The organism is Lichenihabitans psoromatis, assembly GCF_004323635.1.
In the GTDB taxonomy this organism is placed as follows: Bacteria; Pseudomonadota; Alphaproteobacteria; order Rhizobiales; family Beijerinckiaceae; genus Lichenihabitans; species Lichenihabitans psoromatis.
On record NZ_CP036515.1, the window covers coordinates 1,537,501 to 1,652,337 of the forward strand.

Genomic DNA, 114,837 nt, shown 5'->3' on the forward strand with positions numbered 1-114,837 from the left:
GGGTCACCGGCGGGAGCCGCAAATTGTTGGTCACAACCGTCAGGTTGCGCCGCTCCGTCAGGGCGGCCGCAAAGGCGCAGGTCGACGAGCCGCCGTTGAGGATCAGGGTCTCGCCGTCGCGGATCAGCCGGGCGGCTGCGTGACCGATGCGCTGCTTGGCATCCGCATGGGCGTCCATGCGGAGGCCGAGCGTCGTATCGATTCGCACCATTCGGTCCTTATGGACCGCCCCACCATGGGTGCGAATCAGCAGGCCACGCGCCTCCATGGCGTCGAGGTCGCGGCGAATCGTGTCACGCGACACGTCGAGCAGCGTCACGAGTTCGACGACCGTTGCTTGGCCGCGTTGATGAAGCAGATCGAGGAGGCGGTTCTGGCGCGCCGCTGGCAGGTCGGTTGCCCCTGTCTCGGCGTCTGCCGCAGCGGTTGAGACGCCCTGCAACCCCGATGGCGACATGTTCTGCGGGATCGGCTTGCTCATGCCGAGGCCCGGACCACGAGGGTCGCCTCAAGCCGAACCTGCTCCGGCTTGCTTGGCGAGCCGTCGCCGGATGCGATCTGGTGCAGTAGAAAATCGAGCGATAGCGTCCCCAGACTTTCGAAATCCTGCGCCACGGTGGTGAGTGGCGGACAAGCGTATCGACTGAGCGCCTGGTCGTCATGTCCCGCGACCCGCAGGGTACAATCGGGATCACGGCCGATCTTGAAGCCGCGCTGGAAGGCGGCTGCCATCACGCCGGTCGCGATCCTGTCGTTGGCGCAAAGGATCGTGCCGGTCGGGAAGCCAACCCCATCGATGACCTTGAGGGCTTCCGTATAGCCGACCTCTTCGAAGCGCCAATCGCGACGGGAGGGCACCGGGATGATCTCCGGCTGCAGCCCCAGTCGTTCCATCGTCGCGACATAAGCGGCGCGCCGCTCGGCCGCATTATGGTTCACGGGCGGCATGTCGAAGAAGGTCGGGCGATCGCCAGTGCGGCACAGATAGTCGGTGATCAGCGGAACGCTCTGGTTGTTGTTGGTCCCGACGAAGGCACTCGTGTCGTCGAGACGCGAGTCGAGAAACACGAGCGGAATGCGCGCCTGTAGGCTTTCGACTAAGGACGCCCGCGTGTTCTCCCCCAGCGGCGCCATGATCGCGCCCGCGATCTTCAGGGACAGAAGCGTCTCGATGGCCCGCGCCTCGAGCCGTGGATCGCCCCGTGAACTGAGCGCGAGCAGGAACAAGCCGCTCGCGTTGCAGCGCAATTCGATCTGTTGAACCAAACGGGCGAAAAACGGGTCGGCGAGATCCGGCACCACGATCGCGATGATCTTCGGGTTACGCTTGTTGAGATTTACGGCAAACAAGTTCGGCCGATAGTCATATTGCGCCAGAGCCCGTTCGATCTGGGCGCGGGTCGACGGACGGACACTGCTGGGATCGTTAAAATATTTCGAGAGTGTCGGCCGGGAAATGCCGCTGAGAAGCGAAAACTCCGCCATGTTCCGGATGGCTTGATCGTTCATCGCGCGCGGAAACTCGATCTCCAGGGATGCCGGCGCGCCGCTGAGATCGGTGCTCCAAACAACACTCTCGTAGCATCAAAGTTGACGCGTGCAAAGAATTCCCCGACGCTGATTCGAAAGGCTGCCCCGGTGTGTTTGTCGCCGAGGCGCAGCCGCCATCATACGGGGAAACGCTGTGGCGACGGATCTACGCGGCAAGGTGGCCCTGGTCACAGGGGCGAATTCGGGCATCGGGCGCGCGCTGGCGCACCATCTCGCCGCAGCCGGCGTGCGTCTCGCGCTGGCGGCTCGTTCGACCGAGAGGCTTGCGGCGGTGAAAGAGCGTCTCGGCGATGCTGATGTGGCGTTGCTGCCGACCGATCTCGCCCAGCCGGGCGAGGTCGACGCGATGGTCGATGCGGCCCTGGCGCGGTTCGGCCGGATCGATATGCTTCTGGCCAATGCCGGTCTTTATGCGCCCGGCGCGGTCGCCGACGGCGATCCGGATTACTTCGACCAGACGATCGCGGTCAATCTCAACAGCGTCGTCCGCGCTACGCGGCGCGTCTTGCCCGGCATGATGCAGCAAGGTTCTGGCGACATCCTGGTGACCAGTTCCATCTCGGGACATCAGGCGTTGCACTGGGAGCCGGTCTACAGCGCCACCAAACATGCGATCCAATCCTTCGTGCACGGCCTCCGCATCCAGGCCGCTCCACACGGCGTGCGGGTGGGCGCGATCGCGCCGGGCATCGTGCTGAACGAGCTCTGGGGCTATACCGACCCGGCCGCCATTGCGGCCAAGGTCGCGGCTCACGAAGGTTTGACGTCGGACGATGTAGCCGAGGCAGCGATGTTCATGCTGACCCGCCCGGCCCACGTCACCATCCGCGACCTGGTGATCCTGCCGCAGAACCAAGCGATTTGAGGCGTGTTCGCGGTGCCTGCATCGCGAAACTTGGCGCGCGTCAACTTTCGCATTGACGAGATCGAATCCCGCTTCTAGCTTCAGGTCACGGCAACAAGCCCCAAGGGCGGTGCCGGATAGGTCGGATCAGACTTGTCGCATCAGGAGGAGGAAACGTTGAAGAAAACCATGACGGCCGTGGCGGCCTTGGCGCTCGGACTTTCGGCGATGATCGGGGCTGCCGGAGCCCAGACCGGCAAAAAATACACCATCGCGTTGATTCCTGGTCTGACGACCGACGCGTTCTACATCACCATGCGAAAAGGCGCCGAGGCGGCCGCAAAGGTCGTGGGCGCCGATCTCGTGTTCCAGGGCGCGCCGGAGTTCAACCCGGTCCAGCAAGCGCCGGTTCTCGATGCCGTGATCGCCCGGAAGCCGGACGCGATCCTGATCGCGCCGACCGATAAGACGCAACTTGTGCAGCCGCTGAAGAAAGCCGCCGATGCCGGCATTCCGGTCATCACGGTCGATACGTTCATCGGCACCGGCATTTATCAGACCGGTCAGGGCGATGCGGATTTCCCGCTGTCCTATATCGCGTCCGACAACGTTCTCGGCGGCAAGATCGCGGCCCGTGCCCTCGCCAAGGCGATCGGCGACAAGGGCAAGGTCTACGTGTCCAACGTGGAGCCGGGCGTCTCGACGACCGATCAGCGCGAACAAGGCTTCAAAGACGAGATGAAGTCACATCCGGGCATTCAGGTCCTGCAGACGCAGTTCAACGACGATGACGCCAACAAGGCGGCCTCGCAGATGCAATCGGTCTTCGCCCGCAACTCCGATCTGGCGGGCGTCTTCGGCGCTAATCTGTTCTCGGCTCTCGGGGCAGCGAACGGGGTGCAGCAGGCCGGCCAAACCGGCAAGGTGAAGGTCGTGGCCTTCGATGCTCCGACCTCGATGGTCGACAACATTAAGTCGGGTCTCATCGATGTGGCGATCGCGCAGCACCCGGCCGAGATCGGATATTTTGGGGTGATGTCGGCCTATGCGCATCTGACGGGACAATCGATCCCGATCGCGATCGGAACCGGTTTCACCGAAATGGACAAGTCGAACATCGACAAGCCCGAAATCGCCCAGTTCATCTACAAGAACTGATCCTCACTCCGCCTCGGGTGCCGCTGATCGATCGTGTTTCGATCTGGCGGCACCGTCTTCCACCTCTGCTGGCACGGAGCGGCTGATGTTCGCCCAAATGTCCTCGAAAGTGCTGACCCCGCGCCAACCCGGAAGCCCATCGCGCTGGCTCCTGTGGGCGGCGGCGATGCGGGCTTGGCTGTTCCTTGCTCTGCTGCTGATCGTGTTCGAGACATGGTCGCGGATCAGCTATGGCACCAGCTTCGTCTTCTCGACCTATAATGCCCAGTCGATCGCCGTCTTCGCGGTTGCGCCACTTCTGCTGGCCCTTGGCGAAACATTCGTCATCATCGCGGGCGGCATCGATCTATCGGTCGGCTTCATCATGGGACTCTCGGCCGTTGTGGCGGCCCATGGCGCCAATGTCGCCGGCGCCTACATGCCGCCGTTCCCCGCGATGCTGGTCGGCATCTCGGCGGGGCTCCTGGTCTGCCTCATCCCGGGGTCCGTCAACGGCTGGCTGATCTCGAAATTGAAGGTGCCGCCGTTCATCGGCACGCTCGGCATGTTCGGCGTGGCGCGCGGCGTGGCCTTCCTGCTCGCCAACGGCACCACGGTGCCCGTGTCGAACAACTGGTTTGCGGCGCTTGGGAACGGACGTCTGCTTGGCTTTCCGGTCGTGGTCATCATCACGGTCCTGTTCGTCCTGGTGATGAGCTACCTGCTGCGACAAACGCAGTTCGGCCAGCATACCTATGCGATCGGGGCCAGTGAGCAGGCGGCCTTGCGGGCCGGCATCAACGTGGCCCGACACACCCGCAAGCTCTACCTGCTCTCGGCCTTGTGCGCCGGCCTCGGCGGCGTGCTCTATGCTGCCCGCTTCACGGCCGGTGCGGCTCAGGCCGGCGAGCCCTTGCTGCTCGACTCGATCGCCGCCGTGGTGATCGGTGGCGCCAGCCTGTTTGGCGGATCCGGCACCATTCTCGGCACCGTTGCCGGATCGCTGGTGATCGCCGTCATCCAATACGGCCTCGTTTTCATCGATGTCGAACCCTTCTGGCAATTCGTGGCCGTCGGCGTCGTCATCATCATCTCGGTCTTGGTCGACCAGACGCAACGCAAGCTCGGCGGAGAACGCTGATGAGCGCCGTACAATCTTCCCAACCCATCCTCGACGTCCGCTCGGTTTCCAAGCGGTTCGGCGGGGTCGAGGCCCTGAAGGGCGTGTCGCTATCGCTCTATCCCGGCGAGGTCGTCGCCCTCGCGGGCGATAACGGGGCCGGCAAATCGACCCTGACCAAGATGATCTCCGGCGTCTATCAAGCCGATGGCGGACAGATCCTCCTCGACGGCAAGGGCGTGAATTTTGCGACGCCGGAAGCCGCGCGGGGCGCCGGCATCGAGACGATCTACCAGGATCTCGCCTTGGCCGACAACCTGTCGATCGGCGCCAACATCTTCCTCGGACGGGAACCGATGCGGCGGGCCTTCGGCGTCGTTCCGGTGCTGGACCGCCAGAAGATGGCGGTGGCCGCCAAGGAGACGATGGCCATGCTCGATTTCCACCTCGACCGGCTCGACGCGCCGGTGGGCCGGTTTTCGGGCGGGCAACGTCAGGCGGTCGCGATCGGTCGCGCCATCTACTGGAACGCACGCGTCATTTTGATGGATGAGCCGACCGCGGCGCTCGGCGTGCCGGAACAGCGCAAGGTGCTGTCGCTCATCAAGACCCTGAAGCAGCAGGGACGCGGCGTGATCTTCATCTCGCACAACCTGCAGGACATTTTCGCCGTGTCGGACCGGATCATCGTGCTGCGGCGCGGCAGCCTCGCGGGCGAACGGCAGATCGAAAACACGACGCATGACGAGGTCGTGAAGATGATGATCGGCGGCTGATCCCAGCCCTCCGGTCCGGCGAGCCGAGCTTTCGGCCTCCGCCCAACCTTGGATAAGAGCCATGACCAGGATGACAACAGCCGAATATCGCGGCTATCAGCAGATCTGCGGCCCGGATGGGGCCATGATGGTGATCGCGGCCGACCAGCGCGGCGGCATGCGGAAGATCATGGCGGCATCGCCAGCCGAGGAAGCCGGCATCTCGGAGGCGACGCTCGGCGAGACCAAAGCCGACATCACGAAATTCCTGGCCAGTCAGGCCTCCTGCGTTCTGCTCGACCCGGTCTGCGCCGTCCCGCATGTTGTCAACGACGGTGTGTTGGCCCGCGACACGGCTTTGCTGATCGGGCTCGATGCTTCGGGGTTCGACACCACGCCCGAAGGCTACAGAAACTCGAAGCTCGTTCCCGGCATCGATGCTCGCCGCGTCCGCGCGCTTGGCGGCACCGGTGGCAAGATCATGGTCTATCTCAGGGCGGATCGTCCCGAGGCCGATACACGCAATATCGCGATCCTGCGCGAGTGCATCGCGGATTTCGCGCGCGAAGACTTGCTGCTGGTGGTGGAATTCCTCACCTACGACTTGCCCGGCGAGAGCAAATCCGACTACCAGGCGGCCTTTCCCGGCCTGATCGAGGCCGGCACCCGGATTTGTCTCGATCTCGGATCCAAGGTTCTGAAGCTGCCCTATCCCGGCACCGAGGCCGCCTGTGCCAACATTACGGCCATGTGCGGGGACGTGCCGTGGGCGGTGCTGTCGGCCGGTGTCGATCACGAGACGTTCGTCGGTCAGGTCGAGATCGCGATCCGGAACGGCGCCTCCGGCGTCATCGCGGGGCGCGCCTTGTGGAAGGATTGCATTTCGCTGGACCGGGCCGTCACGCAGCATCGCCTCACCACGATCGCGGTGCCACGTCTGCAGCAGATTCAATCCGTCGTGAAACGCTGCCGCGCCGGACAGGCGCAAGCCGCAGCCTGACATCTCGTTTCGCAAAGGCGCATCCGATGCAGCATAGCGCAACCGCCATCGGCATCGATATCGGCGGGACCAATCTTCGGGTGGGGCGGGTCTCGAGCGGTGGCGAAATCCTCGATTGGGTGGCCGAGCCGATCACGCGCGACCCACGTGACCTGCTCGACCGCATCGTCGAGATCTGCCGCCGCTTGGACGATGAAACCGTCGCGGGGATCGGGATTGGGGTGCCGGGCCGCGTCGACGCCCGTCACCGGGCCGTCCTGTCGGGCGGCTACATCGATCTCGCATCGGCCTCGCTCGCCGAGGATCTCGAGGCGGCGCTGGGTAAACCGGTCGTGATCGACAATGATTGCAACATGGCGCTGGTGGCCGAAATCGCGACGGGGGCCGCCCAGGGCTACGATAATGTCGTCATGTTCACGATCGGGACCGGCATCGGTGGCGCGGTCGTGATGGAAGGCAAAATCGTGCGCGGGCGGGCGACGGCCGGCCAATTGGGCCACTTGACGGTGGCGCAGGACGGGCTCGCCTGTGCGTGTGGACGGCGCGGCTGCGTTGAAACCACGAGTTCCGGCACCGCGCTTCGGCGGCTGATCCGAGAGGCGGGTCTGCCGGCCAGCACCGTCGTCGAGGATCTCTTCGTCGCCGAAGCGGCAGGGGATCCCATCGCGGGCCGGATACTCGACACCTGGGCGAGCCCGCTCCGCACCGCGATCGACAGCATGGTGGCGGCGGCTGACCCGGATGTCATCGTGCTTGGCGGCGGCCTTGGCGGGGCGGCCCATCGCGCTTTGTCGCGGGCACCGGCCGTGTCGCCCTGGTACCAATGCGGCGTGGTGGCGGCTCAGCTCGGCGACGATGCGGGTGTGATCGGCGCCGCCATCTCGGCTTTGGTCGAACATATGATGGAACCGGAGGCGACCACCTCGGCTCCCTATCGAGACGTGGCGGGCCTCGGCGGATGAAGACCGCCATCCTCGTGAATGGCATACCGGCCAGCGGCAAGAGCACCGTCGCGCGCGGCGTCGCGGATCGGCTCGGATGTCCGCTTATGACACTCGATACGATCAAGGACCCGCTCTTCGAGCATGTCGGGGTCGGCGATCGGGAGCATAACCGCATGCTTGGGCGTGCCAGTTATGCCATCATCTTCAAGGCCATCGGGGACTGGCCCGATCCCGCGATCGTGGTGATCGATGCGTGGTTCGGGTTCCAACCCGTCGAGGTTCTGGACGCCCATCTCGTGGCCGCCGGCATCGGCCGCACGGCTGAGATCTGGTGTCATGTGCCGGCCGACGTCGTGGCCGAGCGCTATCGGGCGCGTCTCGGGACACGCAGTGTGGGCCATCCGGGCGAGGCTTATCTTCCCGAATTGATCGCGCTGAGCGCGCGCGCGACCCCGATTGGAGGTCGTTCTCGTTTTGACGTCGAGACGACGCAGCCGATCCCTTTCGATACGATCATGCCGTGGCTCGACGACGTTGTGAACGACCGACTGAATAAGGCATGACATGAAGACCGTTGTGACGATCGGTGAGATCGTCGTCGAGATCATGGCGCTCGATCGAGGCTTCGGCTTCGGCGAGCCTTTGCGCCTCTCCGGCCCCTATCCGTCGGGCGCGCCCGCGATTTTCATCGACCAGGTGGCGCGGCTCGGCCAACCCTGCGCCATCGTGAGTTGCGTCGGCGACGACGATTTCGGGAGGATGAACCGCGCGCGCCTCGCCACCGACGGCGTGGATGTGAGCGCCATCGCGATCGATCCGGAAGCCGCGACCGGCAGCGCCTTCGTGCGCTACAGACCGGATGGCGCGCGCGATTTCGTCTTCAACATCAAGCATAGCGCCTGTGGCCTCATCGCGCTGACGGATGCCGGCAGACGCGTGATGGCGGGCTGTGACCACCTTCATGTGATGGGATCGTCGCTCTTCGCACCGGCGATCGTGGCCGCGACCGAGGCCGCGATCGAAACCGTGAAGGAGCGCGGCGGCACCGTGTCGTTCGATCCGAACGTTCGCAAGGAGATGCTGGACCTGCCCGGTATGCGCGAGGCCTTCGGGCGGGTGCTGGCCAAGACCGATCTCTTTTTGCCGAGCGGCCCGGAGCTCTTTCTCTTTGCGGACGCGGCCGACGAGATGGAAGCGGCTCAGGCGATCCTGACCGGGGGTGTCTCCTGCATCGTCGTCAAACAGGGCGCCGACGGGGCCCGCTGCCATGTCGCGGGCCGCGTCATCGACCAGCCGGCGTTCACGGCGCGCGAGATCGATCCGACCGGGGCAGGGGACTGCTTCGGCGCGACCTTCGTGACGGCATGGCTGCGCGGCTGGCCGCTGGAGCGAGCCTTGGCGCTCGCCGCGGCAAGCGGCGCCCGAGCGGTCGAGCGACAAGGGCCGATGGAGGGCGTCTCGACGCTGGACGACCTCGAGCGGCTTGTTGAAGGCGCACCCGCGTCGACTTAGCGCTTCGTCTCCTCACGAGGCGGGTTCGCCCGGGCCTTGTGCCCTCGTGTCGGTCACGCCACTTTCAAAGCTTGGGGATGGTCTCCTGTTCCGGTGCCAGCGAGGCCTGCTTTGCTTTTGATGATCTTCGTGGCCGCAACCTTGGCCTGGGCCGGTCTAGCGTTCTATCTTTCGGCGCGGCAGGTCGCGCATGTGCGTCGCCATCGGGACATCGTTCCCTTTGACTTTGCCGCAGCCGTCTCGCTCGACGAGCACCACAAGGCAGCCGATTACACGATCGCCCGCGAGCATCTCGCCCGGGTCGAGACGGTGCTGGATGTCGCCATCTCGCTCGCCTGGGTGTTCGGCGGCATCGGCCTGCTCTATGGGGCCCTCTCGACGCTCCTGCCGCCCTCGCTCGGGCGAGGGGTCGCGTTCCTGGTTGCCACGGCCGCGATCGGTACGCTGCTCAGCCTTCCGCTCGCGCTCTACAAGGCATTCGTGATCGAGCAGCGGTTCGGGTTCAACCGCATCAGCCTCCGCGTCTTCGTGATCGATCGGCTCAAGAGCGCGGCGATCGGGCTCGTCGTTTCCGTGCCGCTGCTCTTCGCCGCGCTCTGGGCCATGCGGAGCTTTACCGGTCTGTGGTGGTTGTGGGTGTGGCTCGCGCTGGTCGCGTTGATGATCCTCGCGCCGACGCTTTACGTGCGGCTGATCGCGCCGCGGTTCAATCAATTTACCCCGCTCGAGGATGGAGCGATGCGGGCCCGGATTGAAGATTTGCTCGCCAAATCGGGGTTCCGCTCCTCCGGCCTCTTCACCATGGACGCGTCGCGGCGCACCGCGCATGGCAATGCCTATTTCATCGGCTTCGGCCGATCCAAGCGGATCGTGCTGTTCGATACGCTGCTGGCCAAAAGTTCACCCGAAGAGGTCGAGGCCGTGATCGCCCACGAACTCGGGCATTTCCGTCACCGGCATGTGCTGTTCGGGCTAGCGCAGGGAGCGTTGACGACGCTGATCGGCCTGGCGGCCTTCGGATGGTTGTGCAAGCAGGCGTGGTTGTTGCCCGCCTTTGGGATCGAGCAGAGCGACGATGCGTTGCGCCTGTTCGTTTGCATGCTGCTCGCATCGGTGGTCGGGCCGCTGATGTCGCCGCTTGGCAACTGGATCTCGCGGCGCAACGAGTTTCAAGCCGACGATTATGCCCGTCAGGCCGTAGGGGCGGCTCCGATGATCAGCGCCTTGACCAATCTGGCGCGCGACAATGCCTCGACGCTGACGCCCGATCCGGTTTACGCTTTGGCGCATTATTCGCACCCGCCGGTTCCGATCCGGGTGCGTCACTTGCGGGCCGGGGAAGCTTGACCGGCTCCCCGCGATGCTCGGGTGTTGTCTTGGTCGCCGCCGCTCGCCAATCGCCGGTTTAGTGGCTGGCCCGCGCGGTCTGGTGGTGGTTTGAAACCGCAGCGGTGGCCTGCTGTTCGGTCGGGAAATGGCCGATCACGAGGCCGCCGCGCGAGGTCGCACGCCATGTTTGCTCGTGCTGCGCGACCGTTCCGATCCACACCTGATTGTCATGGATCATCTGGCTGCCTGCGGCCGTCGCGGTCGTGTCGGCTTGGTTTTGCTGGTTCATCGGAGGAGGCCCCTTGTTGAGCAGCATCGACCGAGATCGACCCTGCCAGACTCATGAAAAACCAGAGCACGGCCGTGGCTCGTTCTCTTTGACTGAGATTAAGCCATGATCCGCGCCCGCTGCGCGTGGTGTCGAACGACTGAGGTCGGAGACGGTATCTTCTGTCAGAGGACCGCCGATGGTCAAGGGTTGCGGGCCAAAGATTATGCGCCGACGATCAATCGGTGAGCGGCCTTGCCCGCTTATGATCCTGCAAAGGCCGCATCGCGTTGCATTGCAACAATCTGGCGCCAATTTCGTAATCTGGTTACGGCAAGCATTTGGCACACCACGCGAGACCAGCATGACCTCAGAGCAGCCTCTCGAACTTTTTTCGTTCTGGCGCACCTCGGCGGTCTATCGCGTGCGGGTCGCGCTCAGCCTCAAGGGGCTCCAGGAAAAAGAGACCATCATCGATCTCGATGCGGGTCAGCAACGCAGTGATGCCTTCTTGGCCATCAACCCGCTTGCGGCCATTCCGGCTCTGGTGGTCGCCGGTCAAACGACGCTGACGCAATCGACGGCGATCCTCGAATATCTCGACGAGACAACGCCCGAGCCGCCGCTGTTGCCCGCCGATGCACTTGGTCGGGCGCGCGTCCGGTCCATCGCGGCCATGCTGGTGGCCGACACGCATCCGTTCGTGACGCCTCGGGTCAAACGCTACCTGACCACGACTGGCGGTTTCGACGATGCGGCGTGGCGTGCCTGGCAGATTCAATGGTTCACCACCGGACTTCAAGCCGTCGACAAGCGGCTCAGCGCCGAGCCGGAGACCGGTCGCTTCTGCCATGGCGACAGTGTGACCCTCGCGGATATCTGCCTCGCCAGCATCCCGGCCGTCATGCAGGTGTTCAAGATTTCTGTTGCCGATATTCCAACGGTCGACCGGATCGTCGCGTCCTGCAACGCGTTGCCGGCCTTCGCCGAGGCCGACCCGTACAAGCAGGTCGGCGCGCCCGCCCGCTAACCCCTGCCACCCATCCCAACGGGCGATGCCCTTCTCCTCTCTCTGGATCCCTCGATGACCGATCAGACCACATCCACGCTGTTCCAGCCCTTTGCGCTGGGCGATCTCACTCTGAAAAACCGCGTCGTCATGGCGCCTTTGACCCGCAGCCGCTCCAGCGATGCCGGTGTCGTGCCGCCTTATGCCGCCGATTATTACGCGCAACGCGCCACGGCGGGCCTCATCGTGTCGGAGGCGACCAACATCTCGTCCCAGGCGCGAGGTTACGCGCTGACGCCGGGCATTTGGACGCCCGCCCAGGTTGAGGCATGGCAGACCGTGACCCGCGCGGTTCATCAGGCAGGCGGCAAAATGGTGTTGCAGCTTTGGCATACGGGCCGGATCTCGCATCCGAGCCTGCATGACGGAGCCTTGCCGGTTGCGCCCTCCGCCATCAAGCCGGCCGGACAGGCCTTTACCAACAGCGGCATGCAGGATCATGTCGTGCCGCGCGCTCTTGAGACCGACGAGATCCCGGCGATCGTCGAGGATTACCGGCATGCCGCGCAATGCGCCAAGGATGCAGGCTTTGACGGCGTCGAGATCCACTCGGCCAACAACTATCTGCTCGAGCAGTTCATCCGCGACAGCACCAATAAACGCACCGACCGCTACGGCGGCAGCGTCGAGAACCGCCTGCGGTTTCCGCTCGAGGTCGTCACGGCCGTGACAACGGTCTGGGGCGGCGGCGATCGGGTCGGGATCCGCATCTCGCCCGGCACCACGATGCCGGGGGAAGCGCCGCTCGATAGCGACCCGATGGGGACCTACGGGACCTATATCGATGCGCTGTCGGCGCATGGTCTGGTCTACATCCACGATATCGAGGGCGTGACCCAGATGAGCCGCGACCCCAACGGCATTGATTATCCGGCCCTGCGGAAGCGCTTCAAGGGCGCCTATATTGCCAACAACAACTACGATCGTGCGCTGGCCGACAAGACCCTCGAGGAGGGCAATGCCGATTTGATCAGCTTCGGCCGGCCGTTTATCGCCAATCCGGATCTCGTGGATCGTCTGCGGAACGGCGACCCGCTCGCCGAAGCCCCCAAGGCTTATTGGTATGGCGGGGACCAGACGGGCTATTCCGATTGGCCGGGCATGAACGGTCAGATCAAAGGCTAGCCTGAATCGACCCGGGTTCCGGGTTCAGCGAACCCCGAGGCCCGCCAAGAGACCACCATCGATGACATGATCCGAGCCGGTGATGAAACCGGCTCGCGATGATGCCAAAAAGGCGATGAGATCGGCCACCTCGTCGGCCTCGCCGATCCGGCCGATCGGATGGGCGGCCCCAAACCGGGCGAAGACCGCCTCGACGTCGGCCTCGGGTCCGTCGAGTGTGCGGGCCGCGAGTTCGAGGATGGGCGTGCGGACCGAGCCAGGGCTGACCGACAGGACACGGATGCGATCCCCGGCGAAATCGAGAGCCATGGCGCGAGTCAGCGCGTGGATCGCACCCTTCGAGGCCACATAGGCGGCCACGCCCTGCTGGCAGGCATGGCCCTGAACGCTCGACACGTTGACGATCGCACCGCCGCCGCGCTTCCGCATCTCCGGTACGCCGAAATGCGCCGTCAGGTGGATCGACCCGACATTGACGGCCAGACAGCGGGCGAAAATCTCCGGGCTCGTCGTCACCGCATCACCATAGGGATGCACGGCCGCCGAATTGACCACGATGTCGAGGCCGCCGAAGCGCGTCACGATATCGGCCATCGCTGCTTCGACCTCTTGCGGAACGGAGACGTCGGTCCGGCGAACCGCGATCCCCGCGTCGACCAGAGCCGCATTGCCGAGCTCGTCGATGCCGAGGGCCAGAACGTCGGCCCCGAGCGCGGCGAACCGCAAGGCTGTCGCGCGCGCGATCCCGGTCGTGCCGGTCACCAAGGCTATTTTGCCGTTGAGTTCGATCATTGCGTTCGCCTCGCTCCAGGCCGGTCCCTTGGTGCTCGCGCGCAGAAGTGCCTCAAGCTTTGGCACGGTTCAAGCGGCGATGCGTGTGTCGGCTGCAACGCATGCGTGTTTGTCGTCAAACCTTCACCGGGAAAATCTAAGGCACTTTGGTTGAGTTTGGCCGGAAGTGCGAGACCGCGTTCCCCTAGGCCATGCCCTGTGGACGGTTGCGTCGGCCGTATTTTTAAGGAGAGGCCATGCTCGCTGCCCTCACGTCCGGTTCCACCGCAGCTTTCGTCCTGATGATCGGCTGCCTCATCCTGGTGTTGGCTTTCGAGTTTTCCAACGGCTTCCACGATACGGCCAATGCCGTCGCCACGGTCATCTACACCAAGTCGCTGAAGCCGACCGTTGCGGTCGTCTGGTCCGGGCTGATGAATTTCGCCGGCGTGCTGCTCGGCGGCATTGCGGTCGCCTATGCGCTCGTCGAACTCATTCCGCCGGATGTGCTGTCCCCACCCGGAGGTGGGCTGGCGATCGGCATGCTGGCGGCGCTGTTCGTCACGGCGCTCGTCTGGAACGTCGCCACCTGGGCGTTTGGCATTCCGAACTCGAGCTCGCATGCGTTGATCGGCGCTCTCGTCGGTGTCGCGATCGAGAATGCGCTGGTGCGCGGCCGCGACCTGCACAGCGGCGTCGACTGGAATCAAGTGTGGAGCGTGCTTCTCTCCCTATTGGTCTCGCCCGTTCTCGGCTTCGTCTTCTCGCTGCTGCTCTTCTACGTCATCAAGGCGCTGATCCACGACAAAGCGCTCTACACGGTGCCGGAGGAGGGCAAGCCGCCGGTTTGGTGGATGCGCGGCTTGCTCATTCTGACCTGCACTGGCGTGAGTTTCTCGCACGGGACGAACGACGGGCAGAAGAGCATCGGCCTGATCATGCTGACCGTGATCGGTCTCGCGCCTGCCGTCTATGCGATCAACCAGGACATCAAACCCGAGGCCATCCAGCATCTGTCGCAAGCCATGCCGCAGGCCGCCGATCTGATCGGCCGGTTCGGCGACGACCAGAAGCAACTCGGTGTCGAGGCCGCCAAAAAGCTCGGGGAGACCTTGGGCAAGGCCAAGCAGATCACCGACATCCCGGATGCCGAGCGCATCGCGACCCGGAACGATCTTAACCGCACCATCTCCGAACTGCATACGGTCAGTGAGACCAAGGAGGCGCCGGACGACGCCAAGAAATCCGCCAAGAGCATCGGCAAGGACCTGTCCACGGCGGTGCAATATGTGCCGTGGTGGGTGCGGATTCTGAGCGCCGTGTGCCTCGGCCTTGGGACGATGGTCGGCTATAAACGCATCGTGGAGACGCTCGGCGAACGCATCGGCAAGGAGCATCTCGTTCCGGCGCAGGGCGCATCCGCCGAATTGGTCGCCGCCGTGTTGATCGGGGGCGCGGGCATCACCGGTTTCCCGGTGAGCACCACCCATGTGGTGACGGCCGGTATCGCCGGCACGATGGTGGGTTCCGGGTCCGGTATTCAGCCTGCAACGCTGTGGCAGATTGGCACGGCTTGGCTCCTCACCCTGCCGGCCACAATGCTGATGTCCGGTCTCATTCTTTACGTTCTCTCCTAAGCGGTCCCGCCTCGCCGAGCGGCGTTGGGCAATGTCCCATGCCGCTCCTCAGGACGGGCAGCGAAGGTCGGGTCAGGACGATGCCGAACCAAGCTATAGCTCAGCCCCTGTGACACCCTGCCGTCGCAACGCTTCCGCTCCAAACTCGTTCTGGAGCCGGGAGTTCAGCTATGGGTCTCGTCCTTTACGCGCTCAAATTCCGCATCTCGTTCTACGTTCTCTCGGTCCTGATCGTTCTGGCCGGGGTCGGGGCCTGTATCGTCATGCCCAAAGACGTTTTGCCGAATGTCGACATTCCGGTCGTCATCGTGGTGTGGACCTACAACGGTCTCGACACGACCGATATGACCCAGCGGATCACGACCTATAGCGAATTCTCGCTCTCCAATAACGTCAACAACATCCGCCGGATGGAAAGCACGACCATTCCGGGTACCGCAATCGAGCGGGTTTATTTCGACCAGAACGTCAGCGTCGACCTCGCGATCGCCCAAGTCGTTTCGGCCATGAATTCGATTCGCGCCGCCATGCCGCCCGGCGTTCAGCCACCCGTCGTCATGCGCTTCTCGGCGTCGTCGGTGCCGGTCATCCAACTCTCTCTCTCGTCGGCGGTCGAAAGCGCCGCCAAGGTCTACGATTACGGGCAATATCGTATCCGGCAGACCCTCACGCAGGTGCCGGGCGCGACATTGCCCAACCCCTACGGTGGCGCGCCACGTCAGGTGATGGTGGATCTCGACCTGCATGCGTTACAGGGCTACGGACTGACCCCGAACGATGTGGCGAGTGCCATGACGGCGCAAAATCTGACTGTGCCGTCCGGCCTCTCCAAGATCGGCGAGACGCAATATCCCATTCGGCTCAACGCCTCGCCCGATACGGTGGACGCGCTGAACGACGTGCCGATCAAGGTCGTTAACGGCTCGCCCGTTCTGGTGCGCGACGTCGCCCATGTGCGCGATGGATCGCCACCACAACTCAATATCGTGCGGACGGACGGCAGCCACTCGGTGCTGACGACGATTCTGAAAAACGGCAATGCCTCGACCCTGACGGTCGTCAATTTGGTCAAGCAGTTCCTGCCGCAGATGCGGGCCGCGGCCCCGAAGGGCCTTTCGATCAAGCCACTGTTTGATCAATCGGTGTTCGTGTCGGGGGCAATCTCGGACGTGATCCGCGAAGCGTTGACCGCAGCGGCCCTCACAGGCTTGATGATCCTGCTGTTCTTGGGCTCATGGCGCTCGACCCTGATCGTGCTCGTCTCGATCCCGCTCTCGATCCTGACGTCGCTCGCGATCCTCGCGGCCTTGGGTGAAACCATCAACATCATGACGCTCGGCGGTGTCGCCCTGGCGGTAGGTATCCTGGTCGACGATGCGACCGTCGCGATCGAAAACACCTACCGGCTGATGGAGGAAGGCGAGAGCTTCCGCGACTCCGTCGTCGACGGCGCCACGGGGATCGCCAAACCGGCGCTCATTTCGACGCTTGCGATCTGTTCCGCCTTCGTGTCGGTGTTGTTTCTGACCGATACGCCAAAATATCTGTTCACGCCGCAGGCGCTCGCGGTCGTCTTCGCCATGCTGGCCTCCTACCTGCTGTCGCGCACGCTGGTGCCGATCATGATCGATGTGCTGATCCGCTCGGAATATGCGGCCAAGCATAAGGGGAAGCTCGAGGACGAAACCGCGAGCAAGACCGAAGGCGATGTGCCGGCGACCAACACCGAGGATCACAATGAGGATGAGCGCCCCGGCATCCTGGCGCGGACCGGATCTGCCGTGGTGCATGGGCTGAGCCGGCCGTGGGCTTGGATCAAGCGGATGCTGGCGCGACCGGCCGGGGCCGTCGGGACATTCTTGTTCCGCTGCCAGGCCGCCTTCGAGCGTGGGTTCACCCGGTTTCATCGGGGCTATCTCGGCCTGCTCAACGGCGTCATGGACAACCGGGTCGTGACCTTCGCCGTCGTCGGGGTCATCTTTGTGGTCAGTGCCGTCCTGTTCCAATTCGTCGGTCAGGATTATTTCCCGCAAGTCGATGGCAGTGGCATGACCCTGCATATCCGGACGCGACCCGGCCTTCGAATTGAAGCCGCCGAACAGACCTTCGCGGCGATCGAACAAACAGTGCGCCAGCAGATCCCACCGCATGATCTCGGGCTGATCCTGGACAATATCGGGCTGCCGGCCAGCAACTATAATTTCGCGTTCGGCGATGGATCCTTCGTGTCTTACAACGACGGACAGATGCTGATCTCGCTGAATGAGGGGCATGCGCCGTCATCGGTTTACATGAAGAAGCTGCGGGCCGTGTTGCCGCAACTCTATCCAGATACCCTGTTTTACTTCCAACCGTCGGATATGATCACGCAAATCCTCGATTTCGGCTTCATCACGCCGATCGATGTTCAGGTGAACGGGCGCAATCAGCAGAAGGATCTCGAGGTCGCCAAGACGATCGAGCGTCGGATGCGAGCGATCCCCGGAGCGGCCGACGTGCATATCCAGCAGATCACCGACGCGCCCGAATTTTTCGTCGATGTCGACCGCAAGCTCGCTTCGGAGCTCAATCTGACCGAGCAACAGATCGCCAATGCGATGAATATTTCGCTATCGGGAAGCTATCAGGTCAATCCGAACTTCTGGACCGATCCGAAGACCGGAATCCCCTATCAGCTTTGGGTGCAGACGCCGGAATATCGGAACGCCTCGCTGTCCGACCTGCAGAATACACCGCTGCTCGTGAGCGGTACGACTGGCATGGGCCAGCAACCGCTGGTCAGCCAACTCTCGAGCGTGGCGACTCTGCGCCGACAGCCCGAGCAGACCATGGTCAGCCATGTGAATACCCAGCCCACCTATGACATCTATGCCAGCGCGCAAGATCGTGACCTTGGCGCCATCAAAGGCGATATCGCCAAGATCGTCGAGGAGGAGCAGGCGAAGCTTCCAGCACCAGACAAGATCACCGTTCGTGGTCAGATCGAGGCCATGGATAACTCGTTCCAAAGCATCGAGATCGGTTTGGGCATCGCGCTGATCGCGGTCTATCTGCTGATGGCGATCAATTTCCAAAGCTGGGGCGACCCGTTCGTGATCCTTTGTGCGCTGCCGGTGGCGTTCTGCGGCATCATCCTCAGCCTGTTTCTGACGCAGACCACATTTTCGATTCCCTCGCTTTTCGGCGCGATCATGAGTGTCGGTGTCGCGAGTGCCAATTCGATCCTGCTCGTGACATTTGCGCAAGAGGAGCGGCAACGGACCGGTTGCTCCGCGCGCGAGGCCGCCCTGAAGGCGGGCGAGACGCGGCTTCGGCCGGTGCTGATGACCGCGGGTGCGATGTTCGTGGGCCTGATCCCCATGGCGATTGGAATCGGCGAAGGCAGCGAGCAGAATGCGGCACTGGCCCGCGCGGTGCTCGGGGGTGTCGCGGTCGGCACCTGTTCGACCCTCCTTTTCGTCCCATTTCTCTATTCAATTCTGCGGCGTGGTAAATTCGAGCCTGTGAGGGATTACCGATGAGCGAGCGTCAGCCCGACCCCTCTGCCGCCATGAGCGACGACGACACCCGTGAGACCGAGCGTGGCGCGGACGAGAGCTTTCACGCCGATGCTCGCAACCACGAACCCCATCCCGCCGCCGAGGATCGTGAGCCGGATCGCGACGACAGCCGCCATGATCGCGTCGAGACGTCGGGAGACACCATGCCGCGTGAGGTCGACCCCAAGCCTCACCGCGAGGCGAAGCAGGAGGCGGGCGAGGCGAAGCGTGACGGGCACGAGCCCTCAGACGAGCCGCCACCGCCGATGCCGTCGAAATGGCCGTTCATCATCGCGGGGTTGATCCTCTTGGTGCTTATCGCGTGGTCTGGCTACGGTCATTGGCAGCAGCATCAGGACGCCTTGGCGACACAGCAGCAAACCGAAGATCGTGTCCCCGACGTCAAGACCGTCGAGGCCAAGCTGATGGATGAGCCGGTGCCGCTTATCCTTCCCGGCCAGACCGAGGCCTTCGACAGCGCCAGCCTGTTCGCGCGTGCGACCGGCTATGTGGCCGAGCGGAAGGTCGACATCGGATCGCGGGTCAAGAAGGGCGATCTGCTGATCCATATTGCTGCGCCCGACCTCGATCAACAGCTCGCCCAGGCGCAAGCGCAACTCGGGCAGACCCAGGCCTCCCTCGGGCAGGCACAAGCACAAGTGGCCCAAGCCGATGCCAATTTGAACCTTGCCAAGGTGACCTTTGCCCGGACCAACACGCTGACCCAACAGGGCTACGAAACGGTTCAAAATCACGATAACCAGCAAGCCAATCTCACAAGCCAGCAGGCGGCGCTCGAAACGGCCAAATCCGGCATTCGCGTCGCCGAGGCCAACATCAAGGCGCAGGGCGCGACCGTCGATCGCCTCAAGGCTCTGGCGTCCTTCGAGAATGTCGTGGCGCCTTTCACCGGGGTGATCACGGCCCGCAATGTCGATGTGGGCGACCTGTTGAACGCCGATACGGCAAGCGGCACGCCGATGTTCACGATCGCTCGCGACGACGTGTTGCGAGTCTCGGTCTACGTTCCGCAGAATGGCGCGATCGGCATCCATGAAGGATTGCCGGCGACCATCACGGTCCCGCAACTGCCCGGCCGTATGTTCAAAGGCTCGGTTGCCCGGAGTTCCGTGGCCCTGACGGCCTCGTCCCGCAGCCTGATGGCCGAAATCGACGTGCCGAACCCGGATGGAGCGTTGCGTCCCGGGCTTTATGTGACGATCAACATCGCGGTTCCGCGTGCCCAGAGCGAAGTGGAGGTGCCTGCGGAGGCGCTCATCTTCAACCAACACGGCATGCAAGTTGCCGTTTTAGATCAGGATTCCAAGATCCGGATGCAGCCAGTCACGATCGATCGCGATCTCGGCACGGCGGTCGATTTGAGGGATGGTCTCAAAGGCCATGAGCAGATCGTCGTCAGCCCACCGTCCATGCTGCAGACCGGCTCGAAGGTGAAGGCGACGCCGCAGAAGCAGGAGCAGGATCAAGGGGGGCAGCCGGCCCAATCCCAGCCCGCAAAGACGAAGGGCGGGCAGACCGGCCAGGATACTCAAGCGCAAATGGATGGCGCAGATCATCCGGAGAAGTCGCCCCACAACGCGCAGCCGCAAAACAAGCAGGCCAAGGTCGAGACGCGTCAGAAAACAGACTGACGCTACGGAGCGTTGATCGACGGGTCCATGCCGAGCGGCGCGAGGCTCGGCCCGGGATTGGCGCGATAGGTATAGGTTGGCAGGATAGACGCTGATGCGGCATCGTGAGCCGGCGTCGCGAGTGCGGTAATGGCATCGTGCAGCGGCGAGAGCACACAAACCGGATCGGTGTTGCGCGCGTCTCCGGTCAGAGCGAAGGCCTGGCACCGGCATCCGCCGACATCGACGGTCTTGCGCACACAGGACCGACACGGCTCCTGCATCCAATCCGTGCCGCGATACGCGTTGAACGCCTCCGAGGATGTCCAGATCGCCGCGAGCGAGGCCTCGTGAACGGTCGGAAATGTGAGTCCCGGCAATGTTTCGGCCGCATGGCACGGCAGCACCTTGCCGGAGGGAGTGACGTTCAAAGATCGCATCGCCCACCCGCCCATGCAGGCCTTCGGGTATCGCGCATAATAGTCCGGCACGACATGGTCGATCACGATCGTACCCGCATGAACCGTCTTCAGCCGCTCGATCTCGGCGACCGCGACCTCAGCCTCAGCCCGCGACGGCATCAGCGCGTCGCGATTGACCGAAGCCCAACCATAATATTGCGTATGCGCGATCTCGACCCGCCGCGCACCGAGCCTGATCGCTAACGCGACCAAGTCCGGCGCACGCGCCACATTGGCGCGATGGATAACGGCATTGACGGTCAGAGGCAGGCCCGCCGCCGTCACCCAAGCGGCCACCTGCTGCTTTTTCGCGAAAGCACCGGCATAGCCAGCGATGCGATCGGCCGACGCCGGATCGACATCCTGGACCGAAAGCTGGACGTGATCGAGACCCGCATCCGAGAGGCGCGCTATGCGGTCCTCGGTCAAACCGATCCCGGACGTGATGAGGTTCGTGTAAAGCCCCAGCTTGGCGCAATGGGCCACCAGATCGACGATGTCGCGCCTCGCCAGCGGCTCTCCACCCGACAGATGAATATGCAGCACACCGAGCGCGGACGCCTCGGAGAAGACGCGCGTCCAGGTTTCCGTGTCGAGCTCGCCAGACCTGGCGTCGAGCGCCAACGGGTTCGAGCAATAGGGGCAGGCGAGCGGACAGCGATGCGTCAGCTCGGCCAGCAGACCGAACGGGGCGAGAGGCGGCGCAACCGTCATAGGTCGAGCATCCGCTTGTCGTGCAGGCTCGTCGCGCGCCGGAGCATGACGGAGGCGGGCGGGTGAGAATGACGCGCCTTCATAAGTCGAGCATCCGCTTGTCGTGAAGGCCCGTCGCGGGCCGGAGCATGACGGAGGCGGGCGGGTGAGAACGACGCGCCGTCATAAGTCGAGCATCCGCTTGTCGTGAAGGCCCGCCAGCATGGCGCGGACATCGGTGTCGATCCGCGTGCGGTCCGCCGCGAAGGTCGTCGCGAGGTCGTCGACGATGGCCGTGATCGTGGCGATGCCGGTGCAGCGTTTCAGCACCTCGACCGCGACCGCATCGAGCTTGAGGATGCGTTCCGGCGCCAGCAATGTCCATTCACCCCGCGTCTCGTCGTGGCGCAGGCGCACGCCCCGCGGCAGGTGCGGTTTGGCGTCGTCAGGCAGAGCGGTCGAATCGGTCATGCGGCGTGCGTCCGGTTGCCGGTCGGTTGCCATGCGCCCGGCGGCGGCGCGCCCTCGACATAGGCGGTCCACAAGCCATCGAGTTGCAGCCACAGCACGTCGCATTTGAAGCGAAGGGCATCCATCACGGCGTGCTGCTGGGCCGGCGTCCGCGCGTCGCGCGTCACGAAATCCAAGGCGAAATCGCTGTCCCGTTTGGCCTGATCGGGACGGGCCGTAAAGTAGGCCAGCGTGTCGCGGCTGACAAAATCATAATGAGCCAGCATGCCCGATACCCGTTCCGAGATGATGGCGGGCGAAAATAGCTCGGTGAGCGAGGACGCCACGGCTTCGAGCAGCGTCTTGCTGCGGCAGAATTCGACGTAAGCCTCCACGGCAAACCGCGTGGCCGGCAGGATAAAGCGGGCCGATACCACATCGTCCCGATCGAGCCCGAGACTGTCGGTCAAGCGCAGCCACCGCTCGATGCCGCCGTCCCCATCCCGGAGGCCATCGTGATCCTCGATCCGCTTCCGCCACTCGCGCCGCTGCGCGGGCTCGATCATCCGGGTCAGCACCGTCGCGTCCTTGATCGGGATCATCGACTGATAATAATAGCGATTGAGCGCCCAAGCCTGCACCTCGCCGCGTGTGCATTGACCGTCGTGCAGCCGACGATGAAACCGATGCAGGATGTGGTAGCGCTCGGCGCCGATGCGGCGCAGTTCAGCCGCAAACGCGTCTGGCGCGAGGAAGCTGGGATCGAGAGCGACGGGGTCGTGCATCAAAGCATGATCTCCATCCCGTCGTGAGCGACATCCCACCCGGCCGCAGTGACGACGGCGCGTTCGGGCGAATCCTCGATCAAAACCGGATTGGTGTTATTGATATGGATATAGACCTTGCGGCCGAGTTTCACACGGTCGAAGGCATGCAGCGATCCAGCCTCGCCACTCATCGCAAGATGTCCCATCCGAGCGGCGGTCTTCTTCGATAAACCGAGGGCCGGCATTTCATCGTTCGTGAAGGTGGTGCCGTCAAACAGAAGCAGGTCGGCGCCATCCAGCCGCTGTGCCAGTCCGTCCGTCACATGGGCGCATCCCGGCACGTAGAAGACACGTTTGGCTCCATCCCCGATCTCAAGGCCGATCACGGTCTCGGTTTCCTCGCCGAGTGCGACATGCTCGGTTTCAAGATAGAGCGGAACCTTGCCGGGCACCGCGAAGGGCCGAACCGTCAGGCCAAAGCCGGTCTCGAAGGGGACGTCCAGTCGGAGTGGTTGCCGCGTGACGATCGCGGGGTTCAGCACACCGAACAGCGTCGCGGTCGACACCTGGGCGAGGGTCGTTTCCGTTCCGTAGAGCGAGAAGGCATGCCCCTCGCGGAGGCACAGCAGCCCGGCGAGATGGTCGACATCGCCACTGGTCAAGACCACGCCTCGGATCGGCGAGTGACGGCCGGGATGTTGTGGGCGCAGGGCAGGGGTTTGCAGAATCTGCTGTCGGAGGTCCGGTGCGGCGTCGAGGATGAACCAATCGACACCATTCGCCGTCAACGCGAGGCTCGTCTGGGTGCGGGCGCGAACCCTGTCGCTTCCGTCCCAGGCGAGACGGCATATGGGGCAAGCGCAATTCCATTGAGGAAATCCGCCGCCCGCCGCCGACCCGAGAACGCGAACGCGCATCGCTTTTTACCGACCCGCGTTCACGTCGATCGACGGGCTCAGAAAGCAGCCGACTCGTAGCTCGTGACTTCCATGCCGATGCAGACTTCGGTAACGACGGGGGTGTTCCAGGCCATGATGGTCTCCCTTGATGCTTGTTATAAAGCAAACCGTCCGGGCCGCATTCGCGCGGTTGGATTGCTTCAGTTTGCCAACGTTGAGGCTAGCACCGCGGTTCATGGACGCCAAGACGATTCGAAAGGGGAGCCGTCGCAGCACAAAACTGTCATGGGCCGGTCGGAGTGAGCAAGTGCTCGAGCCGCTCGATGATCGCGGGCGCGTCTCCTGCGAGATGCAGGATTTTCTGCCGCGACGTTGAGCCGGACCTGATCGTGATGTCGCGCTTGCGGAAGTTCAGCGCAGCCGCCAGCGCCGCGATCAGGCTCGCATTGGCGGCTCCCTCGACTGGAGCCGCTGCAAGGCGCACCTGAACGGATGCTCGTCCATCGGCATCGACAACAAGGCCGTCGATCCCGGTTCGTCCGGCGCGCGGCGTCACCCGAACCGACAAGCGGACGCCGTCGCTATCGCCCGAAAATGCGGGTGCAAAGATTTGACGATCGGCCTTCAAAACCATTTAGTCTCTCATGGAACCCGTCTGGCGGTTGCCGGTCGGCCAGCAGCATCCTGCCATCTCCCCTTTGCCGAACGAAGGCCAGACCCTTTCATGTCACGAGCTATTCTTGTCCAGGCCGATCTCCTGGCATCGCGCCTGTCGCGAGCCTTTGCCGAGGCGGGCGCCTCGGCGCCCGCGGGAGCCGCCGCGACCCGCGCGCTCATGCATGCGTCGCGTCTTGGGGTCGATAGTCACGGCGCGCGTCTGGTGATGGTCTACGACCAGAAGCTCCGCAACGGCCGGGCCAACCGAAACCCCGTCGTGACGGCTCGCCGGACGGCCGCCGCCGCCGCGATCGTCGATGGCGACAATGGCCTTGGGGCGCTCGCAGCCTATCGGGCCATGGAGCTTGCGATCGAGATCGCGCGGGAGAGTGGCATCGGAGCCGTCGGCGTCGTGCGGTCGCATCATTACGGCGCCGCCGGTGCTTATGCGACAGTCGCGGCCGAGGCTGGGCTGATCGGTTTCGCGACCACCAATGCCGACAGCATCGTGGCGCCATTCGAAGGCGCGCAAGCCTTCCACGGCACAAACCCTCTCGCGTTTGCGGCGCCGGTCGAGGGGCAAAAGCCCTGGCTGCTCGACATGGCGACCTCGTCGATCCCGTTTAATCGCGTGCTGCTCTACCGGTCGCTCGCCACGATCCTGCCCGAGGGTGTCGCGGCCGACCGGCAGGGCCAGATGACGCGCGACGCAGAGGTTGCCGAAATGCTGATGCCGCTCGGCGGCGCGGGCTATGGCTTCAAAGGCGCGGCGCTCGCCGGTGTCGCGACTCTCTTGTCCGCCATCCTGATGGGGACAACACTCGACCATGCCATGATCCCGATGGTGGGCACGCCGGATCTGCAAACCCCGCGCAACATGGGTCACTTCGTGATCGCGATCGATCCGGCCTTCTTTGCCGGCAAAGCAATGTTCGACAAGGGCATGCGATCTTATCTCGACGCGCTTCGGGCGGTGCGGCACACGGACGGCGGTCATCCTGTGATGGCACCGGGCGATCGTGAATGGGCTGTCGAGGCCGAGCGGCTTCGCGACGGCATCCCGATCGATCCCGATACCGCAGCCTTTCTCAAGATCGGGGCGGACGGAACGCCGACCGATTGATCCGACACAGCTTTGCCGATGGTTTCGCTCATGGATGTCCAAACACGTTTGCCGGCGAGCGACCGTCTCGCCGCCGCTCTAGCGGCGCTCCGCGACCGCTTCGGACAGCGGATGTCCTTATCCTTGGCGCTGCGCCAACAGCACGCCAACACGACCTGTTATCTGCCGAACGAGCCGCCGGACGCCGTGGTGTTCGCGACCTCGACGGCGGATGTGCAAGATGCGGTTCGCATATGCGCCGCGCATGCTGTGCCGATCATCCCCTATGGGGTGGGCACGTCGCTCGAAGGGCACCTCAATGCGCCGCAGGGCGGCGTCTCGATCGACCTGTCCAGCATGAATCGCGTGCTGGCCGTCAACGCTGAGGATCTCGATTGCGTGGTCGAGCCGGGCGTCACCCGCAAGCAGCTCAACGAGTTTATTCGCCAGCAGGGGTTGTTCTTTCCGATCGATCCGGGCGCCGATGCCTCCATCGGCGGCATGGCGGCGACGCGCGCGTCGGGCACCAATGCGGTGCGCTACGGCACGATGCGGGACAATGTGGCGGCCCTCAAGGTCGTCACCGCCAATGGCGACCTCATCACGACGGGCTCGCGCGCCAAGAAATCCTCGGCGGGTTACGATCTGACGCGGCTCTTCGTCGGGTCCGAGGGCACGCTCGGCATCATCACCGAGGTCACGCTACGGCTGCACGGCCTGCCCGAGGCCATCATGGCGGCGGTGTGCCCCTTTCCGACCATCGCGGCGGCTTGCGATACGGTGATCGCCGTCGTGCAATCGGGGCTTCCGATCGCCCGGATCGAATTGCTGGACGAGGTGCAGGTCCGCGCCTCGAACGCCTATGCGAAGCTCGATCTGGCCGAGGTCCCGACACTCTTCCTCGAGTTCCACGGCACCGATCGCGCCGTGCAGGAACAGATCGAGCGCTTCGTCGAGATCGCGACCGAGTTCGGGGGCGCCGCGCCGCAATGGGCCAGTAAACCAGAAGACCGCAGCCGGCTCTGGCAGGCCCGACATGACGCCTATTGGTCGGCGCTGCCGCTGCGGCCGGGGGCCAAGATCATCGCGACCGACGTTTGCGTGCCGATCTCCCGCCTGGCCGAATGTGTGACCGAGACCAAGCGCGACATCGAGGAGATGGGTCTGATCGCGCCGATCGTCGGTCACGTCGGCGACGGCAACTTCCACACCAGCGTGATGATCATGACCGAGGACGCGGCCGAAATGGCGGTTCTGAAGCGCTACATGACCCGGTTGATCGACCGCGCTCAGGCGATGGGGGGCACCTGCACGGGCGAGCATGGTGTCGGGCAGGGTAAGCGGCGCTATCTCGAAGCCGAGCATGGCGCCGGAGCCATCGCGGTTATGCGCTCGATCAAACAGGCCCTCGATCCGCAGGACATCATGAACCCTGGAAAGGTGCTGCCGCCTCGCTGAAGACTGGCCAAGGCGGCGCGATCGTCATAGTCATAGTGTCATAACGCCTCACGGCAAACAATCATCAGGAGGACCCCATGTCGCACGCCCTGCAGTTCTATATCGACGGCGCCTGGGTCGATCCCGTCGTGCCGAACGTTCTCGACGTCATCGACCCCTCAAGCGAAGATGCGTTCGCGCAGATCTCGCTAGGCTCGAAAGCCGACGTCGACAAGGCGGTCGCGGCCGCCAAACAGGCCTTCCGGACCTTCTCGCGCACCACCCCGGCCGAGCGTTACGACCTGCTGCAGCGGATCATCGCGGTCTACAAGACCCGCAGCAAGGATCTGGCCAATGCGGTGTCGCGCGAGATGGGCGCGCCCCTCGATTTTGCTCTGAACAGCCAGGTCGGCATCGGCCTCGCGCATCTTGAGAAGATCGCGGCTGTCCTCAAAGATTTTTCGTTCGAGCAGCGCAAGGGAACCTCGCTGGTCGTCAAGGAGCCGGTCGGCGTCGTTGGACTGATCACGCCCTGGAATTGGCCGCTGAACCAGATCACCTGCAAAGTCGGTCCGGCGCTCGCGTCCGGTTGCACCATGGTGCTGAAGCCGAGCGAAATCGCGCCGCTCGACGCGATCATTGTCGCGGAAATCCTCGATGAGGCCGGGGTGCCGAAGGGCGTGTTCAACCTCGTCAACGGCGATGGCCCGACAGTCGGTCAGGCTTTGGCGAGCCATCCGGATGTCGACATGATGTCGTTTACGGGGTCGACCCGCGCCGGCATCCTCGTGGCTAAATCTGCCGCCGATACGGTCAAGCGGGTGCATCAGGAGCTTGGCGGCAAGTCGGCCAACATTCTGTTTCCGGACGTTGATTTCGCTGATGCTGTCGCCAAAGGCGTCGCTGGTTGCTTCGGCAATAGCGGCCAGTCCTGCAATGCGCCGACTCGCATGTTCGTGCCGCGCGACCGCAAGGACGAGGTTGCGGCTTACGCCAAAGCCGCCGCCGAAACCTTCGTGGTCGGTGCAGCCGACGCGCCCGGCACCAAGCTCGGCCCGGTCGTGAGCCAGATCCAGTATGATAAGATCCAGGGCCTGATCGAAGCCGGCATCGCCGAAGGCGCAACGCTGCTGGCCGGTGGCCCGGGCCGCCCTGGTGGTCTCAATCGCGGCTATTTCGTTCGCCCGACCATCTTCGGCGACGTCACGCCGGACATGCGGATCGCTCGCGAGGAGATCTTTGGCCCGGTTCTCGCGATCCTGCCCTATGACACGGTCGATCAGGCGATCGATCTTGCAAACGATACGGTCTATGGCCTCGCGTCCTATATTCAAGCCAAGGATCTCGGCAAAGCGCGGGATGCGGCGAGCCGGATGCGGACCGGGAACGTGCATATCAACTACCCGGCTTGGGACGCGGGCATTCCGTTCGGCGGTTACAAGCAATCGGGCAATGGCCGCGAATATGCGGAATATGGGCTCGAGGACTTTCTCGAGATCAAAGGGATCCTCGGCTACGAAGCCGCCTGAGGACGTCTCACGGCGCGTCGGTCCGCTCAATGGTAGCCGCCGCTTCTTTATCGAGAAGGGCGCGCTTGCGTTGCACGCCCCATCGATAGCCCGATAGCGCGCCATCGGTGCGGACGACGCGGTGGCAGGGGATCGCCACCGCGATTGCGTTGGCACCGCAGGCTCGCGCCACCGCCCGGACCGCCTGAGGAAGCCCGATGCGCCGGGCGATCTCCGCGTAGCTCGCGGTGCTGCCGACCGGAATGTCCCGCAACGCCTGCCAGACCCGCTGCTGAAAGGCTGTGCCACGCACATCCAGCGGCAGGTCCAGCGCCGTCGCCGGGCCGTCGACCAAGCCCACCACGGATGCGACGATCGCCTCGAAACCTCTGTGGCCGCCCATGAGGTCGGCTTTCGGAAACCGATCCTGCAAATCGCGCGCGAGCTGGTCGGGATCGTCCCCGAGCAAGATCGCGCAGATGCCTTTCAGGCTTTGCGCCACCAGGATGGAGCCGAGCGAGCATTCCCCGATCGCGAAATGGATCGTCGTATCGGGTCCTCCCGCGCGGAAGACGGTCGGGGTCATGCCCAGCATCTGGTCCGACGCGGCGTAAAAGCGTCCGTTCGAGTTGAACCCCGCATCGTAGATCACCTCGGTGACGCTGGCGGAACCCTCAGACAGCCGGTCCCGCACCCGCTTGGCGCGATGGGCGCGGCCATAGGCGCTCGGCGTTACGCCCGTCGTGGCCTTGAAGATCCGATGAAAGTGGAAGGTGCTCATGGCGACGGCATCGGCCAAGGTCTTGAGCGAGGGAAGGTTTTCGGTTGTCTCGATGATGCGGCAGGCCTCGGCCACCCGCGCAAGCTGCTGCGTCGCCGGGGAGATTGTGTCGGGGCGACAGCGCAGGCAGGCCCGAAAACCCGCCCGCTGGGCCTCGGCGCAGGTGTTGTGAAAGGTCACGTTCTCGGGTTTGGCGAGCCGAGCTGGGCAACCCGGACGGCAATAGACGCCGGTTGTCCGGACCGCGTAGACGAAGGCTCCGTCCTGCGAAATGTCGCGCCGAACGATCGCGTGCCAGCGCGGGTCTTCGGCGGTCGATACCATCGGGGTCGATGAGACGGTGTCGGCTGACATGGCGGTCGAAAGGCTCATGGCTTTTCCTCTCCTGATCATGTCACGATTTAGGCTGTCCGGTCGTCGTCCCGCACTCCGGTGCTTGCGGTCAAATCGACAAGACGGCGCTGTCGCGCCGGCGTGATGTCGTCACGGAGCGGTCCTCCGTCGCGGTCGGGCCGGTCACGTGGGCGATCGCGGCCAAAAGTTCGTTTTGCCGGAACGGCTTGGCGAGCCGCGGCACCCGCGCGCCCTCCCATTCCTCCTGCAGCAATTCGGCATAGCCGGTCGCCAGGATCACGGGCAAATCGGGATGGCTTGTCTGGAGATGCCGCGCCAGTTCGAGCCCGGTCATGCCCGGCATCGCGTGATCCGTCACCACGAGGTCGATCCGTTCATGGGGGTCGTTGAGGACCGCCAGCGCATGCGCGGCTGAATCGACCTCGATCACGGCATGGCCCAAGTCTTCGAGCATGGCGGTCGTTCCGGCGCTCACCAGCGTGTCGTCGTCGACCACCAGAACGGTCAGCAAGCGTTCGGCTTCGTTTGGAACCTCGAGCCGTTGCTGCATCGCCGCGAAGGAGCGGTCATCCGCAACCTCGCGAATCTCCGCCTGGGGCAGCCATAAGGCGACCGTGGTGCCTTTGCCAACCGCGCTGGACATCTGCAGGGCACCGCCCGATTGTGCCGCTAGCCCATGCACCATCGATAGACCGAGCCCGGTGCCTTTACCGGGTCCCTTGGTGGTAAAAAACGGTTCGCTCGCTTTGGCAAGCGTTGCCTCGTCCATCCCCGAGCCGGTATCGGTGACCTTGATGCTGACATAGGGCCCGGGCGCAAGATTCGGTTGCAGCGGATCGCGCACGGCCCTCACGCTCTCGTTCCGCGCCACGATCGCGATCGAGCCGCCCTGCGGCATCGCATCCCGCGCGTTCACACATAGATTGAGCAGCGCGAGTTCGAGCTGGTTCGCATCGACCCGCACGATGGCGAGATCCGCCGGTACATCGCGCGAGAAGACCACACTCGGTCCAACGGCGCGTTTCAGAAAATCCTCGATGCCCCCGATCAGCGCGCCCGCGTCCACATCCTGCGGCTCCAGATCCTGCCGCCGCGCGAAGGCAAGCAGCCGCTGGGTCAGGGCAGCGCCCCGGTCCGCGCCCTTCATGGCATTGTCAACGAGCCGATGGGCGCGAGCATCCTCGGCCGGAAGCCGCTTCTTCAACAATTCGAGGCTGCCGATGACGGCCATAAGAAGGTTGTTGAAGTCATGCGCGACGCCGCCGGTCAATTGGCCGATCGTGTCGATCTTCTGCGCTTCGAACAATTGCGCCAGCGCGATCTCGCGCTCGCGGGTTCGTTCCTCGATTCGATGTTCGAGATCCTCGTTGAGATGTTTGAGCGCGTCTTCGGCCAGCTTGCGCTGGGTGATGTCGAAGGTCACACCGCTGAGCCGAACCACCCGGCCCTCCGGGTCGAAGCTCGGCGCCGCGCCGGTGATGCACCAGCACGTCGCCCCATCGACGGGTCGAAGGATGCGGAATTCGATATCATAGGCGGCCCGATGCTTGATCGCATGCGCCGCGCCGCGTCTCATCAAGTCGAGATCGTCGGGATGGACCAGCGCCATGACGCTGTCGACGGTCGGCGCGAAGGTCTTGGGATCGACCCCGAAAATGCGGTATTGGCCCTCGTCCCACTGATGCGTTCCGGTCGCGAGGTCCCAGCTCCACGACCCCATTCGCCCCGCCGCGAGCGCGAGATCGCGCCGATGCTCGCTTTCGCGCAGGCTGGCGGTGGAGGCTTCGAGCGCGGCGGTCCGTTCGTCGACGCGGCGTTCGAGCTCCGCGTTCAGGCGTTCGAGATCGCGCGTCTTGCGGAATAATTCGGCGAAAATCTTGACCTTGGCGCGCAGCACCTCTGGGACGACCGGCACCGGCACATAGTCGACCGCACCCGCCTCGTAGCCGCGCAACCGGTCGAGGTCGGTCACCTGGATGGCCGACACGAAGATGATCGCGGTCTTCTGAAAGCGCGGGTGTTCGCGCACCATGGTGGCGAGCTCGAAACCGTCGAGCTCGGGCATGCAGACGTCGATCAGAATGACCGCGACCTCGTTTTTCAGCAGTTTTTCGAGCGCTTCGCGTGCCGAATTCGCCTTGATCAACGTCTCGCCAAGCTCGGCAAGAATCACCTCGTAGCTGAGCAGCTTGGCGGGCTGATCGTCGACCAGGAGAATGTTGATCCGATCCGGCGTTTCGAGGTTCACGTCCAAGCGCTCCGATTTCGTCATCGATGCAGCCACATCCGCAGCGCTGACAACAGTTGTTCGGTGTTGACGGGTTTCGCCAGATAGTCCGACGCACCCGCTTCGAGGCATTTCTCGCGGTCGCCCTTCATGGCCTTGGCGGTCAGGGCGATGATCGGCAGGCGGCGCAGCGCGGGGTTGGTGCGGATCACCTGCATGGTCTCGTAACCGTCCATTCCAGGCATCATGATGTCCATCAGCGCGATGGCGATGTCGGGTCGGGTCTCGATCCAACCGATCGCCTCGCTGCCGGTGGTCGCGGTCAGGACCTGCATGCCACGGCGTTCCAAGACGCTCGAGAGCGCAAAAATGTTGCGTGCGTCATCGTCCACGAGCAGGACCGTCCGGCCTTGCAGGTCTTCGTCCGACCCGTGCAAGCGTTCCAGCATGCGCTGTTTGTCGGCCGGCAGATCGGCCACGACCCGGTGCAGGAACAGAGCCGTCTCGTCGAGCAGGCGTTCGGGCGATTCGACGCCCTTGATGACGGTCGTGCGGGCGAAGCCGTGGATCAAAGCGTCTTCATCTTCCGATAGCGTCCGACCGGCAAAGACCACGACCGGTACGCCACTGATCTCGGTATCGGAGCGGATGCGGTTCATCACCTCGAAGCCGGACATGTCAGGCAGCGCGAGATCGAGCACCATGCAGTCGATCGACCCCTCGCGCAGCGCCGCGATGGCGCCGGCGCCGGTCGCGGCCGTCACGATGTCGATATCATCATGCCCGAGAAGGTCGGTGACGCTCGTCCGGTCGCTCGCCCCGTCCTCGACCACGAGCAGGCGTCTGCGGCGCGGTGCCGCGAAGGTCTTGATACGCGCCAGCGCATCCCCGAGCCCCTCGCTCGACGTCGGCTTCGACATGAACGAAAAAGCACCGCGCGCGAGCCCATGCTGTCGGTCGTCGTCCAGCGTCACGATTTGGACCGGGATGTGCCGCGTCGCCGGATCCTGCTTCAGGTGGCTGAGGACCGACCAGCCCAGCATGTCCGGCAGGAACACATCGAGCGAGATCGCCGTGGGCTGATAGTCACGCGCGAGCGCGATGGCGTCGGCGCCACGGGTCGCCATCAGGATCTTGAACCCCTGCGAGCGCGCCACGTCGCCGACCATCCTGGCGTAATGGGGATCGTCTTCGACGATCAGCAGCACACTATCGTTGGTCTCGAGACGCTGGCGATCGTCATCCGGTGCGGTCTCGGTCGAGCCCGGTCTGTCGGCCAGCCGCGCTCCGGCCCGGATGGCGATTTCGGCGACGCGCGCCGCCACCGTATCGGTGCCGGACAGCGACGGGTTCGCGTCCGTCGCAGTGGGATTGGCGAGGGCTCGCACCGGCATCGCGGGGGCTTCGAACGCGCGCGGAAGATAGAGCGTGAACGTGCTGCCGACGCCCGGCGTGCTCTTCAATTGAATCTCCCCGCCGAGCAGGTTGGCGAGTTCGCGGCTGATCGCGAGGCCGAGCCCCGTGCCACCATATTTGCGGCTGGTGCCTGCATCCGCCTGTTGAAACGCCTCGAAGATGATGCGCTGCTTCTCGGGCAAAATGCCAATGCCGCTATCGCTGACCTCGAAAGCGACGATCGAAGAGGCATGTTTCAAGACGGGGTGGTCGAGCATCCCGCCCCCTTGGAGCGGGAACACCCGGAGGGTCACGCCCCCTTGCTCGGTGAACTTGAAGGCGTTGGACAACAGGTTTTTCAGCACCTGCTGAAGCCGCTTGGAATCGGTGATGATGCTCTTGCCGAGATCGGGCGCGAGATCGAGCGCGAACGACAAGCGGCGTCGTTCCGCCTCGTGGCGGAACGGGCGGGCCATGATGTCGAGCAGGTTGCCGACGAAGATCTCTTCCGCTTCCACCGACGTAGTGCCGGATTCGATCTTCGAGAGGTCGAGAATATCCGTGATGAGGTTGAGAAGGTCGGTGCCGGCGCCGTGGATCGTGCGGGCGAACTCGACCTGCTTGCCGCTGAGGTTCCGGTCCGGATTTTCGCTAAGTTGCTGGCCGAGGATCAGGATCGAATTGAGCGGCGTCCGCAATTCATGGCTCATATTGGCCAGGAACTCGGACTTGTATTTCGACGTCAGAGCAAGCTCCGCCGCCTTTTCCTCGAGGGCGCGACGGGCCTGTTCGATCTCCTGGTTCTTGGCCTCGACCTCGACGTTGCGTTCGGCGAGCTGCTGCGCCTTCTGTTCCAACTGCTCGTTGGTCTGCTGCAATTCGCGCTGTTGGGTCTGCAATTCACCGGCGAGCTGCTGCGACTGGGTCAGAAGCCCCTCGGTCTGCATGGTCGCCTCGATCGAGTTCAGCACGATTCCGATACTGGTCGTGAGCTGTTCGAGGAAGGACATCTGCAGCGCCGTGAAGGCGCCGAGCGAGGCGAGTTCGATGACGGCTTTGACCTGCCCCTCGAACAACACCGGGAGCACGATCGCGTTGCGGGGCGCGACGCGGAACAGGCCCGAGCCGATCGGCACGACATCCGGCGGCATTTCGGTGATGACCATGCGGCGTCCGTTGCGAGCGCATTGGCCGATCAGGCCCTCGCCCATGCCGAGCCGCGCGCGATGCCCGCTCGATCCGTCATCCGCATAGGCGGCCAGCAGCACCAACCCGAAGGCGGCGTCGTCGCGACTTTCGACCTGATAGATGACGCCGTGCTGCGCGCCGACCAGCGGAGCCAGCTCGTCGAGCAACATTCGGCCGACGGTTTCGAGCTCGCGTTGGCCCTGCAGCATGTTGGTGAAACGCGCCAAATTCGTCTTCAACCAATCCTGTTCGGTGTTCCGGTCCGTCGTGAGCCGGAGATTGCCGATCATCGTGTTGATGTTGTCCTTGAGCTCGGCCACTTCGCCGCGCGCCTGAACCTGGATCGAGCGCGTGAGGTCGCCCTTGGTGACGGCGGTCGCGACCTCGGCGATGGCGCGCACCTGCGTCGTCAGATTGGCGGCCAGCAGGTTCACGTTGCCGGTCAGGTCCTTCCAGGTTCCGGCGGCGCCGGGCACGTTGGCCTGTCCGCCGAGGCGGCCCTCGACCCCCACTTCGCGCGCCACGCTGGTGACCTGATCGGCGAAGGTCGCCAGCGTTCCGGTCATGTTGTTGATGGTCTCGGCCAATGCCGCGACCTCGCCCTTCGAGGCGACCGTCAAATTCTGTTTCAAGTCGCCGTCCGCCACGGCCGTCACGACCTTGACGATGCCGCGCACCTGTTCGGTGAGGTTCGCGGCCATCACGTTGACGGTATCGGTCAGGTCCTTCCAGGTGCCGGCGACGCCGGGCACGGTCGCCTGTCCGCCAAGCTTGCCTTCGGTGCCGACCTCGCGCGCGACGCGCGTCACCTCGCCCGCGAAGGCGTTGAGCTGGTCCACCATGGTGTTGATGGTGTTCTTGAGTTCGAGGATTTCGCCCTTCACGTCGACCGTGATCTTGCGCGAGAGATCGCCCCGCGCCACGGCGGTCGTGACTTCGGCGATGTTGCGGACCTGCGTGGTGAGGTTGGCGGCAAGAAGATTGACGTTGTCGGTCAGGTCCTTCCAGGTTCCAGCCACACCCGGCACGGCCGCCTGTCCGCCGAGGCGACCTTCGGTGCCGACTTCGCGCGCGACGCGCGTCACCTCTCCCGCAAAAGCGTTGAGCTGATCCACCATCGTGTTGATGGTGTTCTTCAATTCGAGCATCTCGCCTTTGACGTCGACCGTGATCTTGCGCGACAAATCGCCGAGCGCCACAGCGGTCGTGACTTCGGCGATGTTGCGGACCTGCCCAGTGAGGTTCTGGCCCATCGAGTTGACGTTTTCGGTGAGGTCTTTCCAGGTTCCAGCAACGCCCGGCACCTGGGCCTGTCCGCCAAGCTTGCCCTCGGTGCCGACCTCACGCGCAACGCGCGTCACCTCGGAGGCGAAGCGGTTGAGCTGATCCACCATGGTGTTCAGCGTTTCCTTGAGTTGCAGGATCTCGCCTTTGACGTCGACCGTGATCTTGCGCGACAGATCGCCGTTGGCGATGGCGGTCGAGACTTCGGCGATGTTGCGGACCTGCGCGGTCAGGTTGCCGGCCATGGAGTTGACGCTGTCGGTGAGGTCCTTCCAGGTGCCGGCGACGCCGGGCACGATGGCCTGTCCGCCGAGCTGCCCTTCGGTGCCGACTTCGCGCGCGACGCGCGTCACCTCGCCCGCGAAGGAGCGCAACTGGTCCACCATCGTATTGATGGTCTCCTTCAGCTGCAGGATTTCGCCGCTGACATTGACCGTGATCTTCTTGGACAGGTCGCCCTGCGCCACGGCGGTCGAGACTTCGGCGATGTTGCGAACCTGCGCGGTCAGGTTCCAGGCCATGGAGTTGACGTTGTCGGTCAGATCTTTCCAAGTGCCTGCGACGCCCGGGACCTCGGCCTGTCCGCCGAGCCGCCCTTCGGTGCCGACTTCACGCGCCACGCGCGTCACTTCGCCCGCAAAACCATTAAGCTGGTCCACCATCGTATTGATGGTCTCTTTCAGCTCGAGGATTTCGCCGCTCACGTTGACCGTGATCTTCCGCGAGAGATCGCCGCGCGCCACGGCAGTCGTGACCTGCGCGATATTGCGGACCTGTGCGGTGAGGTTGCCGCACATGGCGTTGACCGAGTCGGTCAAATCCTTCCAGGTGCCTGCGACGCCCGGCACGATGGCCTGACCGCCGAGTTTGCCCTCCGTGCCGACCTCTCGGGCGACGCGCGTCACTTCCGACGCGAAGGAGCGCAACTGATCCACCATGGTGTTGATGGCTTCCTTCAGTTGCAGAATTTCGCCCCGCACATCCACGGTGATCTTCTTGGACAGATCACCATTGGCCACAGCGATCGTCACATCAGCGATGTTACGGACCTGCGCGGTCAAGTTCGAGGCCATCGAATTGACGCTCTCGGTCAAATCCTTCCAGACGCCCGTGACTTCGCTGACCTGAGCCTGGCCGCCGAGCTTGCCGTCGGTGCCGACTTCGCGCGCGACCCGCGTCACTTCCGAGGTGAAGACGCTGAGCTGTTTGATCATCGCATTGACGATGGTGGCGGAGCGCAGGAACTCACCGTCGAGCGGCCGGCCATCCACGGCGAGCGGCATGGTCTGCAGCAGGTCGCCCTTGGCGACGGCCGAGATGGCGCGCGTGACGGCGGAGGTCGGCCAGAGAAGATCGTCCATCAACGTGTTGACGGAGGTTTCCATGCCGCCCCACGCCCCGTCCGACAGACCGAACCGCACGCGGGTCCGGGTCTTGCCGTCGCGTCCGACCACTTGCCCGACATGCTCGAGCTGCTGGGCCATGCGCTGGTTTGCAGCCGCAATGTCGTTGAACGTATCCGCGACCTTGCCGGCCAGCCCGGTATGGTGGCCTGAGAGGCGAACGGAAAAATCGCCGAGCCGGAGCGCGTGCAAACCGTCCAGCAGTTCCTCGAGGTCGAGCGCCAGAGGCGGCCGCGCCGACGTGGTGTCGCGCGCCTGCAGGGCAGAGCGGCTGTCATCGCCAGAAGGCGCCGGATCGAGGGACGGCTCGTGGCTCATCGGTTCGTCTCCGTCTGCTTATCCATGCCTCAGCGCTTCGACGCGCATTTATCGCGATGGATAGCCGATATCGTGCGACGCCGCCACGCGCCGATGCGCCGCCCGCGATGACGCGGGCCGCTGCTGCGTCGATGCCGTTGGGCGCGGCGAGCCGATGTCTCGACGGTCACGCCGACCGCGGCGTCGGTTCAGGCTGGCGAACAGCCCTTCTGGCGTTGTTTGGCGACCCCGATCTTGCGCAACTCGGGGGTGAGATCGGGGTTGCTGAGATAGACCTTGTAGTAGCTGCAAAGCTCCGCGCTGGTCATCTTGTCGATCGGCTTACCCGGATCGTAGAAGGGATTGTTCTTATCCGATTGGCACCCCGAAAGCGCCAGGCCACTGGCGACGACGAGAAGCGGAACGATCCTTCGCATGTTCGACCTGTCCTTGGGGCGCGAGACTGAGAGAGGTGCGCCAGCGTCGCTAGCTGAAAATCGGCGCGCCGTCGAGGTCGATAGGGCCGAGAACCGCGATCGGTCTTGTTTGCGCGCTGAAATTAACGGCAGCGAGACCAATCTGCTTTATGTTAGGGTTCTGCAGCCGCTGCAAACCTCGATCGGAACCGAGCATGCAAGGAGATCAGGGCTTCACTCCGACGGCCGTCCGGGAGCCCTCCAATCGGCTTTTGACGATCGGCTATACGGTTGCGCTCGGTCTCGTGGCGCTGATGGCGCTGGCGTCGCACGTGACGCTCAACCACGTGCTGCACGAACACGAGGGCGCGGCCTCGGTCATCAACGTCAGTGGGCGCCAACGCATGCTGTCGCAGCGGATCGCCGGCTTTGCGGCCGAAATGGCGTTGAACGTTCCAGGCGCTCGCGTCGAGTTGCTCAACGCGGCCGATGAATTCGAGAGGTCGCATCGCAACCTCATCCTCGGCAACGAGGCATTGCATCTCCCCCCGGCGCAGACCCCCGAATTGCACGCGATTTATTTCGAGGGGGACCATCCACTCGATGCCTCCGTCAAGGTGTTCGTGGCGCGGGCGAGGCAACTCGCCGACATGAAACTCGACGACCCCGCCCGTGCGGATGAACAGGCGCACCTCTTCGCCGAGGCTCGCGAGCCCATTCTGACCGACCTCAACGCCGTCGTGACGGCGCACCAGCGCACCAGCGAGGCGCGATTGAACATGCTCGAGCGCATGCAGACCACCTCGCTGATTGTCATCCTCATGACCCTGATCGTGGAAGCGCTCATCATCTTCCGGCCGATGGTGCTGCGGATCGCGCGCTATACGCGCGCCCTCAGCGTCATGGCGGCCACCGACTATCTGACCAACACGCTCAACCGCCGCAGCTTCAGCGAGCGGGCCAAGGCCGAGTTCGACCGAGCCGCCCGCAATGGTCGGCCAATCTGCGTGTTGGCGATCGACGCCGATCGCTTCAAATCGATCAATGACACCTATGGGCACTCGGGCGGGGATGCGGTGCTGAAGGCGCTTGCGCTTGCGATCTCGCAAAATCTTCGTCCGTCTGACTTGTTCGCTCGCATGGGCGGCGAGGAATTTTCGATCCTGCTCGCCGAAACGCCCCTCCAAGGCGGTCTGGTGACGGCTCAGCGTCTAAAAACGCTCGTCGAGGCGTTGAGGGTGCCGTTTGCGGGCAAGCTGATCGATTTCACGATCAGTATCGGTGTGGCGGATCGGGGCGACGCCCACGAAACGCTAGAATCGGCGATGAGCCGAGCCGATGCCGCGCTCTATAGGGCCAAAGCAAATGGCCGCAACCGGGTCGAGGCGGCCCCAACCTCGGTTTCGCCCATGCCGGATCGCAACGATTATGGATCAAGGCTCGCTCAGCCTGCGAGGTAAATCGTTAGACCGATCCCGGCTCTCAATCCCCCAACGATCGACGAGAAACGGCAAAGCAACGCTTAAGCCTTGATCTTGTGGTTTTTCAAAGCTTGTTTTTCCTAAACGCGCTGCCTTGGTGGATTTACAACGCGAATGCTTGAATGTGCAGGTTCAGACCGGAACTAGGGTTCGGACGCAGAGTTAACGTGGCGATCCGAGAACCCGAGAGCCAAGCGCATGACCCTGCAAAATAATCGTCCCGACCACGTGAACGACCCCGTGACACACGAGGCGGCAGCCCCGACCTCGATCATCGAGACTTTGAAGGATCAGGCGGCGCAGGCAGCCGATGACGCCAAAGGATCGCTGACCGCTATGGCATCCGATGCGCGGGGCAAGCTCAGCGATATCGTCGACGATCAGAAAAGCGCCGGCGCCGAGCATCTGTCTCGCTTTGCCAAAGCGGCGCAATCGGCCGCCGGCGAACTCGATGAGAAAAATCCACAGGTGGCTCGGCTCGTACGCGATGCGGCCTCCTCGATCGATCGGTTCGCCGACGATCTTCAGCACCGTGACCTCCGCGACGTGCTGGAGCAGGTCACGACCTTTGCTCGGAAGCAGCCGGTCGCGTTCTTCGCAGGCTCGGTGCTGGCCGGCTTTGCGCTCGCTCGTTTTCTGAAAAGCGATGCGACCCCGGCATCGACCCGCACCGCGACTCCCCCCGCGACTGAGGTCTGAGACGGACGAGCGAGGTGTTGCGATGAACGAAACCCCTATCACGCGGCCATCGACCCCGGGGCTCCTGGCCGATGCACTGAGCCACATGACAACCTTGTTCGAGAGCGAAATCGGTCTCGTGCGACGTGAGATCAGCGAGAAGATCACCCAGGCCGTCACATCGATCGGCGTTCTCGTTGCGGCGGCGGTATTGATGCTCTCTGCCCTGATCCTGTTGCTGCAAGGGGTCGTGGAGCTTTTGGTTCAGTCCGGAATGCGACCATCGTCGGCCGATTTTCTGGTTGGCGTTGCGATCGCGATCATTGGCGGCATCGCGGTCGCCCTAGCGCTGCGTGGCCTGTCGGCCGCCAAGCTCGCCCCCGTCCGTACGATCACACAGCTTGGCAAGGATGCTCAAGTGTTGAAGGAACAGGTGAAATGAGCGCGTCGACCCCGTCTTCCGCGTCCGATGCCGAAGCTCACGCCGAACAGGCGCGTGCCGGCCTAGTCGGCACGCTCAATCAATTGCGCGAAAATCTTAAGCCGGCCAATATGGTCGAGGAGGTGATGAACAACGCCAAGGTCGGCGCGTCGACCATCACGGACCAGCTCTGGGAGACTGCGAGAAAGAACCCGGTTCCGGCGCTTCTGATCGGCGCCGGTGTTGCCATGATCTTCGGATTTGGCCAGCGGGCCGCATCCTCGAGCCGACCGCAGGGTTGGGCCTCGGCGCCGGACGGAAGCCCGACTGATCGAGCGATGCGTGGACGTGACAGCTCCACTCTAAACGATCACAGACCTCTACGCTCCCCATCGCCGAGCGTGTCGACCGGCAGTGCGTTACGGACGTCGCTGAACGACGGTCGCGACCGTGCTGCAGGGCTGATCGACGACGCGCGTTCGCACCTGTCATCGCTGACGGCCAGCAGCACCGATGCTGTGACGGCCGGCGTCAAGCGCAGATCTACAAAGGAGACCGACATGTCGAATTTTCGTTCACGGGACCGCCTTGGGTCGACGCTGACGCGCCTGATCGACGAGCAACCCTTGGTCTTGGCCGCCCTCGGTTTGGCTGTCGGCGCGGCCATTGGTGCCGCCGTTCCGTTGACCGAGGCTGAAAACACCCTGATGGGCGAAAGCAGCGGCTCGGTTCGCGACGCCGCTCAGGAGATGGCCCGCGAGCGCTACGAGCAGTTGAAGTCAGCCGCCGGCCACGCCGTCGAGGACATCAAGCAAAGCGCGGCCGACCATGGCGTGTCGACCGATAACCTTGCCGATCTCGTCCATGACGTCGCCGACAAGGCCAAGACGGCCACCTACGAGGCTGGCAAGACGATCGCGCCCTGATCGCATAACGGAAATGGCCGGACGCGAGAGCGTCCGGTCAATCCTGGCCGGGTTCGCCGACGAGCCCGGTCGCCGCGATCGCCGACATGATGGCTTTTTCATCTTGATCGGAGGTGTCGCCGGACGCGCCGACGGCCCCGAGTAGGAGACGGTTTTGATCGTAGAGCAGAACCCCGCCCGGCACGGGGACAAGATCGCCGCCGACTGCATGCGTCACGGCCGCGATAAAGAAAGCCTGGTCGACTGCGCGCTTGCCGAGTGACCGCGACCCCATCCCCAGCGCCAACGCGCCATAGGCTTTTCCATGCGCGATCTCGAAGCGCTTCAGCGAGGTCCCATCCTCGGCCGCGGCGGCCTTGATGGCGCCGCGTGCATCCAGCACCGCAATCGCCATGGGCTTGAGGCCGCTCTGGCGCGCGGCGTCGAGAACCGCCGTAACGAGCGTCTGGGCTGTCGTGAGAGTCAGGGTCATCGATGGGTCAGCTTTCGTCGGTTGCGAGGGTGAACTGGTTTGGAGCGGAAGCCTGCCGAGTACAACCGGCAGCTTTTTGTCAAAGCACGGCGGAGCCGGCCGAAAGTTCGGTTCTGAGCGCTCGTGCCGCTTTGGCCAATGCCGGATCGGAGCGGCGACGCGGACGGGGAATGTCGACGTCGAGGGTCGCGACGAGCCGTCCGGGCGAGCCGGCCAGCACGATGACCCGGTCGGCCAGATAGACCGCTTCGTCGATGTCGTGGGTCACGAACAGAACCGTCGTCCCGGTCGCGGCCTGGATCCGCTGCACCTCGTCCTGGAGCGTTTCGCGGGTTAAACTGTCGAGTGCCGAAAACGGCTCGTCCATCAACAGCACGCCCGGGTCGATCGCGAGCGCGCGGGCCAGCGCCACGCGCTGGCGTTGGCCGCCGGATAACTGGTGCGGCCACCGCCCGCCGAGCGCCCCGAGCCCAACGAGATCGAGCATCGCCTGCGCCCGCGCGCGACGCTCGCTACGCGATCCGCCACGCCGTTCCAGCCCGAACGCCACATTGGAGAGAACACGACGCCAGGGGAGGAGACGCGCGTCCTGAAACACGAGGCCGATGGGGGCGCGTCCGTCCTGCGTCGGCGCGATCGTGACGGTCCCGCCGCTCGGTTGCGCCAGTCCGATCAGCACGCGGAGAAGCGTCGATTTACCGACCCCGGATTCGCCGACGATCACCAGGATTTCGCCCTGGCGCACGCCGAGCGTCAGCCGATCGAGCACCGTGGTTCGGATGCCGTCGCGCTCGAACGCGAGACTGACATCTCGTATGTCGATGATGGCCGACGCCTCGGTTGCGCTCATGGCCGCCATCGGAGAACCCAGCCTTGCAGCGCCACGAAGGCGGAGTCGAACAGACCGTAGAGGCCGGCCATCGTGAGCATGTAGACGATCACGATATCGGTCGCGAGAAGGCTGGAGGCTTGCATCATGCGCTGACCGACGCCCGGAACACCGAAGATCTCCGACGCCACCACCGACATCCAGGCCTGACCAAGTGCGGTTCGTAACCCGACCAAAATGCCGGGCGTGGCGGCCGGCAGGATGATCTTGACCAGCAGGCTCGGCAGCGTGCGAAACCCGAACGCCTGCGCCACCTCGACGAGATCGCGGTCGACCGCGCGCACGGCCCCGAGCGTCGCGAAGAACACGATCCAGAATACGCCGATCGCGATAATGAAGACGGCAGCCGATGGTTCGACCCCGAACCAGATGATCGCGAATGGTACCCAGGCGAGCCCGGGGATCGGGCGAAGCAAGCGCACCACCCAGGCCGTGAGATGCTCGACCCGCGGCAGCATGCCGGCCGCGAGACCAAAAGCTATGCCGGCGCTCGCGCCGATCAGCAGCCCCACGACATAATGGGTGAGGCTCGACAGCACCGCGACCGGCCAGACCCCAGAGGCGATCTCGCGCCAGAACACCACCGGAATGGTGCTGGGCGGTGGCAGGAACAGCGGGTTGACGAGGCCGAGGCGCGGCGCGGCTTCCCAGACGCAGAGAAAGACCAGCAAACCCGCTGCCGCCAGCGCGGTCGAGCGCAGTGGCGTCGTCGTTGCGGACGACGTCATGCTCAAGGCGCGACGGCTTTCTCATAGAAGCGAGGATCGAACAGCCCGTCGAGCGAGACATCCTTGTCGAGTGTGCCGATCGAGACCTGGAAGGTCTGCATGGCGCGGGTCGCATCGATGATGACACGCGGATCGGCGACGAATTTGGCGGCCGGTGAGGTCAGCGCCTTGCGGATCGTCGCGACGTCGGTGATGCCTTTGCCGAGCGCCGCTTCCACGAACGGCGCGGCGCGATCCGGGTCGGCCTTCAGAATGTCGGTCGCCTTGACGACGGCCGAGACAAGGCTCTGGACCGCCTCGGGATGGGCTTTCTCGAAGCCGCCGCTCACGGCCACGACCGTGCCGGGCTGGTTGGGGAACATGACGCCGCCAAGGGCGATCAGCTTGATGCCGGGGTTGCGGCTTTGCACGATGGTCAGCGCCGGTTCGCGGATCGAGGCGCCATCGACCGCGCCGGTCAGCACGGCCTGCTGGGTCGCGTCGATGCCCATCGGCACGATATCGGCATCGGTCTTCGCGGTGCCGGTCGTGGCCCATAACCAATGTTGCAAGGTGGTGTTCGGCACGGAACCGGGCGGCTGGGTCGCGAGCCGTGCAGGCTTACCCTCCTTGGCCCGGAAGGCCTTGAAGGCGTCGGCCGCGTTGGTGCCGGGGGTGAAGTAAGCCGCAAGTTTCGGACTGGCGACGAACACCATCTCTTCGATCGCGGTGCTGGCCACGACCGTCACGTCGATCCCCTTCTGCCGGGCGACCGCCAATGGTGCGACGCCCGCCACATAAACGTCGATCGTGCCCGATGCGAGCGCCTGGATCATGTTGGGGCCGGACTCAAAGGTCGTGAAGGTGGCGTTCAAGCCGCCCTGTTTGAGCAGGCCTTCGCCATTCGCCACAAAGATTGGCGACGCGCCGATCACCGGGATGACGCCGATCCGAACCGGAATGGCATCCGCCGCATAAGCGATCGTGGCCGACAGCAGTCCGGCCGCGAGGCCGAGCACGATTGACCGCAAGCCTAGCATCGTCTTCTCCCGCACTGTCGCTCGCTCCGGCCCGACGGCACCCTGTCGAGCGAAAGATCAGCGACCTCAATCACAGCCGCCTCGCCGGCACAAGCCGCAAAGCCGATCGCGCCGCGTTCGACGCATGTGCAGGCCCTGGGTTGACGCATCTTCGCTGCAGCCCGCGACCGTTTCTTCATCCGCAATCGTTGTGTTCCATTACCCATTCAGGGAGAAATAAGCGGCTGCGTCGCTCGCCTCTCTGGCCAGAACGCCGCGCGGGGCGTTACGGTCGTCAAGGAAACAGTCTTGGCGGTTCGAGTTTTGTCCGCTCCGCATCAGTCAGAAAGTTCGCCCGTGAGCGTTGTTGTCTCCCCCGTTCCGATCGCGGTCGCCAAGACCGGCGTGCCTCTGACGTTGGCGCCGATCGTGCCTGAATGGGTCGTCTCCGGTGCTCCGGTGGCGCGCAACGCCATCCTGTCCCATTCCAAGGACTGGACCGCCTTCACCATGGAGTGGGACTGCACGACGGGCGAGTTCGACTGGTTCTACGATCTCGATGAGACGGTTCATATCCTCGAAGGGTCGGTGATCCTCGATGACGGGCATGGGCCGGCGCGGCACCTCGGCGTCGGCGACATCGTCTTTTTCCCGGCCGGATCGCGCGTGCGGTGGCGCGTCGAGACCTATGTGCATAAGCTCGCTTTCTTTCGGCAGCCGTTCCCGAAGGCAATGAGCTTTGGGCTCAAGGTCACACGCCGCCTGAACCGCATGGCGCGGAGCGCAATGGGTCGTGCGCCCGCCTCCAGCGGCAAGGCGAAAGGCGTCGCCTGAGGGCGTCGCCCGGCCGACCGCAGGGAAAATCTTGAACCCGTCGAGCGTTTGCGGCATGTCGGATCCTCTTGGCCGACAAGACATCTTGGCCGCGATGAAGGGTTCGACGTGAGCGACGGCACCATCGACAACGTCTACGGTTTCCTGCCCGATACGCTCTTTGCGGCCGCGCCCGACGCGGTGCAGTTTTCGCCCCTCGTGCCAGGCGGCGCGGCACTCGACGACAAAGCGCCTGGATCGCTGCAGAGCCTGACGATGCTGGCGCCGCCCGGCACGATCGAACGCCGCTATGCCATGGCTTTGGCGCTTCGGGCGCTTGCCCCCGGTGCGCCCTTCACGATCCTCGCCCCGAAGGACCGGGGCGGCTCGCGTCTCGGCGACGAGTTGCGGCATTTCGGCTGCGACGTGATCGACGAAGGCCGCCGTCATCATCGAATCTGCACCGGTCTCCGCCCGCCCGAAGTGATCGGCCTCGATGACGCCATCACCGAAGGTGGCCTGCGGCGGATCGAGGCGCTCGGCGTCTGGTCGCAACCCGGCGTGTTCAGTTGGGACCGACTCGATCCCGGCAGCGCGCTGCTGATCCAGCATCTGCCGGCCTTGAGCGGGCGCGGCGCCGATTTCGGCTGCGGCATCGGGATCCTGGCCAACGCCGTGTTGACCTCCCCGAAGGTCACGCATCTCGACCTCATCGACATCGACCGCCGCGCGATCGCGGCCACCCGCCATAACGTCGACGATCCCCGTGCGACGATCCGGTGGGCGGATGTGCGTCGCGGGCGGCTCGCCGATCTGACGCAACTCGATTTCGTGGTCATGAACCCGCCCTTCCACGATGCTGGAACGGAGGATCGTTCTCTCGGTCAGAGCTTCATCACGCGAGCCGCCGAGGCGCTGCGGACGGGTGGCCGCTGCTGGCTGACGGCCAACCGCCACATGCCCTATGAGGCGGTGCTCAAGCCTCTTTTCAAGCGGATCAACGCAGTGGCCGATGCGGGAGGCTACAAGATTTACGAGGCGCAGAAGTGAGCAAACCGCCCGGCGCGATGCGCCTCGACCGGATGCTCGCCAATCTCGGCTATGGCTCGCGCCGCGAAGTAAAGGGTATGGTCTGGGCCGGTCGCGTCGTGTTGGACGGCATCGCGCTGGACGACGCCGAGCAGCGGATCGCGGTGACGCCCGATCTCACCGCCCGCATGATCGTCGATGGTGCGCCGCTCGACCCACCCCAGGGTCTGGTGATGTTGTTGAACAAGCCGCTCGGCGTCACCTGTTCGCATAAGGAGGCGGGACCGGTCGTCTATAGCCTGCTGCCGACCCGCTGGCGGGGGCGCGATCCGGCCATATCGAGCATCGGCCGGCTCGACAAGGAAACATCGGGCCTGCTGCTGATGACCGACGACGGCGATCTTCTGCATCGGGTGATTTCGCCCAAGGCTCATATTGCCAAGCGCTATCGGGCGACGCTGGCGCGACCGCTGCGCGGCGACGAGGCCGCGACCTTCGCGGCCGGCACCCTGATGCTCGAGGGCGAAACCAAGCCGTTGCGGCCGGCGCTGCTCGATCCGCTCGATGGCACGACGGTGGCCCTGACGATCACGGAAGGGCGCTATCATCAGGTCCGCCGCATGTTCGCGGCGGTCGGCAATCACGTCAACAAGCTCCATCGCGAGCGCATCGGCGCGCTCGGCTTGCCGGACGATCTCGCGCCGGGGGCCTATCGGGTGCTGGATACAGCCGCCATCGACGCAGTGTTCGCACCACCCGATCGAGTTTAGGGTTTCGCGGACCCCAGCAGTTCGACAAGCGTCAGGGCGACGACCTCGGTGGCCTTGCGGAGATCCGACAGCGGCAGGCGCTCGTCGGCCCGGTGGGCGTTGGCCTCCTCGATCGTATGTGGCCCAGCGCCGTAAAGCACCACCGGCACGCCCGCCTCGGCATAGTGTCGGGCGTCGGTGTAGAGCGGCACGCCCGTCGTCGTCACGGTCTCGCCCATGATGCGGCTGGCATGGGCGCAGAGCAGATCGGCAAGCCGCTGCCCGCCGTCGAGCGGCACCAGAGGCTGGGCCAGCAGGATGCGGCGCACCTCGACTTTGGCATTGGCGAAGCCACGAGCCGCGTCTGCGATGACGGCTCGCAGATCCTTCTCGACATCCTCGGGACGCTCTTCGGGGATCATGCGGCGGTCGAGCCGGAACGTCACGCGGTCCGGCACCACGTTGGTGTTGATGCCGCCCTTGATGAGCCCGATCGTCAATTGCGGGCTGCCAATCCCTTTGATGGCCGAGACCTGATGCTTCAGCGCGGCGCGCGAGGCGTAGAGCGCCGACAGGATCGCGGTCGAGGCTTCCAGCGCGTCGACGCCGGTGAACGGCATGGCCGCATGGGCGGAGCGGCCCGTCACCTCGATCTCGAGATGCAGGCAGCCGTTATGGGCCGTCACCACCGCATAGGAAAAGCCGGCGCCGATCGACAGGTCGGGCTTCGACAGGCCGGTGCCGAGCAAAAGGGCTGGGCCGATCTCGCCTCCGGCCTCCTCGTCATAGGTGATGTGGAGTTCGATCGTGCCCTGCAGGGGAACGTTCGCGGCCTCGATGGCCAGCAGCGCGAAGGTGTAGGTGGCGATGTCGGATTTCGACACGGCGACGCCACGCCCGACCATCCAGCCGTCGACGATCTCGGCCCCATAGGGATCATGCGTCCAGCCTTCGCCCGGCGGCACGACGTCGCCATGGGCGTTGAGCGCGATCACCGGCCCCTCGCCAAAGCGCCGCCGCACGATGAGATTGGTGGCGCTGACCATGCCGTGTTGCGCGCAAAGCTTTGCGTCGACGGGGTGGCGCTCTACCGTGAGGCCCAGGCCTTCGAGCAGTGTGGCGGTTCGCTCGCCATGCGGCGCGCAATCACCGGCCGGATTGTCGGACGGCACCTTGACGAGTTCGGCCAGCAGGGCGACCTGACGGTTGGTTTGGCTATCCAGAAAGGCGTGGATCGCGGCGGTTGTATCGGGGCTGAGGTCGGTCATGCGAAACTCTGGTGAGGGCTGTGGTGTGCGCGATCCGTCGGCACGGATCAACCCTCGGGCAGCAAATCGCGAAGCCGCAAGAGCGCGATCCGCTCGATCTGGCGCAGCGCCTCGGCGCGTTCGGCCGCATGGTCGTTGTGAAGGCGCGTCTCGAAAGCGGCCAGGATGTCGGCTTTGCCAAGCCCTTTGACCGCGATGATGAACGGAAAACCGAATCGCGACCGATAGGCGTCGTTCAACCGGGTGAATCGCGTGAGTTCCGTGGCGTCCAGCCGGTCGAGCCCAGCCCCGCTTTGTTCGCGGGTCGAGGCGGCAGCGAGTTCGCCCGCGAGAGCGAGGCGTCCCGCAAGATCCGGATGCGCCGCGATCAGCCGATCCTGCTGGTCGGACGGCAGCGCGCGCATCGCCGCCACCATGGCGCCGTGGAGCCCCTTGGCATGGTCCTGCGCCGGCCCGATCCAGGCCGCATACGCCCGCTCGGCAACAGCGGGCGTATGCTCGAAGACGGGGCCGAACACCTCCAAGAACAGCGCGCGGCCCATCCGGCTCGGCACGAAACCGCCCGCCGGTGGATGGCGATGCACCCAATGCCGCGCGATAACGAGCCGTCGCGTCACCCAGGCGTGGTCGTGCGATTGCACGTAGTCGAGAAAGCGCTCCAGCGCCGCGGCCCGACCGGGTCGGCCGACGAGGCGGCAATGGAGCCCGATCGACATCATGGCGGGACGGCCCTCGCCACCCTCGCGATAGAGCACGTCGAAACTATCCTTCAGATAGGCGAAGAACTGATCGCCGCTGTTGAAGCCCTGCGGGGTCGCGAACCGCATATCGTTGGCGTCGAGCGTGTAGGGCACCATCAACTGCGTGCGGCCCGAGACGTCGATCCAATAGGGCAACTCGTCCGCGTAAACGTCGGCCAGGTAGAGAAACCCACCCTCTTCGGCGCCGATGCGGATCGAATTAACCGAGGTGCGGCCCTGATAGAGGCCGAGCGGACGCTCGCCTACGAGCCGAGTGTGAATCGCGATCGCTTCGTCGATGTGGGCGCGTTCGGCCTCGATCGTGTAATCGCGGTAGTCGATCCATTTCAGGCCATGGGTCGCGATCTCCCAACCGGCTTCGGTCATGGCTGCCACGACCTCGGGGTTGCGCGCCATGGCGGTGGCCACGCCAAACACCGTGACCGGGAGATTGCGGGCCGTGAACATCCGCCACAGGCGCCAGAAGCCCGAGCGCGCGCCATAGTCGTAGATCGATTCCATATTGACGTGGCGCTGGCCGGGCCAGGCCTGCGCGCCGACGATCTCGGACAGAAACGCTTCCGAGGCCGCATCGCCATGCTGGATCGAATTTTCCCCGCCTTCCTCATAGTTGATGACGAATTGCACCGCGACGCGGGCGCCATTCGGCCAATCGGCCTGCGGTGGCGTACGGCCATAGCCGACGAGGTCGCGCGGATAGGGCTGGTCGAGCGAAAACATGGCGGTCAGCTTCCCCGATAGGTCGCGTAGCTCCACGGCGAAACCAGGAGCGGAACATGGTAATGACCTTGCGGATCGGCGATGCCGAACCGGATCGGCACCACGTCCAAAAAGGCCGGGTCCGCAAGCTCTGACCCCAGCGACTTGAAATACGCCCCCACGGCAAACTCGATCTCGAAACAGCCCATCGGCAGGGCGTCGCCGCCGAGCAGCGGCGCATCGGTCCGACCGTCCGCATTGGTCTGCGTCTCGACCATGATGACCCGGCTGCCGTCCGGCGCGATCCGGGTCAGGGTCAGGGCCACGCCCGCGGCCGGGCGGCCGTTGGCGGTATCGAGCACATGGGTCGATAATCGGGGCATCGCGGTCCTGGCTCGATGGTGTTGGTGCGCGATATCCTGCTCTGCTCACGACAAAATGGGAAGGGACCCCCTGCGGCATCGGCATGCTCCCCTCCGGGTTGAACCCTTAAGGAAAACGTGATCCGCTTCGTGCAACCTCGATCCGCATCGGCCAGGAAAGGAGCGACCCCCGTATGATCTCGTCTCGTTTTCCCGCTTCGGCACCGCCCCGGGATCCGCCTGCGGCAGTCGATCGATCGACGATCCGCTTTATGCTGGGCGATGAGCCGCACGAATTGAGTCATGTCGCGCCCACGCTCACGGTCCTTGACTGGCTGCGTGGCCCAGCCCGCCGAACCGGCACCAAGGAAGGCTGCAACGAGGGCGATTGCGGGGCCTGTACGGTGGTTGTGGTTCGCCCCGACGGCGATCGCCTGACCTATCGGGCGGTCAACAGCTGTATCCAGTTTGTCGGCACGCTCGATGGCTGCCAATTGCTCACGGTCGAGGACCTCAAGGGTCCGGACGGCGAATTACATCCGGTGCAGCGAGCGATGGTGGAGTGTCACGGGTCGCAATGCGGCTTCTGCACGCCGGGTTTCGTCATGTCGATGCTGGCTATGGTGAAAACGCATCCGGATTGTCCGTCCGAACAGGTGATCGACGATAGTCTTGCCGGCAACCTTTGCCGCTGCACCGGTTATGCGCCGATCGTGCGGGCCGCGCAGCAGGCCTACGCGTCCGTCGGGATCGATCATTTCGACCAGCGAGAGGCCGAGACGCTGGCGCGCTTGCGGGCGCTCGACGATGGTCGCGACATGACCGTCGAGGGCGACGGCGGCACATTCCAGGCGCCCGCCACGCTCGATCGGTTTGCCGAGATCCTGGTCGAGGAGCCGACCGCCACTATCGTGGCCGGCTCGACCGACGTCGGGCTCTGGGTCACCAAGCAATTCCGACCCCTGACGTCGCTGGTCTGGACCGGACGCCTCCGCGAGCTCGACCGCATCGAGGAGAGCGCCACCAGCATCGAGATCGGGGCCGGTGTCACCTACGCCCGCGCCATGGAACGGCTCTCGGCGCTTTACCCCGATTTCGGCGAGGTCCTGCGGCGGCTCGGCTCGGTCCAGGTTCGCAATAGGGGGACGATCGGCGGCAATATCGCCAACGGGTCGCCGATCGGCGACAGTCCGCCGATGCTGATCGCGCTCGGGGCGACGTTGCATCTGCGGCGCGGCCTCGTGCGGCGGGCGCTGCCGCTCGAGGATTTCTTCGTCGCCTACGGCAAGCAGGATCGGCAGGCGAGCGAGTTCGTCGAGCGCGTCTCCGTGCCGACGCTGAAAGCCGGCGCAAAACTGCGTGGCTACAAGGTCAGTAAACGGTTCGATCAGGATATTTCGGCCGTGATGGGTGCGTTCCGGCTCGATCTGGAGGGTGACCTGATCGCGGAGGCACGTGTCGCGTTCGGCGGTATGGCGGCGACGCCGAAGCGGGCACTCGCGACCGAGGCGGCGTTGCGGGGCCAGCCCTGGACCGAGACGACCCTGCAGGCGGCCCGGCAGGCGATGGGTGAGGATTTCAAGCCGCTCAGCGACATGCGGGCCAGCGCGGGTTATCGCATGACCGTTGCGGGCAATCTTCTCGAACGCCTGTTCGTCGAGACCACGATGCGCGACGTCGAAACGAGGCTCGTCGGCGACCGGAGGCTGGCCCATGCTTGATCGACCCGCCCCGACGGTACCATTGCCCGAGCCCCATAACCCCGACCCCTATGCCAACGATACGGCCGAGGCCGCCATCAAAGTGCCGATGCGGCACGACAGCGCCCACAAGCATGTGGCGGGCGAGGCGGCCTATATCGACGATCTGCCCGAGCCGACCGGCATGCTGCATGTCTATCTCGGGCTGAGCGAACGCGCCCATGCGCGGGTTCTGTCGATCGACCTCGACCCCGTGCGGGCCAGCCCCGGCGTCGTGCTGGTGCTGACCGGGCAGGATGTGCCGGGTACCAATCAGATCAGCCCGACCAACCGACATGACGAGCCGCTGCTCGCGACCGATCTCGTCGAGTTTCTCGGCCAGCCGATATTCGCGGTCGCGGCGCACACCCGCATCGCGGCCCGCGCAGCGGCGCGCCGCGCCATCGTGACCTATGAGGATCTCCCGGCGCTTCTCGACATCGACGCGGCCTTGCCCGAGGGACGGCTGGTGACCGAGCCGCTGACCTTGCGGCGGGGCGATGCCGCGCGCGGACTGGCCGCCGCGCCAGCGTCGTTGAGCGGCCGGATGCGGGTCGGCGGCCAGGATCATTTCTACCTCGAAGGCCAGATCGCGCTCGCGGAGCCGGGCGAGGACGGCGACGTGAAGGTGTGGTCCTCCACCCAGCATCCCAGCGAGACGCAACATCTCGTCGCGCATGTGCTCGGCGTTCCGAACCATTCGGTGCTGGTCGAGGTGCGGCGCATGGGCGGCGGCTTCGGCGGCAAGGAAACGCAGGCCAATGCCTTTGCGTGCCTCGCCGCAATCGTGGCGCAGAAAACCGGACGCGCCGCCAAGCTGCGGCTCGATCGCGACGACGATATGATCATGACGGGCAAGCGGCACGATGTCGTGCTCGACTATGAGGTCGGCTATCGCGACGACGGGCGGATCGATGCCGTGCGGATGCGGATCGCTGCGCGCTGCGGTTATTCGGCCGATCTGTCCGGCCCGGTGACCGATCGGGCGCTGTTCCATGCCGACAATTGCTACTTCTACCCCGACGTCGAACTCTCGTCCCTGCCGCTGAAGACCCATACGGTCTCGAATACCGCGTTCCGGGGTTTCGGCGGCCCGCAAGGCATGGTGGGTGCGGAGCGGATCATCGAGGAGGTCGCCTTCGCGACCGGGCTCGATCCGCTCGAGGTTCGCAAGCGCAACTTCTATGGCATCGGCACGCGGGATACGACGCCCTACTATCAGGTCGTCGACGACAACATCATCGCTGATCTCGTGGCCAAGCTCGAAGCCTCGAGCGACTATGCGGCCCGGCGCGCCGCGATCCGCGCCGCCAACGCGACCAGCCGAATCATCAAGCGCGGCATCGCGCTGACGCCGGTCAAGTTCGGCATCTCGTTCACGGCGACGCATTACAATCAGGCTGGTGCGCTGATCCACATCTACAACGATGGCAGTGTTCATCTGAACCACGGCGGCACGGAGATGGGGCAGGGCCTGTTCGCCAAGGTCGCCAGGGTCGTGGCCGAGGAGCTGCAACTCGACCTCGATCGCATCAAGGTGCTGGCGACCAGCACCGGCAAAGTGCCGAACACCTCCGCGACGGCGGCCTCCTCCGGAGCGGATCTCAACGGCATGGCGGCGCTGGCGGCCGTGACGACCCTGAAGGCGAGGCTGATCGCTTTTGCGGCCGAGCACTGGGGCGTTGCCGAAACCGAGGTCGAATTTCGGCCGAACCGCGTTCGGGTTGGGGCCGAGGAGGTCTCGTTCCGCACGCTCGTCAAGCAGGCCTATATGGCCCGCGTGTCGCTCTCGGCGACGGGTTTCTACAAGACTCCGAAGATCCATTGGGACCGCGACACGGGGCAGGGGCGACCGTTCTTCTATTTTGCCTATGGGGCCGCCTGTTCGGAGGTGGCGGTCGACACCCTGACGGGAGAATCTCGCATCGAGCGCGTCGATATCCTGCATGATGCCGGCCGCTCGCTGCATCCGGAGATCGATATCGGCCAGGTCGAAGGCGGTTTCGTGCAGGGCGCGGGCTGGCTCACCACCGAGGAACTCGTGTGGGATGCTTCGGGTCGGCTGCGGACCCATGCGCCGAGCACCTACAAGATTCCGGCCTGCGGCGATCGTCCTCGCATCTTCAATGTGCATCTGCTCGAGGACGCGCCGAACCGGGAGGATACGATCTTCCGCTCGAAAGCGGTCGGTGAGCCGCCCTTCATGCTCGGCATTTCGGTGTTGCACGCGTTGTCCGACGCGATCGCAAGCGTCGCCGATTACCGTCTCTGTCCGAAGCTCGACGCCCCTGCCACGCCCGAGATGGTGCTAACCACGATCGAGCGGCTGCGGCAGACGGCGCGGTCGTGAGCGCGACCCGACCCGGTGCGCTGGCGCCCCTAATGCGTCGGTGGATGGCCGACGGCGTGCCGGTCGTCCGCGTCGTCATCGAGCAGGCGAGAGGATCGACCCCACGTGAGGCGGGTGCCGCCATGCTGGTGACGCAGGATGCGATGCGCGGCACGATCGGGGGCGGACGGCTCGAGCTTGAAGCGGTCGCCGAGGCGCGGCGGTTGCTGGCCGATGGCAGTGAGGCGCACCGCTGGAGCGTGGCGCTCGGTCCGGCGCTCGGGCAATGTTGCGGCGGCCATGTGGTCCTGCTGGCCGAGCGAGTTGACGAGCAAGTGATGGAGGCGCAGGAGATGGCCGACCACCTGCCGTTGCCGCTGGTGCTTTTGTTCGGCGCCGGCCATGTCGGGCGGGCGGTAGCTCGCGCTCTGGCACCGCTGCCGTTGCGGACCCGCTGGATCGACGCGCGCGCGGATGAATTCGACACCAGCGTGGCCGGTTCCGTCGAACGGGTCGTCTCGAGTGCCTGGCAAGCCGAGATCGATGCGGCACCAGCGGGATCGGCCTGTCTGGTCATGACGCATAGTCACGCGCTCGACAGCCTTGTGACCGCCGCCGCTTTGGAGCGCGCGGATTTCGCCTATGTCGGGCTGATCGGATCGCACAGCAAACGCCGGCGCTTTGAACAGGCGTTCCGGGATATTGGGCTCGGCGAGACGGCCATCGCCCGTCTCGTCTGCCCGATTGGCGATCGCGGCATCCGGGACAAACGCCCCGAGGTGATCGCGGCGCTGACGGCAGCAGAATTGATCGAAGTTTTCGCCGAACCGGTCGTGCGGACGCGGATCACCAAAGCCGAACCCTCGGTGGCGACCCTATCGGCCTCAGCCTATTTCTCGCGCGGAACCGCATAAGCGCCGCGTTTCGACGTCTTGAGACCCAAGCCCGCCATGGCCTCGCCGAGCTTCACGGCCGCCGCGACCCCATCGATGACCGGAACACCGAATTGCCGCGACAGATCGGCTGCGAGATCCGCCATGCCGGCACAGCCGAGCACGATCACGTCCGCATGATCCTGCTTCAATGCGGCATTGATTTCGTCGTCGATCTTGCCGCGTGCGCCGGATCGCGAGTCTTCGAGATCGAGCACCGGGATATCGGTGGCCCGCACCCGCCCGCATCGCGCCATCAGGCCGTAGGACGTCAGATTGGCTTCGATGCCGGCGACGGAGCGCGACAAGGTGGTGACGACCGAGAACCGCCGCCCGAGCATTGAGGCCATGTGGAAGGCGGCCTCGCCGATCCCGATGACCGGTTTGTCGGTCAGGCAACGGGCTGCGTCGAGGCCGGTATCGTCGAAGCAGCCGATCACGAAGGCGTCGCCCGGAGCGGCGGATCCCTCGCGATGGTCGGCCATCAGGCTCAACAGGCCGGGGACCGCGAGCGCACCATCGTAGAAACCCTCGATCGAGGCCGGTCCGCTCAAGGGGTTGACGGCCACGATGGTTGTGCCGGGGGATGCGACGAGCCGTGCCGCTTCGCCGATCTTACGCGTCATCGAGGCGGTGGTGTTCGGATTGACGACGACGATCCGCATCAGACGGCCCCTTGCCCCGCGTCCGACCCATGCCGCGCCTGCCGGGCGCGGAGCACCAGCATCACGACGAGCGCCAGGATGATGATCAGCATCGAGACGGCGGTGGTGGCCGTGCCGAGCGCGTAAATCTCCGGTGTCGTGACTGTGGTGGTGAGCGCCCGCAACTCGATCGGCAGTGTCTCGTCCGCGCCGATCGTCTGGCTCGAGCGGGCGATTTCGTCCCACGATAGAGTGAAGCCGAACAGGCCGACGCCGACCAGGGACGGTAGGATCATCGGCAGCAGCACGAAGCGGAAGGTCTGCCACGGCGTGGCCCCGAGGTCGCGCGCCGCTTCCTCCAGCCGCTTATCGAAGCGGTTGAAGATCGCGAACATGATGAGCAGGCCGAACGGCAGCGTCCAGGTGAGATGCGCGCCAAGACCCGAGGTGAACAGACCGAGCGAGGTCGTGAAATTCTCGGTCATCCAATCCGGCAGAAACGCTTTGACGCCTTCGTCGACGAGCCGAAACTGCAGGGCGATCCCGAGCGAGGTGATGATCGAGGGGACGATCAGCGACGCGATCGCCACGTAGAACAGCAAGGTCTGGCCGGTGAAGCGACGGCGGAAGGCAAGGCCCGCCATGGTCGACAGGATGACGGTCAGAACCATGACGACGAGGCCGAGCATCAGCGAGCGTCGGAATGCCGAGCCGAGATCGACCGTGCCGCCGCCCGAAAACAGGCGCTCGAACCAGTGCAGCGACACGCCGTTCATCGGGAACGTCAGGCCGCCCGTCGGGCCTTGGAACGAGAGCACGAAGATGACGAACATCGGCCCGTAGAGAAACACGAGATAGAGGCCGAAGACGACCGCCAGCCAATAGAACGAGGCGCTCCGGCCTTCCCGCATCTCAGAGTTCCTTCCGGATGTCGACCAGCCGGGTCAACAGGCTGATGACCACCAGAGTCACGGCCAGAAGAATGACCGCGTTGGCTGCGGCCGGCGGAAATTGCAGGGCGTTCAGCCGAGTCTCGATGATCTTGCCGGCCGAGGCGATCTGTTGGCCGCCCATCACCCCGAAGGTGATGAAATCGCCCATCACGATGGTGACCACGAAGATCGAGCCGATAACGATGCCGGGCTTGGTCAGCGGCACCACGATATGCCACAGCGTCTGCCAGCCGGAGGCGCCCGCATCGAAAGCGGCCTCGAGCAGCGAGCGGTCGATCCGCAGCATGGAATTCAGGATCGGCACCACCATGAAAAAGGTGAAAAGGTGCACGAAGGCGAGCATCACCGAAAAATCTGAAAACAGCAGCCACTCGATCGGGGTGCTGATGATATGCGCCCCCATCAGGATCTGGTTGATCAATCCGTTGCGACCGAGCAGCGGGATCCACGAGATCATGCGGATGACGTTGGAGGTCCAGAACGGGATGGTGCAGAGCAGCCCGAGCACGATCTGGGTCGTGGTCGAGCGAATGTGGAACGCCAGAAAATACGAGATCGTGAAGCCGATGATCAGCGTCAGCAGCCACACCGCGAAGCAGAATTGTGCCGTCGTCGCATAGGTTTTTAGGATCGTGCAGACGTCGGGCAGTTGGTCGATGCAGCCCTCGAACGTCTCGGTGTAGCTGCGGGTCGTGAGCGTCGGCAGGATCGCGTAATCGTTGTAATCGAGGAAGCTGACCAGCACGATGATCCCGAGCGGGATCACGAAGAACACGATGAAGACCAGCGCGAGCGGCGCGGCCTGCAATTGAGCCGAGATCGCCCAAGGGCGGCGCGTGGCCGCGACCTTGGGAACCTTACTCCTGCCGCGAGCGGCGACGATCTGATCCGCCATGGGGGTCTGCGGCTCTCGCTGAGGGATCGAAAAAAAGGTGGCGCCAGGCTGAAGCCCGACGCCGCTTGTCGTCGGAGAAGCGATCAGGCCGCGATGAACTCGTTCCACTTGCGGACCATGTAGTCGTTCTCGTCCATCACGGCGTTCCAGCACGCGACGGCGCCCATGCGTTCGTCATAGGAGCCACCGTCACGCTTCGAGCCGGCCTTTTCGAGAACGGTGCCGTCCGGCGCATGGATATCTTTCGCGGCCGGCTGACCTTCCATCCAATAGGCCCACTCGTAGGGTTCCATATTGGCCTTTGCGGTGTCGAGCACGGCCGAATAATAGCCCTGGCGATTGAGGTAGGCGCCGGCCCAGCCGGACAGGAACCAGTTGACGAACTCATAGGCAAGATCGTCCTTCTTGACCGCTTTCGAGATCGCGAAGCCCGACGCCCACGAGCGATAGCCTTCCTTCAGCGGCTGGAACACGCAAGGGATGCCCTTCGACCGGACGGCCGTGACGGCCGGCGACCACATCGACTGGATGACGGTTTCGCCCGAGGACATCAGGTTGACGCTCTCGTTGAAGTCCGACCAGAAGGCGCGGAACTGGCCGGCCTTCTTGGCCTCGGTCAGTACTTTCGTGGTCATGTCGATCTCGGCGCGAGTCATGTTGCCCTTGTCGGCATATTTATGCTGGCCGGTCGCCTCGATCACCATCGCGGCGTCCATGATGCCGATCGAGGGGATGTTGAGGATCGAGGCTTTGCCCTTGAATTGCGGGTTCAGCAATTCGGCCCAGCTGTTGATCGGCCGACCGATGAGGTCGGGCCGGATGCCAAGCGTGTCGGCATTATAGGTCGTGGGAATGAGCGTCGCCCATTCGGTCATCTCGGTGGCGAATTTGGTCGAACCCTTGCCTTCGACGAACATGACCTTCTTGGGCGCTGTCCCCTGGTCGCCGATGACTTTGCCGTTGGCGAGCTGGCCCTTGGTGATGACCGGCGTGATCTTGTCGAAGAGTTTGATCTTCTTCGCGTCCATCGCGAGAAGGTTGCCCGACGGAACCAGCTTCTTCAGGCTGAAATATTCGGTATCGACGAGGTCGAAGGAGCTCGGCTGCGTGATGACCCGCTTGGTGACGTCGTCGGTCGTGACGGTCACATATTCGATCTTGATCCCGGTATCCTCGAAGGCCTTTTTGACGATGTCGGGCGATTGATTGGTGGCCGTCGACAGATAGCGCAGCACTTTGGCGTCTTGCGCCCAGACGGCGGGCGCCGGGAACAGGGAGCGCTTGGATTCACCGATCCCGAGGCCGATCCCCGCGCCCGCGACCGCACCAACGCCCTGCAGCAGGCGACGTCGTGAAACATTCGACTTTGAGATCTCGTCCGACATGATGGTTTCCTTCGGGTTGGTCTTACGCTGTGGCGGGCTGGAGCGGATGGACATCGGTGTCGGCCCAGCCGAGATGGACATTGTCGCCGGGTTGGAGCGGGGCTGCGTCGTAGACCGCATCGCCCAGCAGCACCGCGAGTTCGGGAGCGACGGCCGAATCCAGCGCAACATGGATCTGGCCACCCTGGAATTCGACGCTGCGGACCGTGGCCGGAACCCCGGACCCGTTGGGCTTCGAATCGCGCCAGACGATCATCCGGTCGGAGCGGATCGCCACGGGCCCGGCCGGCGTCGCGATGATGTTGTGGCCGCCGGTGAAGCGGGCAACGAATTCGGTGCGCGGCGCATTGAAAATCTCGCGCGGCGGACCCGCTTGTTCGATCCGGCCCTTGTTCATGACCACCATAACGTCGGCGATCGCCATCGCTTCGTCCTGGCCATGGGTCACATGCACGAAGATAATGCCGAGTTCCTGCTGCAATCGCTTCAGCTCCGCGCGGACGCGCAGCCGCAGGAAGGGGTCGAGCGCCGAAAGCGGTTCGTCGAGCAGCAACATGCGCGGCTTGGTGATGATGGCGCGGGCCAGCGCGACCCGCTGTTGCTGGCCGCCCGACAATTGTGCGGGAAGGCGGCCGGCATAGCTTTCCATGTCGACGACCCGCAGAGTTTCCATCGCCGTGGCGTGTCGGGTCGCCTTGTCGATGCCTTTCATCCGCAGCGAAAAGGCAACATTGTCGAGGCACGAGAGATGCGGAAACAGCGCGTAGGATTGAAACATCATCGCGGTGCCGCGTTCGACGGGCGGCAGGTCCGTCACATTGCGTCCGTCGAGGATAATGTCGCCGTCGCTCACGACCTCGTGGCCGGCGATCATCCGTAACGTCGATGTTTTACCGCAGCCGGACGGCCCCAGCAGACAGACATAGCTGCTGGCCGGGATCTTGAGGCTGATCTGGTCGACCGCGACGGTATTGCCGTAGCGCTTGGTCACGTTGATCAGGTCGAGGGAGTGCTGCTGCATCATCGCATCCGGTTCGATGTCGGCGTTGCATTCGGCGTGCCAGCCACCCGGCTTATCGTTAGACGAAACGCACCGCGGTGCCGCTGAAAGAGGCAGTTACGTCAACCGCGTAGAAAATCGGCATCGTTGCCCGGCTTGCTGCCCGCAGCGCTTAGGGATTGGGCAGGCATGCGATGAGCCCTGCATTGAGCAGGCGCAGCACGACGTCGTGCATTGAGGCGGCGCTTGCGATACCACCTTGTCCGAGCGTCTCACCTCGGACGTAGAGACGACGTGGCTCACCCCCATCTTGTCTTTGAACGATCGGATTATCGAAGACGGGGAGTCTTGTTGTGTCGACTGAAAGCCGCGCCACGATGCGCGTGGGAGGCGAGGTGACGCCACGGCCTGGTCTGCCGGTTCGCGCGATCCTTCTCACGGCGTCCTGCGGATGCGCCATGACGGTGCTGGACACCAATATCGTGGCGATCGTGTTGCCGGCGATTGCCCATGACCTCGGCGCTCGTTTCGCTGACGTCGAATGGGTCATCAGCACCTATGTGTTGTGTTTCGCGTCGCTGCTGCTTCCGGCTGGGGCGATCGCCGATCGCTACGGCCGACGGCGGGTGTTCCTCGGTGGCATCGCGGTCTTCGCGATCGCCTCGCTCTGGTGCGGTCTGTCGTCCACCGCCGCCATGCTCTCGGTGGCGCGGGCGCTTCAGGGCGTCGGTGCGGCTTTCCTGTTGGCTCCGGCCCTCGCGATCATCGGCCATACTTTCCATGACGAGGGCGAGCGCGCGAAGGCTTGGGCTATCTGGGGCGGTATGATGGGTCTCACGATGGTGCTGGCTCCCATTCTGGGCGGCGCGATCGCCTTTCTGCTCGGCTGGCGCTGGGCTTTTTTCGTCAATCTCCCAATCTGCCTCGCGCTCGCGTCCGCCGTGGTCTGGTTCATCGACGAGTCGTGTGATGCGGCAGCCCGCGCGCTGGATCCCGCTGGCATTGTCTTCTTCGCGGCCGCGATGTTCGGCATCACCTGGGGGCTGATCAACGGACAGGCGCATGGCTGGAGCAGTGCGCCTGCTCTGACCGGCTTCGGCGGCGGGGTCGCGTCGCTGGGCGTTTTCCTCGCCGTCGAGGCTCGGCAGCCAAGACCGATGCTGGATCTGTCGCTGTTTCGCGTGCCCCGCTTCATCGGGGCCGTCATCGCCATGTTCTCCTATGCGGCCGCCTCGCAGGTGATGGCCTCGCTACTGCCGCTCTATCTACAGAATGGCCTCGGGCGCGCGCCGCTCGAAGCCGGCTTTGCCATGCTGCCCTTCGCGCTCGCCATGCTGATCATGCCTCAAGCCGGTCGCTGGCTGGGGCGGTTTCTCACCTCGCCGCAGCTTCTTGTGCTCGGTCTCGTGATTGTCAGCCTCGGTGATCTGATGATCGGGCTTGCGGCCCGAGGCCAGCATGGACCCGCCGTTCTGGTCGGCATGCTCGTGCTCGGCAGCGGCGGTGGCCTGATGAACGGCGAAACCCAGAAGGGCATCATGGGATCGGTCGCGCGGGACCGTGCGGGCATGGCGTCCGGCATCAGCACGACGGCGCGGTTCAGCGGCATCTTGATGGGGTTTGCGACGCTCAGCGCGATCGTGGCCGTTGTCGGCCGGTCCTCGCTACTCGCCGGAGCCTGCGCGACTGCGGCTGCGCTTTGCGACCGGTCGCGGATCTTCGCCGAAGCCGTCATCGCCGGTGATGTGCCGCTGGCGATCAGCGGTCTGCCACCGAATGTGCGACAGGCGGCACTCGACCTCGCCCATACCGGTTATGCTGCGGGATTTTCGGCTGCGGTCATCACGGCATCCGGCATCGCTCTGGCGTCGGCCGTGTTGGTCGCCTTTTTGATGAGACCGACGCCCTCTCTCAACGAGACGGCAGCGGCCCCGGCGGCCAACCGGTGAACCAGGGCCGGCTGGCTCAGGAAAGGCCGAGAAAATCCATCTTACCGACCGGGACACCCTTGTGGCGGAGGATCGCATAGGCGGTCGTGACGTGGAAGAAGAAGTTCGGCAAGACGAAGCCTAACAGGTAGTCGCGACCCGTCATGGTGAGGCGGCGCTCACCGAATTTCAGATCGATGCTGCGATCCTCGCTGCCGTCGATTTGGCTCGGCGCGATCGACTGCAGCAGTTCGATCGTATCGGTGATGCGCTTCTGCAGCTCCGGAAACGTCGTTTCCGTATCCGCGAAGCTCGGGACCGTGATGCCGGCGAGACGGGCGACGCATCCCTTGGCCGTGTCGCTAGCGCGCTGGATCTGTGCGGTGAGCGGGCCCATGTCGCCGATCAGCCGCCCTCCGGTCAGTGTGTCGGCCGATACGCCTTCGCTCGCCGCGAAAGTGACGCCTTTGTCGAGGATGGCCGACAGATTATGGAGCGCCCGGACGAAGACCGGGACCGAGAGATCGTGCATCGAGAGCGGCATCGCGTGCATCCTAGTTACAGTGAGCGACAGACACGCTCGAATTATACCGATCAGTATGGTTTAGGCTTGGACCCGTCAAGCCACGCTCGGCGTCAGCCTGGTCAGTTCTTGCCGCCGGCGGTCGGTGTCGCCAAGAGGATCGCGCGATCGAGGCTCTCGCGCAAAGCCTTGGCGCCCTGCACGTTGGTGCGGAGATAGGCGATGACCGTATGCCGAACCGTGATTTCGGACGGTTCGATCGTGCGGGCGAGATCAACCGCGAGCGTGATCGCGACGATGCCGCCGTAATGTCCGCAAGCCGGCGCGGCATCGAAGAAGATAAGGGGCGCGTGAGGATCGTCCGTGACCTGGGTCGCAAGGGACTTGCCCGCCGTCTCGTCGCTCACCGCAATGCTCCTTCTCTGCTAGGCGACATCGGGCTAGTCGGCCCGCGCGCCGCCCGTTCCTTAGCGATCGTTTGTGCCTGACTTGCGGCAGACGGGATCGCAAGAGGGTGGCTTACTCGGCCGGCAGAGAGGCGGGATGCTGACCGGATGCGGCGGCGGGTTCATGGGTCGGCTCGCGCCGGAAATGCAGCACCATCCAGCGGATCGAAACATAGAAGACGGGCGTCAAGAAGAGCCCGAAGAACGTCACGCCGAGCATGCCGAAGAAGACCGCCGTTCCGAGCGCTTGGCGCATTTCGGCGCCTGGTCCCGACGCGATGGCGAGTGGCACGACGCCGAGGATGAAGGCGAAGGCCGTCATCAGGATCGGGCGAAGCCGCAGCCGGCAGGCTTCGATCACGGCCGCGACCGGCCCCTTGCCATCACGAACCTCGGCATCGCGCGCGAATTCGACGATCAGGATCGCGTTCTTGGCTGCGAGACCCACCAACACCACGAGTCCGATCTGGGTCAGGATGTTGTTGTCTTGGCCCCGGATCATGACGCCGACCAGAGCCGACAACACGCTCATCGGCACGATGAGAATGATGGCGAGCGGCAGCGTCCAGCTTTCATATTGGGCGGCCAGCACCAGGAACACGAACAAGACCGACAGCGCGAAGATGAAGCCTGCGGTCGAGCCCGTCGCCCGCTGCTGATAGGCGAGGTCGGTCCATTGCGTCGCCATACCGGCCGGCAACGTCTCCTTGGCGAGTTGCTCCATCGTGTCGAGCGCCTCGCCCGACGATACGCCCGGCGCCGGGCCACCCTGCAGCGGCACGGAGGTGTACATGTTGTAGCGCTGGATCAGGTCGGCGCCGGTCACGAAGGTGACGTCGGCCAACGTGCCGAGCGGCACCAGCGCGCCCGTCGAGGAGCGGACCTTCAATTGATTGATGTCGTTCTCGTCAGTCCGGAACTTCTGATCGGCCTGAGCCCGCACCTGGTAGACGCGCCCAAAAGCGTTGAAGTCGTTCACGTAGGCCGTGCCGAGATTATTCTGCAGCGTCTCGAAGATATTGGCGATCGGCACATTGAGCATCTGCGCCTTTTGCCGGTCGATCGCGAGATAGATCTGCGGCGAGCCGTTGGAGAAGGTCGTATAGACACCCGCCAGTTTCGGATTGCCGCGCGCTTTGGCCATCAATTCATAGGTCGAAGCGAGCACGCGCGAGACATCGGCGCCGATCCGCTCCTGCACCTGCATTCTGAACCCGCCGGTGCTGCCGATGCCGCGGACGGGCGGCGGCGCGACCGCGATGATGAAGGCTTCCTCGACCGCTTGCATGCGGACAAATAGATCCTTGGTAATCTTGTCGCCCGTCAATCCGTCCTTCAGTCGCTCCTCAAAGGGTTTGAACGGCACGAAGACCGCGGCCGCATTGGTGGCATTGGTGAAGGTCGCGGCCGAAAAACCCGCGAAGGCGACGGCATGCAAGGCGCCTGGCGTTCCCCGCGCAATATCCGACACGCGGCGCACGACGGCATCGGTCCGCGCCAGCGAAGCGCCGTCCGGCAATTGAACGATGACGATCGCATAGCCCTGGTCGAGCGCCGGAATAAACCCGGATGGCACGTGGTTTGCCGACCAGACCGTGGCGGCCAGCAGGCCGACATAGATCGGCAGCACGATGACCTTCCGCTTGACGATGGTGCCGACACTGGCGGCGTAGCCATTCGACGTGCGCTCGAACCCCTTGTTGAAGCCGCCGGCCAGCCAGCCAAGCCCGCGAGCGATCGGATTGCGCGAGCGGTGACCCTCGGCCGCGCGTGGCTTGAGCAGGATGGCGGCGAGTGCGGGCGAGAGCGTCAGCGACACGAAGGCCGAGATAACGGTCGAAACCGCGATCGTCAGGGCGAATTGCTTGTAGAATTGCCCGGATATGCCGGGGATGAAGGCCGTCGGGATAAACACCGCGACCAGCACGAGTGCGATCGCGAGCAAGGCGCCGCCGACGTCGTCCATCGTCTTGTGCGCGGCATCGCGCGGGGCCATGCCGTGTTCGATATTATGTTCGACATTCTCGACCACCACGATCGCGTCGTCGACCACGATGCCGATCGCCAGCACGAGGCCGAAGAGTGTCAGCGTGTTGAGCGAGAAGCCGAAGGCCGCCATGGCCGCAAAGGTGCCGATCAGCGACACGGGAATCGCGATGATCGGTATGATGGCGGTGCGCCAGCTTTGCAGGAACACGATCACGACGATGACGACGAGCCCGACCGCTTCGAACAGCGTCTTATAGACCTCGCGGACGGACTCCCGGATAAAGTCGGTCGGGTTGTAGACGATTTCGTAGGACAGCCCGGGCGGGAAATTCTTCTTCAGCGTCTCCATCGTCGCGATGATGTCGGCGGCCGTATCCAGCGCATTGGTGGCGGGGCGCTGGAAGATCGCGAGCGCGACGGCCGGCTTGCCGTCGAGGTAGGAGTTGGTGAAATAATCTTGGGCGCCGAGCTCGACGCGCGCCACGTCCTGCACCCGCACCAGCCTCCCATCCGAGGTCGAGCGGACGATGATCTGGCGGAACTGCTTCGGATCGTTGAAGCGGCCCTGCGTCGTGACCGCGAATTGGAACGCCCCCGTCTTCGGTGTGGGCTCCTGGCCGAGCGCGCCGCCCGAGACCTGGACGTTCTGCTCTTGAATCGCCTTGACGACGTCGCCCGACGTCATGCCGAAGGCCGAGAGCTTGTCGGGATCGAGCCAGACGCGAAGCGAATATTGCCGCTCGCCGAAGATCGTCAGATCGCCGACGCCGTTGAGGCGCAGCAGCTCATCCCGCACGTTGTTGCGGGCGTAATTGGACACATAGAGCTGGTCGAAGGTGTTGTCGGGCGACAGCATGTGCACGACCATCATGAGGTCGGGCGATGATTTCAGGGTCGTGACGCCGAGGCGTTTCACCTCGTCGGGCAGGCGCGGCGTTGCGATGGCGACGCGGTTCTGCACCAGAACCTGCGCCGTATCGAGGTTCGTGCCAAGCTTGAACGTGACCGTGATCGACACGTTGCCGTCGCCTGTCGAGTAAGACGACATATAGATCATGTTCTCGACGCCGTTGATCTCCTGCTCGATCGGCGTCGCGACGGTCGCGGCGACCGTCTTGGCATCGGCGCCGGGATAGCTCGCTCGCACCACGATCGTCGGCGGGGCGATTTCAGGATATTGTGCGATCGGCAAACCGAAATAGGCGATGCCGCCAACGATCACGAGCACGAGGGCCAGCACCGTCGCGAAGATCGGCCGTTCGATGAACGCGTGGGAGAATTTCATCGCCGCTCTCCTAGCCGCCCGCCGGTTCGCGCGAGAGCGGCAGTTCGGTCATCTTTGGCTGCACTTCGATCCCGGGTCGAACCCGCATCAGGCCGTTGACCACGATCGTTTCGTCGCCTTTCAGTCCATCGCGGATGACGCGGTAGCCATCGATGCGGGGCCCTGTTCGCACCACCCGTGTCGTAACCTTGTTGTCGGCCCCGACCACATAGATGATGCGCCTGTCCTGATCGGTCCCCAGCGCCTCGTCCGGCACGAGAATGCCCTGATAGGACTTCGAACCCGCGATGCTGATCCGGCCGAACAGGCCTGGGGTGAGCGACAGGTCTTTGTTGTCGAACACCGCACGGCCGCGCATCGTGCCGCTCGCCTGATCGAGCCGGATATCGACGAAGTCGATATGGCCTTTGTGGGTCGGCTGGGTTTCGCCCGTCAGCGCGACTGTCACGTCACGCGAGCTGCCCTTCCCGGTATTGCGGCCGGGGATGAGGTCGCTGAGGTAATCGAGAAACGACCGTTCGTCGGCATCGAAATAAAATTGGATCGGGTCGAGCGACACCATGGTGGTCAGCAGCGTATCGTTCGCGTTGATCAGGTTGCCGACCGACACGAGGCGACGCGAAATGCGGCCGGCCATCGGCGCGCGGATCTCGGTGAATTCCATATCGAGCTTGGCCCTGACCAGAGCCGCCTTCGCGCGGTCGAGCGTCGCCCGAGCCGCGAGCGCGGATTGTCGGCGTTGGTCGGCGATCTGACCGGTGATGTTGCCGGATTTGATCAACGCATCGGCGCGTTCGAGATCGCCGGTCGAGAAGTCCACACCGGCTTGGGCGGAGGCGACCGCTGCCTGGGCGTCGTCGAGCGCCGCTTTATAGGGGCGCTGGTCGATCGTGAACAGAAGATCGCCCGCCTTGACGACCGCGCCGTCCGAGAAGTTCACCTTGTCGAGATAGCCCGACACGCGTGACCGAAGATCCACCGTGTCGACTGCGTCGAACCGCCCGATGAAGTCATCCCGCTCGACGATCGGCTTCACCACCGGCTTGGCGACCGACACGGGCGGCGGCGGTGCGTTCTGGGCCAAGGCTGGTGTCGTGGCCATCAAGGGCAAGACCGCGATGAGACCGAGGGCCGCGCCAAAGCTGGTCAGAAACGGGCGCTTCGCTTTGGCGGGATCGGCCATCGTTAGGTCTCCGGAGCGTATAGGACAAAATTCCGATAACGGATCGACAGGCAAAGCACGGGGCGAGATCGGTCAAATCTCGAACCCGTCATGGCGCGATCGAATCTATACCGACTGGTATGTATTTGACCTCGCCTTGTCAAATGCGTCAGCGTCGGAACGCGAGATCAGGCCATGCCGATCGTCGCGCCGCACGAGATCCAGAGTTGAGACGAGAGTGCAGCGTCGCGCTGTCGCACGCCAGCGGAATTATTCAGCGCTCGTCGTTTTCGGTCGTCGGCTCTTAACGGGGAAGGTTCCGAACACTTTTGTCGTGGCGCCTCACTTCCGGTGACGCTCTTGCCACGCCTTCATCGATGCGATCTCCTTATCCTGCGAGGCGACGATGTCGGTGGCCATCTGCCGCAAACCCGGGTCGGTGCCATAGCGCAATTCGATTTTGGCCATCTCGACCGCGCTTTGGTGGTGCGGCAGCATCATGGTCACGAAGTCGCGGTCGGTGTCGCCCGACAAGGGCGCATCCATGCCGCTCATCATCTTGCTCATCGAAGCCTCGAACGCCTTGTCGGCCGAAGACGCCGGGGCGGCCTTCTTGGGCATTGCCATCCCGTCTGCGAAAGCGGAGCCGCATAAAGCCGGGCCCGAGAGCGCGAGGCCTGCGCTAAGCGCCAAGGCAAGGATGGGTCGCATGATGATCTCCTCGAACAACGTCCACGGATTGGACGGGTGGGAGGTTGCGGGTCTCTCCCATGGGAGGGTCAAGCTTTGCGGTTCGGTGAAGCCAAACCGCCTCGTGACGCGTTGCATGGGTCTCAGCAGGGCCGAGGGGGCTCTGCTTCAGGAGGCGAACCATGTCTGACCATACCTATCGCGTGATCGAAGTCGTCGGCTCGTCGACCGACACCATCGAAGACGCGATCCGGGGCGCGATCGAGGATGCGGCCAAGACGATCCACAACATCGGCTGGTTCCAGGTGGTCGAAACGCGCGGACATGTCGAAAACGGCAAAGTCGGCCACTTTCAAGTCACGCTGAAGATCGGTTTTACGCTCGACGACCGCTGATCCACGCATCACGCTCGAGCACAAAGAGCAGGCCGGATTTCTCGGCCTGTGTCTCGTTTGGACTCTGCGCCGCGACTTCGATATGGCTTCACCACGAAACTGGCAGGTCGATCCGATGTCGCATGCGTTTGGTCCCGTTCCGTCCCAATCGCCGCCGCAGGGGCAGGCCGTGACGCCGCGTGTGACGTGGCGGGATGGGCTCGGCGATGTCGTTGCAGGGCTGCACACCTCGCGCGAGGTGACACACAATATCCGGCATAATGGGCGCATCCGCCAATTGCCGTCCCAGGCCGCTTTGCTGAAAATCCTGGCGCGGCTGTCATCCGCGTTATTTCCGACCCATTACGGCGCGACCGACCTGACCGAGGAATCGATCGACGGATTCGTAGAGACAGCCTTGCGCGAAGGCCTCGACCTCCTCGAGGATCAGGTCCGGCGGGATCTTCTGAGTTCCACGCTCTACGACGATCTGACCGCCTCCGAGGTCAACGACAAAGCCGGCGATATCCTGGCCCGCTTCGCCCGCACCCTGCCGGAGATCCGCGCCCTATTGGTGAGCGACCTGATGGCCGCCTTCGCGGGCGATCCGGCCGCCAAGAGCTATCCCGAAATCATGCTCGGTTATCCGGGTCTGATTGCCATCCGCTATTACCGCATCGCCCGCGCGCTCTACGATTTGGGCGCTACCTTACTGGCGCGATTGATCTCGCAGATCGCGCATCAGAAAACCGCGATCGACATTCATCCCGGCGCGCAGATCGGCCACAGCTTCTTCATCGATCATGGCACCGGCGTCGTGATCGGCGAGACCGCGATCATCGGCGACCGCGTGCGGATCTACCAAGCCGTGACGCTTGGCGCGAAAAGCTTCCAGGCCGACGATGACGGGACGCTGGTCAAGGGCATTCTGCGGCATCCGGTGGTCGAGAATGATGTCGTGATCTACGCCGGCGCCACGATCCTCGGCCGGATCACGATCGGGGCCGGTTCGGTGATCGGCGGCAACGTCTGGCTGACCCAGAGCGTGCCGCCGCGCAGCAGCATCACCCAGGCGCTGATGCGGAAGAGCGAGGCCGGCGTCTCGACCGCCGGCTGAAGCTCAACTCGCGCGCGACACCCAGGCGCCGAACAGCAGCGCGAGCCCCGCGCCGAGGCTGAGGATGATGCGGAGTCTTCCGTACCACGGCGGCGCGAGGCCCTCCGCGATCAAGCGTCGATCGATCGGCCCGAGCGCCAGGATCACGAGGCCAAGCACCAGCAATCGCCAGGGTCCGTTCAGCCCGAGAGCCGCCCAGCCGATCAGCGAGGGCACCACAGCGATGAGATAATGGAGCGCGACATCGCGCTGCTCCATTTGCCGGGTCGCCAAGCCCCAGCGAATGCCGCCGAGAAACGAGAGGATGACGGCGCCATAGCCCGCCAAGGCCGTCGCGAGCGTCGCCGCGGGATAGCCGGCGATCGGCGTGAACGGGATGCCAAGCGCCAAGGCCCAGAAGGGCAGCAGGCCCGATAGGCCCAAGATCAAGGGCGCGGATGGAATTGAGGCTTGGGATTGAGGGGCCGGGGTGGCTCCGGGCGCCAGGCTCACGCGACGCCTGCCAGCATTGCGGCGGCCGACCGCGCCGCATCGGCAGGGCCGCCGCCGCGATCGCTGACCGTCACGACATCTGCCTCGTCGACCGGGCGTTCCAGAGTGGCGAACTGGCTGGCGACGAGGCTCGCGGGCATGAAATGGTTGAGCCGGACGGCCATGCGGCGCTCCACCTCGGTCGTCTCGATATCGAGGAACACGAAGCGGAGGGCCGCGCCTGCCTTGGCGCGGATCCGGTCGCGATAGACGCGGCGCAGGGCCGAACAGGCGATCACGATGCCGCGCGGATGTGCGCCCGCGTCGGCCAGCGTCGCGCCGACCGTGTCGAGCCAGGGCCAGCGGTCCGCGTCGGTCAGCGGGTGGCCGGCATGCATCTTCTCGACGTTGCTTGGCGGATGCAGATCGTCTCCATCGACGAAATCGAGATCCAGCAGCCCGGCCAACAGCGCTCCGATCGTCGTCTTGCCGCTCCCCGAAACGCCCATCACGATAAGGGCGAGGCGGGGCTTTGCCGTGTCGGTGTCGGTCATTTCGGGGTCCCTCGGCTCGCTCTCGACGCAAGGATCATCAATGCGCCTCGTCCCAATTGCTTGCCGCGCGGGCATCGACTTGCAGCGGCACCGAGAGCGTGATGGCTGGATGCGGTGCATCGATCATGATGCGGCGGACGACCGGGATGGTGGCCTCGATCTCGTCGTCCGGCACCTCGAACACGAGCTCGTCATGCACCTGGAGCAGCATGCGGGCCGATAGCTTCGCCTCTGCCAAGGCCGCATCCATCCGCACCATCGCCCGACGGATGATGTCGGCGGCCGAGCCTTGGATCGGTGCGTTGATGGCGGCGCGTTCGTTGAAGGCGCGTTCCGAGGGGTTCGAGGCCAGAATGCGCGGGTAATGGCAGCGGCGCCCGAAGATCGTGGTCACATAACCCTGCTGTTTCGCGGTCGCCTTGGTGGCGTCCATATAGGCCCGGATGCCCGGGAAACGCTCGAAATAGGTTCGGATGTAGGCCCCGGCCTCTTCGCGCGGAATGCCCAGCTGATTGGCGAGCCCGAAGGCTGAAATTCCGTAGATAATGCCGAAGTTGATCGCCTTGGCGCGCCGTCGGACATCGCTCGGCATGCCCTCGACCGGCACGCCGAACATCTCGGACGCCGTCAGCGCATGAATGTCGATACCCTCCGCAAAGGCTTGTTTCAGCTGCGGCAGGTCGGCGATATGAGCCAGCAGTCGTAACTCGATCTGTGAATAATCGGCCGACAGCAGCTTGTGCCCAGGGGCCGCGATGAACGCTGTGCGGATCTTGCGCCCGGCCTCGTTGCGGACCGGAATATTCTGCAGGTTCGGCTCGGAGGAGGAGAGCCGCCCCGTGGTGGTGGCCGCTAAGGCGAACGAGGTGTGGACCCGGTCGGTCTCCCGATCGGCATAGGTCGGCAGTGCGTCCGTATAGGTCTGTTTGAGCTTCGAAACCTGACGCCAATCGAGGATCAGCCGGGCGAACGGGTTGCCCTGCTCGGCGAGGTCGTCGAGCACCTGGGCCGAGGTGGACCACGCGCCGGTCGCGGTCTTCTTGGCGCCCGGCAGGCCCATCTTGCCGAACAGAATATCGCCGACCTGCTTGGGCGAGCCCAGGTTGAAGGCCTGCCCGGCCTGCTCGTAGATCTCGGCTTCGAGCCGCGCCATGCTTTGGGCGAATTCGCCCGACAGGCGCGACAGGATCGCCTTGTCGATCCGGATGCCGCGCCGTTCCATGCGGGCCAGCGTCTCGACCATCGGCCGCTCGAGCGTCTCATAGACGGTGGCGAGCTTGTCGGCCGGAAGCCGGGGCTTGAGCACCCGCCACAGCCGCAGCGTGACATCCGCATCCTCGGCCGCATATTCGGTCGCCTTGTCGATCGGCACGCGGGCAAAGCCGATGAAGCTCTTGCCCGAACCGGCCAGATTCTTGAACGCGATCGGTTGATGGCCGAGGTGGCGCTTGGACAGCGCATCCATGCCATGGCCCTCGAGCGAGTTCTTGCCCGAGTCGAGCGCATAAGACAGCAGCATCGTATCGTCGAAGGCCTTCAGTTCGATGCCGTGCAGCGCGAAGATCAGCCAATCATATTTCATGTTCTGCGCGATCTTCAGCACGCCCGGTGCTTCGAACAGCGGGCGCAGCCGCTCCAACACCAGAGCGGCGTCGAGCTGACCCGGCAGCAGCGCGCCTTCGCCGAACAGACCGCCGTCGCTCGGCGCGCGATGGCCGAGCGGGATGTAACAGGCCTCGCCCGGCGCGGTTGCGAGCGCGATGCCGACGAGATCGGCCGCACGGGGATCGAGCGACGTGGTTTCGGTATCGACCGCCACCACTCCGGCGAGATGCGCCGCCGCGATGACGGCATCGAGTTTTTCGACCGTATCGATGGTGACGTAGTGGCTATGCGTGATGACGGTCCTCAATCCCTCGGCCATGCGGGCCGCCGCAAGGGCCGCCGGGCCGGTCGGGGCCGCCTCGGTTGCGGTCTCGCCCCCCTGGTCGACCAGGGCAGGCTCTCCGGCCGCGACGATCGGGTAGTCGCCCTCCTGATGATCGCCGTTGCGCTTGCGCCAGCCGCCCGGCCCGACGAAGACCGGATCGGCATCGATCGTATTGGCGTCGAGCCCGTAGGCCTCGGCGGCGCGGCGCGCCAGGGTCGAAAATTCCATCGCCTTCATGAAGCCGACGAGTTGCTTGCCGTCCGGTGCATGGATGCCGAGCTGGTCGAGCGGCACCGTCAGCGGTACGTCGCGCACCAGGGTCACGAGCTGCTTCGAGAGGCGGATCAGCGCCACCTTGTCGGGGTCCGTCAACGTCTCGCGGCGCTTGTTTTGCTTGATCTCGCCGGCGCGCTCCAACAGGGCTTCGAGCGTGCCGAAGTCGCCGATCAGTTGCGCCGCCGTCTTGATGCCGATGCCCGGCGCGCCCGGCACATTGTCGGTCGGGTCGCCCGCCAGCGCCTGCACGTCCACCACCTTGTCGGGCGTGACGCCGAAATAATCGATCACCTCGGCCTCGGCGATCATCCGCTCGCCGCGCGAGCCGGCGTTCTTCGGATCGCCCGACGCCGGATCATACATTGAAACGCCGGGCTCGATGAGCTGCATGAGGTCTTTGTCGGCCGAGATGATCAGCACGTCGGCGCCTGCGTCGCGCGCCTGCCGGGCATAGGTCGCGATCAGGTCGTCGGCCTCGTAGACGTCCTGCTCGATCGGCTCCAGCCCAAAGGCCCGCACGGCCTGTCGCATTAGCGGAAATTGCGGCAGCAGGTCCTCGGGCGGCTCGTTTCGGTGGCTCTTGTAAAGGGGATAGAGGTCCTTGCGGAACGAGTTCTCGCTTTTGTCGAAGATGATGGCGAGATGCGTCGGCGCGATGCCGGCCGCTCCCTCGCGGATGAATTGGAATAGCTTGCCGCAGAATAATCGCACCGCGCCCGTCGGCAGCTTGTCGGCCCGGTAATTATATTTCGCATCCTGTCGGATCGACTGGAAATAGGCGCGGAACACGAAGGACGAGCCATCGACCAGGAACACGTGATCGCCGGCTTTGATGGGGCGTGAAACGAGGGACATGGCGAACCGGTTGTTGGCGGATGAGCGTGCGGGCTCCGTTGAACCATTTCGAGCCGCCGCTGTCATCCTGGCTGGCGCGGTCTCACCGGCCGGGATGATCTTGCCGGTCTGGATCCTCTTGTCATGTTGGCACGGGTTTGCTTCTGAGGGACCTCCGTCCAACTTTCGAGGTTTCGTTTTGAGCGATCCGACCCTGTACGTGACCGACGCGCCGACCGCTTTGGACCGGGAGGCCGTGCTCCGTCCGTTGATGGCCCATAACGAGCGCCAGACCGGCCGCTCGGATTTCAAGCCGCTCGCGATCCTGCTCCGCAACGCCGAGGGCCAGCCCATGGACGGCGGCCTCACGGGCCGCTCGTTCTACGGGTGGTTGTTCATCGAACTCCTGAGCGTGCCGGAGGCGAGCCGCGGCCAGAAACTCGGCACTCGTTTGATGCAGCAGGCCGAGGCCGTGGCGCTGGAGCGCGGCTGTCTTGGCATATGGCTCGATACGTTCAGCTTCCAGGCGCGCGGCTTCTACGAAAAGCTCGGCTATGCGGTGTTCGGGTCGATCGAGGATTATCCGCCGGGACATCAGCGGTTCTTCCTGCAAAAGCGGCTTCATCGCTGAGGCATCGTCGGCGCGCGATCGCGCTCCTGCGCCATGGGGTCACGCGTCCCGCCGGACCGGACCCCGAGGTTGTCGTGCGGCGTTGTCGGGCCACGTCAGTTGAACCTCAGCTGAAACGTCAGCCCATCCAACGGGAGCGATCCATGCAGGAAAAGACCGACCAAGCCGCCCAGCAGAAGGTGTTGGATCTCATCAAGGACATCGATTATGCGCTATTGGGGACGCGGACCGATGGCGGCGGCCCGATGCACGCTCGGCCGATGGCGTGCCGCGCCGCCGAGTTCGACGGCGACATCTGGTTCTTCACCAAGGCAGATTCGCGCAAGGTGCGGGAGCTGAAGGCCGATCCCGAGACATTGCTGTGCTTCGCCGATTCGAAGGGCCAGAACTATGTCTCGATGACGGGTCATGCCGCCATCGTGAGCGATCGCACCAAAGTGAAGGAGCTCTGGACCGAGATCTACAGAGCTTGGTTTCCCAACGGACCCGAGGATCCCAATATCGTTTTGCTGAAAGTCTCGGTCGACCATGCGGAATATTGGGACACACCCTCCAGCCTCATGGTTCATGCCTACGGATACTTGAAGGCCGTGACGACCGGCAAGCCAGCCAAGCCGGGCGATGTCGGTACCGTCGATTACGACTGATTCGATATGCGATGGGAGACATTGTCGCAAAGCCGGCTCTGTCTCCCATCGCTCGATAGCAACGGCGTAGCAACGATCGATGTCCGTTGGTTATCGTTGCGGCGCCATGACGTGCGTCTTGATCGACGCTAACGCCGGATGAGGCATCCCGACCGGTTCGGTGGACCTCACGATATCAACCCATCTCAAACCGGCACGTATCTCGGCGCCCTTTGTGGGTCTGCCCCGACTCGCATCTGTTCGCAGGCCGACCGTTGGAAGTCTGAGGCCGACCTTTCCAATGCTAGTCAGGCGTCTTGATCGCCTCCACTGTCGTCTCGCGCGAAAGGGCGAAACATGGCGTGCACCGACCCTGCGGTATTAAACATATATTAACTATATTTTGGTCTTTTTTTTAATTGTGGTGAGGTCAAGCCCGCCGCGTGTCGATTTTCAAAATAATCCGAAATTACGTTAATTTTCTGTTTAATTCGTTGGAGGTTCGATGGGCCGCTATGTTCGCGCGACCGCTATAGCAATCCTGCCATTCACCGCCGTTTTTGTGAATGCGGCCGCGACGCGAGCCGAAGATTTGTCTCAGTTCGCTATTTTGGCAGGATCTGCCATCACGAATACTGGTCCTTCTGTGATCAATGGAGATGTCGGGCTCAGTCCAGGAAGTGCTGTGACCGGATTTCCGCCGGGTCTCGTGACGGCGCCTTATGCCCTCCATCAAAACGATGGCGTCGCCAGCCTCGGACAAAGCGATCTTACCACCGCCTATAACGTGTTGGCAGGCCGGCCTTCGACAGCGGATTTGACCGGCAAAGATCTCGGCGGCCTGACGCTTGGCCCGGGCGTCTACAGTTCCGGCGCAGGCAGTCAACTCACAGGGACTGTCACGCTCGACGGCCAGGGTAATCCCAACGCTGTGTTTATTTTCAATATTGGCACTACGCTCACGACGGGAAGTGGCGCGTCTGTCGCGCTCATCAATGGGGCGCAGGGTGCCAATGTCTACTTCCGAGTGGGAAGTTCTGCGACGCTCGGCGCCGCGACGATGTTTGCGGGTCGGATTTTTGCGCTGACGAGCATTACGCTGGTGACGGGAACGACCATCAATTGTGGAGCGGCTTTGGCGCGGAACGGCGCTGTCACCTTGGACACCAACACGATTTCGATCTGTCCGGCGCAGACTACCGCCACGACGACCCCGACTCCCACCCCGACCCCGACCCCCACTCCGACCCCACCGACCGGCACCACCACGACTGGGACCACGACGATAGGGACGACGACCGGCGGCACCACGACGGCTACCGGCGCAACAACGACCGCGACCGGAACACCGACCCCGACCCCGACCCCCACCGGAACGACGACCGTCGTTGCGACACCGACACCGACCGGCACCACGACAACGACGACCGCTGCGCCAACCCCGACCCCCACAGGGACCACGACCGTCGTTGCGACACCGACACCGACCGGGACCACGACGGTCGTCGCGGCGGCCCAGCCTGTCTATGTGTCGGCGCTTCCGACGTCGGCCTCTCGCAATCAACGCGCGGTCGGTGGTGCCATCGACCGGTTCGTGGCGGCCGGCAACGCCGCGCCTCTTACATTTCAGGTTCTGCGCGGCGTCTTTTCCGCCCAGCAACTCGCCTCGGCTTTCACCCAGGTCTCCGGAGAGGTCGGCACCGCCGTCGCCCCCACCGGGATCCAGGCCATGAATTCATTACTGACGCTGGTGTTCGACTCGGCCGTTGATGATGAGCGCGGCGTTCCGATCACGGAAGCCAAGCCAATTCCGGCACCCAACGGCCTTCGGGGAACCGTGCACTCCCTCGGCTATGCCGGCGATGACCGCGTCATCTCGTCGGGGCCGTTCGGCATGCTGCAAAGCGGATCCTTCGTGGGCCAGCCGGCCCGCAATCCCTGGAGCGTGTGGGGCGCTGGCTTTGGTGGCCAAGCCTCGGCGAACGGGAACGCCTTCGTCGGGAGCCACGATCGTTCCTCCGACGCTTACGGTGCGGCGCTGGGCGCGGATTACCGCGTGACCCCAGACACCAAGCTCGGTTTCGCTCTCGCCGGTGGGCGCAACAGTTTCGGTGTGGCGGACGGTCTCGGGACCGGGCGGAGCGACATGATCCAGGCGGCCGTCTACGCCCGGACATACTTTGGTTCGGCGTACATCACGACCGCTATCGCCTATGCATGGCATAGCGTCGTCACGAACCGTGATTTGACCTTTGCGGGCAACAATGTCCTCAACGCATCCTTCTCGGCGCAAGATGTCGCGGGCCAGATCGAAGCCGGCTATCGGATCGGATGGTTCATCCCGTATGTCGCCGTCGGCGTGCAGGCGTTCCACACGCCCGGCTATACCGAACATGACCCGACCGGCCCCTCCGTCTTCGCGCTGTCGGAAGCCTCGAACACCACGGTGACGGCCCGCACGCAAGTCGGGTTCCGGATCGACGAGGATGTCGCGGTGTATGATGGCGGAGTGCTGCGCCTGCGCACACGCGCCGCCTGGGCACATGACACCAACACCAACCCCTATATCAACGTGACGCTGCAATCGCTTCCCGGCGCCAATTTCTCGGTTTATGGCGCCTCGCGCGCTTCGGATTCCTTCCTCTTCTCCGCTGGGCCCGAACTGCTCTTCGGCAACGGCATCTCGCTCGCGCTCGCGGTCGAGGGCCAGGTCGCACGCGGCTACGACGCCTATTCGGGCAATGCCGTGCTGCGCTACGTCTGGTAGCCCCCAGCGCCCATACCCCTCGATGCGGTCGGAACGGGGTGCCATTCCGACCGACCTCGTGTGGTTCACGCGGGATCGCGCTAATTTGATCGATTGATTTCGCTCAAGACTAAGATGTCTTCGGCACGCTCGCCGCATGAGTATTTCAGCGCGAAGCATGTCTTGGCCGACCATCATCGGCGCCGTTGCGGTGTCATGGTTGCTCGGCGCCGGCACCGCCGGAGCGACCGCGGCCCTTGTCGCGTTCGAGGGGGACGCCACCCCGAGCACGATCGTGATCCGGACGGGGGAACGGCGGCTCTACCTTATCTTGGATGGGGGACGGGCGCTCCGCTACACCGTCGGAGTGGGACGCGTCGGCCGTCAATGGTCCGGGCAATCCGCCATCGAGGAAAAATTCCTCCGCCCCAATTGGGCGCCGCCTCCGGCCGTCAGGCACGACCGACCCAATCTACCGGACGTCATCCCATCGGGCGCGGCCGGCAACCCCATGGGAGCCGCCGCAATGACGCTCTCGGGGGGAAATTATGCGATTCACGGCACCAATGCGCCGAAATCCATCGGCGGCTTCGTGTCCTATGGATGTATCCGCATGTACAACGACGACATCGTCGATCTCTTCGGCCGCGTCGACGTCGGAACGCGGGTCATCGTGACACGGTAGACCCGCTTTCCCCGCAAGCGCGACAGCGCCTTTAGGGCTGCCCGTTCGACAATCCCACGGTGCGACCCGGAAAGCCGGCGGCATCGAAATAGCGGACGCCGTTGGCGGTCTGATAGTTCAACACGGTGACCAGTCCGTTGCGCGCGGCGGCCGAGACGAGCGACCCCGCCCGATGCTCGGGCTCCGCGCCGTTCGGCATCGCCTCTGTCAGCGGCCGACCGATCAGGGCCCCCTTGCTTTTCGGGCTGAGCCGCATGAGGGCCGCGATCGTCTGGCCGATATCGGCATTGCTGCTCGGTGCCGCATCGACATAGCCGGCCTTGAAGTCGGGGCCGATCGCCGCCTGGAAGTTCCACGTATCGCCGCGGCTGAAGCTGCCGTGCATCCCCTGGCCTTGTTGCAGCGTGGAATCGGCGACTTCGACCGTGCACAAGGGCGCGTCGGCGCAGCCGGTCGAGAAACTCTTGAAATTGACCACGATGGCCGGCATCGGCGTCAGGGCGGTGCCGCGCAGATTGATGGCGCTGAGCGGCAGCGTTCCCGGGAAGGTGCCAAGCGTTTCGTCGACGAACAACCCGCTCACATAATCTTGCGACAACAGGAAATCGATCACCTTGCCGGCCATCGCCTTGTCGCCCTGGGGCAGATAGACGAGGTCGGAGCCACCATTGGCCGCCACTACCACGTCCGGCTTGGCCGGGTCGTTGCCGATCAGGCCGTTGGCGAAGCGAGTGCGCTGGCCTTCGGCGACTTTGGCGCTTTTCTGGTCTGGATCGAACAGGGTCAGGCCGAGCGTTTTAGCGAGATCGAGCGCCACGAAACCACCGGGCAGCAGGCCGGCCGGCGTACCATCGATCGTCATTTTCGCGGCCGGGCTGGTGTCGCTCTCCTTCGAGATCGTCGAGAAGCCGTGATCGGCACTGGTGATCACGTTGGTGCTGTCGGCGAGGCCGAGATCGGCGAGCGCCTGACGGATCTGCGCGACATTGTTGTCGACGTTGCGGATCGCCGCCATCGAGGTCGGGCCGTTGATGCCGGGCACCAGCCTCAACAGGCTGTCGCCCTGATAATGCTGGGTCCCGTCAGGATCGCGCGACCAGAACACCACGAAGAAGGGCTTGTCGTCGGCTTTGAACTTCGGCAGCACCACGCGGGTCAGCACGTCGGCAAACCAGGCCTGCTGCAGCACATTGGCGCTCTTGGTTCCCGCCACGCTGGCGGTTCCGGCCTGGCCGTTATCGCCGCGCGCCGGCGTATGGGTCGGCAAGCTCGCGCTCTGCAGCGCATCGAGCAGCCACGGCGCCAGGCGAATGCCATTGGCCGTGCCGGTCATATCGTCGAGCAGGACGGTCTTGGTACCATCGCGCCCCGTATGGTCGAAGATCAGCGCCGGACCGACCTTGCCGATCGCGGCGGTGTTGTAGCCAGCGTCCCGCGCCGCCTTCATGACGGTCTCCTCGTCGAGGAAGTCGCCCATGTAATGCTCGTCGATATCGCCGAGCACCGGGTCGTTTTCGATAAACGGGGTCAACGAGGAATTGGCGGTCGGCACCGGAAAGCCGCTGTAGATCGTGTTGCTGAACACGCCGGTGTCGCCGAGAGAGTGCCCGGTCGCCATGGCGGAGGCGTTCGGCATCGTGAAGGTCGGGAACACCGAATGGCTGTTGCGGAAGTTCACGCCCTTGTCGCGCAACGCCGCCATGGCGGGCGCCGTTTCGGCGCGCACGATGCCGGCGCGAAGACCGTCGGGCACGATCAGCACAACGTTATGGGGCCGCGTCGTGTCTTGAGCCCAGCCTGATCCGACCGTCATCGCGAGCCCGACCAGGGCGACGGCAAACCGGGGCAGGGGGACGCGCATCATGCTCTTCTCCAACAATCGAATTGCGGCGCACCGTAGTGGCGCCATATGACGGTTTTTCGAAATTGCCGCCGGCTTACTCGTTCCGTTTCCTGACGAGCGCGAACCCAAGCATCGAGTGGTCTCGAGCGTGTCTCGAGCATATCTCGAGCTTGCCTCGAGCATATCTCGAGCTTGCCTCGAGCATATCTCGAGCTTGCCTCGAGCAAGGCTGTTGCAAAAAAGTATCATCAGCCCGGTCGGAGCCCTTCAACTCGGCTTCTGGGCATCCCACATCGGCTTCAGACCGGTTGCCCGATGGGACCGGTCCTTTGTCGGCTCGTCCGTCTTGCTTCGGGAGGCGCGACGCCATGGAGGAACAAGATGAACTTCGAAAAATTCACCGAGCGGGCACGCGGCTTCGTCCAATCGGCCCAATCGCTGGCCCTGCGTGAAGGTCACCAGCAATTCACGCCCGAACATGTGCTGAAGGTGCTGCTCGACGACCAGGAAGGCTTGGCGGCGGGCCTCATCGACAAGGCGGGCGGCCGCTCGCGTGAGGCCCTGACTCAGACCGAACTCGCGCTCGGAAAGCTTCCGAAGGTGCAAGGGTCGGGCGCCGGACAGGTCTACCTAGGCCAGGCGACCGCGCGGGTTTTCGATCAAGCCGAGAAGATCGCCCAGAAAGCCGGCGATAGTTTCGTCACGGTCGAGCGGCTGCTGCTTGCGCTCGCCATGGAGAAGGGCACCGACGCCTCCCGCATCCTCGAAAGCGTGGGCGTTTCACCCCAGACCCTCAATGCCGCGATCGAGGATCTCCGCAAGGGCCGCACGGCCGATAGCGCCTCGGCCGAGAGCAGCTACGACGCGCTGAAGAAATATGCGCGCGACCTGACCGAAGCGGCGCGGGCCGGCAAGCTCGACCCCGTGATCGGCCGCGACGAGGAAATCCGCCGCTCGATCCAAGTGTTGTCGCGCCGCACCAAGAACAACCCGGTGCTGATCGGCGAGCCGGGCGTCGGCAAGACCGCGATCGTCGAAGGTTTGGCGCTCCGCATCGTCAATGGCGACGTGCCCGAAAGTCTGCACGACAAGAAGCTTCTATCGCTCGACATGGGGTCGCTGATCGCCGGCGCGAAATATCGCGGTGAGTTCGAGGAGCGATTGAAGGCCGTTTTAAACGAAGTGACGGCGGCCAACGGTGGCATCATCCTGTTCATCGACGAGATGCACACGCTGGTCGGGGCCGGCAAGGCCGATGGCGCGATGGATGCGTCCAACCTGCTGAAACCCGCTTTGGCGCGCGGCGAACTCCATTGCATCGGGGCGACCACGCTCGAGGAATTCCGCAAACACGTCGAAAAGGACGCGGCTCTGGCGCGCCGGTTTCAGCCGGTCTTCGTCAGCGAGCCGACGGTCGAGGACACGATCTCGATCCTGCGCGGTCTCAAGGAGAAATACGAGCTGCATCACGGCGTGCGGATCAACGACAGTGCCATCGTGGCGGCCGCGACCCTGTCGAACCGCTACATCGCGGATCGGTTTCTGCCCGACAAAGCGATCGATCTCGTCGACGAGGCGGCTTCGCGCCTGCGGATGCAGGTCGATAGCAAACCCGAGGCTTTAGACGAACTCGATCGACGCATCATCCAGCTCAAGATCGAGCAGGAAGCGCTCAAGAAGGAGACCGATCAGGCCTCGGTCGATCGCCTGCTGAAGCTGTCGTCCGAACTCGATGATCTGCAGGAGCGATCCGACGCCCTCACGGTGCGGTGGCGGGCCGAGAAGGACAAGCTCGGGAGCGCCACCAAGATCAAGGAGCAGCTCGAAGCCGCGCGCAACGATCTCGTTCAGGCGCAACGCCGCGGCGAATATCAGCGCGCCGGGGAACTGACCTATGGCGTGATCCCGGATCTCGAGAAAAGGCTGGCCGACAATGAAGGCGCGGCGCAGGGGCGGCTGGTCGACGAGGCCGTGACGGCCGACCATGTGGCGCAGGTGGTGTCGCGCTGGACGGGCGTGCCGGTCGACAAGATGCTGCAGGGCGAGAAGGACAAGCTGCTCAAGATGGAACAGGCCATTGGCAAGCGTGTCGTCGGTCAGCCCGAGGCGGTGCGATCGGTCGCGACAGCGGTGCGTCGGGCTCGCGCCGGGCTGCAGGACCCGAACCGGCCGATCGGCTCGTTCATGTTCCTTGGCCCGACGGGCGTCGGCAAGACCGAACTTACCAAGGCGCTCGCGAGCTTCCTGTTCGACGACGAGAGCGCGATGGTCCGCATCGACATGTCCGAATATATGGAGAAACATTCAGTCTCGCGGCTGATCGGGGCGCCTCCGGGCTATGTCGGTTACGAGGAGGGCGGCGCGCTGACCGAGGCGGTGCGGCGGCGGCCATACCAGGTCGTGCTGTTCGACGAGATCGAAAAGGCGCATCCGGACGTGTTCAACGTGCTGCTGCAGGTGCTCGACGACGGGCGCCTGACCGACGGGCAGGGCCGGACGGTGGATTTCCGCAACGTCCTCATCATCATGACCTCGAATCTCGGGTCTGAATATCTGTCCTTGCAGAAGGATGGCGAAGACACGGCCGAGGTGCGCGAGCAGGTGATGGGCGTGGTGCGCGGGCATTTCCGGCCCGAGTTCCTCAACCGGGTCGACGAGATCATCCTGTTCCACCGCCTGCGGCGGGACGATATGGGCGCGATCGTCGACATCCAGCTGTTGCGTCTCGCCAAGCTGCTGGAGGATCGCAAGATCACGCTCGACATCGATCCGCGCGCCCGCGCCTTTTTGGCCGAAAAGGGCTACGACCCGGCCTATGGCGCGCGGCCGTTGAAGCGGGTGATCCAGAAAGTGGTGCAGGATCCGCTGGCCGAGATGATCCTCTCGGGGCAAGTCGGCGATGGCGAGACCGTGCCGATCACGGCGGGCCGGTCGGGTCTGCTGTTCGGCGATCAGGCAGACGAGCCCGAACTCGAGGGTGCCGGTGCAGAGCCGCTGAGCCGCGCCATTAACTGAGGTGATCGGAACGCCCGGCCGCACGGTCGGGCGTTCCCTCGCTCTTCATGGCGCTCGAGCGGCCCGATAGAGGTCGTGCATGGTGGCGACATCGGCGGCGGTGAAAAACCGTTTCGCCACGATCTGAAAGAGCGCATCGGAGTGATAGAGCAGCAGTATATGTTCATCCTCGCGAAGATGCATGTAGTTGGGCCACGGCGTCACGCCCGTAGCGGTTTCGGTCGTCGTATGGAGGCCTCTCGCGTCGCAGACGACCGCGATCGGCTGCTGCAGATTGCGTTGCTGCGCGAAGATGCGCCGCGCTGATATCGGAAGAACCCAACGGATGATCACGCGGGGCACCAGGAGGCCGCCGATCAAGCCACCCACAAGGCCGACCGCAATGGCCTCCCAATCGTCAAGGGTTGCGATGAGGAAAACCGCGAGGATTGTAAGGCAGATCCCCAAGGCGACAACCATCGTTCGGCTGGTCAGCTTGGCCCGGCTATGGAGCTGATAGGCCCGCGTGACATCACCGGCCGTCAGGATCATGCGTCCATGGACCACGGGAGAAGCCTGAGGCTCCAAATCGGTATTATGTGTCTCGGTTGTCATGGTCCTGCTCCGGCGGCCGGTTCCCCGTGCTGCATGCCCTGCTGTGAAGACACGGGCATTGACGATCTTCGCTGAGAAAATATGACAACGATCGATCCGTAGGCAGCAGCAAGCCGCCCATCTGGCGAAAACGAGATCGCAGACACGGATGAGCCGAGCTGCTGGACACACCGGAACGATCCCGTCGCGTCGTCGGCCTCCCAGACTCTCAACGTCGACTCATCGAGAACGGCGAGCAAGGGACGCAATGGACTCCACGCACAGGGCTAAAGAGCGAGAAGCAAACCGCAAAGACGGTTTGGTAAGCTGTCTTTCCGAAGCGATCTTTGAAGTCAGCAGCGGGCACGTTTGCAAAACCCGGTCTTTTCACGTCACCGCTCCCGTCCCGCTTCGCCCATGATGTGTATGAACGGAGACGTCACATCGTCAACGACTCGGCTTGCGCCGGATCGGTCATTTGATCTTCCAGGGTTGCTAAGCTGGTCCTACGAAGAAAGAAGACGACGTCGCGCGGCTGGATTCAGACCCGCCTGAGCGACCGCGTCCACGATCCGCTGAGGAGGATCGGTCTTTTTGGCCCCCTGTGCTATCGACGCGCGATGCAGCCAGAAGGGGCCCAGCCATGTCCAGCCTTCGTCGATCCGCCGCCGCCATCTCGGTCGCTCTGTTTTGTCTGGGGCCTCTCTGTCTCCCGACGCACGCCGAGACCGCGCCGCCCGCGAGTGCGTCACCCGCCACCGACCCGGACCTGACGCGGGCCGCCCTCACCGATGATCCGCAGACGCCGACCGCTGGCAATCCAAAGGGCGATGTCACGATCGTGGCGTTCTTCGATTACAATTGCACTTTCTGCATGAAGGCCGAGCCGGCTCTGGAACAGTTGATGGCGGCCGATCCGGGTCTTCGCCTCGTCTACAAGGATTGGCCGATCTTCGGAAAGGTGTCGGTCGAGGCAGCGCGACTGGCGCTCGCGGCGCAATATCAGGGCAAGTACCTGGCCGTGCATCAGGCGTTGCTCGGCACCCATCACCGCAAGGTCAGTGCCGAGCAGGTGCGCGATATCGCGATCAAAGCGGGTGCCGATCCGGCGCGGCTCGACGCCGATCTCAAGCAACACGGGGCCGAGATCGACGCTTTGCTGGCCCGCACCGAGAAGCAGGCCACCAAGATGGACTTTCCCGGCACGCCGATCTTTCTGATCGGCCCGTTGCTGGTCAATCAAGCGCTCGACCTGAAAGGGTTTCAGGATGCGGTCGCGACCGCACGCAAGCGTCAGCAGGGTACCCCATAGCAGCGGCTGAGCCGTCTCACTGACCGGGTCGGTTCCGCCGATCACGGCTTCGAACGGCACGTCGCCCGACCCGAGACACGACCAGCCCTTCGGAGCGATCCGAGGGGTTTTTCATTTCAGTGCTATCTTACAAAAGATATATCTTGACCAAAGATATATCTTTGCATAGATCAGTCTCATGCAAAAGCATTCCTGGAGAGGCACTCACATGTTCCACCATTTTTTCCACTCAGACCGTCATGGGTCCGACCGCCATGGATCCGGGCTCCGTCAACACGAGCGGGACGGCCGCCATGCGGCTGGTCCCAGCGACGAGCACGATAATCGTCAAGATCGCGACGGGCATCATGACCGCGATCGGCAGGACCGGCCGCGCGGTCGTGGTCACGGCGGCCCGCTCGGGCGCCATCGCGGCGGCCCCTTCGGCGGACGTGGCCCCCGCATGTTCGATTCGGGCGCGCTGCGCCTCGTCGTCCTCGGGCTGATCGCGGTCGAGCCGCGCCATGGCTACGACATCATCAAGGCGCTCGAAGCGCGGTTCCAGGGCGCCTATAGCCCCAGCCCCGGCGCGATTTATCCGATGCTGCAGATGCTCGAGGAGGCCGACCTGGTTTCATCGGTTACTACCGGCAACAAGCGGCTCTATTCGATCACCGAGGCCGGCACGGCCTATATCGAGGAGAACCGCGCCGAACTCGACAAGATCAACCAGCAGCTCGATCAAGCCTCGGGCGACATCCGCCAGTCGGCGATCGGCGAGGAGTTGCACGCGCTGCGGTCGGCCCTGCACGAAAAGTTGCGGTCGGGTTCGATGACGGCGGAGCAATCCGACAAGCTGCGGGCCATTCTCCGTAAGGTCCGCGACGACCTCGACACGCTTTAGCCGCCGCGAGGATTTGTCAGGCGCGGCCCCAGAAATCCGGCCGCGTTTGGCTGAGGCGACCGCCGATCCGCACTGGCGCGATTTTGACCGCGAGGCCGGTCGCATCGTCGGTCTCGACCGCCACCCCGCAAAGCGTCGCGGGGCCGGCGGCGGGCTCATAACGGCTTCCCGGCAGTTTGGTCAGAAAGCGGCGGATCGGCTCCTCCTTCTGGACCCCGATGACGCTGTCATAATCCCCCGTCATCCCGGCGTCGGATTGGTAGGCGGTGCCGTTCGGCAGGATTTGGTGGTCGGCGGTCGGCACATGCGTGTGGGTGCCGACCACGAGGCTGGCCCGCCCGTCGAGCAGATGCGCCATGGCGAGCTTCTCGCTGGTGGCTTCGGCATGGACATCGATCAGCATGGCGTCGCAGCCCAATCCGAGCGGGCAGGCCTCGACCTCGCGCTCGACACCCGCGAAGGGATCGTCGAGCGCATCCATGAAGACGCGCCCCATGACGTTCATGACCAGGACGCGCCGCCCGTCGGCGATCTCGATCAGCGCCACGCCCCGTCCTGGGGTGCCTTTCGGATAATTCAGCGGGCGAATGAGACGCGGCTCGCGCTCGATGAACACCAGGGCTTCGCGCTGGTCGAACGAGTGGTTGCCGAGCGTCACCGCATCGGCGCCCGCCTCGATGATGTCGGTGCAGATCGCCTCGGTGATGCCATTTCCGCCCGCGGCATTCTCGCCATTGACCACGATGCAATCGAGTTGCCACTCCGCTTTCAGGCGGGGCAACTCGGTCGCGATGGCGGTTCGGCCGGAGCGGCCCATGACATCGCCGATGAACAACAAACGCATGAGATCAGTCTTTGCACAAAAGGGTTTCGCGCTCCGTCAGCACGAGATCGAGCGGCTGGTCATGCGGCTCAGCGGGGATGAACAACACCTCCTGCTCCGCATAGGCGACGCCGATCGCCAAAACCGACTTGCGGCGTCGCAGCGCCGCGAGCGTGATGTCGTAATAGCCGGCCCCATAGCCGATGCGATGCCCGCGCCGGTCGAAGACGGCGAGCGGCACGAACAGCACATCGGGGTCGACGACCTCGGCATCTCCATGAGGTTCGCCGATGCTGCGTCGCCCCGGAACGAGAGGGTCGCCCGGTCTCCACAGGCGGAACGTCAAGGGATCGCCCGCTTGGCCGGTGATCGGCAGCGCGGTCGGCACGGCGGCGGCGGCCAGCGCCTGCGCGAGCGGCAGCAGGTCTGGCTCGGCCCCAATCGCCGAATAGAGCGCCACGACGAGACTATCGTTCTTAGGCGCATAATCGTGAACGAGGCGGGGGCCAAGGCTTGCGAGCCGGGCTGCGAAACGGATGCGCGCCGCATCGGGCATGGCATGACGCTTGGCCAGCGCCACCGCCCGAAGCTCAGCCTTGTTGAATGCCATGAACGCGCCGAGGCTGAGACCAAAAGACAGTACGGGGCCACGATGGCCGTGGGCTTCGATCCCGGGAACCTACAACGTAGGTGGGCGCCATATGACCAAGTCCACGGACGAGATCAGGGACAGCTCCCTTGGAATCGATAAGGCCCCGGGAATACATACCTCACGCACCCCGCAGCTCCGCACTCGCAATCTAAGCGCGCGTCGGCCGGAATGCCAGAGCCGTGACGCATTCTCCCCTGCGCCGCGCTTCCCGCGATGGCTCGACCGATCCGCCACATCGCTGTAAAGCAGGCGACGTCGGATCGCCCGAGCGACGATGGAGGAACCAGCATGCTGACGTTCTATTATAATGCCGCTCCGAACCCGCTGAAAGTGGCGTTGCTGCTCGAGGAACTCGGGCTGCCCTATGACATCGTTCCGGTCGACGGTCGCAAGGGCGAGCAGTTCGCTCCGGCGTTTTTGGCCATCAACCCCAACGGCAAACTGCCCGCGATCGTGGATGGCGACACGACCGTCTTCGACAGCAATGCGATCCTGCTTTACCTCGCCGAAAAGACCGGCAAATTCCTACCGCCCGCCGGCGATGCGGCGCGCGGCCAATTGCTGTCATGGCTGATGTTCGTGGCGAGCGGGATCGGTCCCTATTCGGGGCAGGCGGTCCACTTTCGGCATTTCACGCCCGAACCCATCCCCTATGCGATCAACCGTTACACGCATGAGGTGATGCGCCATTGGGGCATCGTCGAGGCTCGCTTGGCCGCCCAGCCCTATATGCTGGGCGACACCTATACGATCGTCGACATGGCGGCGTGGGGCTGGGCCCGGATGCTGCCTTTCGTGATTGGGCCGGATGTGTTCGCGACGCTTCCCAACGTCAAACGGCTGCTCGACGAGATCACCGCGCGCCCCGCCGCAATCCGGGCTGAAGCCATCAAGAGCCGCTTCACCTTCAAGACCGAGATGGACGAGGAAGCGCGCCGCTTCATGTTCCCGCAAAACGCCAACCTGCCGGCCTGAACTCGCAGCCCCGTGAACGCCGTCAGCCTCGGGGAGCGTTGAGGCTGCCGGCGATCTTGTCGATCCGTGCGGCCGCATCGTCGAGCGTGGCCGCGACGCGGTCACCGATGGCGTCGATCGAGGCCGCGCCCGCCTCGCGCTCGCGTTGGAATTCGGCCACGTCGGCCTCGAGGGCGGCGATACGCCGCTCGGCTTCCGATAGATCGTCCGCCATCGTGATGGCGGCCATGACGGTGATGCGCTGGTCGCCGATCTCGCCGAAATGCGCGCGCAGGTCGGTGATCTTGCCATCCAACCTGCGGGCAAGACCCTGGAGATGCTCCTCCTCGCCCTCGCCGCACGCCATGCGGTAGAGCCGTCCGGCGATCGTCACCGACACCTGGGGCATGGAACTCCTTACTCGGAACTGTCGGCTGCGGCGCCGCGGTCGTGGAGCGCTTCGCTGGAGGCCGGATCGAGGTGGGCCAGAACGGTCTCGACCGTCGCACCGGCCCGGTCGAGCCGCGCTGACACGTCGGTCGTGGCAGCCAACAGGGTGCGGCTGCGGGCCAAGGCGCCATCGAGTTCGACCGCGAGGCGTGATCGATCGTCTTGCAGGACCAAAAACTCCTCCTCGAGATCGCCGCGCGCAGCGATGGCATCGGCCTGCCGCTCGGCCGCCGCTTCCAGGTGATCGACCGCCGCGGCTAATCGCGCCAGGGCGTCTTCAAGCCGTCGTGGGAGGGTCATGGGAGGGATGGCGGTCCTTACTGGAGGGCGACATCGGGCGATTTGCCGAATACCGAACCCGCGCAACCCTGGCGTCGAAACGCCGGAAGGTCAAACGGCCGGCTCCGCGCTGCCCCCTCGCAATGTCAAAAAAAGGGGGGTCCTGTTCCGTCATAAAAGGTGATAGGCAGAGCCTGAAACGGCATCAGGCGGCCCGGGAGCCGCCCGCTTCAGGAGTTTTGCTGACATGACGGTCAAGGTCGCCATCAACGGGTTCGGTCGCATCGGGCGCAACATCCTGCGTGCCATCATCGAATCGGGCCGGACCGATATCGAGGTCGTGGCCATCAACGATCTCGGCTCGGTCGAAACCAACGCGCATCTGCTCCGCTTCGACAGCGTGCACGGTCGCTTCCCACATAAAGTGACGGTCGAGGGCGACACGATCGACGCCGGTCGCGGCCCCATCAAGGTCACGGCCATCAAGGACCCGGCGACCCTGCCGCACAAGGAACTCGGCGTTGATATCGCGCTCGAATGCACCGGCATCTTCACGACCCGCGACAAGGCGGCCGCTCACCTCACGGCCGGGGCCAAGCGCGTTCTGGTGTCGGCGCCGGCCGACAATGCCGATCTCACGGTCGTCTACGGCGTCAACCACGACAAGCTGACGGCCGAGCATCTCGTCGTCTCCAACGGCTCCTGCACGACCAACTGCCTCGCGCCCGTCGCCAAGGTGCTGAGCGACATCCTCGGCATCGAGAAGGGCTTCATGACGACGGTCCATTCCTACACGGGCGACCAGCCGACGCTGGACACGTTGCACAAGGATCTCTACCGCGGCCGTGCGGCGGCGCTGTCGTCGATCCCAACCTCCACCGGCGCCGCCAAGGCGATCGGTCTCGTGCTGCCGGAACTCAAGGGTAAGCTCGACGGCGCCGCGGTTCGCGTGCCGACCCCGAACGTCTCGCTGATCGACCTCAAGGTCGTGACCAAGCGCGACACCACGGTCGAGGAAATCAACGCCGCCATGAAGCGTGCGTCCGAGCAGGAGCTCAAGGGCGTGCTGAACATCACCGAAGCGCCGAATGTGTCGATCGACTTCAACCACGACCCGCATTCCTCGACCTTCCACATGGACCAGACCAAGGTGATCGACGGCAATTTCGTCCGTGTTCTGGCCTGGTACGACAACGAGTGGGGCTTTTCGAACCGCATGGCCGACACGGCCGTGGCTATGGCCAAACTCATCTGATCGACCCTATACGGACCTCCGCTTCGGCGGAGGCCCGGGCAAGGGACCACTCGGGTGCCCCATGCCGCCAGCGGAGGCGAGCCGGGCATTGTTCACGTTCGAGGCAACCACCATGGCCGATTTCAAGACGCTTCATGACGCGCCATTTGCGGGCAAGCGCGTGCTGGTCCGCGTCGATCTCAACGTGCCGGTCGAGAATGGCGTCGTCAGCGACACGACCCGCATCGAGCGCGTCGTCCCGACCATTCGGACCATCGCCGATAAGGGCGGCAAGGTAATCCTGCTGGCTCATTTCGGACGACCCAAGGCCGGTCCGGACGAGGCCAATTCGCTAAACTTTCTAACCACCTATCTGGCCGATCATCTCGGCCACCCGGTTGCTTTCGCGCCGCATGGCATCGAGGCTTCGTCCCGCGCCATCGCGGCGATGCAGCCCGGCGATGTGCTGCTGCTCGAAAATACCCGCTTCCACTCAGGCGAGGAAAAGAACGACCCGGATTTCGTCACCGCGCTGGCGGCCCTCGGCGACGTCTACGTCAACGATGCCTTCTCGGCCGCGCACCGCGCCCATGCCACGACCGAGGGTCTTGCCCGCAAACTGCCGGCTTATGCGGGCCATAGCATGACGGCTGAACTCGAGGCGCTGTCGAAGGCACTCGACCGGCCGGATCGCCCCGTCGCGGCGATCGTCGGTGGCGCCAAGGTCTCGACCAAACTCGAATTGCTCGGCAACCTCGTCAAGAAAGTCGATATTCTGATCATCGGCGGCGGCATGGCCAATACCTTCCTGGCCGCGCAGGGCAAGGCGGTCGGGAAATCGCTTTGCGAACACGATTTGCTCGACACCGCCCGCAAAATTCTGGCCGAAGCCGGCGCGTGCGAGATCGTCTTGCCGGTCGATGCCGTCGTGGCGAAAGAATTCAAAGCCAACGCGCCGTCGCGCGCCGTGTCGGTCGATGCCGTCGAGGCCGACGACATGATGCTCGACACGGGGCCGACATCAATCGAAAACGTCGCCTCCATCCTCCGCCGCACCAAGACGCTGGTCTGGAACGGGCCGTTCGGAGCGTTCGAGATGAAACCGTTCGACGCTGGCACCATGGCGATCGCGAAGCAGGCGGCCGCCATGACACAGGCTGGCGATCTGGTGACCATCGCGGGCGGCGGCGATACCGTGTCGGCCCTGAACGCGGCCGGTGTCGCGGCGGAGTTTACTTATATCTCCACCGCCGGCGGTGCTTTTCTCGAATGGCTGGAAGGCAAGACCTTGCCGGGCGTCCACGCCTTGCGGAACCACTGACCACAGTCGACTTCAAGGCGGGGAGGCGGCCATGATGGTCGTGGGCCTGACCGGCTCGATCGGCATGGGCAAATCGACCACCGCCGCGATGATCCGCGAGGCCGGCGTACCAGTCTTCGACGCCGATGCGGCAGTGCATGACCTTTATCGCGGCGAGGCGGCCGCCGTGGTAGAGGCCGCTTTTCCGGGTGTCGCGCGCGACGGGGCGATCGACCGGGCAGCGTTGGGCAAGAGGGTGCTCGGCGATGCGGCGGCCCTCGCTCGGCTGGAAGCCATCGTGCATCCGCTCGTCTTGGCGAGACGACGCGCCTTCCTGGCCGCCGCCGAGAAGGCGGGGGTGTCGCTCGTGGTGCTCGATATCCCGCTTCTGTTCGAGACGGGGGCCGACAAGGACGTCGATGCCGTGATCGTCGTGTCGGCACCGGAAACGGTGCAAAACGCGCGGGTTCTGGCTCGCCCTGGCATGACCGAGGCCCGCTTTTCGGCCATAAAGGCCAAGCAGATGCCGGATGCGGAGAAACGCAGCCGCGCCGATTACGTGATCGAGACGGGGGAGGGCCTTCCGGCCGCCCGACATCGCGTCGATGCCGTGCTGGCCGCGCTGCGCCGTAAATCAGGTGAGGGGCCGACGCATGCGTGAGATCGTTCTCGATACGGAAACGACCGGGCTGGACCCCTTCAAGGGCGACCGGCTGGTCGAGATCGCCGGGATCGAACTCATCAACTCGATCCCGTCCGGGCGCGAGTATCATACCTACATCAACCCGCAACGCGACATGCCGGACGATGCGTTTCGCGTTCATGGCCTCTCGGCCGAGTTCCTCTCAGGCTATCGGCTTTTTCACGAGGTGGCGGACGAGTTTCTGGATTTCGTGCAGGACGCACGGCTCGTGATCCATAATGCCGAATTCGACATGCGCTTCATCAATAGCGAATTGAAGACGCTGGCGCGACCGCCGATCGGCATGGAGATGGTGCTGGATACGCTGGCGCTGGCGCGCCGTCGTCATCCGGGTGCCGCCAATTCGCTCGATGCGCTCTGCCAGCGCTACAAGATCGACAACACCCGCCGCGTGAAACATGGCGCCCTGGTCGACGCGCAGATCCTGGCCGAGGTCTATGCCGAATTGCAGGGTGGCCGGCAGACCTCGCTCGGCCTCGCGACCCAGGTGGTTGTGCTGCGCGGCGACGCGCATGCGGCCCAGATGCGGCGGCCGCGCCCGCTGCGGCCTGTCATCACGGCTGCCGAGCGCGAGGCTCATGCGGCTTTTATCGCAAGCCTCGGCGGCGAGCCGATTTGGCTCGGCTATCGGCAGCCGCCAGCGGCCGAAACCGTGTCCGTGCCAGAGCGCTCGCTCATCTCGGCCTGACGCAGCCTCCATCGCGGCCCCTCTTGTGGCGTGGTCGTGTTGCTTGTATGACCACCTGCGGCTCCCGCGATCGGGAGCTCTGGTGAAGGCGTCTCGTGGCTCATTTGGCCCAAAATGATTCGGTGATCGGGGTCCGCAACGCGGCCCGAGCGGATCTGCGCCTGCCGTTCGCCGCTGCAGCCGCTTTCCTTCTTCAGATCCTGCTTCTTAGCCGCCCCTGAGGGCCGGCCGGGCCTTTGGCCTGGGCGCTCAGGGGATGCAGGTCTCGGCAGATTTCGAGCCCGACGCAGAGGCGAGGGCCAGCACGCTTTGAAGGATCACCCCATGTCACAATCTGAACCGCAGCATCAGTCGGCCACGCCGGCACGCGACCATATCGTCATTTTCGACACGACCCTGCGGGACGGGGAGCAATCCCCGGGCGCCACCATGACGTTCGAGGATAAACTCAGCGTCGCGGCCTTGCTCGACGAGATGGGCGTCGACGTCATCGAGGCAGGCTTTCCGATCGCCTCCGAGGGGGACTTCGAAGCCGTGTCGGAGATCGCCCGCCGCACCAAGCGCGCCACGGTGGCGGGGCTGGCCCGCGCCATCGAGGGCGACATCGCCCGCGCCGGAGCGGCCGTGCGCCATGCCGTCAAGCCGCGCATCCACACCTTCGTGTCGACCTCGCCGATCCATCTCGCCCATCAGATGCGGAAGACCCAGGACGAGGTGCTGCAGATCATTACCCGCACGGTGGCCCAGGCGCGCGGCCTCGTCGACGACGTCGAATGGTCCGCCATGGACGCGACCCGCACGCCGATCGACTATCTGTGCCGTTGCGTCGAAGCCGCGATCCGGGCCGGTGCCACGACCATCAACCTGCCCGATACGGTGGGTTATGCGCTGCCCGACGAATATAAGGCGATGTTCCAGTCGGTTCGCGAACGCGTCCCGGGTGCCGATGCGGTGATCTTCTCGGTCCATTGCCACAACGACCTCGGCTTGGCGGTCGCCAACACCTTGGCGGGGATCGACGGCGGCGCCCGGCAGGTCGAATCCACCATCAACGGCATCGGCGAGCGGGCCGGCAATGCGGCGCTCGAGGAGGTCGTGATGGCGATCCGAACGCGCGGCGACGTCTTGAACCTGTCGACCGCAATCGACAGCACGATGTTGACCCGCGCCTCCAAGCTCGTGTCGGCCGTCACCTCATTCCCGGTGCAATACAACAAGGCGATCGTCGGCCGAAATGCATTCGCGCATGAAAGCGGCATTCATCAGGACGGGATGCTGAAGGATGCCTCGACTTACGAGATCATGACGCCGGAAAGCGTTGGCGTCTCCAAGACCTCGCTGGTGATGGGCAAACATTCGGGCCGCCACGCCTTCAAGGAAAAACTGCGCGAGATGGGCTATGTGCTCGGCGACAATGCCATCGAGGACGCCTTCAAGCGCTTCAAGGATTTGGCCGACCGCAAGAAGACGGTCTACGACGAGGATCTCGCGGCTCTGGTCGACGACGAGATCGGCAGCGCGCACGAGCGGATCCGCCTCGTCGCCTTGACCGTGATCGCCGGCACGATGGGCCCGCAATCCGCGACCCTGACGCTCGATATCGAGGGCACGCATACGACGCGTCAGGCGACCGGCAACGGTCCGGTCGACGCGATCTTCAATGCCATCCGCTCGATCGTGCCGCATGAAGCGGGGCTCGATCTCTATCAGGTTCATGCCGTGACCGAGGGGACAGACGCCCAGGCCGAAGTCTCGATCCGGCTCATCCAGGGCAGCCGCTCCGCCACGTCCAAGGGCGCCGATCCGGATACGCTGGTGGCCTCCGCCCGCGCCTATATCGGCGCGCTCAACAAGATCCTGGCGATGCGCGCCGCCACGCCCGACGTTTTGGCGGCGGGCTGAGGATCGAGGCCAGCAAAACCAAGTGTCCGGCGGCATTTCTTTCGAAAGCGGCTGGACACCCCTGCCGGTCCTTGCTACATGGCACCTCCTGCTTGCAACGGCGAGCAGCGTGATGGGCGCTTAGCTCAGTTGGTAGAGCAGCTGACTCTTAATCAGCGGGTCGTAGGTTCGAGACCTACAGCGCCCACCATCACGCCTCTGAAATTGGTTGTAGTTTCAGAGGGTTGTTGCGGCGGCGTTGGTCTTTATCATGGCACATTACGATTTGAGCAGTGTTTAGTGACCAATCAGTGACCAGCGAGGCGGTTAGTTATAGGACGTTGGGTCCTTAAATTGATAGCTCCGAGCACCCTTCCCATCGAGTTTGGGAAACGTGATCGCCCATTCGGTGTTGGGTAAGTCAGGCTTTTGACCGTCCCTGATGCTCAAAAGCTTAGACTGCCATAGCCACTTCACGGCCGCACGCAACTCTGCCGGCTCAGCGAACCAGTCAGCGAAATGCGCCGAACGAACGCAAAAGATCCGTTCCCCGTTGGGCTTCCTTGTGTACCAGGCTTGGCAGTCGGATTGATCGCCCGCCGAAGGCAGTTCACCGACCGAGCCAATGCGATGCAGAAGTTTGGCTCGGGCGCGCTCTTCAACGCTCTGCATGTTTGAAATCTCGCGCAGCCCGTCGTCGAAGCACCGCGTCAATGCGACGAGGGTTGACTCAGCGGTCCATCTGGAACCCACGCCGGCCTTGTCTGCCATGGCGGCACCAGCGTACAAGATCGCAAAATTTCGAGCCGCGTGTTGAAGGGCACCCGATAGCTGGCGACCTCGCATTGAGTCCATAAACATCTGCATATGAAACTCGACCTTTCGCCGTAGCGTGGCACGATTTGCTACCAAGAAGGCAACATACGTGTCGAAGGCGTGACCATGGTGGTTGGCGCAAATGCGGCGCAGTTCGACCAGCTTTTCGCGAGCCCATTGCTCCCGACCTTCAATCGGTAAGCCACGTGGAAAGCTGTCGAAGATGGTCGTGTTGCCCGAGTGGAGCGCAGGAACGTCAAACGCCCGGGCATACTCACCCTCGTCGCGTTTTTCGGCGGCCAATTCAGCGAGTGCCTCAAACGTATTTTCGGAACTCACCAGCATGATGCCGCGCCACTCCAGAGGAGCACCATCGGTCCCATAAGCGGATTTGCTATGCCGCGCTGTATCTCGCCCCTCAGAGTAGCGGTAGGTGAGCGGGCGAAGGATTTGATAGGCATCTTTACGCGGACCGCTCACCAGCCCAATCTCGTTGACCGGCAAAACTCGATCGACGAATTCGGCTGCCGTCTCCTGCAGCGCAGACGGCGTCGCGTTGAAGTTGGGCAAACCACCTTCAAGGCCGATTCCGATGACCGACCCTGCGGCGAGCAACGCTGTCGACTTTCCGGCTTTGGACTTGCCGGCGAGCACGATGCTGAAGGATTGAAGGTCGACGACGCGGAGGAGCGGCGCTGCGAATGCGGCGCATAAAGCCAAGCGCAGGCGAGTCGAATAATGGGCAATGTGCATGACCTGCTGCCAACCTTCTGGCGTGCCCGCTTGGCTTAGGGCAAATTTGCGTGTGTTGTTCGATAGCGGTGGCTTGAGGATCAGCTGAGGTTTCGCCGCGCTGCCGAAAATTTGGCCCCGATGCGAGAATGCTGTGAAATTTGGTTGCCAGCCGTCATTTCGAACGAAGAGCCAATGTTCGCGCGGCGACTTGGCCGATGCCGTTTCGACGATTGTGCTTGCTGCTTCTCTGTCGCGGGGCAATTGGCCGTTTTTGGCGATGAGAGCCTGCGCAAGCGAGTCGGGGTTGAAGGCCTTTTCGCGCGCCACCTTTTCGATTCCGAACCGATCCGACGGCTTTTGAAAGGCGTAAATTTCGCTGGCGTCGCCGGTTCGTTCATCCTCGGCGTTTGCGAGAAGCACAAGGGGCGGTAACGGGTCTTTGTTCGTCACGCCGACAATATCGCGATAGCTAAGGTCGGCGGCGGTTTTGGGTTTCGAGCGGTTCGACATGGTGATCCTCGATTTTGGCGTGCTGTGCGTGTCCAGCGTGCCGGGAGGCGCGGACACTTAATCGCGCCAGGAATGGGGCACGGCTGGCACGGTCGGCACGGTGATTTGAAAGCTGATGATGAGGGTAAAAAGCGAGCGAATGGCGAAGTGCAGTTCAGTCACTTTTTCAATGGAATTGGCTGTTTTCCTGAAGGATTTCGGCCAAACGGCCTACCATCAAGGCGCTAGCCGTATGCTGTAGCTTTGTTGGCATTGATGCACTTGGCATCGGAGTGTGATGAAGCGAGCGGGGATCGTCAGTCCATCAAGAAACAGTCGAAGTTCGAGCCGTTCAGCCGACCGAAGTCGCTGCTTCGATGTCGCACGACAGAGCCTCAGCGCTCCGGTCCTTCGAACAGTACGAACGTCGTCGTCCTTACCTACTCGTCGATTAAAGTCCGGCTTCAGCGCATATAGGGAGGCTCTCCGACCACCCTTGAAGACATTCAGGAGAGCCGGCCTTGGTATCCGATCCGTAGCGGGGAACAGACCACGCAGCTGCTTCCTGAGAGCCTCAATGTCTGTCGTCACTCCCATCAGGTACACATGAGGCATCCAGAAAGGCACATAGCGCTGCTGCTGGTGCTCATTCAACGAGATGTCGACACCTCCCGCTGCCCATGAAATGCCGAGCTCTGCCAGTTGACGGCGGAGGCGTCGCTTGTGGTTCAGCGGGTCGTAGCTGCTCAAGTCGCCGACCGCTTTCATCTCCGCCTCAGTGACCAATGTCAGAGTGAAAACCGTTCCGTCGCTTGGCTTGGTGCTAATCATGGCCCGGAGTGCTTTAGCGTAGTTTTCCTGGGCCGCCGTCGCACACACCGGACAGGCTGCAGAACCACATCTGTCCGACTGCCTGCAGCCTTGTAGCTTCGCGGCTAAAACGATGGCCGCCGCTGTTTTCCCCTTTTTAGGCAGCCAGAGTATGAGCTGTCGTGCCATCCTTCGAGCTTTGCGTTGCCGCACTCGGAAGGGTGGCACCGGCAGTAAGTGCCGATGCCATCTTCTCATTAGCGGGCTCCCTGCTGGGAGGTCGACTGAACCGCGTGAGCTTCTTCCCACGCGACCACATCGTCCATTCGGTAGCGGACCGAGCGACCACCGGCGACGCGCACAAAGCGCACGCTACCGCCGCTGACTCTTAAGTTGCGGAGGGTCTTTGGACTGATTTGCCAACGTATGGCCAGCTGCTGTTCGTTGAGAAGTCCGGGGGAGAGCTGAATGTTCATCGAGCAGACCTCTTATGGTCTTTGGCGCCTAAGTTCTTTTCTGGCTCGCTCGGCTCACTATCGCCTGGATATTCTTTTGAAAAAGCTTGATAAAATGCATTACAGGAAAACGCTATCCTTTTAAATTTATCAACATCTAACCAGACTTCATCTGTACCCTTTTTAATATATAGTATATTTCGCATATCAAGAAGATCTTCGATATATACTATCAAATTAATTGCAAATTGCGCTGTATCGCGAGTGATGAGTTGTTTCATAGTAACCTCCGCTGCCAGCGGACCGAAACGATTGCAGGACATAACTTCCCCGTCCTTCGCGAAACATCGCGGATTCACATACCGTTGAAGCGCTATGTGCTATTCTGAGGTTGGGGTGTGGTTTTGTGCCTGCGGCTCGTCGCTGTCCGATAGGCTCTTTATAAGGCTCTTTGAGCTCATTGCAAGCTCTTTGAGATCCATAAGGCCTTTTAGGCGATTTGTCTCGCCAGAAGCCGCGGTACCGCTTTGATCACGGCCTCAATGCCGGATCGTAATGTCGATTTGCTCGAGTTTTAAATTCAAACGCTCGGCCAGGAGCTGCTTTGCCGAGGCAATCACTTCCGCATAGCCCGTGCCGCTCAGGGCCATATCACCCGGCGCCCGGCCATGGCGTAATCCAAGCTCCGGCTTCTCCTCCTCCTCTGCAGGCTCATTGCCCTCGTATGAGTCGAGCTCGGTATTTTTTCCTTGCGCGACCTCGCCAATGCTTCGAGGGCTGTAGGCCCAGATGAAACGGGTCTTCTTGCCATGGCGCCCGATTCGAAAATCGCCCAGCTCGAGCTTGGCCAGGTGCTTCATCAGCGTCATCACGCGCTCGTAAGGCTGCCCCGAGTAGTCGCGAATCGTGTCGACTGAGCTGGCTGTGATGCGGTTGGCATAGCTGGCCAGCACGTCAAAACACTCACGGGCCCCCATTTCGTGCTCATACAACCTGCGCAACTCGCTTTGAAGTGACATAGAAGTGCCTCGACCCTGTTATAAGCGCTCATTGTAACGCTTTGACGGTGGGGGAGCAATCGAAGCCGTGCTTCACGGAAGCCCTGAGGCGATGGTTCTGTCAGTCGACACGCTTGGATCGAACCTGAATCAACATAATCGGGCAAAAAGAGAGCCCGGAGGTCGGCGTCTGCTTGACCAAATCGCTTAATTTCAGGGTTGCGGAGCTCAGCTGACAGCGAGTTTGCAAAGCTCCCAAGATCCGCTTTTTAGTTTTGACACCCAAAAGCATTGGGCCACCGCGTTGCCCTTTCCAGGAGGGAGCTTGCGAATGTGCTACTGCAGCATACAGATGCTGGAGCCGGCGTGAGTCGGTTGCATGAACCCTAAGTAATTTTTGGAGCGGCACGTGTCCTTGAATGACTCCGGCGACGAAAGTCTTACCACCGCAATGTTTTATCTCTATTGGGTTCGAGCTATCCAAAGAGGATGGTACCAGCTCTACGGCGAAGAATTGGTGTTCGAACGTGGCAGACCATATGATCAACATAAAGAATGCGTTAAACTGCTCAGCCCGAAGCTTAAGTTCGAGGAAGAACGCAAACGCTGGCAAGGATATTTTGATTTTAAACCGAGTGTTACAATCGAAGAGATTATCACAACGATTTCCGTTGAGGTGCCAGTGCCCTTCCCCGTATTGACTCCAGTAGCAATGCCAATAAAGAGCGCTGAAGACATATCGCCAGGTATATTCAAATTATCTTGTTATGAAGTTGCAAATGAGATCGGTGTTTCGGGACAATCTGTAGATGTGGATCTGACAAGCTTTTTAAGACGCTCTCTAAAAAGTATGTTTGCGAAACTAAAGCTCGAAAGTCGATTGAACGTCGGCGCTAACCGCCATTTCCCGCGTTTATACAAGTGGCTTTTGGAGATCGAGGACGAAACAAATTGGATCGGCGGACCTGGTTTTCGAATGAAAAATGCGAGTGGAAAAGGCGCCGTCAAGGAAGATCCAACTGATCCTGACAGCCTGAAGGTCACGATTAAAAAGGATTGGCTTTGATCAGCTGTTGATGAGCTGTCGATCAGCTACGGTTCGATCACGATACGAATCTGATTGGGCTCGCAGCCAAGTGCATCGGCGATGGTCTTTTTAGCAGCGGCTAAAGCAGCTTGGATTGTGGCAGTGCTACGCGGAAGGCTCGGGCGTCGGCCTTCCTTCGGCCTGAGCTGGGCTCTTCCTCCCTTACCGCTCTGAAGCTTTTGTCGTAATCGAAGCTCGAAAGCTTCGGAGTCGGCACCCTGCACCTGCACGGTGCCGTTTTGCGGCCACCAATTGACGATCTGGCCTTTCTGGCTTTTGAACCGGAACCGATGTGGCTTCGGTATTTCGCTCCAAATGCCGCGCTTGCCACATTCACTGACAATAGCCTTGAACTCTTCAAGTGTTCCGAAATGTTTCTTCAATTCCATCGCAGTCTGCTCCGCATGCAAATGATGCGAATATTTTACCGTCTTCAATTTTGATTTACGGGGTTCTTGGGGCGCCGGAAGTTTAGCTTGTGCGCCAAAGCTCGGCTAATGGACCGGTGAAAAGCTGGCCCGCAACCGGCGATATTGGCTGATTTAAGAGAATAGCCGGCTAATCCGCGCCACCGCAAGCTCCTGGGCTCTGTGCTGCGCTCATGGGTACTCATCTATAACTACCAGCTGATTGCGAAATCGCACGTTCATAAGTTGCGCCCAAGGTCCAGATCAGTATCTGATCAGGTTGAATCGCTTAGCGGGGCCACCCCCCTAAAGCTGCTGACTTTTTTAAAGTGGAGCAGATCGGATATCGCCGATGGTGCTCTAGCAGCTCCGGTCCAGTAGACCCACACGAGCGGATGTTCCCAGGTCAGGTCGCGATCTACCCAGAATGCAGAGGCCCGAACAGCCGCTCCGTCCCGAGCCATCGCGGCAATTCTACGGCTTGACGGCCGGCAGCTTGGCTAACCGGCTCGTGCTCAAAGGCGGATATTTTTAGGGTCTCCCGCGGCCCTCAAAAGTTCCTTGCCGCCCTTCTCCAACTTTTTCAAATGCTCTTTCCATTTAGGATCATCTCGTTGCGCTGCGTCGAAGCCGAAAATGACAAGCCCCACTGCGGCCGGATCGAAATGCAAATCGGCGCCGTCGGCAACCTCGCTGATGATTGCGGCTACGCTTCGATGGCCCTTGCTCATCGCTGCGAGCTGCGTGAGGTTCTTAGCAACTCGCTTGTAGCTCGTCACAACGTCCGCATGGTGGTGGTTCAGCGTCGCCTGGTATTTCGCAATTTGCGCGACGACCGGCGCATCGCCTTCCCTGGCCCGGAGTTCGGGGTTGCCGAAGTCTTTCGCTTCCCAGAATACAAGCTCCGGACCGGAAGAACCTACCTGGAATTTGGCGATGTCGATACGCGGGAGGTTGCCAGCGTCCGCCTCCGCAATCGCAGCTTCATCCATGCCGGTCGTGGTCAAAGCGATCTCCACATCCACGACGGCCAGGTCGCGTGACACCATCACATGCACACCCTGCTTCTCAACACCCGAATACGATCCGGCGGCCGTCTTCATTTTCTTCAGCGTGGCGGGTCCCATGTAGGTCTGGATGAATCCGCTGCTTAGCAGCGCGTCGATCTTGAATGTTTCGCCGTCGAAGGGCACCTGCTTCGACAGTGCCGGGTCGACCAGGTACTTCGGATGCGTGCTTGCAGTGACGGCGCCACCTTTCAACCGGATCGTGAACAGAGACTGACCCTGCCAGTAGATGTTCAGGTACTCGTTCCTGATCGCGATAAGGAGACTCTTGTCGGCAAGGACGTCCGACCACCAGCCTTGTTCGGCCTGTCGTTCCAAAGCCCCGACGAACACATCGCTTAGCCCTTTTCTGAAAACACCTGTCACGGTCTAAATCTCCTTCCACTCGCCGTCGGCGCACGCCGCGACGTTGTCGAACCATAGGGGGTAGTTGTGCCCTTCCAAACTGTGGATCGGCACGATGCTCTTTGGTTTCATAGCGGCTGCTAGCCGTTGCAGATCGACGAGACTGGCGTGACCCGAGGTATGAATCGCTGTAAGCGGGATATTGGCGGTGTCGAGCGCCGCGCGTAACGCGACACCACGATCTTCCGCCAAATAGCCATCCCATTGCGACCAGACCGCGCTTGCTCCGCTGAGGCAATCCGCCCGTTGAAGGTCGTACAGCATGGCCGGCCGGAACAGCATGACGAGATCCGGCGCTCGCGCCTTCAGCGCCTCGGGAAAGAGCCGGTTACTCTTGTGGCGATCCAGGATGGCGAAGAGACTTTTTTCCATGATCTGCCGCCGCTGGTACTGCGGCGTGAACAGGGCGACGTTTGGCCAAAAGCTTTGCGGAATGTTCGGGTTGCCTGTCGCGCGCAGCATCTCAGCCGCGTAGAGGTCGATGAGCAGCGTGCGCCCGGTGCGTTTCGCGGCCCTGTAGATGCTCACCATCCGGTCGATATTCTGAGCCGAAGCGCAGACCAGCACCAGGCCGGAACCTGCCGCGAACGTATCAACAAAGCGCTCTTCGATCTCGGCCTCGGTCGGCAGCCCGGCCGTTCTCTGCGGACGTCCGAGAGTGGTCCCTTCCAGCAACAAGACATCGACATGAGCTGGCGGAGTGCGAACCATCCGTCCAAACAGAGCGCCCTTACGGCCGTGAGCGCGCAGGTCGCCGCTGTAGAACAACCGCTGGCCGTCAGCTTCGACCAGAAGCGCGTAGGCGTCATAGGCCGAATGGTCGACCGTGAAGGGGGTTATACGGAACGGACCCAGATCGAAGGTTTCGCGATCTGCCATGATTCGCACCGCGCTCGGCATAGCCATGCCCGGCACGAACGAAGCGGCGGCCTGCATGATCCTATGCGTGGCTGCTCCCATAGTTACCGGGAGGTCGGGACAGGCGAGCGGGATTAGACCCCAGTGATCGCGATGCGAGTGCGACAGCACGATGCCGAGCAGGCTCGGATCTTCGCCCTTTGACAATCCCGGCACATTGGGCAGGAGATCAGGCGTTGGTTCTGTAGCATAAAGCGGCTGTCCCAGATCCAGCAGGATACGGACACCTTGGGCTTCCAGTTCGACGCAGGATCCGCCGATCTCCTGTGTGCCACGATGGATACAGAAGCGCATCAGGCTAGGATCCTCTGCGAGATTGGAGACGGCGTGCTCATCGCACGCCCCCGGCGACCAGAAGCCCCTCGGCAAGATCCATGATGTCGTCCGGCCAGAACCGCCTAGGACGAGCTCGTCGAGCGCCTGTCGAGCGCAGGGGACGACAGGACATGATCATACTGACCCACTGCCGGGGCAGTGCGCTGCCGCCCTCCGCCGCTCCGAGCAGGGCCCCTACAATCGCGCCGTTGGTATCTGTGTCCCCACCGCAAGCCACGGTCTCGACCACGCCTCGCTCTGCGGTGCGGCCGATTGCAAGGCGGTAAAATGCGTTCTGATACGCTGTCAGAACCCACCCCATCTGGTCCTGGAAATTTGCCGGCAACATTGTCCCGGCGGCGGCGAGCCTGGCCCGGACGATGTCCGCATCCGCGCCAGAACCTGCATGGGCGTCGGCAGCGTCGAGCATGTCATCCCGCCGACCGGATGCGACGCCGACCGCGATGGCGGCCGCGAAGGATGAACATGCTGCGATGCAGACAGGATGCGCATGGGTCAGGGCGCTATCGGCCGCCGCGAGGCGCGCGGCGCGAGCCGGATCACCCGCCGCAAAAATCCCGATAGGACTCACCCGCATCAGCGAGCCGTTCGCCTGGCTTCCGGCCTGCGCCGTTGCAACTGGGCCATAGGTCCGCGTCAGAGCGGCTGACGTGGTCTGACCGATGTCGAAGGGGCCGGATTGACGCCAATCGCCGTAGGCATCGAAGACCGCTTCCGCAGCAAAGCTTTGCTCCCGAACGAGGCTGCGGGCCAGAGCCAATGCCATTTCAGAATCGTCGGTGCACTGGCCCGCGATGATGTTCCACGGACCGCCATCCGCGAGTTGGCTTGGCCCGCCTGGGAAGCGGGATGCGATCTCGTCCTGAGTTTGGAATTCCACCAAAGCGCCTAGGGCATCGCCGGCGACCTGCCCGAGCAGACAGCCTTGAGCGCGATCGAGCAGATAGGCCTGGCGCACTCGGATAGCGGGACGGGCGGGACGGGAATCACCCGGATCGGGCACCATGGCTTTGGACCAGGGTCTCGGCACTAGGCTGTCCACAGCCGCAGGCGCTCCACCAAAGCATCGCTTTGTCGAAGCTCGGCCGTGAGCATCGTAGGTGATCTCGCGACCCTGCTCGTCGACCAGAGCGCCACCGGCCCCGCGGAGAAGCGCGTGCCCTGCCGCAAAGTCCCAGGCCCGAAGCGGGTTCAGCGCGACGGCCGCCACAACGTCGCCTACGGCGGCCAACGCTAGTCGGTACGCGATACTCGGCATGGCGATGAAGCGCGCGGGCTGGACCAAGCCGGCGTTCACGTCGGGCAGTTGCGAGGCCACGTAAGACAAAGCGACCACCTGGGCTTTGTCGAGCCGGCCAGCCCGAAGATCTGTAGGAACTGCGATTCCGTTGCGTTGGACTGGTCCGCACCCCTCTGCCCAGGCAATCGTGTCGCCGCGGGGCGGCATCGCGAACGCGTGGACGACGCCGAGCACCGGGCGTCCGTCGCGGATTAGCGCGATCGAGACGCTTGAGCCACGGCGTCCATCCAGAAAGGCGCCGGTGCCGTCGTGCGGGTTAACAACCCAGGCGAGCCCCTCGCCTTCTGCAACGATACCGGTTTCTTCCCCGAGCCAGCCGCATGGAATTAAGGCTTGTAGGCGTTGCTTGAGGAGGTCTTCCATTTCCTTGTCGATCTCGGCCGAACCGTGCTCTCCGCGCGGACCTCCCTCTCGATGGAACTCTTCCAGCAGCAGGCTGCCGGCTTCCCGTGCTGCGGCGACGACGCCCTGGAGAATGGGCTTAAGATCGATCAGGATCAGGGCTGCAGAGCGGATCATTGGACCTCTTGTTGGCTCGGTTACGATGTTCCCCTAATTCCACGAATGCAGCCAAGGCCGCGGATCTGCCGGAGTTTTTACAGTGACGGAGTTCCAGGCCGAGAAACTTGTGCGACCAGGAGGCACGCGCTTCGTCGGCTTCTACTGGACCTTGCCGATTCCAGCGGTCGGGTTCGTGCGATTGCCGAAGGCCATTGATGATGCCGCCGCGGCCAGTCGCACCATCCGCTACCAACGCGAGCGAGTTCGGCGCTGGGTGGAAAGCCAGAAGGGCCACATCGTCGCCGAGTTCGCGTTCCTGGAGTTGAGACCCGACCGGGGAAGCGACGCGGTGGCCGAAGAACTCGGCAAGGCACTCCGGAAGGCCCAGGAGACGGGCGCGACGTTTGTGTACATTCGCTTCGCAGACTACCATCAAGCTCGGCTACACCCGTTCATGCAGGTGATCCTGCAGGTGACCTCAGTGCCGTGTGTGGGCCTGCCACCAGATCCCGAACAGGTCGGATTTGAGACGTTTGATCCGATCGCTCATTTCCGTAAATCACGGAAGACTTTGCCCCGCGCCTGGGACTCGGAGCGACAAGAGGCGCTTCAGGCGGCCGTCAACGCCGCGGTCGTGGCCGTCGGAGATGTCAGAGGCAAGGCAGAGCGGATTGCTGAGCACCTGAATTCAAGCCAGATTAGGACAACAAATGGGCGCGCCTGGACAGGCTCAAATGTCAGAGCGTTCATGCGAAAGCTGGGGTAATCGAGCGCGGTCGCGGCTTTGCGGTATTCGCCGAGTTCATGCACGACGAGGCTCTGGAAAACCTTACACTGCAAACCGATTTACGCCGTGCAATTGCGCGTGGTTAGTACAAGCTAAAATTCTGCTGGTTTACGAGCCCAGGAAGGGGCGCATGACCGGCATGGAAGCCCTGATCCGGTGGGAACATCCGAAAAGGGGCTGGCTGGGGGGGACCCGGAGTCCTTATCGCTATGGCGGAAGAGATCGGCATTATCGCGACATTTGGTCGCTGAGTGTTGCGGGAATCTTGTACGCGAATGAACGGCCCGATCGGGCCTGTCAACATGAGTGCGGCCGCGGCGGTCGTGCTCTTAAACTCACGCAGCGAGGACCCCCACAGGTCCAGCGTGGTCTCGATTGATACACCCGCCATCCACTATGCTCCGAATCATGGTGAACCATGGGTTGAGAGATCAGAATCCTGCGCAGCTGTAAGCTCGGGTGGATTCTTCTACTATGGTGGCGGCCGGTACAGCCAGAATGCCGGTACGAGGCCTTGACCGCGCCACTCTTCGATCAGCTCGATACCCGGCAGTCCGCCCCAGACGTCCTCGTCCGCGTGATCGAGGATAATGATCTGAAGCCGGCTTTTTGCGCCGATCGCTTCGGCGCCGAGCAAGGCGAACACCTTGCGGACGGCAACGACGTCCTGGTCTCGCCAAGTGATCACGTCAGGAGTGTCGTCGGCGGCGGCGCGCTTTGGAAAATAGACCTGGCTGGGCTGGTCGAAGATTAGCATTCCCGGCACCGGATGGTGCGGCTCGTCCAGGAAGAAGTGCTGAAGCGCCAGCATTGTGGCGACGTGGTAGGCGAGCCAGTTCGCGCCGCTGCCGATTTCCCACAGGTAGTCTTCGCGGGACCCACGTAACACTTTGACCGTCAGATCCTCGATCAGCAGCCGGATAGGCGCGTCAGGCCATTCGGCATCAAGTTGGGGAACGAGGCGGTTCGCTTGGTGAGCGATACGGGTCAGGGCGTTGAGGAGCTTGCGCTTGATGTCGGATTCCGAGACGATCCGTTGCAGGACCGCAATTTGCTCTTGAAGCTCTACGATCCCCTGCCGGAGCCACCCAGACTGATCGGCCCGGTCGTACAGCTGAAGCGCTTGTTCAAGCCGTCCCAAGAAACGCTCGAGCCGATCAAACCGACTGACCTCGTCGCGCGCTGCTTCGGAATCCCGTTCGAGCGTGGCGACTTCAGCCCGGACTTGGTTTAAGTCGGTCAAGACACGCTCGGCGTTGCCACGCTGGCGCAAGATCTCTTTGTCAAGCGTGTTGGAGAGGGCGGGGTGAGTCCGAAGCCGTATCTCAAGGCCGTCAAGGTTGTCGCAGAGCACCAGGATCTTGTCTCGAGCGCCATCGCCCATGGCGACAATGGGGTCGGCGCTGTCCGACGCCATATCCCGCAGCCAGGTCGACAGGCCCAGCCGATCTCTCTGAATGCGCATGGCATCGCCATAGGCTTCGCTACTCTCTACAAGCCGCCGCAGCTCATTCAGTCTCTGACGATGTTCGGTTAGCTGCGCCGCAAGTTCGGTCTCCTGAGCGCGAAGAACCTCTAGGCGGGTCAGCACAACGTCGATCCCCGCCATGCTCGGTCGCGCAAGGCTGGAATTGCTCTGGGACAGCCTACGCAAGAGATCGACGACGTCGTTCCAGTCTTTGGGAAGGGCGTTGTCGGGTGGCAGCAGGCCTAGCTCCACGGACTGACGCAGCCACGCGTCGCCTTCTGCGTGCCAAGCGCCTGTCGCGGACACGATTGCGCGCAGTTCGGCGTCCTTCCGCCGCAGGATCCGCTGAAGACGATCAATCTCGAAGCGAGCCTGAAGGACCTTTGCAGTTACTGCACCTAGGAGGTAGGGGAAGATCGTCTTGAGCTTTTCCCGATGTTCGGTCGTGTCGGCCTTGAAAAACATCACGTCCGGGTTGGCGACGACGTTTTGAGGCTGAAAGGTGAAAGCCATCAGGTCTCGGAAGCTGGGCCTGAGTTTGAAGCCGTTCTCCGTACCCGGTTCGAAGTCGAGATCCGTGAGCCCGGCGAGACGGTTCATTGTCCGCTTCACCGTGTCGACGTTGGTCGTCTTGTCGGTGATGGTCTGCGGGATCTCCACCTGGGGCCCCTCGATTAGCACCATGTCGCCGGTGCTCTGCTGATCACCCGGCTCACGTCGCGCGAGCAACTTTTGACCTTCCAGGGTGTCAATTAGAACGCCGAACCAGCTACAGTTTTCGCGGATGACCCCGACCGGGATTGCGCATTTGTCGGAGCCGAGGCAGTAGTCGATAATTGGGATTACCGCTGATTTGCCCGTCTTTGACGCCCCGCTGATGACGTTGACGACGCCGGGCTTGAACTCAACGACCCGAGGGTCGCCGGGCGTACGGGGCCAAAGAATCAGCGTGCGGAGTTGGAAGTACATTCAGAACTCCACCCGTAGCAGGGTTGTGACCTGGGCAATGCTGAGTTTTGAAAACCAGTACCCCAGCTTTTCCGCCGCCGGACCCACGTGCTTGACGCGCTCCGGCAGAACCAGCTTCTTCTGCTTTTGCTCCGGCGTATTCGCGCGGACGGTCCCATTCGCGTAGTCGACCGACATCAGGCGTCCGCTGACTCCCATGGCGAGCGACTGGAGCGTCAGGGTCCGGAGCAACAGTGCGCGTTCGTTGGAGTGGGCCCCTTCCGGTGGACGGTTTTAAGCCGCCGACTTGACCGTCTGCCGGGTGAAGTAATCCTCGAACTGTTTTGGGCTGAGATAGCCGAGGGCAGAATGCAGCCTCGTAGCGTTGTAGGTCTCTTCGATGAAGCGGGGAAGGTGTTCGGCCACATCCTCGAACGTCTCGAAGGCCATCGGGTAGACCGCCTCGACCTTGAGGGTCTTCATGAAGCTTTCGGCCTTGGCATTGTCGTATGGATTGCCACGTCTTCCCATAGATCCTTTGAGGCCGCGGGCCGCGAGTTCGTCGCGGTAGACCTTGGCAGCATATTGCGATCCTCGATCCGAGTGATGCACGCAACCGGACGACGGTTTGCGATCCACAACGGCAGCCCTCAGAGCCGCCAGGGTCAACCGGGCATCGATCGATCGGCTCATGGCATAGCCCACGACCCTTCTCGACCAGGCGTCGAGGACAATGGCAACGTAGACGAATGAGCCGACCACTTGAACGTAGGTGATGTCGGCGACCCAGAGTTGGTCTGGCCCGTTCAGCGCCATGTCCTGTGTCAGATTGGCGAAGATGGGATGATCGTGATCACTGTCGGTCGTGATGGTTGTGCGCCGTCGGATCCGCGGTTGCAGGTCATGCTCGCGCATGAGCCGGCGGACCTTCTTGTGATTGACCACGAGACCCTGCTGCCCAAGAGCTGCTCGAACACGACGCCATCCGTAACGCTCGAACTCTTCGCAGATCCGCCACATCGCTTCGACAAGGGCGGTTTCGTCGACGGCAGCCACCGGCCCGTCATAGAACGTGGAGCGAGCAAGACCCATCAGCCGGCACCCCTCTGCGACAGACAAGCCGCAGGGCCTGCTAAGGACACGGGCACGCTTTTCGGCCGGAGAGATGCATGAGAAGCCCCCTTTAGAAAGTCCAGCTCGAGAGCCTGTTTTCCGACCAGCCGCTCAAGCGCTGCGATGCGCGCCTCATAGGCCTGCAGAAGGTCTGCCGCGCCCAGGTCCTGATCGAGCGCCCCCGCCTGAAACTTATCTACCCAGATCCGGATCAGGTTGCGTGACAGATCGTGGCGCTTGGCGAGACCATGCAGGGTCTCGCCAGCCAGGTACTCCTGGACAACCTGTCGCTTGAATTCGACGCTGTGGGTTCGGTGTTGACTCATGGACTTTCATCTTTCGAAAGCCCGACCTCCGGTCAATCGACGATCGCCAACCTGTCCATTGTCAGGGGCCCACTCCAGATGCACGGCCAAAAGCTGCTCGCGCTCTTTGCCTAGCTTGGCGGCGAAAAGCGCCAGGCCCGACGGCCGGTAGGTTGAGGTGACATGCTCGATTGTCGCCCGGTGCAACACGATAGGTAGCACCAGGAAGGCAAGCGCAAAGTGCGCCTGCCGTTCTTCGTCCGCTTGAAAACCTTGGCCGAAGCGCCAAAGGGCGAACGCCCCTAGTCCAGGATTCTGTACGATCGCTAAGTCGCTGAGTGGGAGTCTGGGACGACTGGGGATCGCAATATCGCTCAAGGCTTGACACCCATCAGCGTTTTAAATTGCGGATGCCAGCCAAGCCGGAGGTCATGGGACAGGGAATTATACGAACCGTGTACAAAGTGACCGGGGACCACCCGTCCATCCAGAGGCGGTTGGAGCAGCGCGCACCGGCGATAGACAATCCGGCCTTGGGACGCAGCCTCGTTACCGGCGTGAACGTCCTTCACTTCCGCTGCAATGTGCTCGTGGCGGCCCACGAGATCATCGTCCCAATCGGTTAGGTTTTTTTCGAAGATGAGCCCTCTTTCTCCCCACACCGACACATCTGACAGCGTTCGCAGGTAGTCGCTGACAGCCCGAAGGCACGCCTCATCTCCGGCTTCGATCAATTCGAGCTGCCGAACGAAGGCAGGCCGGTCCTCCATCAGCTGCTGAACGGTCTCATCCGAGGGCGCCTTGGTAAAAGAAGACAGGAGGCCGGGGAGATTGTTCTTCTGGACGAAGGCTCGTTGCTCAGCTTGGAATGCGGCCGCATCAATGATCGCGGGTTTCCCGGCCCGGATGAGCCTGTCCGCGCCTTCTTTCGCTGCGCCGATCGCTCGTTCGCACACCAGGTCAAGGACAAGGGGGGATACTGTAGGCTTGAAGATCGCCCGGATCGCATCGACCGGGTCGACGTCGGTGCTGATGATCTCAAGGTTTTTGATCAGCACCGACCGCTGGGCCGCATCCGCCGCCAGGAATGCCTTCACGTCGGCGTCGCATCCCGGCGCAGATTTAAGCTTCCCGTAGCTTTTGCCCAACGCCTTCAGCAACGCTTGGATGGCTTCATCCGTGATCGCCGCACTCAGGGACTGGGCGAAGGCGCCGATTTTCACCGGGGTGACATAGAGCCGAAACTTAGTTGTCAACGGATCGACTTCGCCTGCAGCAATGAAGCTTAGCCAGTTGGCGAGTGTCTTCCAGAGTTCGCCGGCCCAGTCGGACAGCGGGTTTTGCTTCAGAGCGCTCTTGCTCTGTTCCAGAATTAGTTCAGAGGTCGGCAGATGCACAGCGACGTCGTCTAGATGTTCGAGTGACACAGATGCGCCGTCCGGGGCGTTTAGCAAGTGAAAGCAAAGGCGTACCGGCTGCAACGAGTAGCCGAGGTACTGGCCCGCCGCGCTGTGCTTACCTGTCTGCGTTAACGCGTTCATTCCCTGTCCCAAGCCACCGCTTTCGAATTGCAGACTCGAAAGGAAATCATAGTGGGCTAGATCGACAACCCGTTCAATCGGGGAGCTATTGGCCGCCGACGGCGTGCTTTGGATTCATGACGCCGTCCTTTGCCGTCGATTCCATCGCGGTCGCCATCTCCTGCCATCGGGTGGTGCGCAACGATGGCGCCCCTGTCGGGCTGCCTGGGGTCGAACGCAAGCCGATGCTGATGGAACGCTAAGCGGCAGCCTAAAGATGGCTCGCAGGTTGTCCGATTGAGGTCGGATGTAAAAGCTTCCAGCCCGAGTAACGAACGTCCGGTTCCTTCCTGCGTGCTGATGTCTGTTCCTGCCGCAGAGCAGACCCGAGCGAACTTTCGGTAAGCGGCAGCTTCGTTGCGCAAAGCGCACCGTGCATAAATCAAAACTTTTGCAAACTCACTTGCGAGTAGCAAAAACAGCGACTTAACTCATGCAGATGTCACTTGCGAAAGCCGGCCGCGACCGTAATGTCGAAACATGGCGACGATCGGTTACGCACGCGTGAGCACTGATGGGCAGACGGTTGATGCCCAAAAGCAAGCTCTCCAAACCGCCGGAGCTAGCAGGGTCTATTCCGAAACCGCCAGTGGCGCTAAAACTGATCGTAAGGAACTCGCGCGAGCGCTAAAAGCTCTGACGGTAGGCGACACCCTGATCGTAACCCGATTAGATCGCCTGGCCCGGTCGACGCGCGATCTGCTCAACATCCTCGATCTCGTGGCCAGGGCTCAAGCTGGCTTCCGCTCGCTTGGGGATCAATGGGCCGATACCACCACGCCCCATGGACGGCTGATGCTCACAATCCTCGGCGGTCTGGCTGAGTTCGAACGCGAACTGATTCGCGCCCGTACCAGCGATGGACGGCAGCGGGCCGCGGCGAGAGGTGTCCACATGGGCCGACCGCCGAAACTGACCCGTCATCAGCGCGAAGAGGCGCTCGAGGCGCTTAGTCTCGGTCATGTCTCGCAAGCCGATTTGGCGCGGCGCTTCAACGTCGATCAGGCGACCATCTCACGTATGGTTCGGCGAGGCGCAGTCCTCGCGGGCTGACCCGGGTAAATTGAAGCTAGCTGGCTGACGCCCTTGAACCAGTCGCATTTCACGTCAGGTGCTTTCCTCGCCGCGTCCTGTATGCGCCGATTGTGTTGAAAAAGTCGGTGTTGCCGTGGGCTTGAAGTCCTGATTCAGTTCTCCTGGGTGGAGGACGGCGCGATGATGGGCGAACGGCAGGTCGTGCAAGAGGCGCTGTTTTACGAGTTTAGCCTTGAGCTGCACGTCCCGACGGATCATCTGCTGCGTGCGATTGATCGCGTCATAGATTTATCGGGTCTGCGCGCGCAAGTGCAGCCGTTCTACAGCGCGATGGGTAGACCCTCGATCGATCCCGAGCTGATGATCCGCATGCTGATCGTCGGTTACTGCTGCGGCATCCGCTCGGAGCGTCGCCTGTGCGAGGAGGTGCATCTCAATCTCGCCTACCGCTGGTTCTGCCGGCTCGGTCTCGAAGGCCGCGTCCCTGACCATTCTACTTTTTCAAAGAATCGACACGGGCGCTTCCGCGACAGCGATCTCCTGCGCGAGCTGTTCGAGACCACCGTCCGGCGCTGCATCGAGGAAGGTTTGGTTGGTGGAGAAGGCTTTGCCGTCGATGCCAGCCTGATCACGGCCGACGCTAATAAGCAGAGCTCCGCAGCGGCCTCCGAGGTGGTCGATTGGGACGACCTCGCGCAGACCCGCAGGGCAGTGCGTGAGTATCTCGACACCCTTGATCAGGCGGCCTGGGGCGCGGCCAGCGAGGTCAAGCCGAAGTTCATCTCCCGCTCCGACCCTGCAGCACAATGGACAGGGGCGCAGAAAGGCCATGCCTTCTTCGCCTACGCTACGTACTATCTGATCGATCTCGACCACGCCGTCATCGTCGACGTGAAGCCAGCCGCGCCATTCGGCAGGCTGAGGTGGGCGCGGCGCGCACCATGATCGCGCGCACCCAGGAGCGTTTTGGCCTCTGGCCGGCGAGGCTGGCCGCCGACACCGCCTACGGCTCTGCCGAGACCCTCGCCTGGCTGGTCCACGAGCGCGGGATCGAGCCGCACATTCCTGTGTTCGACAAGTCCCAGCGCAGCGACGGCACCTTCAGCCGATCGGACTTTGCCTATGACCACAGGCGTGACCGCTACACCTGTCCAGCGGGAAAGGAGCTTCCCCAATACCGCCGTCGCTTCGGTATCAGCCGTGAGGGTGTCGATCCCGATGGCTTCATGCGCTACCGCGCCAGCAAGTTCGACTGCGATCCCTGCGCGCTAAAGCCAGCGTGCTGCCCCAACGCACCGGCCCGCAAAATCCTCCGCTCGATCCACGAGGGCGCCCGCGACATGGCGAGGGACATCGCCATGACCGAGGCTTACGTCACCTCAAGGCGCCAGCGGAAGAAGGTCGAAATGCTGTTTGCCCATCTCAAGCGCATTCTGAAGCTTGACCGGCTCAGATTACGAGGCCCCCACGGGGCGCGAGACGAGTTCCACCTCGCGGCCGCTGCCCAGAACCTTAGGAAGCTCGCCAAGTTGCTCCCGATGTCCACGCCAACACTGGCGTGAGGCTCGGGCCCTCCGATCACGCCACCAAGCGGCCGCCCTTTCGAACCGTCCATCGACCGACTTTTTCAACACAATCCGCCAGGAGCGGAAGTTGGCGGTTCGCAAAAAAGCGGACATTCAACTTTGGGCCCAAGATCGTCATCCAGCAGCCTCCGTCAGTTCTCGCACGCGGCCTTTCGTCGAAGGCAACAGCAAGGCGACGGCGTGACCGACCTAACTTACAAAGCGATCTTGCATCGGGTCACGTCACACTATGAGCCGACCCCATTCGGGGGTAACGTGTCAGCCTATGACGTCTCTCCGTAAGCTCTTGCCTTCAGCAAATGCTTTGTTCGTGTTCGAGGCGGCCGCACGCGAACTGAGCTTTACGAAAGCCGCTGCCGAACTGAACGTCACACAACCTGCGGTCAGCCGCATGTTGGGGCGCCTGGAGCGGCATCTCGGCGCGCGGCTCTTCGAACGGTCTGTTCAAGGTGTGGTTCTGACCGAAAGCGGCCGCATCCTCTACCGCAGTATTGCGGCGGGATTTCGGGGCGTCGAAGGGGCTCTCGACGAAATTCGGCAGAGGAGGACCGGCTTGGAAACGGTCACGCTCTCCGTGTCGTCCGGCTTCACCACGCACTGGCTGATGCCACGCATCGGTGCCTTGCAGACCGCTTGTCCCAACCTGGACCTTCGATTCCAACTCATCCCCGGCGCGCTGAAAGGGCCGGTCGATACGGTCGACCTTGGCATGCGCTTCGTCGAGGGACAGGATGCGTCGCCCGGCTCTGTTTTCTTCGTGAACGAAGTGACCGTCCCGGTCTGCAGTCCCGCCTATCTCGCGGGACGCGTCGCGGGCAAGACCCAGGACACCTTCATCAATCTCGCCGACAGCAGCACAGACTGGATTGCCCCACTCCGTCAGGGACAATTCCGTCCTGGCCAGCATTCCGACCTTCTGCACGTGTCCGACTATGCCGTCGTTCTACAAGCGGCCCTGCTTGGTCAGGGCATTGCGCTGGGCTGGATCAACGTCGTGTCGCAATGGCTGAAGACAGGCGCCCTCGTGCCGGCCGGGCCGAAGCTGGTGCGGACCAGTCGACGCTGTCATCTGGTGTGCGTCCCTCACAAAGAAGGTCGCCCGACCTTGATGAAAGTTCGCGATTGGCTGGTG

The 114,837-nt window shown here is 63.4% G+C and carries 102 protein-coding genes, 1 tRNA gene, 1 other RNA gene and 2 pseudogenes (2 of these 106 cut by a window edge); 51 read left to right on the top strand and 55 right to left on the bottom strand.

Annotation, left to right across the window (positions count from 1 at the left end):
- Both EY713_RS07155 and EY713_RS07160 read right to left on the bottom strand, forming a co-directional pair.
- Positions 1–481 carry the 5' portion of a DeoR/GlpR family DNA-binding transcription regulator gene (locus EY713_RS07155; RefSeq protein WP_131114199.1) on the bottom strand. Its footprint begins 368 nt before the window's first position, so the window shows 481 of its 849 coding nt (coding positions 1–481); its start codon is at positions 479–481; its stop codon lies beyond the left edge, outside the window.
- Complete coding sequence (locus EY713_RS07160; RefSeq protein ID WP_131114200.1) at positions 478–1,509, bottom strand: LacI family DNA-binding transcriptional regulator; 1,032 nt, start codon at positions 1,507–1,509, stop codon at positions 478–480. Before EY713_RS07160 ends, EY713_RS07155 begins: the two co-directional genes overlap by 4 nt.
- Before the next feature lie 175 nt (positions 1,510–1,684).
- Here EY713_RS07160 and EY713_RS07165 point away from each other — a divergent pair, with 175 nt between their 5' ends.
- From EY713_RS07165 to EY713_RS07200, 9 genes are all read left to right on the top strand, one after another.
- Entirely contained in the window at positions 1,685–2,416 is a 732-nt protein-coding gene (locus EY713_RS07165) for an SDR family oxidoreductase (protein WP_131114201.1), read from the top strand.
- A gap of 156 nt (positions 2,417–2,572) precedes the next feature.
- Positions 2,573–3,553, top strand: coding sequence for an ABC transporter substrate-binding protein (locus EY713_RS07170; RefSeq protein ID WP_131119398.1), 981 nt, complete (start codon positions 2,573–2,575; stop codon positions 3,551–3,553).
- 85 nt (positions 3,554–3,638) lie between these two features.
- A complete protein-coding gene (locus EY713_RS07175; RefSeq protein WP_131114202.1) occupies positions 3,639–4,673 on the top strand; it encodes an ABC transporter permease subunit in 1,035 nt (344 codons plus the stop codon).
- A complete protein-coding gene (locus tag EY713_RS07180; protein WP_131114203.1) occupies positions 4,673–5,428 on the top strand; it encodes an ATP-binding cassette domain-containing protein in 756 nt (251 codons plus the stop codon). The genes EY713_RS07175 and EY713_RS07180 overlap by 1 nt, the downstream gene beginning before the upstream one ends.
- Positions 5,429–5,489: 61 nt before the next feature.
- Positions 5,490–6,407, top strand: coding sequence for a tagatose-bisphosphate aldolase (locus tag EY713_RS07185; protein WP_131114204.1), 918 nt, complete (start codon positions 5,490–5,492; stop codon positions 6,405–6,407).
- A gap of 26 nt (positions 6,408–6,433) precedes the next feature.
- A complete protein-coding gene (locus tag EY713_RS23100) occupies positions 6,434–7,369 on the top strand; it encodes an ROK family protein (RefSeq protein ID WP_245504294.1) in 936 nt (311 codons plus the stop codon).
- Positions 7,366–7,914, top strand: coding sequence for a P-loop nucleotide/nucleoside kinase family protein (locus EY713_RS23105; RefSeq protein ID WP_245572924.1), 549 nt, complete (start codon positions 7,366–7,368; stop codon positions 7,912–7,914). Before EY713_RS23100 ends, EY713_RS23105 begins: the two co-directional genes overlap by 4 nt.
- A gap of 1 nt (position 7,915) precedes the next feature.
- Positions 7,916–8,863 carry a tagatose kinase gene (locus EY713_RS07195; protein ID WP_131114205.1) on the top strand — a complete coding sequence of 316 codons (948 nt, stop codon included), beginning with the start codon at positions 7,916–7,918 and terminating at the stop codon, positions 8,861–8,863.
- A gap of 120 nt (positions 8,864–8,983) precedes the next feature.
- On the top strand, positions 8,984–10,210 hold the full coding sequence (locus tag EY713_RS07200) for a M48 family metallopeptidase (RefSeq protein WP_245572983.1): 1,227 nt from the start codon (positions 8,984–8,986) through the stop codon (positions 10,208–10,210).
- 58 nt (positions 10,211–10,268) lie between these two features.
- On the opposite strand, the gene EY713_RS07205 is transcribed toward EY713_RS07200, so the two are convergent.
- Positions 10,269–10,481, bottom strand: coding sequence for a hypothetical protein (locus EY713_RS07205; protein WP_131114207.1), 213 nt, complete (start codon positions 10,479–10,481; stop codon positions 10,269–10,271).
- A gap of 343 nt (positions 10,482–10,824) precedes the next feature.
- Between EY713_RS07205 and maiA the strand changes: the two genes are divergently transcribed.
- Complete coding sequence (gene maiA / locus EY713_RS07210; RefSeq protein WP_131114208.1) at positions 10,825–11,490, top strand: maleylacetoacetate isomerase; 666 nt, start codon at positions 10,825–10,827, stop codon at positions 11,488–11,490.
- Between the two features lie 54 nt (positions 11,491–11,544).
- Positions 11,545–12,654 carry an alkene reductase gene (locus tag EY713_RS07215; RefSeq protein WP_131114209.1) on the top strand — a complete coding sequence of 370 codons (1,110 nt, stop codon included), beginning with the start codon at positions 11,545–11,547 and terminating at the stop codon, positions 12,652–12,654.
- A 24-nt stretch (positions 12,655–12,678) separates the two neighbouring features.
- Here the strand turns inward: EY713_RS07215 and EY713_RS07220 are convergent, their stop codons facing one another.
- Positions 12,679–13,446, bottom strand: coding sequence for an SDR family NAD(P)-dependent oxidoreductase (locus EY713_RS07220; RefSeq protein WP_131114210.1), 768 nt, complete (start codon positions 13,444–13,446; stop codon positions 12,679–12,681).
- Positions 13,447–13,682: 236 nt separating this feature from the next.
- On the opposite strand from EY713_RS07220, the gene EY713_RS07225 reads away from it, so the two are divergent.
- The 3 genes from EY713_RS07225 (at position 13,683) to EY713_RS07235 (ending at position 20,253) form a co-directional block, all read left to right on the top strand.
- A complete protein-coding gene (locus EY713_RS07225) occupies positions 13,683–15,062 on the top strand; it encodes an inorganic phosphate transporter (RefSeq protein WP_131114211.1) in 1,380 nt (459 codons plus the stop codon).
- Positions 15,063–15,232: 170 nt separating this feature from the next.
- Entirely contained in the window at positions 15,233–18,583 is a 3,351-nt protein-coding gene (locus tag EY713_RS07230; protein ID WP_131114212.1) for an efflux RND transporter permease subunit, read from the top strand.
- A complete protein-coding gene (locus EY713_RS07235) occupies positions 18,580–20,253 on the top strand; it encodes an efflux RND transporter periplasmic adaptor subunit (RefSeq protein WP_245572925.1) in 1,674 nt (557 codons plus the stop codon). The genes EY713_RS07230 and EY713_RS07235 overlap by 4 nt, the downstream gene beginning before the upstream one ends.
- A gap of 2 nt (positions 20,254–20,255) precedes the next feature.
- Here the strand turns inward: EY713_RS07235 and pqqE are convergent, their stop codons facing one another.
- The 6 genes from pqqE to EY713_RS07265 all read right to left on the bottom strand — a co-directional run bounded on the left by pqqE (position 20,256) and on the right by EY713_RS07265 (position 24,136).
- Positions 20,256–21,407 (bottom strand): pyrroloquinoline quinone biosynthesis protein PqqE, encoded by a 1,152-nt coding sequence (pqqE, locus tag EY713_RS07240; RefSeq protein ID WP_131114213.1) that lies wholly within the window; start codon positions 21,405–21,407, stop codon positions 20,256–20,258.
- A 162-nt stretch (positions 21,408–21,569) separates the two neighbouring features.
- A complete protein-coding gene (gene pqqD / locus EY713_RS07245; protein WP_131114214.1) occupies positions 21,570–21,857 on the bottom strand; it encodes a pyrroloquinoline quinone biosynthesis peptide chaperone PqqD in 288 nt (95 codons plus the stop codon).
- The gene (gene pqqC / locus EY713_RS07250; RefSeq protein ID WP_131119401.1) at positions 21,854–22,621 is read right to left on the bottom strand and encodes a pyrroloquinoline-quinone synthase PqqC; all 768 of its coding nucleotides are present in this window, start codon (positions 22,619–22,621) and stop codon (positions 21,854–21,856) included. Before pqqC ends, pqqD begins: the two co-directional genes overlap by 4 nt.
- On the bottom strand, positions 22,621–23,520 hold the full coding sequence (pqqB, locus tag EY713_RS07255; protein WP_131114215.1) for a pyrroloquinoline quinone biosynthesis protein PqqB: 900 nt from the start codon (positions 23,518–23,520) through the stop codon (positions 22,621–22,623). Before pqqB ends, pqqC begins: the two co-directional genes overlap by 1 nt.
- Positions 23,521–23,558: 38 nt before the next feature.
- Positions 23,559–23,636, bottom strand: coding sequence for a pyrroloquinoline quinone precursor peptide PqqA (gene pqqA, locus EY713_RS23530; protein ID WP_131119403.1), 78 nt, complete (start codon positions 23,634–23,636; stop codon positions 23,559–23,561).
- Between the two features lie 149 nt (positions 23,637–23,785).
- Positions 23,786–24,136 (bottom strand): DUF167 family protein, encoded by a 351-nt coding sequence (locus EY713_RS07265; RefSeq protein WP_131114216.1) that lies wholly within the window; start codon positions 24,134–24,136, stop codon positions 23,786–23,788.
- 90 nt (positions 24,137–24,226) lie between these two features.
- Here EY713_RS07265 and EY713_RS07270 point away from each other — a divergent pair, with 90 nt between their 5' ends.
- The 3 genes from EY713_RS07270 (at position 24,227) to EY713_RS07280 (ending at position 28,227) form a co-directional block, all read left to right on the top strand.
- The gene (locus EY713_RS07270) at positions 24,227–25,282 is read left to right on the top strand and encodes an Ldh family oxidoreductase (RefSeq protein WP_131114217.1); all 1,056 of its coding nucleotides are present in this window, start codon (positions 24,227–24,229) and stop codon (positions 25,280–25,282) included.
- Positions 25,283–25,312: 30 nt separating this feature from the next.
- Positions 25,313–26,719 carry an FAD-binding oxidoreductase gene (locus EY713_RS07275; RefSeq protein WP_245572926.1) on the top strand — a complete coding sequence of 469 codons (1,407 nt, stop codon included), beginning with the start codon at positions 25,313–25,315 and terminating at the stop codon, positions 26,717–26,719.
- A 77-nt stretch (positions 26,720–26,796) separates the two neighbouring features.
- On the top strand, positions 26,797–28,227 hold the full coding sequence (locus EY713_RS07280) for an aldehyde dehydrogenase family protein (RefSeq protein WP_131114219.1): 1,431 nt from the start codon (positions 26,797–26,799) through the stop codon (positions 28,225–28,227).
- A 7-nt stretch (positions 28,228–28,234) separates the two neighbouring features.
- On the opposite strand, the gene ada is transcribed toward EY713_RS07280, so the two are convergent.
- The 4 genes from ada to EY713_RS07300 all read right to left on the bottom strand — a co-directional run bounded on the left by ada (position 28,235) and on the right by EY713_RS07300 (position 37,572).
- Positions 28,235–29,359, bottom strand: a complete 1,125-nt coding sequence (ada, locus tag EY713_RS07285) for a bifunctional DNA-binding transcriptional regulator/O6-methylguanine-DNA methyltransferase Ada (RefSeq protein ID WP_210215317.1) — start codon at positions 29,357–29,359, stop codon at positions 28,235–28,237.
- A 70-nt stretch (positions 29,360–29,429) separates the two neighbouring features.
- Complete coding sequence (locus EY713_RS07290; RefSeq protein ID WP_131114220.1) at positions 29,430–31,613, bottom strand: response regulator; 2,184 nt, start codon at positions 31,611–31,613, stop codon at positions 29,430–29,432.
- On the bottom strand, positions 31,610–37,156 hold the full coding sequence (locus EY713_RS07295; RefSeq protein ID WP_131114221.1) for a HAMP domain-containing protein: 5,547 nt from the start codon (positions 37,154–37,156) through the stop codon (positions 31,610–31,612). Before EY713_RS07295 ends, EY713_RS07290 begins: the two co-directional genes overlap by 4 nt.
- Positions 37,157–37,344: 188 nt before the next feature.
- Positions 37,345–37,572 carry a hypothetical protein gene (locus tag EY713_RS07300; protein ID WP_131114222.1) on the bottom strand — a complete coding sequence of 76 codons (228 nt, stop codon included), beginning with the start codon at positions 37,570–37,572 and terminating at the stop codon, positions 37,345–37,347.
- A gap of 194 nt (positions 37,573–37,766) precedes the next feature.
- Here EY713_RS07300 and EY713_RS07305 point away from each other — a divergent pair, with 194 nt between their 5' ends.
- From EY713_RS07305 to EY713_RS07320, 4 genes are all read left to right on the top strand, one after another.
- On the top strand, positions 37,767–39,011 hold the full coding sequence (locus EY713_RS07305; protein ID WP_165491053.1) for a diguanylate cyclase: 1,245 nt from the start codon (positions 37,767–37,769) through the stop codon (positions 39,009–39,011).
- 219 nt (positions 39,012–39,230) lie between these two features.
- Positions 39,231–39,731 (top strand): hypothetical protein, encoded by a 501-nt coding sequence (locus EY713_RS07310; protein ID WP_131114224.1) that lies wholly within the window; start codon positions 39,231–39,233, stop codon positions 39,729–39,731.
- Positions 39,732–39,753: 22 nt separating this feature from the next.
- Positions 39,754–40,152: a phage holin family protein gene (locus EY713_RS07315; RefSeq protein WP_165491054.1), complete on the top strand. Its 399-nt coding sequence runs from the start codon at positions 39,754–39,756 to the stop codon at positions 40,150–40,152.
- Positions 40,149–41,057, top strand: coding sequence for a hypothetical protein (locus tag EY713_RS07320; protein ID WP_131114226.1), 909 nt, complete (start codon positions 40,149–40,151; stop codon positions 41,055–41,057). Before EY713_RS07315 ends, EY713_RS07320 begins: the two co-directional genes overlap by 4 nt.
- Before the next feature lie 37 nt (positions 41,058–41,094).
- Here the strand turns inward: EY713_RS07320 and EY713_RS07325 are convergent, their stop codons facing one another.
- From EY713_RS07325 to EY713_RS07340, 4 genes are all read right to left on the bottom strand, one after another.
- Entirely contained in the window at positions 41,095–41,529 is a 435-nt protein-coding gene (locus tag EY713_RS07325; RefSeq protein WP_131114227.1) for a GlcG/HbpS family heme-binding protein, read from the bottom strand.
- A gap of 79 nt (positions 41,530–41,608) precedes the next feature.
- Entirely contained in the window at positions 41,609–42,379 is a 771-nt protein-coding gene (locus EY713_RS07330; protein WP_131114228.1) for an ABC transporter ATP-binding protein, read from the bottom strand.
- Positions 42,376–43,146 carry an ABC transporter permease gene (locus EY713_RS07335; protein ID WP_131114229.1) on the bottom strand — a complete coding sequence of 257 codons (771 nt, stop codon included), beginning with the start codon at positions 43,144–43,146 and terminating at the stop codon, positions 42,376–42,378. Before EY713_RS07335 ends, EY713_RS07330 begins: the two co-directional genes overlap by 4 nt.
- 2 nt (positions 43,147–43,148) lie before the next feature.
- Complete coding sequence (locus tag EY713_RS07340; protein ID WP_425374344.1) at positions 43,149–44,165, bottom strand: ABC transporter substrate-binding protein; 1,017 nt, start codon at positions 44,163–44,165, stop codon at positions 43,149–43,151.
- A gap of 336 nt (positions 44,166–44,501) precedes the next feature.
- Between EY713_RS07340 and EY713_RS07345 the strand changes: the two genes are divergently transcribed.
- The 3 genes from EY713_RS07345 to EY713_RS07355 all read left to right on the top strand — a co-directional run bounded on the left by EY713_RS07345 (position 44,502) and on the right by EY713_RS07355 (position 46,756).
- Positions 44,502–44,978, top strand: a complete 477-nt coding sequence (locus tag EY713_RS07345) for a cupin domain-containing protein (protein WP_245504290.1) — start codon at positions 44,502–44,504, stop codon at positions 44,976–44,978.
- A 108-nt stretch (positions 44,979–45,086) separates the two neighbouring features.
- A complete protein-coding gene (locus EY713_RS07350; RefSeq protein ID WP_425374345.1) occupies positions 45,087–46,007 on the top strand; it encodes a class I SAM-dependent methyltransferase in 921 nt (306 codons plus the stop codon).
- Positions 46,004–46,756 carry a pseudouridine synthase gene (locus EY713_RS07355; RefSeq protein WP_131114230.1) on the top strand — a complete coding sequence of 251 codons (753 nt, stop codon included), beginning with the start codon at positions 46,004–46,006 and terminating at the stop codon, positions 46,754–46,756. Before EY713_RS07350 ends, EY713_RS07355 begins: the two co-directional genes overlap by 4 nt.
- Here the strand turns inward: EY713_RS07355 and EY713_RS07360 are convergent.
- From EY713_RS07360 to uraH, 3 genes are read right to left on the bottom strand one after another with little or no spacing between them, the layout of a single operon-like run.
- Positions 46,753–48,003, bottom strand: a complete 1,251-nt coding sequence (locus tag EY713_RS07360; protein WP_131114231.1) for a M20/M25/M40 family metallo-hydrolase — start codon at positions 48,001–48,003, stop codon at positions 46,753–46,755. The two genes, EY713_RS07355 and EY713_RS07360, sit on opposite strands and share 4 nt — an antisense overlap.
- Before the next feature lie 47 nt (positions 48,004–48,050).
- Complete coding sequence (gene puuE, locus EY713_RS07365; protein ID WP_131119413.1) at positions 48,051–49,484, bottom strand: allantoinase PuuE; 1,434 nt, start codon at positions 49,482–49,484, stop codon at positions 48,051–48,053.
- Between the two features lie 5 nt (positions 49,485–49,489).
- Entirely contained in the window at positions 49,490–49,846 is a 357-nt protein-coding gene (gene uraH / locus EY713_RS07370; RefSeq protein ID WP_131114232.1) for a hydroxyisourate hydrolase, read from the bottom strand.
- A gap of 251 nt (positions 49,847–50,097) precedes the next feature.
- Between uraH and xdhA the strand changes: the two genes are divergently transcribed.
- The 3 genes from xdhA (at position 50,098) to xdhC (ending at position 54,807) form a co-directional block, all read left to right on the top strand.
- Positions 50,098–51,546 carry a xanthine dehydrogenase small subunit gene (xdhA, locus tag EY713_RS07375; RefSeq protein WP_245572927.1) on the top strand — a complete coding sequence of 483 codons (1,449 nt, stop codon included), beginning with the start codon at positions 50,098–50,100 and terminating at the stop codon, positions 51,544–51,546.
- Positions 51,547–51,634: 88 nt separating this feature from the next.
- Positions 51,635–53,914 (top strand): xanthine dehydrogenase molybdopterin binding subunit, encoded by a 2,280-nt coding sequence (xdhB, locus tag EY713_RS07380; protein WP_131119415.1) that lies wholly within the window; start codon positions 51,635–51,637, stop codon positions 53,912–53,914.
- A complete protein-coding gene (gene xdhC, locus EY713_RS07385) occupies positions 53,911–54,807 on the top strand; it encodes a xanthine dehydrogenase accessory protein XdhC (RefSeq protein ID WP_245572928.1) in 897 nt (298 codons plus the stop codon). Before xdhB ends, xdhC begins: the two co-directional genes overlap by 4 nt.
- Here the strand turns inward: xdhC and EY713_RS07390 are convergent.
- The 5 genes from EY713_RS07390 to EY713_RS07410 form a co-directional block, all read right to left on the bottom strand.
- Positions 54,783–55,490 (bottom strand): aspartate/glutamate racemase family protein, encoded by a 708-nt coding sequence (locus EY713_RS07390; RefSeq protein ID WP_131114234.1) that lies wholly within the window; start codon positions 55,488–55,490, stop codon positions 54,783–54,785. The two genes, xdhC and EY713_RS07390, sit on opposite strands and share 25 nt — an antisense overlap.
- On the bottom strand, positions 55,490–56,380 hold the full coding sequence (locus tag EY713_RS07395) for an ABC transporter permease (RefSeq protein ID WP_131114235.1): 891 nt from the start codon (positions 56,378–56,380) through the stop codon (positions 55,490–55,492). Before EY713_RS07395 ends, EY713_RS07390 begins: the two co-directional genes overlap by 1 nt.
- 1 nt (position 56,381) lies before the next feature.
- Positions 56,382–57,317 carry an ABC transporter permease gene (locus EY713_RS07400; protein ID WP_210215318.1) on the bottom strand — a complete coding sequence of 312 codons (936 nt, stop codon included), beginning with the start codon at positions 57,315–57,317 and terminating at the stop codon, positions 56,382–56,384.
- 83 nt (positions 57,318–57,400) lie between these two features.
- Complete coding sequence (locus tag EY713_RS07405; protein WP_131114236.1) at positions 57,401–58,702, bottom strand: ABC transporter substrate-binding protein; 1,302 nt, start codon at positions 58,700–58,702, stop codon at positions 57,401–57,403.
- Positions 58,703–58,724: 22 nt separating this feature from the next.
- Positions 58,725–59,726: an ABC transporter ATP-binding protein gene (locus EY713_RS07410; RefSeq protein WP_131114237.1), complete on the bottom strand. Its 1,002-nt coding sequence runs from the start codon at positions 59,724–59,726 to the stop codon at positions 58,725–58,727.
- 329 nt (positions 59,727–60,055) lie between these two features.
- Between EY713_RS07410 and EY713_RS07415 the strand changes: the two genes are divergently transcribed.
- The gene (locus EY713_RS07415; protein ID WP_245572929.1) at positions 60,056–61,651 is read left to right on the top strand and encodes an MFS transporter; all 1,596 of its coding nucleotides are present in this window, start codon (positions 60,056–60,058) and stop codon (positions 61,649–61,651) included.
- Positions 61,652–61,667: 16 nt separating this feature from the next.
- Here the strand turns inward: EY713_RS07415 and EY713_RS07420 are convergent, their stop codons facing one another.
- The 5 genes from EY713_RS07420 to copM form a co-directional block, all read right to left on the bottom strand.
- Positions 61,668–62,174, bottom strand: coding sequence for a DUF1993 domain-containing protein (locus EY713_RS07420; RefSeq protein WP_131114238.1), 507 nt, complete (start codon positions 62,172–62,174; stop codon positions 61,668–61,670).
- Positions 62,175–62,275: 101 nt separating this feature from the next.
- Entirely contained in the window at positions 62,276–62,560 is a 285-nt protein-coding gene (locus EY713_RS07425) for a hypothetical protein (protein WP_131114239.1), read from the bottom strand.
- A 112-nt stretch (positions 62,561–62,672) separates the two neighbouring features.
- Positions 62,673–65,873, bottom strand: a complete 3,201-nt coding sequence (locus EY713_RS07430; protein ID WP_131114240.1) for an efflux RND transporter permease subunit — start codon at positions 65,871–65,873, stop codon at positions 62,673–62,675.
- A 10-nt stretch (positions 65,874–65,883) separates the two neighbouring features.
- Positions 65,884–67,056, bottom strand: a complete 1,173-nt coding sequence (locus EY713_RS07435; RefSeq protein ID WP_131114241.1) for an efflux RND transporter periplasmic adaptor subunit — start codon at positions 67,054–67,056, stop codon at positions 65,884–65,886.
- Positions 67,057–67,377: 321 nt separating this feature from the next.
- The gene (gene copM / locus EY713_RS07440) at positions 67,378–67,746 is read right to left on the bottom strand and encodes a CopM family metallochaperone (protein ID WP_131114242.1); all 369 of its coding nucleotides are present in this window, start codon (positions 67,744–67,746) and stop codon (positions 67,378–67,380) included.
- Here copM and EY713_RS22695 point away from each other — a divergent pair.
- The 3 genes from EY713_RS22695 to epsC all read left to right on the top strand — a co-directional run bounded on the left by EY713_RS22695 (position 67,745) and on the right by epsC (position 69,216).
- Positions 67,745–67,915 (top strand): hypothetical protein, encoded by a 171-nt coding sequence (locus EY713_RS22695; RefSeq protein ID WP_165491055.1) that lies wholly within the window; start codon positions 67,745–67,747, stop codon positions 67,913–67,915. The two genes, copM and EY713_RS22695, sit on opposite strands and share 2 nt — an antisense overlap.
- Positions 67,908–68,120 carry a dodecin gene (locus tag EY713_RS07445; RefSeq protein ID WP_131114243.1) on the top strand — a complete coding sequence of 71 codons (213 nt, stop codon included), beginning with the start codon at positions 67,908–67,910 and terminating at the stop codon, positions 68,118–68,120. The genes EY713_RS22695 and EY713_RS07445 overlap by 8 nt, the downstream gene beginning before the upstream one ends.
- A gap of 82 nt (positions 68,121–68,202) precedes the next feature.
- A complete protein-coding gene (gene epsC, locus EY713_RS07450) occupies positions 68,203–69,216 on the top strand; it encodes a serine O-acetyltransferase EpsC (RefSeq protein WP_245572930.1) in 1,014 nt (337 codons plus the stop codon).
- Positions 69,217–69,219: 3 nt separating this feature from the next.
- Here the strand turns inward: epsC and EY713_RS07455 are convergent, their stop codons facing one another.
- Genes EY713_RS07455 through polA form a run of 3 tightly spaced genes read right to left on the bottom strand, consistent with a single transcriptional unit; the run spans position 69,220 to position 73,302 of the window.
- A complete protein-coding gene (locus EY713_RS07455; RefSeq protein WP_245572931.1) occupies positions 69,220–69,708 on the bottom strand; it encodes a DUF3429 domain-containing protein in 489 nt (162 codons plus the stop codon).
- Positions 69,705–70,241 (bottom strand): gluconokinase, encoded by a 537-nt coding sequence (locus EY713_RS07460; RefSeq protein ID WP_131114244.1) that lies wholly within the window; start codon positions 70,239–70,241, stop codon positions 69,705–69,707. Before EY713_RS07460 ends, EY713_RS07455 begins: the two co-directional genes overlap by 4 nt.
- A gap of 37 nt (positions 70,242–70,278) precedes the next feature.
- On the bottom strand, positions 70,279–73,302 hold the full coding sequence (polA, locus tag EY713_RS07465; RefSeq protein WP_131114245.1) for a DNA polymerase I: 3,024 nt from the start codon (positions 73,300–73,302) through the stop codon (positions 70,279–70,281).
- A 178-nt stretch (positions 73,303–73,480) separates the two neighbouring features.
- Between polA and EY713_RS07470 the strand changes: the two genes are divergently transcribed.
- The 4 genes from EY713_RS07470 (at position 73,481) to EY713_RS07495 (ending at position 77,969) form a co-directional block, all read left to right on the top strand.
- Positions 73,481–73,912, top strand: a complete 432-nt coding sequence (locus tag EY713_RS07470) for a GNAT family N-acetyltransferase (RefSeq protein ID WP_245572932.1) — start codon at positions 73,481–73,483, stop codon at positions 73,910–73,912.
- 143 nt (positions 73,913–74,055) lie between these two features.
- Positions 74,056–74,559, top strand: a complete 504-nt coding sequence (locus tag EY713_RS07475) for a pyridoxamine 5'-phosphate oxidase family protein (RefSeq protein ID WP_131114246.1) — start codon at positions 74,056–74,058, stop codon at positions 74,557–74,559.
- 484 nt (positions 74,560–75,043) lie between these two features.
- Positions 75,044–77,305: an ice-binding family protein gene (locus EY713_RS22700; RefSeq protein WP_165491056.1), complete on the top strand. Its 2,262-nt coding sequence runs from the start codon at positions 75,044–75,046 to the stop codon at positions 77,303–77,305.
- 136 nt (positions 77,306–77,441) lie between these two features.
- Positions 77,442–77,969 carry a L,D-transpeptidase gene (locus EY713_RS07495; RefSeq protein WP_131114247.1) on the top strand — a complete coding sequence of 176 codons (528 nt, stop codon included), beginning with the start codon at positions 77,442–77,444 and terminating at the stop codon, positions 77,967–77,969.
- Between the two features lie 31 nt (positions 77,970–78,000).
- Here the strand turns inward: EY713_RS07495 and EY713_RS07500 are convergent, their stop codons facing one another.
- Positions 78,001–79,830: an alkaline phosphatase family protein gene (locus tag EY713_RS07500; protein ID WP_131119431.1), complete on the bottom strand. Its 1,830-nt coding sequence runs from the start codon at positions 79,828–79,830 to the stop codon at positions 78,001–78,003.
- Positions 79,831–80,193: 363 nt separating this feature from the next.
- Between EY713_RS07500 and clpB the strand changes: the two genes are divergently transcribed.
- The gene (clpB, locus tag EY713_RS07505) at positions 80,194–82,827 is read left to right on the top strand and encodes an ATP-dependent chaperone ClpB (protein ID WP_131114248.1); all 2,634 of its coding nucleotides are present in this window, start codon (positions 80,194–80,196) and stop codon (positions 82,825–82,827) included.
- Positions 82,828–82,872: 45 nt separating this feature from the next.
- Here clpB and EY713_RS07510 read toward each other — a convergent pair whose 3' ends face one another.
- Positions 82,873–83,421, bottom strand: a complete 549-nt coding sequence (locus EY713_RS07510) for a YcxB family protein (protein WP_131114249.1) — start codon at positions 83,419–83,421, stop codon at positions 82,873–82,875.
- 622 nt (positions 83,422–84,043) lie between these two features.
- On the opposite strand from EY713_RS07510, the gene EY713_RS07515 reads away from it, so the two are divergent.
- Positions 84,044–84,712: a DsbA family protein gene (locus EY713_RS07515; RefSeq protein WP_131114250.1), complete on the top strand. Its 669-nt coding sequence runs from the start codon at positions 84,044–84,046 to the stop codon at positions 84,710–84,712.
- Positions 84,713–84,941: 229 nt separating this feature from the next.
- Here EY713_RS07515 and EY713_RS23110 read toward each other — a convergent pair whose 3' ends face one another.
- Entirely contained in the window at positions 84,942–85,121 is a 180-nt protein-coding gene (locus EY713_RS23110; protein ID WP_245572934.1) for a hypothetical protein, read from the bottom strand.
- A gap of 33 nt (positions 85,122–85,154) precedes the next feature.
- On the opposite strand from EY713_RS23110, the gene EY713_RS07520 reads away from it, so the two are divergent.
- A complete protein-coding gene (locus tag EY713_RS07520; protein WP_245504282.1) occupies positions 85,155–85,595 on the top strand; it encodes a PadR family transcriptional regulator in 441 nt (146 codons plus the stop codon).
- A gap of 16 nt (positions 85,596–85,611) precedes the next feature.
- Here EY713_RS07520 and EY713_RS07525 read toward each other — a convergent pair whose 3' ends face one another.
- The 3 genes from EY713_RS07525 to ssrS form a co-directional block, all read right to left on the bottom strand.
- Entirely contained in the window at positions 85,612–86,439 is an 828-nt protein-coding gene (locus EY713_RS07525; RefSeq protein ID WP_131114252.1) for a TIGR00282 family metallophosphoesterase, read from the bottom strand.
- Positions 86,440–86,443: 4 nt separating this feature from the next.
- Positions 86,444–87,028, bottom strand: a complete 585-nt coding sequence (locus EY713_RS07530; protein WP_131114253.1) for a 5-formyltetrahydrofolate cyclo-ligase — start codon at positions 87,026–87,028, stop codon at positions 86,444–86,446.
- Positions 87,029–87,058: 30 nt separating this feature from the next.
- Positions 87,059–87,209, bottom strand: a non-coding RNA gene (gene ssrS / locus EY713_RS07535) — 6S RNA.
- Between the two features lie 149 nt (positions 87,210–87,358).
- Between ssrS and EY713_RS07540 the strand changes: the two genes are divergently transcribed.
- Positions 87,359–88,045, top strand: coding sequence for a glutathione S-transferase family protein (locus EY713_RS07540; protein ID WP_131114254.1), 687 nt, complete (start codon positions 87,359–87,361; stop codon positions 88,043–88,045).
- A gap of 22 nt (positions 88,046–88,067) precedes the next feature.
- Here the strand turns inward: EY713_RS07540 and EY713_RS07545 are convergent, their stop codons facing one another.
- Both EY713_RS07545 and EY713_RS07550 read right to left on the bottom strand, forming a co-directional pair.
- The gene (locus EY713_RS07545; protein WP_131114255.1) at positions 88,068–88,433 is read right to left on the bottom strand and encodes a cell division protein ZapA; all 366 of its coding nucleotides are present in this window, start codon (positions 88,431–88,433) and stop codon (positions 88,068–88,070) included.
- An 8-nt stretch (positions 88,434–88,441) separates the two neighbouring features.
- On the bottom strand, positions 88,442–88,774 hold the full coding sequence (locus EY713_RS07550; RefSeq protein WP_131114256.1) for a DUF4164 family protein: 333 nt from the start codon (positions 88,772–88,774) through the stop codon (positions 88,442–88,444).
- 226 nt (positions 88,775–89,000) lie between these two features.
- Between EY713_RS07550 and gap the strand changes: the two genes are divergently transcribed.
- From gap to EY713_RS07580, 6 genes are all read left to right on the top strand, one after another.
- The gene (gene gap, locus EY713_RS07555) at positions 89,001–90,008 is read left to right on the top strand and encodes a type I glyceraldehyde-3-phosphate dehydrogenase (RefSeq protein WP_131114257.1); all 1,008 of its coding nucleotides are present in this window, start codon (positions 89,001–89,003) and stop codon (positions 90,006–90,008) included.
- Between the two features lie 112 nt (positions 90,009–90,120).
- On the top strand, positions 90,121–91,308 hold the full coding sequence (locus EY713_RS07560) for a phosphoglycerate kinase (RefSeq protein WP_131119433.1): 1,188 nt from the start codon (positions 90,121–90,123) through the stop codon (positions 91,306–91,308).
- Between the two features lie 31 nt (positions 91,309–91,339).
- On the top strand, positions 91,340–91,948 hold the full coding sequence (gene coaE / locus EY713_RS07565) for a dephospho-CoA kinase (RefSeq protein WP_131114258.1): 609 nt from the start codon (positions 91,340–91,342) through the stop codon (positions 91,946–91,948).
- Positions 91,941–92,678, top strand: a complete 738-nt coding sequence (dnaQ, locus tag EY713_RS07570) for a DNA polymerase III subunit epsilon (RefSeq protein WP_131114259.1) — start codon at positions 91,941–91,943, stop codon at positions 92,676–92,678. Before coaE ends, dnaQ begins: the two co-directional genes overlap by 8 nt.
- Before the next feature lie 324 nt (positions 92,679–93,002).
- A complete protein-coding gene (locus tag EY713_RS07575; RefSeq protein ID WP_131114260.1) occupies positions 93,003–94,580 on the top strand; it encodes a 2-isopropylmalate synthase in 1,578 nt (525 codons plus the stop codon).
- Between the two features lie 114 nt (positions 94,581–94,694).
- A tRNA-Lys gene (locus tag EY713_RS07580) sits at positions 94,695–94,770 on the top strand.
- Between the two features lie 116 nt (positions 94,771–94,886).
- Here EY713_RS07580 and EY713_RS07585 read toward each other — a convergent pair.
- From EY713_RS07585 to EY713_RS07595, 3 genes are all read right to left on the bottom strand, one after another.
- Positions 94,887–96,620: a DUF927 domain-containing protein gene (locus EY713_RS07585; RefSeq protein ID WP_131114261.1), complete on the bottom strand. Its 1,734-nt coding sequence runs from the start codon at positions 96,618–96,620 to the stop codon at positions 94,887–94,889.
- A gap of 1,261 nt (positions 96,621–97,881) precedes the next feature.
- The gene (locus EY713_RS07590) at positions 97,882–98,145 is read right to left on the bottom strand and encodes a hypothetical protein (RefSeq protein WP_131114262.1); all 264 of its coding nucleotides are present in this window, start codon (positions 98,143–98,145) and stop codon (positions 97,882–97,884) included.
- 258 nt (positions 98,146–98,403) lie between these two features.
- Positions 98,404–98,883, bottom strand: coding sequence for a hypothetical protein (locus EY713_RS07595; RefSeq protein WP_131114263.1), 480 nt, complete (start codon positions 98,881–98,883; stop codon positions 98,404–98,406).
- A gap of 388 nt (positions 98,884–99,271) precedes the next feature.
- Between EY713_RS07595 and EY713_RS07600 the strand changes: the two genes are divergently transcribed.
- Positions 99,272–99,928 carry a hypothetical protein gene (locus EY713_RS07600; RefSeq protein ID WP_131114264.1) on the top strand — a complete coding sequence of 219 codons (657 nt, stop codon included), beginning with the start codon at positions 99,272–99,274 and terminating at the stop codon, positions 99,926–99,928.
- Positions 99,929–99,954: 26 nt separating this feature from the next.
- On the opposite strand, the gene EY713_RS07605 is transcribed toward EY713_RS07600, so the two are convergent.
- The 4 genes from EY713_RS07605 to EY713_RS07620 all read right to left on the bottom strand — a co-directional run bounded on the left by EY713_RS07605 (position 99,955) and on the right by EY713_RS07620 (position 104,901).
- Entirely contained in the window at positions 99,955–100,338 is a 384-nt protein-coding gene (locus EY713_RS07605) for a hypothetical protein (RefSeq protein ID WP_131114265.1), read from the bottom strand.
- Positions 100,339–100,871: 533 nt separating this feature from the next.
- Entirely contained in the window at positions 100,872–101,789 is a 918-nt protein-coding gene (locus EY713_RS07610) for a hypothetical protein (RefSeq protein WP_131114266.1), read from the bottom strand.
- 3 nt (positions 101,790–101,792) lie between these two features.
- Positions 101,793–103,040, bottom strand: a complete 1,248-nt coding sequence (locus tag EY713_RS07615; RefSeq protein WP_131114267.1) for an MBL fold metallo-hydrolase — start codon at positions 103,038–103,040, stop codon at positions 101,793–101,795.
- Positions 103,041–103,077: 37 nt separating this feature from the next.
- Positions 103,078–104,901, bottom strand: a complete 1,824-nt coding sequence (locus EY713_RS07620) for an inositol monophosphatase family protein (protein WP_131114268.1) — start codon at positions 104,899–104,901, stop codon at positions 103,078–103,080.
- Between the two features lie 82 nt (positions 104,902–104,983).
- Between EY713_RS07620 and EY713_RS07625 the strand changes: the two genes are divergently transcribed.
- A complete protein-coding gene (locus EY713_RS07625) occupies positions 104,984–105,649 on the top strand; it encodes a hypothetical protein (protein ID WP_131114269.1) in 666 nt (221 codons plus the stop codon).
- A gap of 493 nt (positions 105,650–106,142) precedes the next feature.
- Here the strand turns inward: EY713_RS07625 and EY713_RS07630 are convergent, their stop codons facing one another.
- The 6 genes from EY713_RS07630 to EY713_RS07655 are packed head-to-tail and all read right to left on the bottom strand — an operon-like array spanning position 106,143 to position 111,045.
- Positions 106,143–108,107: a DUF3732 domain-containing protein gene (locus tag EY713_RS07630; protein ID WP_131114270.1), complete on the bottom strand. Its 1,965-nt coding sequence runs from the start codon at positions 108,105–108,107 to the stop codon at positions 106,143–106,145.
- The gene (locus tag EY713_RS07635; RefSeq protein WP_131114271.1) at positions 108,108–108,338 is read right to left on the bottom strand and encodes a three component ABC system middle component; all 231 of its coding nucleotides are present in this window, start codon (positions 108,336–108,338) and stop codon (positions 108,108–108,110) included.
- Positions 108,339–108,380: 42 nt separating this feature from the next.
- Positions 108,381–109,205 carry an IS3 family transposase gene (locus EY713_RS07640; protein WP_245572688.1) on the bottom strand — a complete coding sequence of 275 codons (825 nt, stop codon included), beginning with the start codon at positions 109,203–109,205 and terminating at the stop codon, positions 108,381–108,383.
- Positions 109,178–109,525 carry a transposase gene (locus tag EY713_RS07645; protein WP_131113309.1) on the bottom strand — a complete coding sequence of 116 codons (348 nt, stop codon included), beginning with the start codon at positions 109,523–109,525 and terminating at the stop codon, positions 109,178–109,180. Before EY713_RS07645 ends, EY713_RS07640 begins: the two co-directional genes overlap by 28 nt.
- Before the next feature lie 6 nt (positions 109,526–109,531).
- Entirely contained in the window at positions 109,532–109,882 is a 351-nt protein-coding gene (locus EY713_RS07650) for a three component ABC system middle component (RefSeq protein WP_131114272.1), read from the bottom strand.
- On the bottom strand, positions 109,879–111,045 hold the full coding sequence (locus EY713_RS07655) for an ABC-three component system protein (RefSeq protein ID WP_131114273.1): 1,167 nt from the start codon (positions 111,043–111,045) through the stop codon (positions 109,879–109,881). Before EY713_RS07655 ends, EY713_RS07650 begins: the two co-directional genes overlap by 4 nt.
- A 131-nt stretch (positions 111,046–111,176) precedes the next feature.
- Here EY713_RS07655 and EY713_RS23115 point away from each other — a divergent pair.
- From EY713_RS23115 to EY713_RS07670, 4 genes and pseudogenes are all read left to right on the top strand, one after another.
- Positions 111,177–111,287 (top strand): annotated as a pseudogene (locus tag EY713_RS23115) (bifunctional transcriptional activator/DNA repair enzyme protein Ada); the annotation flags it as partial.
- Between the two features lie 301 nt (positions 111,288–111,588).
- Positions 111,589–112,137 carry a recombinase family protein gene (locus EY713_RS07660; protein WP_245572935.1) on the top strand — a complete coding sequence of 183 codons (549 nt, stop codon included), beginning with the start codon at positions 111,589–111,591 and terminating at the stop codon, positions 112,135–112,137.
- 162 nt (positions 112,138–112,299) lie between these two features.
- Positions 112,300–113,681, top strand: a pseudogene (locus EY713_RS07665) (IS1182 family transposase).
- A 289-nt stretch (positions 113,682–113,970) separates the two neighbouring features.
- A protein-coding gene (locus EY713_RS07670) for a LysR family transcriptional regulator (protein ID WP_131114275.1) crosses the window boundary here: on the top strand, positions 113,971–114,837 show its 5' portion. 75 nt of this gene lie beyond the right edge of the window; only the first 867 of its 942 coding nucleotides appear in the window; the start codon lies at positions 113,971–113,973; the stop codon falls past the right edge of the window.

Excerpts from the sequence above, each read along its gene's own strand:
- coaE (WP_131114258.1), top strand. The coding sequence starts at position 91,340 with ATGATGGTCGTGGGCCTGACCGGCTCGATCGGCATGGGCAAATCGACC.
- EY713_RS07225 (WP_131114211.1), top strand. The coding sequence starts at position 13,683 with ATGCTCGCTGCCCTCACGTCCGGTTCCACCGCAGCTTTCGTCCTGATG.
- EY713_RS07230 (WP_131114212.1), top strand. The coding sequence starts at position 15,233 with ATGGGTCTCGTCCTTTACGCGCTCAAATTCCGCATCTCGTTCTACGTT.
- EY713_RS07545 (WP_131114255.1), bottom strand. The coding sequence starts at position 88,433 with ATGCCCCAGGTGTCGGTGACGATCGCCGGACGGCTCTACCGCATGGCG.
- EY713_RS07510 (WP_131114249.1), bottom strand. The coding sequence starts at position 83,421 with ATGACAACCGAGACACATAATACCGATTTGGAGCCTCAGGCTTCTCCC.
- EY713_RS07520 (WP_245504282.1), top strand. The coding sequence starts at position 85,155 with ATGTTCGATTCGGGCGCGCTGCGCCTCGTCGTCCTCGGGCTGATCGCG.
- EY713_RS07495 (WP_131114247.1), top strand. The coding sequence starts at position 77,442 with ATGAGTATTTCAGCGCGAAGCATGTCTTGGCCGACCATCATCGGCGCC.
- xdhA (WP_245572927.1), top strand. The coding sequence starts at position 50,098 with ATGCTGGGCGATGAGCCGCACGAATTGAGTCATGTCGCGCCCACGCTC.
- EY713_RS07175 (WP_131114202.1), top strand. The coding sequence starts at position 3,639 with ATGTTCGCCCAAATGTCCTCGAAAGTGCTGACCCCGCGCCAACCCGGA.
- pqqD (WP_131114214.1), bottom strand. The coding sequence starts at position 21,857 with ATGACCGATTCGACCGCTCTGCCTGACGACGCCAAACCGCACCTGCCG.
- EY713_RS07315 (WP_165491054.1), top strand. The coding sequence starts at position 39,754 with ATGAACGAAACCCCTATCACGCGGCCATCGACCCCGGGGCTCCTGGCC.
- EY713_RS07280 (WP_131114219.1), top strand. The coding sequence starts at position 26,797 with ATGTCGCACGCCCTGCAGTTCTATATCGACGGCGCCTGGGTCGATCCC.
- polA (WP_131114245.1), bottom strand. The coding sequence starts at position 73,302 with ATGTCCCTCGTTTCACGCCCCATCAAAGCCGGCGATCACGTGTTCCTG.
- ada (WP_210215317.1), bottom strand. The coding sequence starts at position 29,359 with ATGAGCCTTTCGACCGCCATGTCAGCCGACACCGTCTCATCGACCCCG.
- EY713_RS07395 (WP_131114235.1), bottom strand. The coding sequence starts at position 56,380 with ATGCGGGAAGGCCGGAGCGCCTCGTTCTATTGGCTGGCGGTCGTCTTC.
- EY713_RS07235 (WP_245572925.1), top strand. The coding sequence starts at position 18,580 with ATGAGCGAGCGTCAGCCCGACCCCTCTGCCGCCATGAGCGACGACGAC.
- EY713_RS07560 (WP_131119433.1), top strand. The coding sequence starts at position 90,121 with ATGGCCGATTTCAAGACGCTTCATGACGCGCCATTTGCGGGCAAGCGC.
- gap (WP_131114257.1), top strand. The coding sequence starts at position 89,001 with ATGACGGTCAAGGTCGCCATCAACGGGTTCGGTCGCATCGGGCGCAAC.
- EY713_RS07430 (WP_131114240.1), bottom strand. The coding sequence starts at position 65,873 with ATGAAATTCTCCCACGCGTTCATCGAACGGCCGATCTTCGCGACGGTG.
- EY713_RS07530 (WP_131114253.1), bottom strand. The coding sequence starts at position 87,028 with ATGGCATTCAACAAGGCTGAGCTTCGGGCGGTGGCGCTGGCCAAGCGT.
- EY713_RS07275 (WP_245572926.1), top strand. The coding sequence starts at position 25,313 with ATGGATGTCCAAACACGTTTGCCGGCGAGCGACCGTCTCGCCGCCGCT.
- EY713_RS07300 (WP_131114222.1), bottom strand. The coding sequence starts at position 37,572 with ATGCGAAGGATCGTTCCGCTTCTCGTCGTCGCCAGTGGCCTGGCGCTT.
- EY713_RS07205 (WP_131114207.1), bottom strand. The coding sequence starts at position 10,481 with ATGAACCAGCAAAACCAAGCCGACACGACCGCGACGGCCGCAGGCAGC.
- pqqA (WP_131119403.1), bottom strand. The coding sequence starts at position 23,636 with ATGGCCTGGAACACCCCCGTCGTTACCGAAGTCTGCATCGGCATGGAA.
- xdhB (WP_131119415.1), top strand. The coding sequence starts at position 51,635 with ATGCGGCACGACAGCGCCCACAAGCATGTGGCGGGCGAGGCGGCCTAT.
- EY713_RS07630 (WP_131114270.1), bottom strand. The coding sequence starts at position 108,107 with ATGTACTTCCAACTCCGCACGCTGATTCTTTGGCCCCGTACGCCCGGC.
- EY713_RS07195 (WP_131114205.1), top strand. The coding sequence starts at position 7,916 with ATGAAGACCGTTGTGACGATCGGTGAGATCGTCGTCGAGATCATGGCG.
- EY713_RS07200 (WP_245572983.1), top strand. The coding sequence starts at position 8,984 with ATGATCTTCGTGGCCGCAACCTTGGCCTGGGCCGGTCTAGCGTTCTAT.
- EY713_RS07620 (WP_131114268.1), bottom strand. The coding sequence starts at position 104,901 with ATGATCCGCTCTGCAGCCCTGATCCTGATCGATCTTAAGCCCATTCTC.
- EY713_RS07605 (WP_131114265.1), bottom strand. The coding sequence starts at position 100,338 with ATGGAATTGAAGAAACATTTCGGAACACTTGAAGAGTTCAAGGCTATT.
- pqqC (WP_131119401.1), bottom strand. The coding sequence starts at position 22,621 with ATGCACGACCCCGTCGCTCTCGATCCCAGCTTCCTCGCGCCAGACGCG.
- EY713_RS07525 (WP_131114252.1), bottom strand. The coding sequence starts at position 86,439 with ATGCGTTTGTTGTTCATCGGCGATGTCATGGGCCGCTCCGGCCGAACC.
- EY713_RS07435 (WP_131114241.1), bottom strand. The coding sequence starts at position 67,056 with ATGGCCGATCCCGCCAAAGCGAAGCGCCCGTTTCTGACCAGCTTTGGC.
- EY713_RS07500 (WP_131119431.1), bottom strand. The coding sequence starts at position 79,830 with ATGCGCGTCCCCCTGCCCCGGTTTGCCGTCGCCCTGGTCGGGCTCGCG.
- EY713_RS07590 (WP_131114262.1), bottom strand. The coding sequence starts at position 98,145 with ATGAAACAACTCATCACTCGCGATACAGCGCAATTTGCAATTAATTTG.
- EY713_RS07420 (WP_131114238.1), bottom strand. The coding sequence starts at position 62,174 with ATGCCGCTCTCGATGCACGATCTCTCGGTCCCGGTCTTCGTCCGGGCG.
- epsC (WP_245572930.1), top strand. The coding sequence starts at position 68,203 with ATGGCTTCACCACGAAACTGGCAGGTCGATCCGATGTCGCATGCGTTT.
- EY713_RS07215 (WP_131114209.1), top strand. The coding sequence starts at position 11,545 with ATGACCGATCAGACCACATCCACGCTGTTCCAGCCCTTTGCGCTGGGC.
- EY713_RS07475 (WP_131114246.1), top strand. The coding sequence starts at position 74,056 with ATGCAGGAAAAGACCGACCAAGCCGCCCAGCAGAAGGTGTTGGATCTC.
- EY713_RS07310 (WP_131114224.1), top strand. The coding sequence starts at position 39,231 with ATGACCCTGCAAAATAATCGTCCCGACCACGTGAACGACCCCGTGACA.
- EY713_RS07460 (WP_131114244.1), bottom strand. The coding sequence starts at position 70,241 with ATGACCGACACCGACACGGCAAAGCCCCGCCTCGCCCTTATCGTGATG.
- EY713_RS07295 (WP_131114221.1), bottom strand. The coding sequence starts at position 37,156 with ATGAGCCACGAGCCGTCCCTCGATCCGGCGCCTTCTGGCGATGACAGC.
- EY713_RS07335 (WP_131114229.1), bottom strand. The coding sequence starts at position 43,146 with ATGACGTCGTCCGCAACGACGACGCCACTGCGCTCGACCGCGCTGGCG.
- clpB (WP_131114248.1), top strand. The coding sequence starts at position 80,194 with ATGAACTTCGAAAAATTCACCGAGCGGGCACGCGGCTTCGTCCAATCG.
- EY713_RS07575 (WP_131114260.1), top strand. The coding sequence starts at position 93,003 with ATGTCACAATCTGAACCGCAGCATCAGTCGGCCACGCCGGCACGCGAC.
- EY713_RS07585 (WP_131114261.1), bottom strand. The coding sequence starts at position 96,620 with ATGTCGAACCGCTCGAAACCCAAAACCGCCGCCGACCTTAGCTATCGC.
- EY713_RS07305 (WP_165491053.1), top strand. The coding sequence starts at position 37,767 with ATGCAAGGAGATCAGGGCTTCACTCCGACGGCCGTCCGGGAGCCCTCC.
- EY713_RS07340 (WP_425374344.1), bottom strand. The coding sequence starts at position 44,165 with ATGCTAGGCTTGCGGTCAATCGTGCTCGGCCTCGCGGCCGGACTGCTG.
- EY713_RS07595 (WP_131114263.1), bottom strand. The coding sequence starts at position 98,883 with ATGTCACTTCAAAGCGAGTTGCGCAGGTTGTATGAGCACGAAATGGGG.
- EY713_RS07400 (WP_210215318.1), bottom strand. The coding sequence starts at position 57,317 with ATGGCGGATCAGATCGTCGCCGCTCGCGGCAGGAGTAAGGTTCCCAAG.
- EY713_RS07515 (WP_131114250.1), top strand. The coding sequence starts at position 84,044 with ATGTCCAGCCTTCGTCGATCCGCCGCCGCCATCTCGGTCGCTCTGTTT.
- EY713_RS07390 (WP_131114234.1), bottom strand. The coding sequence starts at position 55,490 with ATGCGGATCGTCGTCGTCAATCCGAACACCACCGCCTCGATGACGCGT.
- EY713_RS07180 (WP_131114203.1), top strand. The coding sequence starts at position 4,673 with ATGAGCGCCGTACAATCTTCCCAACCCATCCTCGACGTCCGCTCGGTT.
- pqqE (WP_131114213.1), bottom strand. The coding sequence starts at position 21,407 with ATGACGGTTGCGCCGCCTCTCGCCCCGTTCGGTCTGCTGGCCGAGCTG.
- EY713_RS07410 (WP_131114237.1), bottom strand. The coding sequence starts at position 59,726 with ATGATGCAGCAGCACTCCCTCGACCTGATCAACGTGACCAAGCGCTAC.
- EY713_RS07320 (WP_131114226.1), top strand. The coding sequence starts at position 40,149 with ATGAGCGCGTCGACCCCGTCTTCCGCGTCCGATGCCGAAGCTCACGCC.
- EY713_RS07550 (WP_131114256.1), bottom strand. The coding sequence starts at position 88,774 with ATGACCCTCCCACGACGGCTTGAAGACGCCCTGGCGCGATTAGCCGCG.
- puuE (WP_131119413.1), bottom strand. The coding sequence starts at position 49,484 with ATGTTTTCGCTCGACCAGCCCTATCCGCGCGACCTCGTCGGCTATGGC.
- pqqB (WP_131114215.1), bottom strand. The coding sequence starts at position 23,520 with ATGCGCGTTCGCGTTCTCGGGTCGGCGGCGGGCGGCGGATTTCCTCAA.
- uraH (WP_131114232.1), bottom strand. The coding sequence starts at position 49,846 with ATGCCCCGATTATCGACCCATGTGCTCGATACCGCCAACGGCCGCCCG.
- EY713_RS07330 (WP_131114228.1), bottom strand. The coding sequence starts at position 42,379 with ATGAGCGCAACCGAGGCGTCGGCCATCATCGACATACGAGATGTCAGT.
- EY713_RS22700 (WP_165491056.1), top strand. The coding sequence starts at position 75,044 with ATGGGCCGCTATGTTCGCGCGACCGCTATAGCAATCCTGCCATTCACC.
- EY713_RS07615 (WP_131114267.1), bottom strand. The coding sequence starts at position 103,040 with ATGCGCTTCTGTATCCATCGTGGCACACAGGAGATCGGCGGATCCTGC.
- EY713_RS07185 (WP_131114204.1), top strand. The coding sequence starts at position 5,490 with ATGACCAGGATGACAACAGCCGAATATCGCGGCTATCAGCAGATCTGC.
- copM (WP_131114242.1), bottom strand. The coding sequence starts at position 67,746 with ATGCGACCCATCCTTGCCTTGGCGCTTAGCGCAGGCCTCGCGCTCTCG.
- maiA (WP_131114208.1), top strand. The coding sequence starts at position 10,825 with ATGACCTCAGAGCAGCCTCTCGAACTTTTTTCGTTCTGGCGCACCTCG.
- EY713_RS07270 (WP_131114217.1), top strand. The coding sequence starts at position 24,227 with ATGTCACGAGCTATTCTTGTCCAGGCCGATCTCCTGGCATCGCGCCTG.
- EY713_RS23110 (WP_245572934.1), bottom strand. The coding sequence starts at position 85,121 with ATGGCGCCCGAGCGGGCCGCCGTGACCACGACCGCGCGGCCGGTCCTG.
- EY713_RS23105 (WP_245572924.1), top strand. The coding sequence starts at position 7,366 with ATGAAGACCGCCATCCTCGTGAATGGCATACCGGCCAGCGGCAAGAGC.
- EY713_RS07645 (WP_131113309.1), bottom strand. The coding sequence starts at position 109,525 with ATGAGTCAACACCGAACCCACAGCGTCGAATTCAAGCGACAGGTTGTC.
- EY713_RS07265 (WP_131114216.1), bottom strand. The coding sequence starts at position 24,136 with ATGGTTTTGAAGGCCGATCGTCAAATCTTTGCACCCGCATTTTCGGGC.
- EY713_RS07290 (WP_131114220.1), bottom strand. The coding sequence starts at position 31,613 with ATGACGAAATCGGAGCGCTTGGACGTGAACCTCGAAACGCCGGATCGG.
- EY713_RS22695 (WP_165491055.1), top strand. The coding sequence starts at position 67,745 with ATGATGATCTCCTCGAACAACGTCCACGGATTGGACGGGTGGGAGGTT.
- EY713_RS23100 (WP_245504294.1), top strand. The coding sequence starts at position 6,434 with ATGCAGCATAGCGCAACCGCCATCGGCATCGATATCGGCGGGACCAAT.
- EY713_RS07540 (WP_131114254.1), top strand. The coding sequence starts at position 87,359 with ATGCTGACGTTCTATTATAATGCCGCTCCGAACCCGCTGAAAGTGGCG.
- EY713_RS07160 (WP_131114200.1), bottom strand. The coding sequence starts at position 1,509 with ATGAACGATCAAGCCATCCGGAACATGGCGGAGTTTTCGCTTCTCAGC.
- dnaQ (WP_131114259.1), top strand. The coding sequence starts at position 91,941 with ATGCGTGAGATCGTTCTCGATACGGAAACGACCGGGCTGGACCCCTTC.
- EY713_RS07360 (WP_131114231.1), bottom strand. The coding sequence starts at position 48,003 with ATGACCGACCTCAGCCCCGATACAACCGCCGCGATCCACGCCTTTCTG.
- EY713_RS07325 (WP_131114227.1), bottom strand. The coding sequence starts at position 41,529 with ATGACCCTGACTCTCACGACAGCCCAGACGCTCGTTACGGCGGTTCTC.
- EY713_RS07405 (WP_131114236.1), bottom strand. The coding sequence starts at position 58,702 with ATGTCGGACGAGATCTCAAAGTCGAATGTTTCACGACGTCGCCTGCTG.
- EY713_RS07220 (WP_131114210.1), bottom strand. The coding sequence starts at position 13,446 with ATGATCGAACTCAACGGCAAAATAGCCTTGGTGACCGGCACGACCGGG.
- EY713_RS07655 (WP_131114273.1), bottom strand. The coding sequence starts at position 111,045 with ATGAACGCGTTAACGCAGACAGGTAAGCACAGCGCGGCGGGCCAGTAC.
- EY713_RS07445 (WP_131114243.1), top strand. The coding sequence starts at position 67,908 with ATGTCTGACCATACCTATCGCGTGATCGAAGTCGTCGGCTCGTCGACC.